Genomic DNA, 115,343 nt, shown 5'->3' on the forward strand with positions numbered 1-115,343 from the left:
ATAGCGTTCTACAACCACGACCGTTTCCAGAAACGACTAAACGGCCTGAGCCCTGTCGAATACAGGTCTCAAGCCGCCTAGGTTGGTTTTCATTATTTACACTGTCTACTTGACGGGGAGCAGTTCATACTGGTCAGGCGTCATTTGCTTACTCAGCGAATGAAGAGTTTCCTTTTTTCGTCACTTCAGCAATCGCACTGCGATTGAACTTGAGAAGTGCTTGGTCGCATTTCAATGTGACTTCTGTGTCTTCGATCTGATGGACGACACCGTGAAGGCCGCCAATCGTCACGACATGATCGCCACGCTCAAGCGCATTTTGCATCGTTTGTACTTGCTTTTGTCGCTTCGTCTGTGGACGGATCAACAAGAAGTAGAACACGACGAAAATAAGGATCATCGGTAATAGTGCTACGAGAGTTTCCATTTGTAGAATTCACCCTTTCCTTCAATATCAGGTTCATTATACCGTGAAACCGATTCGTTGTCACATAATCGCTGTCAGAGAATTAGAAATTCTTGGCGTTCGGTTTGTTATATCCATATTCTTCGAAGTACTCTTCTTTGAAATCGAGCAGACGGTCTTCGCGGATCGCTTGACGGACTTGTTCCATCAAATTCACGAGGAAATGAAGGTTATGCGTCGAGCAAAGGTGGAGACCGAACATCTCATCGGCACGGATCAAATGGTGCACGTATGCCCGTGAATAGTTCTTACACGTATAGCAATCGCACTTCTCATCGATTGGGCCAAAGTCCGTCTTATGTTTGGCGTGTTTGATCGTCACGCGACCTTTAGACGTCATGAGCGTGCCGTTACGGGCGATCCGTGTCGGCAAGACGCAGTCGAACATGTCGATCCCGCGAATCGAACCTTCGATCAACGCATCCGGTGATCCGACGCCCATCAAGTAGCGCGGCTTATCTTCCGGCATGAACGGTGTCGTGAACTCGAGCGCCCGATACATGACGTCTTTCGGTTCGCCGACCGACAAACCGCCGACCGCATAACCCGGGAAATCGAGTGAGACGAGGTCTTCGGCGCTTTGACGGCGAAGGTCTTCGTACTCGCCACCTTGGATGATGCCGAACAGCGCTTGGTCCTCCGGACGTTCGTGCGCTGCGAGGCAACGTTCGGCCCAACGGCTTGTCCGCTCGACCGACTTCTTCATGTATTCATGCGTCGCCGGGAACGGCGGGCACTCATCGAACGCCATCATGATGTCCGCACCGAGCGCGTTTTGGATTTCCATCGCCTTCTCTGGTGACAAGAACAACTTGTCCCCGTTCAAATGGTTACGGAAATGGACGCCTTCTTCTTGAATGTTACGCAGGTCAGCGAGTGAGAACACTTGGAAGCCGCCTGAGTCCGTCAAGATCGCGCCGTCCCAGTTCATGAACTTGTGAAGTCCGCCCGCTTGCTTGACGACCTCGTGTCCGGGACGGATCCATAGGTGGTACGTGTTCGACAAGATGATGTTCGCACCCATCGCTTTCACTTGTTCAGGTGCCATCGTCTTGACGCTCGCCTGCGTGCCGACCGGCATGAAGACAGGCGTCTCGAACGAGCCGTGCGGCGTATGGACGATCCCGTGCCGCGCTCCTGATTGTTTACACGTATGGATGTGTTCGTATGTGACTGCATGTTTGGTCATTTGTTTTCTTCCTTCCTCGTAATGAGCATCGCGTCTCCAAAGCTGAAGAAGCGGTATTCGTTTTCCACCGCGGTCCGGTAGGCGTGTAAGATGATGTCGCGTGACGCGAACGCCGAGACGAGCATGACGAGCGTTGACTTCGGCAGATGGAAGTTCGTGATCAGTCCATCGATCGCCTTCAACTCGACACCCGGGTAAATAAAGATGTCCGTCCAGCCCGATGACTCGACGAAATCCCCGTGATCGCGCATGATCGTCTCGAGCGTCCGTGTCGACGTCGTCCCGACCGCGAAGACGCGGCCTCCGCTCGCGCGGACGTCACGGAGCGCCCGTGCCGATTGCTCGGACAGTTCAAAGTACTCGCTATGCATCGTATGCTCTTCGATCGTATCGGCCGTGACCGGGCGGAACGTCCCGAGCCCGACGTGAAGCGTGAGCGGGATTAAGTTGACCCCTTTCGCCTGCGCAGCCTCGAGCAATTCTTCTGTGAAATGAAGACCTGCCGTCGGTGCGGCCGCACTGCCGCGTTCGCGGGCGTAGACGGTCTGGTAGCGGTCTTGGTCGTCAAGCTGTTCGCGGATGTAAGGCGGGAGCGGCATCGTGCCGAGCTCGTCTAAAATCTCATAGAAGATCCCGTCATACTCGAACTTGAAGCGGCGTCCGCCTTCCGGGAGCTCTTCGACGCATTCGGCCCGGAGCAATCCGTTCCCGAATTCGACGATGGCGCCGACGCGGACTTTTTTCGCCGGTTTGACGAGCGCTTCCCAGACGTCATCTTCGGTCTGCTTCAAGAGCAGCAGCTCGACTTTGCCGCCCGTCTCTTGCTTCGCCCCGAACAGACGGGCCGGCAAGACACGTGAATCGTTGACGACGAGCGCGTCGCCTGCTTGTAAATAGTCGAGCACGTCACGGAAGTGGCGGTGCTCGATGTCACCTGTGTCCCGGTCGAGGACGAGCAAACGTGAGCTCGTCCGATCAAGGAGCGGGACTTGGGCGATCAGTTCTTCTGGCAAGTCAAAATCATAGTCGTTTACGTTCAATTGAATATCTTGCATCATTTACTCCTCTTCGTATCCAAAATGCGTCTTAGCGTATTGTGTGATCATGCGTCCTCGCGGTGTCCGCTGGAGGAAGCCTTGTTGTAACAAGTATGGTTCGTAGACGTCCTCGATCGTCTGGGCGTCTTCACCGATTGTCGCGGCGAGCGTCTCGAGCCCGACCGGACCGCCGCCGAACCGTTCGACCATGGCCCGCAAGAGCCGATGGTCGACCTCGTCGAGCCCGAGGGCGTCGACGTGCAGGCGATCGAGCGCACTCGATGCCATGGCTGGGTCGATTTCTTTCGTCCCTTCCACTTGCGCGAAGTCACGGACACGACGCAACAGCCGGTTGGCGATCCGTGGCGTCCCGCGTGCGCGTTTGGCGATCGCGCCGCTCGCTTCCGGTGAGATCGACAGACGGAACAGCTGGGCCGTCCTGCTGACGATGGCCGCGAGTTCGTGCGCTTCGTAATACTCGAGCTTGAGCGTCACCCCGAAACGGTCACGGAGCGGGGCCGACAACATGCCGGCCCGTGTCGTCGCGCCGACGAGCGTGAACGGCGGCAAGTCGATGCGGACGCTGCGCGCCATCTCGCCTTGTCCGTAGACGATATCAAGGCAGTAGTCTTCCATCGCCGGATACAGGATCTCTTCAATCGTCCGGCTGAGCCGATGGATCTCGTCAATAAACAGGACGTCCCCCGGCTCGAGCGTCGACAGGATTGCTGCTAAGTCACCTGGGCGTTCGATGGCGGGACCGGCTGTCGTCTTGATGCCGACACCCATCTCGTTGGCGATAATTTGCGCAAGCGTCGTCTTCCCTAGACCAGGTGGCCCGTAAAGGAGGACGTGGTCGAGCGTCTCGCTTCGCATTTTTGCCGCTTGGATAAAGACGGATAAGTTCCCTTTCGCCTTCTCTTGTCCGATATACTGCTCGAACCGTTGCGGACGCAGGCTCCACTCTTCAGAGTCTTCATACTGTTGGTGGGATTGTGACAACAATCGTTCGTCCATAGGTTCCTCCTTATTTCAACAACAATTGCAGGGCGCGCTTTATGTAAGCGTCTGTCGTCAATATTTCTGAATTCAGTTCTTTGCGGACACGTGTGATCTCACGTTCCGAATAACCGAGGGCGGCGAGCGCTTCACACGCTTCGTCAAGTTCTGACGAGCCTTGTGCGAACAGGCCTGTGTTCGGCACATAGTCCGGTGCGAGCTCTGACAACTTCCCTTTTAAATCGAGCGCCATTTGTTTGGCCGTCTTCTTGCCGACGCCTGGGAACTTCATCAAGTACTTCTCGTTCTCGGTCTCGATCGCGTCAATCAACGCGTCCATGTCGCCCGAGGCGACGATGGCGAGCGCGCCTTTCGGTCCGATGCCGTTGACGCCGAGCAGTTTATTGAACAGTTCCCGCTCCCGGCGTGACCGGAAGCCGTACAGCGTCTGTTGATCTTCTCTGACGTAATGGTGCGTAAACACGATTACATGTTCGTCTTGTTCACGATAAAAAAACGGGTTAGGCACATGTACTTTGTAGCCGACGCCCGAAACATCCAACGTTATATATTCCGCACACACGTAGGCGACGGATCCTTTTACGAATTCAATCACTTTGTTATCTCCTCTTCATAGGAAAACTGCATTCATTGTACCATAGAAAACGCCGTGAAAAAAGGACAGGCGATCGCCTGTCCGTTATCTCGCTAACATCCGCTCGAGGGCGAGCGTTGCCCATTTCGTCGTTTCCTCATCGACACGAATGATGTTGACCGGATCCGTCTCGAGCGACTCGAGCGCCCACAACAGATGCGGCAAATCGATGCGGTTCATCGTCAAACACGGACACATGTACGGGTTGAGGGAGACGATGTCTTGCTCGGGGTGTGTCATTGCTAGTCGATTGACCAAGTTCATCTCCGTCCCGACGGCCCACTTCGCTCCCGGCGCGCTCGCCTCGATCTGGTCGATGATATAGGATGTCGACCCGGCCTCGTCCGCCGCCCGCACGACGTCAAACGTACACTCGGGATGGACGATGATGCGTCGTTCCGGGTCATGCTTCCGCAACGCCTCGATTTGGGCGACATTGAACTTCTCGTGGACCGAACAATGCCCTTTCCAGAGGATGACCCGTACGTCTTCGATGTCGCCCTCGTAGTCGAGACGCTCACGAAGCGGGTCCCAGACAGCCATCGCCGCCAGCGGCACACCGAGATCAAACGCCGTGTTGCGCCCTAAGTGTTGATCTGGCAAGAACATAATCCGTTCGCCAGTCTCGAGCGCCCAACGGACGATGTCGTGTGCGTTTGACGACGTGACAGTCGCGCCGCCGTTCTTTCCGACGAACGCCTTGATGGCTGCCGTCGAATTGACGTACGTGATCGGGATGATGTCGTCACCGAACAAGTCGGTCAATTCCTCCCAAGCAATCTCGGTCTGGTCGATATCGGCCATATCCGCCATCGAGCAACCGGCCCGCATGTCCGGCAAGATGACGAGTTGGTCGTCGCGTGTCAGCATGTCGGCCGTCTCGGCCATGAAATGGACGCCGCAAAAGACGATAAATTCGGCCCCATTCATTTGTTCGGCGAGTCGTGCGAGCTGGAGCGAATCTCCGGTCGCGTCCGCGAACTGGACGACCTCATCCTTTTGATAGTGATGTGCCGGTAGAAACAGCCGGCTGCCGAGCCGTGCTTTAATGGCTTCGATCCGCGCTTCCATCTGTTCGATCGTCATATTAGCGTATTGCGCTGGCATCGTTCCGAGTAACTGCATGTTTGACCCCTCCTTTAAGATTTAAGCTGCAATCGAGCGCCGTCACCGAATGCGTCAACTGTCCGATCGAGATGACGTCGACGCCCGTCCCGCGGTAGGCAGCGATCGTGTCGACGGTGATCCCGCCCGACGCTTCCGTCGTGATGTGGGACGGTACGAGCGCAACCCACGCCTTTAACTCTTCCGATGACCGGTTATCGAGCATGATGATGTCAGGACTTGCCGCGATCGCCTCACGCAACTGCTCGATCGTCTCGACCTCGACTTCGATCGGTGTCGTGTGCCCGTTTTGAGCTCTCGCCGTTTCAATGGCCCGCGTGATGCCCCCGAGTGCCGCAATATGGTTGTCTTTGATCATGACGGCATCGTCGAGACGCAGCCGATGGTTGTACCCCCCACCACATCGAACGGCGTATTTTTCAAGCATCCGCAGTCCCGGCGTCGTCTTCCGCGTGTCGGTGACCCGGATCGATGAGTCGGCAAGCGCCTCGACGCAGCGCCTTGTCAGCGTGGCGATGCCGCACATATGTTGCACGAGGTTGAGCAGTATCCGTTCCGTCTCGAGGATCGTCCGCGTCTTACCGCGCAAAGCGAACATGACGTCCCCTTTTTTCAAGTCCGTCCCATCGTCACGGCACTGTTCGACGACGAGCCGCTGCATCGCCGCGAGTTCCATCACCACGTCAAGACCGGCGAAGACCCCGTCCGCCTTGGCGGTGACGACGGCTGTCGCCACGTCGATCGGGTCGATGAGCGCGCTCGAGGCGTCTCCAAATCCGATATCCTCATTTAGAAATTGTGTGAGCTGTTCGCGCAGTAACGTTCTGTTCATGGAACTCCTCCGTTCTCATAAAGGCGCGTGCTAAAATCCGGCCCGCCTCAAGTTGTAGTGTTCGTTCTGCCAATTGTCTTGTCACGTGTTTCGTCCGTGCCAGTTGTTGGGTATTTTCTAAGAAACTTCTCATTTCTCCAAACTCAGGCGAGATTGTCAGCCAGTTGCCTAATCGCCGACGATACGCTTGAAACGTCTCCTTCGATAACTCATAAGCGGTCACTTCAGTCACCGTGAACGGCCTTTCTTCGAGTCGCACCGATGCAGCGACCCGTTTTCCGAACACCCAGCATTCGAGTAGTGAATTCGACGCCAAGCGGTTCATCCCGTGAACACCCGTGTCGGCGACTTCACCGACCGCGTAAAGCCCGGCCACACCCGTCGACCCGGTTTCATCGACCCGCACCCCGCCCATATGAAAATGCAGACCCGGCCGGACCGGGATGCGAGCGACGTCGATCCGTTCGGCCCGACACGTCGCCCACAATTTCGGGAACCGGGCCGCAATGTCTTTGACACGACTCGTATCGAGATAGACCGGGCCGCAGTGACGTGTGAGCACGGCCGCCACTTCATCACGGGGCGCCAGACTGCCTAGCGGATGGTGCCGCATCACGTGACACCCGTCCTCATCGACGAGTTCCGCGCCCGCACCTCGCAGCGCCTCGGTCACGAGGTGCGGCGTCTCGACCGCTAGCAGCGTCGGATGAAACTGGATCTCGGTCAAGTTGGAAAGTTCGGCACCGGCAGCGCTCGCCAAGACGAGTCCATCCCCCGTCACGGCCCGACAGTTCGACGTCCAATCGACGAGCCCGCCGATGCCACCTGTCGCCAAGACGACCGCGCCCGCTTGAATATGAATTCGTTCGTCGCCTTGGAACCCGGTCGCACCGACGACTCGTCCGCCCGTTTTTGTCAGTCCGTCGATCAAGACGTGTTCCATCACTTCAACGTTTTGCGGGAGCCGTTCCCGTAACGCGGTCATCACATGACGTCCGGTCTCGTCACCACCGACGTGGTAGATCCGATGTTTCCCGTGGGCGCCTTCTCGGCCGATCTTATACCCGGACTCGTCCCGGTCGAACGCGACACCGAACCGCTCCATCTCTGAAACGACACTACGGCCGTCCTCGACGAGCGTGACGACCCGATCCGCTTGCGCCGTCATCTTGGAAGCGACGAGCGTATCGTGTGCGTGATCGAGACTCGACGGCTCCAAATATGAACTCGCGATCCCGCCTTGGGCGAGGTCAGAGTTCGAGGAGGTCACGTCACGTTTTGAGACGAGGAGGACACGGTACGTCTCCGGCAAATGGAGTGCCACCGTGACCCCGGCCAACCCCGCCCCGATAATCAAAACATCGACTTGTTTTAACTGTAAAGACATCTGTATATCACCTGTATTTCATATGTAATGTTGACTTGTAAACTAGTTTCGCATAATTTTGTGAAGAAGACAACATGAGAAAAGGGGATACTTCGATGAACGGTTACTTTGACTACGCGGCGACACACCCGATGACCCAAGCCGCCCTTGACCATTACGTCGCCATGGCCAAAGGCGTCCCCGGCAATCCCTCGTCGCTTCATACACATGGGTTCATAGCCGAGGACTATTTGACAGAGGCGCGCCGGCTCGTCAAGCAGGCGCTCGGTCTCGATATGCTGAGAGGGAAGCTGTTGTTTACCGGGAGCGGCTCGGAAAGCAATTACATCGCGCTGACGAGTCTGCGCAAACGCATGAAAGGCAGCGAGGTCATCACGTCCTGGCAAGAGCACGACTCGGTCTCGCTCCTCCTCGACGAATGGGAAGCTGAAGGTGTGATCGTCCATCGCCTCAAGCTGAAAGACGGCCAGTTCGACCACGACAAGTTCCTCCACTTGCTCGATCGTGATATCGGACTCGTCACGTTTCAGCACGTCAACTCGGACACCGGCTGGATTTTGCCGCTCCATAACATCCTCTGTAAACTTAAATATAAGAAAGTACTGCTCCATATCGACGGAGTACAAGCGCTCGGAAAAATACCGGTCTCGGTCGACGGGATCGACGCTTACTCGTTCAGCGCCCATAAAGTCGGCGGGCCGAAAGGAGTCGGCGGTCTCTATATGGAACGTCTATTGCCTCCACCCTACTACCCGGGTCACCATCAGTACGGCATCCGTCCTGGGACGATTGACGTGCCCGGCATCTCTGCGTTCGTCAAGGCGTTCACCAATCGGCACGAGAATCGGACACGTCACGAAAGAAATTTCTTAGCGTTTCGTGCTATCTTGAAAGAGAAGACATCGTCACATGTTGACTGGCTCGAGTTCGACGACCAAAGTCCGGCCATCCTCTCATTCGTCTCGGACAAACGGGACGGCCAATGGTGGATGACCGAACTCGACGCACTCGGCTTCCAAGTGTCGGCCGGCTCGGCTTGCCGGGCCGGTCAAAACGGACCGAACCGCATGCTCGAATCACTCGGCTATGAGACGAGCGCCTGCCACGGGCTCGTCCGAATTTCCTTCGGCGAACAGACAACCGCCGAAGCCACGGCGGCACTCGCCGATGCCATCGTCACTTTAGCAAGGAGAGTTGAACACCATGAACAAACGTTTAGCCGGTGAAGAACGCCGGCGCACTTTATTGGAATTGATTGAAGCGAGTACGGAACCGATCACCGGTTCCGAGCTCGCCCGCCGCGTCGCGGTCAGCCGCCAAGTCATCGTCCAAGACTTGTCGCTCTTGAAGGCGAAAGGCCACCAAATCGTCGCGACCGCCCGCGGCTACGTCTATCTACCCGGCGAGGCGTCACCGTCCGCCTACACACGAAAAGTCGTCTGTCGGCACGAAGCCGAGGACATGGAAGCCGAGATGAACGCCATCGTCGACGAAGGTGTCACGATTCGTGACGTCATCATCGACCACCCCGTCTACGGGTCGCTGACTGGTCAGTTGATGGTGAAGAGCCGGCGCGACGTTCGGGCCTTCCTCGAACGCGTCGAGGCCAACCAGGCTGCCCCACTGTCCCATTTGACGGGTGGGCTGCACATTCACACGCTCGAAGCCGACAGTGCGGACGCGATTGATGCCGCCGTCTCTGAACTTGAGCGCCTCGGCGTGCTCGTTTCCGAACTCGACTAAAAGATGTCACGCCTTTGTGACATCTTTTCTTTTGCTTTCCTAGTTTGTCCGTTATACTGATGGATGGAACAAATTCCCTACTACGTATTGAAAGGAGTGATCTGTCATGTGGCACTTCCTCGAGCAACTCTTGGCCGGATGCGGCGTCTTCAGTATTCCGCTCGGCATCTTCATCCAAGTCATCCCAAACGAGCTCGTCCTCGCATACGGCGGTTATCTCGTCGGTTCCCTTGACGCGTCATTCCTGTTCATCTTTTTGCTCGCTTGGTCGGCTTTCGTCGTGACCCAGGTCGCATTGTATGGGATTGGCCGCTACGGCGGACGACCGGTCGCCCTGCGATTGTATCGCTCGTTTCGGATCAAGCAGGAGAAACAGCTTCAAGCCGAGTCGTGGTTTGAGAAGTACGGGGCGTGGATCGTCTGCCTCAGCGTGATTTGGCGTCAATTGTTCGCCATCAGCGCCGGCGTGATGCGGTTGTCGTTCCGTAAATTCCTGACGATGACAACGATCGTCTTCGCGGTCTGGTCGTTCGTCTTCGTCAAAGTCGGTATAATGCTTGGCAGTAATTGGCGATATATCGGCGAATACACACACGGCCTGTTTCCTTATATCGGTCTCGGCATCGGCATCTTCTTTGTCGCCCGCTATGTCCGCTCACATCCGAACTTCATGAAAAAGTCAGCCTGAACAAAAGTTCGGGCTGACTTTTTTTAAATAGAGGGTAAACTGATACGTATGGCGAATACGTCATAGTGAGGAAATCAATCTATTTCTAAAGCACAGAGACAGCAACCGTCAAAGGAGGAATTTTCATGTTCCATCGTCGAAAAACGTATACGATCCGTCCCGAACGCTTGCAAGAATTCACTGAGTTTTTCCATACATACCTGTATCCGATTCAGGTATCGCACGGCGCACGGCTCGTCGGCCGTTGGGTGACCGAGGACCAAACCGAGGTCATGGCACTTTGGGAATACCGCGACCGTGAGCACTACGAACAAGTCGAACGCGATTACCGCTCGAGCGCACTCCGTCGCGAGGCGATGAAGAAGCGGGCCCGTCTCGGGAAAGACTTGTACATCAAGTCGAGCGAAGAGTTCATGATGCCGACCGGGCACTACACCCCGCCGCGCACGATCGTCTCCGTGACCGCCTACATCACGAACGATGACGGCGAGGTGCTGCTCGTCAAAAACACGCACCGGAGCGACACGTACGAGATGCCGGGCGGACAGGTCGAAGAACACGAATCGATCATCGATGCGATCCATCGTGAAGTGAAAGAAGAGACCGGGGCCGACATCGAGATCGACGGCATCATCGGGATCTATCAAAACGTGTCGTCACGCGTCCTCTGCGTCTCGTTCCATGGGCGTTACGTCTCGGGCGACCTTCGTCCGCAAGCAGGCGAGACACATGAGGTCGGATTCTTCCCGATCGATGCGTCGAACGTGTCGGACTACATCAAACGTGACCACTTCCAGATGCGTCTCATTGATGCGATCGACCCGACGTACATCCCGCACGCAATCTACAAGGTTCGTCCTTACGAGTTGCTCGAGCGCGTCGAGCGCCACCATACCGTCTAAACAAAAAGGAGATCGCCACGTGGCGATCTCCTTTTCTTATGCCTGTTCAGCCGATTCGGATTGACTCGTTTCGACTAACAGTTTGCGAATGCGTCGTTTTTCGACGTGGAGAACGGTGAACGTCATGTCGTCATACGTGACACGCGCACCTTTCTCTGGGATGTCGCCGAGCAGCTCGACAATCCATCCACCCATTGTATTCGAGTCTATTTCAGGTTCTTTAATCCCCATCTCGTCAGCGAACTGATCGACGTCCATGTCGGCCATACACTCGTATACGCCGTCTCGAAGCCGTCTCAAGTAGACGATCGATTCGTCGTGCTCGTCCCAAATATCGCCGACGAGCTCTTCAAGCATATCCTCAAGCGTGATGAGACCAGCCGTCCCACCAAACTCATCGAGGACGACAGCCATGTGTGATTGTTTTTGCTGCAGAATTGGAAGCAGTTCGATCAATTTTGTCTGCGGTGACACGTACGTGAGCGGACGGATGAGCGCCCGCACATCTGTCACTTCATCTCGCATCATCGAACGAAGGAAGTCACGTTCCGACAACACCCCGATGACGTTGTCGATCGAGTCTTTATACACCGGGAGACGAGAGTGCCCCCCGCTAAAGATCGTGTCTTTGATTTCTTCGAGCGTATCGTCGACATCGACGGCGAGGATATCAATCCGCGGTGTCAACACGTCATCGACGGTAATGTCGTTGAACGCGAAGGCGCTGTGGACAAGTTCGGCCTCGGTCTCCCCGAGCACGCCTTCCTCTTCACCCATATCGACGAGCACTTTCAACTCTTCTTCCGTCACCGACGGTTCTTTATCGGCCATCCCGATCATGCGAAGCGTCAAGCGCTTGAGACCGGTGAACACAATCGTGATCGGTTTCAGTACTTTGACGAGGAAGACGAGCGTTCCGCTAATTAAGAGCGAATACTTTTCAGAAAACTCTTTAGCGAGCGATTTCGGCAAGATCTCACCAAAGATCAAGATGAGCACCGTCGTCGCGAACGTCGAGATCAATAACCCCGTCCCACCGGTAAAAATTGACGTCGCAATCGCTGTCGCGACGGTCGCTGAACCGATGTTGACAACGTTGTTCCCGACAAGGATCGTCGAGAGCGTATCGTCAAACCGATCGACGAGGTGGAGGACGCGCTTAGCACGCTTATCCCCATCCTCGCTCATCCGGATCATCCGGACGCGGTTCACGCTCGAGAGCGCGGTCTCTGCTGAAGAGAAGAAAGCTGACAAAAGAATCAAAACTGCATAAAGAATTAAACTAGACGAGGGCACAGGGTCCACGTTTACTTCACACTCCATTTCTTATTTAAAAAATTATTCGACAAATTCGAATTCAAAATCAGAGATCGCAACGACGTCGCCATCTTGAGCACCTAGCTTACGAAGGTCCTCATCGACGCCCATTTGACGCATCTGACGGGCGAATCGTTTGATCGAGTCATCGTGATCGAAGTTCGTCATCTTGAATAGCTTCTCGATGCGCGGCCCCGTGATCACGAAGCGTTGGTACTCATCGACATGAATCTGATACCCTTTCTCTTCCTTCTCGTAACGATAGACGACACGTGGTGTGGCTGTTTTCGCTTCGAGCTCTTCGAGTGGGAATTCAGGTGTCGCGTCGACGAGATTAGCTACTTCGATGAGCAAGTTGCGAAGTCCTTCTTTCGCGAGTGCCGAGATCGGGAAGACTTTGACGTCATCGCCGACTTTCTGTTGGAACTCTTTAAGAAGTTCTGGCGCATCCGGCATATCCATCTTGTTGGCGACGACGATCTGTGGACGCTCGAGGAGACGTAAATTGTACGACTCGAGCTCACGGTTGATCGTCGTGTAGTCTTCGAACGGGTCACGTCCTTCGATCCCACTCATATCGATCATATGGACGATGACTTTCGTCCGTTCGATATGACGCAAGAACTGGTGACCGAGACCGACGCCTTGGCTCGCACCTTCGATAAGTCCAGGAAGGTCGGCCATGACGAAGTCACGGTCGTCAGCTGTTTTGACGACACCGAGGTTCGGTGTGATCGTCGTGAAGTGGTACGCTCCGATTTTCGGACGTGCCGATGAGACGACCGACAAGAGCGTCGATTTCCCGACTGACGGGAATCCGACGAGACCGACGTCGGCGAGGAGTTTCAGTTCAAGACGCAACTCGCGCTCTTGGCCTGGTTCCCCGTTTTCAGCGATTTCTGGTGCCGGGTTCGACGGTGTCGCAAATCGACAGTTTCCGCGTCCACCGCGGCCGCCTTTAGCGATCGTGGCCCGTTGGCCGTGCTCGGTAAGGTCGGCAATGACAGTATCCGTCACTGAATCGAAGACGATTGTGCCTGGCGGGACTTTGACGACGAGCGGCTTCGCTTTGCGTCCGTGCATCCCTTTCGACATTCCTTTTTCACCGTTATAGGCGATGAACTTCTTAGAGAAGCGGAAATCAACGAGCGTCCGTAATCCTTCTTCTACTTCAAAGACGACGTCGCCACCGTGACCACCGTCACCACCTGCTGGTCCACCGTCTGGAACATACTTCTCGCGGCGGAACGCGACCATTCCTTTACCACCGTCTCCAGCTTTTACAAAAATATTCACCTGATCGACAAACATTTAATTCCCTCCTTTTAAACGAAACGTAGAACATTCTACAGTCTGTTCGTGCACTTCGTCTGACGTGAACACATCTCCCGGCACGTTGCCGAAGACGCGAACCGCCAGTCCGTCCGTGAACGTCACATGAATCGGTCCATCCGTTCCTGACAGAAGACGGACAAGTTTATCCGCCACGCGTGCGTCGTCCAACGACGCACGGTCGGTCGATACCTTATAGGTCAACCGCCCTTCCCAATTCGCCTGTATGATGACGAGACTAGTCGCCGGCATATTTAAGCGAACGAGCGCACTCTCCTCGTCGGCGTGCTGACGATAACGTTCGTACAGCTCCTCGAGTCTATCAGGCTCGAGCGCCGCATACAAGGAGATCATCTGAAGCCGATTCATCCATTCGTGACGGACGGTCGATAATAATTTCAGTGTTGCCTGTGAGTCCATTTGATCCTCTCCTAGTAAAAAAGACTCTAACCAAATAAGTGGCTAGAGTCTTTTGCGTGGTTCTACTTACGCAACTGGGTAAACGCTCACTTGTTTCTTGTCGCGACCAAGACGCTCGAAGCGTACTACGCCGTCAACTTTAGCAAACAATGTGTCGTCGCCACCACGGCCGACGTTTTCACCTGGGTGAATTTTCGTACCGCGTTGACGGTAGAGAATCGATCCAGCTGAAACTGTCTGTCCGTCAGCGCGTTTAGCGCCGAGGCGTTTCGAAATCGAGTCACGACCGTTTTTAGTCGATCCTACTCCCTTTTTCGATGCGAAGAACTGAAGGTTCAATTGTAACATGAGGTCCACCTCCTATTGTTCAATTTGGATATAATCACCGTAACTTTGGGCGATCGTGTCTAGTTGCACGAGCATCCCTTCTAATAACAGCTGGGTGCGAGTCATATCCTGCGGTGATAGTTCAGGATATGTCTCGACATAAAAGTAACCACCCTCTGTTTTGTCTGCCATTTCTACAAGAAGCGACTGGCCTGCGAGTACCTCAACAGCGTTATACGCCCCAAAAATGATAGCGGAAACGCCGGCACACACTAAGTCAGAACCGGGTTCAGCAAAGTTGGCGTGACCTGTCACTTCGACGGAACGAATCGACTTCGTCTCGTCTCGTCTGACCATTACTCGAATCATAAAGCTTACGCTTCGATTTTCTCGATGCGAACTTTCGTGTAAGGCTGACGGTGACCTTGCTTACGACGGTAGTTTTTCTTAGCTTTCATTTTGAAGACAGTGATCTTTTTCGCGCGACCGTGTTTAACGACAGTTGCTACTACTTTAGCGCCCTCTACGAATGGAGCTCCGACTTTAACATCGTCACCACCAACGAAAAGAACTTCACCGAATTCTACAGTACCCTCGACATCAGCATCGAGTTTTTCGATGTAGATCTCTTGACCTGCTTCAACTTTGATTTGCTTACCACCAGTTTTGATGATTGCGTACATATACGTGCACCTCCTTATTAAACTCAGACTCGCCATCCAGGGCAGGGCGAAACCGTTTCAACCCGTTCTGTGCGGTTGTAGCCATTTGGGTGCTTCCAAACGAACTAACGTTATAGATATTACCACTCTCGCGCGAAGCTTGTCAATGGCGAGATACGAAGTTCTCACATTCCTCGAGTGTACCATGAAAAGCGACGTCGGGCTCTCCTTCTATAAAGAACACATGAAGACCTGACGCGTCCCAGGCCCCGTCTTGCCACTTCGTCGGCAGCGACAGTACGACCGCCTCCTGTTTTCCGTCTAGCTCCATGAGCGTGCGTTCAAGCCGTGAGAACACGGCCAGCTTCGACGGTGCACCGTTATACGTCATCCGGTCTTGAATCGAACGTCCGGTCCGCTCGCGCGATAGTTCGAACAGTCCCATCCGTGTGAAGCCGTACACTTCGACACGACGTGGGTCACGGGCCCCGAGTTCTTTCATTCGTTTCAAAAGTCGGTCTTGTCCGTCTTTTGACCCGCGTAAAAAGTCGATGACGACCATGCCGCCGATGTTGCGCAGGCGGAGCTGTTCCATAATCGCATACAGCGCCGCCTCATTGATCGTGTCGGCGGCGCGCCCTTTGTCTTTGACGGCGACGTTTTTGCCGCTGTTGACGTCGATGACGGTCATCGTCTCGACTTGTTCGACCAAGACGTAAGACCCGCCTTCGAGCCAGACGACACGGTTCTCGAGCTTCTCGATCGCTGTGTCTAAACGCGCGGCTTCTTTCATCCGGCCTTTGCCGATATGGCGTTCGACCGGGACGTCGAGCCGCTTCAAACGCTCTTGCGCCTCTTTATCGTTCAACAGTACCGACTCGACCGAATGGCGCCGGACGAACTGCTCACAGAGCAGTTCGTCTTGACCGCGGCGCGCCGTCTCGACGTCAGCAGCCCGGGCCCTCAACAAGGCCAGCTCCTCGCGAAGCGCCTCGGGACTGGCTTGTCCTGATTCGGTCCGGAACAACACACCTTCCGCCTCATTGAGCGTGAACACTTTCGATAGCCGGTCCTGCGTAGCGAGGTCGAGCTTACGGCTGAACAACTGGCGCCGTCCATACGGGAAGTAGACGAGATAGCGCCCTCCGAACCGAATGTTCTCGGTCACTTTGTGGTGCTTACCCCCGATGCCCTCTTTCGTCACTTGGACGAGACGTTTCTCCCCGACGACGGCCGCCTGACCGATGCCCAGTACTTCCGGGTAGACAGCGAGCGCCCGGAGCGTCTCGGCGATCGGCAAGAAAAACGTCGTCTCGCCGTTGACGAGGAAGGCGGCGCCGAGTGACGGATGGATCCGCTCGATCGCGGCTTCAAGGATCGTCCCGACCGAGAGCTGGTCGACAAAGCGCTCCTCGACTTCAAGCAGACGCTCGCCGTCGACGAGCATGGCCCGCTCGATCGACGGGGTCCGTTCATAGATGAGTTTCATACGAGCACTCCTTTCGACACAAAAAGGCAACTTTCGTTGCCTTAGGCTTTTTTCATTCCAAACTTCAATAGCAATCGTGCCCAAAATCCGGTCGGTTGTTGGTCCGTCTGGATGGACATGAGCGGCACCGACTCACCGAGAATACGGCGCGTGATGTTGCGATACGCTTGTCCGGCGTTATTGTCCGGGTTCATCGTCACCGGGACACCTCGGTTTGCCGCGGCGATGACTTCTTCATCATCGACGACGACGCCGAGCAGGTCGATCGACAGGATGCGCATGATGTCATCGATGTCGAGCATGTCGCCCGATGCGACGAGATGATTCTTCACGCGGTTGACGATGAGTTTAGGCGGCGCGACGTGTTCCGCTTGTTCAAGCATGCCGATGATGCGGTCCGCGTCTTGGACGGCCGCCTTCTCAGGCGTCGTCACGACGACAGCCTCGTCGGCACCGGCGATGGCGTTCATGAACCCTTGCTCGATACCGGCCGGGCAGTCGATCAAGACGAAATCATATTCCGTCTTCAACTGGTCGATGATCTCTTTGACTTGCTCCGGTTGGACCGATGTCTTGTCTTTTGACTGGGCCGCCGGCAGCAGATACATCTCTTCGAACCGTTTGTCACGGACGAGCGCTTGGTGCAGCTTGCACTGCCCGTTGATGACGTCGACGAGGTTATAGATGCTCCGGTTGTCGAGTCCTAGGATGATATCCAAGTTCCGTAGACCGATGTCCGTATCGACGAGACAGACCGAGTGTCCGGACAATGCGAGACCCGTCCCGAGGTTAGCGGTCGTCGTCGTCTTGCCGACGCCACCTTTCCCCGACGTCACGACGATGGCCCGACCTTTCTTCACTTCTTTTGCTGTATGTACAGGCTCTACTACTTGCTCCATCAAACTCACCCTCTCTGTAATTCCATTGCATATGCGTCTTTAAGCCCTGTCATGACTTGGCGGAGACGCGTCATTTCAATGCCATGATTCGTCTGATACGCGCAGCCCATCTCGATCTCTGGCATCTCGGTATCATCGTCTGGCGTGAGCACGTGCTCACCGATCGCTAGAAACAGCGGATGCAACAGACTTGCGGTAATGACAGCGTCCTCCCATCCTTCGACACCGGCCCGGACATTTCCTCGTATCGTGCCTAAACAATAGATACTTCCTGTCGCCCGAACTTCAGACCCCGGATTGACGTCGCCGATAATGAGCACCGAACCCTCAAATGAGAGCACTTGCCCGCTGCGGATCGTCCCGCTATGGTAATGGAACGTCTTTTTCCCGTAAGTCGCCTTCGCCTCTTCGGTCAACATGACCTCGCTCGACAGCTCCTCGATATAAAAAACGCCATGACGAGCAACGACTTCACGAATTTGACGTGACAGCTCCTCGTCCAAATAACGAGTACCCGCGTGCAACTTGAGTGCAATCTCCCCAGAGGGCGGCTCCATTTCTTGTAACGTGGCCTCAAGCTCTCCGAGCACCTCATCGACGCCACTCCGTGGATTGAAGTGGATTGCAATACCGTTGCGATGTCCTTTTATCGTAATGTGTCGTTTACGCTCCATCATGGCTACCCTCTTTTCGCTACAGGGCGCACCGCCACGTATCGCGTCATCGGATAATAAAGAATCGCGACGGCGATCACATTGACGACGAGCGTCCCTGGAATCTGTTCAACTAATAGTGTTTGTATGGTCATGGTCGTCCCACCGACCGCTGCCATGATACCGTAAATCCCGAAGGAGAAGACGAGGATCATGAACGTGAACGTGATGACGACCGAGAAGAAGTTCTCACCTATATATTTTAACACGAAGCTGACTAAGAGAGGAATGAGTGAAAAAGTAAATAAGTAAATTCCGAGCAAGTCGGTGTAGACGATGTCATACAACAACCCGAATACGAGACCGAATCCGAGTGCCGACTCAAACCGGCCATACAAACTGACGTACATTAACCCGATCAACGTCAAATACACGAACGGCGTCGCGTAGTGCCATGAAAAGATGGCAGCCCATGTCCCTTCAATAAGAAAGAGGAGGAACAGGGCGATGAACACTTTCATGTTACTCACCCGCTGCTCCTCCTTCCTCGGGACCCGTCAAAAACGGTTCGTCTAGCGTTCGATCGATGACAAACATTTGCGAGAACTCGTTGAAGTCCGCCTCTGGCGTGATGCGGGCAACTTGAGACACGCCATATTCATCGGTCTCGATCGTCTTCACCTTACCGATGACGAGACCGGCCGGATAACGTCCGCCGAGCCCTGACGTCGAGACGATCTCACCTTCTTTCAACTTGACGCTGTTCGAAACCTTTGTGAAAAAGAGTTCGTTCGTCTCGCTGTCGAAGCCGTCGATCGTTCCGTACGCCGCCTTACCGTCCGCATCCTTGACGACCGCCGAGACGTTGTTCGTCCGGTTGTTGTCGCTCAAGAGCTGAACTTGTGACGTATAGGCGCTCGTTTGAATGACGCGTCCGACCATGCCGCCGGCGGCCGTCACGGCCATGCCTTTTTCAACGCCGCGTTCTTGCCCGACGTTGATCGTCACATAGCGCTGCCAGTCGTTCGGCGTGCGCCCGATGACCTCGGCCGGAATCAAATCAAAGTCACGGAGCGAGCTTTCGCCAGCCGCGACCATTTGACGCAACTCCTCGTTCTCACGGCGCAGGTCGTCGGCTTCGACGGACACTTCGGCGTATTTCGTCAAATGTTGCTTCAATTCGCGGTTCTCTTCATAAATATCACGGACGTTCGAAATCGAGGACACGGTACTATCCATCCAGCCGATCGGCACCGTGAACACTCGTTGGAACGTTCCGACCACATCACGCGTGACGTCTTGGTACCAGGCGGATTCCGACCGTCCTCGAATCGAAACCCCTAAAATGACGAGAAATAAGATGATACCGATCAGCGTGATGATGAGCTTTTTATTGCGTACAAACCGGCTCATCGTTTAACACCTTTCATCGACGTGACGAGATGCCTGATTTTGAACGGAGGACGTCCATCATTTCAAGAGATTTTCCAGTCCCGATCGCAACGCAATCGAGCGGTTCATCCGCAATGAGTGTCGGGATGTGCGTCTCATCAGAGATGACACCGTCCAAGTTTTTAAGGAGCGCGCCGCCGCCTGTCAGAACGATGCCGCGGTCCATGACGTCGGCTGCGAGTTCTGGCGGTGTTTGTTCGAGCGTTTGTTTCACACCGGCTAGAATCGCGTCTACCGTGTCTGAAAGCGCCTCGCACACTTCAACTGCCCCTACTTCGATCTGTTTCGGGAGACCGGTCACGAGGTCGCGTCCGCGGATCTCCATCGTTTCGTTTTCGTTCGACTCGTCGATGCGGGCCGAACCGATTTCCATCTTGAGCGCTTCTGACGTACGTTCCCCGATCATGAGGTTGTATTTGTTTTTAATGTAACGAATAATGGCGTCATCCATTTCGTCACCACCGACACGGATCGACTGGCTTGTCACGATGCCGCCGAGTGAGATCACTGCGACTTCGGTCGTACCACCACCGATATCAACGACCATCGAGCCTGTCGGTTCCCAAACTGGGAGACCGGCGCCGATTGCTGCCGCGAACGGTTCTTCAATCGTGTACGCTTCGCGAGCGCCTGCTTGCTTGGCCGCATCTTCAACCGCACGTTTTTCAACTGACGTGATGCCGCTTGGCACACAGATCATGACGTTCGTCTTCGATGAGAACAACCCGCTCTTCGATTTTTGTGCTTGCTCCATGAAATATTTGATCATCGTTGCAGTCGTTTCGAAGTCAGCGATAACCCCATCTTTCATCGGACGGCGTGCCGTGACGTTCCCCGGCGTACGTCCAATCATATCTTTGGCCTGATTACCTACGGCCTCAATTCTACCTGTATCTGTACGGAACGCCACTACGGACGGTTCACGAACAACGATTCCTTGACCTTTTACATAAACGAGCGTATTTGCCGTTCCAAGGTCGATTCCGATTTCTCGGTTAAAACTACGAAACATACGTACTGCCCCTCTCCTGGTTACACTAATTATTATTATAACGGAAAAATCATGTTTGAAAACGTTCAATCGATTACAGGTTATTTACAATCCCCTTCATCTCAGTCCTGTTCCACCGTATATTAGTGTGCCTGCTTTTCAACAAAAACGCAAATCAAAAAGCAGACGTCTGAAGGCGTCTGCTTAGATGAACCGATCATTTAAAGACCGGGTTGGAGCGGCAGCAACAGCATTGCCGCGTAAAAGACGACCGAAAAGATGAGGAGCGGCCGAAAGAAACGGGACGGCCGCTCGCGCGTCGCACCCGCCAAAAAGCTCGCCATCGTCACGGTGAACAAGTAAATCCCGACGTAAACGAAGACAAGTTGCGGGATGACACGCCACGCTTGACTGTCTCCTGACGCATTTACCCAGGCGATGAACAGACCAATGTAGGCGATGAGCGACACAATTCCGAGTCCGACCCCGACGAGCGGCGGGTAGCGGTCAAGCCAATGCCCGTCTTTTGAAAACTGTTGAAATAGCGCCATACTCACAAAGACGAACAACGCGAAGACGACGAGCGACAACGCGAACGGCTCGAGCGGAACAAAACTCGCGGCGAGCGCGATTCCAATCATAATAATCCAGACTAGTTTCTCCATACGAACACCTCGATATTTATTTTAACATAATTATTTGAGCAGCAAGATTAATCAAGCGGGAGACGCTTAGCAATAAATCAAAAGGTAATTACGTTATCATTTCCTATTGTTGCCAATTAATATTAATGTTATTGTAGTATCTTATTATTGAAAGGAGAGGTTTGAATGAAGTTTTATAAGAAAACCTGGTTTACAGTCTTAACGCTGCTCTTATTTTTCCCACTCGGCTTATTTTTAATGTGGAAATATAAAAAGTTCAATAATATTGGACGAATTGTGATTAGTGTACTCTTTGGTTTCATATTTATAGGAAGCTTGTTTGGGGATGAAGCACCTGATCAAGTACATACGACTGAATCTACAGAAGAAGTTGCTAAGGCAGAGAAAGAAAAGGATGAAGAGGCTGAGGCCGTTGCCAAAGCTGAGGAAGAGAAGAAACAAAAAGCCGAAGCTGAAGCCGCTGCCAAAGCTGAGGAAGAAAAGAAACAAAAGGCCGAAGCTGAAGCCGCTGCCAAAGCCGAGGAAGAGAAGAAACAAAAGGCCGAAGCTGAAGCCGCTGCTAAAAAAGACACCATGAGTACGGCTCTCGGAAACATTTCTAAACGACCGGTCATGAACGGAACTAACACTGAACGGATTGGTACTTATGTACGGGTCCATTCTGATCGTTCGCTACTAACCAAAGAAAGTTTAAAAGACTTCACTAAAAACGATTTACCTAAATTTGAAGACGCGAATTGGATTCTTGTCGACTTAAACGATGGCTATGGTATTCACTTCCTAGGAACAATGCCGATCGCTGATTATGGGAAAGCGGATGACGACTCTCTATCTGAGATTTACGAAAATTATATGATCGATGCAGACACGAATCAGATTGAGAAACATATTTATGAAGGTAAATCTGGTTATAAGCCACTCTTTTAACAACGGAGCTAACAATGAACTGCCCCATAAAAGTTGGACATCAAAATCCAGCTTCTATGGGGCAGTTTTTGTATTACCAGCAAAGGATAGATCCTAAATTTGTAGATTCACCTTTACTTTCTAGCTAAATATAACGTTAACCGTTCATATACCCACGTTGCTTCATACTGACATAATGATCTTCGCCGATGATGACGTGGTCGAGGCAGGCGATGCCGACGATATTGCCCGCTTCGACCAAGCGCTCCGACACTTCGATGTCTTCCCGGCTCGGCGTCGCGTCCCCGCTCGGATGGTTATGCACAGCGATGAAACACGCTGCCGACAGCTTGAGCGCTTCGCGGAAGACGTCGCGCGGATGAACGATCGACGAATTCAACCCGCCGACGAACAACGTCTTGCGCGCGATCAATTGATTTTTCGTGTTTAAGTACAAACAGACGAAATGTTCTTGATTAAGTAGCCGGAGCTCATCACGCAGCAGCTCGTACGCGTCCTGCGGCGACCGGATCGTCGGCATGTCGACTTTCGGCTCCTCGACGTAACGGATGCCAATCGTGAACGCCGCGAGCAACTGCTCGGCTTTCTTCTTCGTCATCCCTTCGATTTGACAGAGGTCGTGCACGGACGCCTGTGACAGCGCCCGAAGCGTCGGATACACATCTGACAACCGCCGGGCCGTCGCCTGCGGGTCCCCGCCCCGTCCACCGATTTGAAGCAGTCTGGCAATAGCGGATTCAACACTTCGGTCGAGCACCATAGTCATTCCTTCACCTACTCTCGCATCATTCACAGAAAGCGCGGCGATACCCCGTGACGCTCGAGCGTCTCGACGAGCGGCCGGAGCGGGAGGCCGACGACGTTATAGTAATCCCCTTCGAGCCGTTCGACGAACAAACCGCCCGACCCTTGGATCCCGTAGGCACCGGCCTTGTCATACGGCTCCGACGAATCGAGGTAGCCGTCGAGCCAAGACTCCGGGATGTCGATGAACGTGACGTGCGTCGTCGTGACGAACAAGTCGTGCCGGTCTGGTCCGATGATGCTGACGCCAGTGAGCACTTCATGGGTCGCCCCTGACAAGTGCTCGAGCATCCGGCGTGCGTCATCGCGGTCGTTCGGTTTCTCTAAAATCGTTCCGTCGAGGACGACGACCGTGTCCGACCCGATCACAATCGCGTCGCGGTTGTCTCGGGCGACGTCCATCGCTTTCTCACGGGCGAGACGTCCGACGTACTCGTCCGGATGCTCACGTCCGTCGGTTCCTTCGATGACGTTTGACGGGATCACCTCGTGCAAAATGCCGGCTTGTTTCAACAACTCGGTCCGCCGCGGTGACATCGAGGCGAGGATGACACGTTTCTGTGTTGTGTTCATTGTATCGACTCCTTCCATACTTTCGAAACGGGCTTCCTTGCCGTTTCACGCTTCTCTGTTGATTGTAGGCAAAGCGTCACCCGAACACAATCCAAGACGCCAAAAAAAACGTCCCTTCTTTTCGAAGGGACGCTCGTTTACGGTGTCGTGTAATCGTACACCGGGATATCTTTTCGTGGGAACGTCTGCGTCGGCACGTAGCGGTCCGGGACGAGTTGATCGAGGTCGGGCCGGTAAAACGCATCGAGTTCGACCGTGAAGTCGAGCGGTGCGGCCGGTTCGGTCGTGTTCGGGCCCGTTTCGGCAGGTCCCGTGAACTGGACGGTCCGCAAAATATGGATCCGGTTCATCGACTCGACCGACTCGAGGAAGAGGACGAGCGCCTCATACGTCTCCGCTTGGAGCGACACCGTCGAGCGGACGGACGAGGCGTTGACCGGTGTGATTTCGACCGGTTCAGCCGGCTCGGCCGTCGCGCTCACATCGTTCGGTTCCGGTTCGGCGATCGGTTCCGGCACTTCCGATTCGGCGATGAGTCCGTCCGCGAAAGCGATGCTCGTCACGCGCACGTCAGACAGCTGGCTCGCTTGCGATAACGTCTCGACGACCGTATCGAGCGCCGGCTCCGTCGGGACGCGTGTCTGCAAGCGCTGCGAGTCGGCGACGTCGACGACTTCGCCTTCTTGGCGCAACAGTTCGAGCTTCGTCTGTTCGAGTGACAGCTCGCGCTCGAGCGCCTTCAATTCACCTTGGTTGATAAAGTACTGGTAGCCGAAGTACGACGGGACGGCGATGGCTGCGAACAAACAAATTGTAAAGATCAAATAAATCGTTGAACGTTTCATTCGCTCACTACCTCCTCATCTTCCTCGGGTTGTTCCGTCTCGCTTTCAGGCGTCTCAGGTTCGGTATCGATGAACGTGAACGTAAACTCTCCGATATAGCGTGGGAGCGGTTCATCTGACGCATTGAGAACCGATGTCCCCGTATCAGTTTCCGTGTCTTGATCCGTCTCTGCTTTCGTCTCGGTCGTCACGCCGAGCAGTTTAACATTATCGAACCGTGGATCGTTCAACAGCGCTCGTTGGAACGCGTTCAAGTCAGGTAACGTCTCAAACTGGGTCCGGACGCTCATGAGCGAACCGTCGGCGTAGTTGTACGTCAAGACGTAACCCGTCGGCGGCAACTGTTCGGTCAGCGCACGGAGCGCCGGGACCGCCTGCTTCTCTTCAGTCGTCAGCGCGGTCACCGTCTGTTCGAGCGAGATGACTTGTTGACCTTTCGAGTTCACTTGTTCGGTCTGGTAGATGCGGACGAGCTGTAACTGTTCGTTGACTTGTGCTTTGTCCTGTTCGATTCCGTTCACTTCGTAATAAAGATAGCCGGTCAGTCCGCCGCCGATCAATAAAGCGGCCAGACTCGCGACGATCGGCCAACGCAGCGTCACGTCGGTCGCATTGATGAAGTTGGCGTCATGGTCGCGGTCGAGCGTCGCCATCCCGAGAAGCGGCAACATCTGATGCGAGAGCGGCGTCGCGTGCGACAATGGCAACGGGTCATCGATGCGTTTGATCGGGACCATCGATTCCAGTTCGATCGTCCGGACGAGGTCATCGAGTTCAGGGACCGTCCCGGAGATGATCAGTTCGTCGATTGGGCGTCCGTCCGTACGGAGCGAGTAACGGTAGAAGTCGAGGAAACGAGCGAGCTCGTTCAACCATTCATCGGTCCGATTCGCTAACGCCTCGTTTGAGCCGTTGAACGTATATGTAACGATGCCGTCTGTCGTGTCAGCACGATACGATAAGTCATTCTCGATGGCACGGATGAAGCGGACCTGCCCTTCCTCGAGGACGAGCAGTTGGTGCGCGAACGGTGTCACGTGCCACAATAGCGTCGACTTGAGCGGGTCGAGCGTCTCGAGTCGAGACACCCCGTTCGCGATCGCGATCGGACGCGGGACGATTTTTTTCAAGGCGAAGCCGCGTTTCTTCATGTAGGCGCGGATCGCTTTCGTCAAATCGACCGAGACGGCGTGCAACATGACCTCGGTCTTCATGTCCGTCTCGCCGAGCACTTCGTAGTCGAAGGCGACGTCGTCGAACGGCAAGATGATCGAGCTGCCGATCTCCATGAACAAATAGCCACGGATCTCGTCTTTCGGGATGTTCGATGGAATCTCGACTTTGCGGGACAGCACTTCCGTCTCCGCCATATCGACGGCGCACACCATCCCTTTTCTGACTTTTATTTTACGGCACAACTCGTCAAAGGCGAGTCCGAACGCGTTCTCGTCTTGAATCAATCCTTCCGCATAGGCACCTTTCGCCAACTGGACGGAAGCGCTTCGTTTAAAGACGCCTTGTTTAATCACGGCCCCGTGGATGCTGAGCGCATCGAACGAGAAGTACGCGACCGTTCCTTTTTCTATAGCCCGGCTCATGCTCGTTTCCCCCTACATCAAATCAAAATACCAATCAAAAAAACGTTCGCTGAACCAAAATGTCAGCATCGTACCGAGTGCGATTGACGGGACGAACGGGATCGGTTGCTTGCGGCCGATCCGTTTCAGTCCGATAAGCAACAGTCCGACGACTGCTCCGATCAAGCTCGCTAAAAACAAGGCGACCAAGACGTCACGTGGTCCGAGCACGAGCCCGATCACTGTAAATAGTTTGACATCGCCGGCCCCAAGTCCCCCTTTTGAGACGAAAAAAACAGTGGCGAGGACAGAAAATCCGAGCGCGGCCCCGGCGAGCGGGCTCCACCACGTCGCTCCGGACGCATAAGCGAGGATGAGCAGTAGTGGTGCCGCAAACATAAGAATCACGTTCGGCACGAGCATCGTCGACAAATCTGACATCGCCAGTGCGAGTAGCGTCGATAAGAAGACGAACGCGAGCAACGTCGTCCCGGAGAATCCGTACAGCCAAAAGCTATAGCCGTAACCGACCGCCCCGAGCAGTTCGAACAGCGGGTACGTCGGCGCGATCCGTCCGCCACAGCCGCGGCACTTGCCGCGTAACAATATGTAACCGAACACCGGGATGAGTTCCCAAGCGGACAAGACGTGTCCGCACGACGGACAATGCGACCGTGGCGACACGATCGACTGTTTGCGTGGCACGCGGAGCCCGACGACGTTTGTGAACGAGGTGATGATCATCCCGAGCACGATGCTGTAAATGAGTCCAATGAGGTCAACCAAGACTGGTCACTTCCTTACTTGTAAGTATATGCCAAAAATAGAAAACCGGCTAGGCTGAGCGAGAGCCCAGCGCCAGCCGGAGGATGATATTAATTGATATTCTCTTTTACGATTTCTTCCTCGGTTACCACTGTTTCAGTTCCTTTTTTAAATTCTTTTTTTCCTTTTAAAGCAACTTTATAAGTATACTTACCAGCAGATTCAGATATTGTTACATTGGCCAATGAATAGTTAGTACCAAAAGGATCTTGAAGCTTATTAACGTATTTTGTGCCGTCAATATTCCCAGTAGTAATTGGCAAAACAAATTCCATTGTCTGCGTAGCTCCAGAAGCTAAAGGGCTTGAAGCTGTATGAATTTTTGCCGCACTCACCATCTGCTTCGCATCAGCAACCATCGCATCCTTCTTCGAGTTCTCGATAATCCCACCGATCGCGACAACGGCGATGGCTGCGATAATCCCTAAAATAACGACGACGACGAGTAACTCGACGAGTGTGAGCCCGCGCTCATCTTTTAATTGTTTCGCATCTTGCCAAATCAAATTCATTTTTTCTAACATGACTGATTCTCCCCTTTTGTGTGTTTTGCTGTATTTTGTGCTGGATTCATTACCGTAGTACTAAAACAAGTAGTACAATTTTACTATACATTCAAAATATGGAGTTGAAAAGTAGTTTATATGCATAAACTAAGAATTTTCTACTGATTTTGGATGTCGCCATAAATTTGGAACATCGGGACGACGATGGCGATGACGATGACCCCGACAATACTGGCCAACACGACGATCAACAGCGGCTCGATGATCGACTTCAACCGGTCTGTCGTCGTCTCGACCTCGGTCTCATAAAACTCGGCGACTTCGTTCAACATCGAATCTAAATCGCCGCTCTCCTCGCCGACGGCAATCATTTGTGTCATGAGCGGCGGGAAGTTCGGGTTCCGTTCGAGCGGTTCATGGAGCGGGATCCCTTGCGCCATCATATTGCGCGCCTGCCCGAGCCCTTTACGGATGACCCGGTTCGAGACGATCTTCTCCGTGATCTCGATCGCTGACAAGATCGGCACGGCCGCTTGTAACAAGACGGCCAAACTTCGCGTCAAGAGCGCGATCTGGGACTTTAGGACAATCGGTCCGAAAATCGGCATCTTCAGCAACAACCCGTCGATCAAGAACCGTTCTTTGTCGCGCTTCAACATCCACGAGAACAGGAGGACGCCGAGCAAGGCGCCACCGAACAGCAACCACCAATAGGCGGCGACGAAGTCTGAGACGGCGACGACGATCCGGGTGATGAGCGGGAGCTCACCACCGAGCTGTCCGAAAATACTCGCGAACGTCGGCACGACGTTCACCATCAGGAAAGCGACGACGCCGATTGCGACAATTGAGACGACGAGCGGATACGTGAGCGCCGAGATGACTTTACGTTTAATATCGTACTGTTTCTGAAGCTGCAGCCCGATTTGGTCGAGCGCTTCTTCTAAGTTACCGCTCGCCTCACCCGCGAGCGCCATCGAGCTAAAGAAGTTCGAGAACACGCGCGGATGTTTTTTGATTGCTTCCGAGAAGGCGATCCCTTCTCGAAGGTCGTCCTCGACTTGGCTGAGCGTCTTCTTCAACAGCTTCGACTCCGTCTGGACGCGCAAAATCGACGTCGCCCGGACGATCGGGACGCCGGCCCGGATGAGCGTGGCGAACTGACGGACGTACATGATCAAATGTTCGATCTTGACGCGTTCCGGCAATAAGTTGACTTCCGTGTTCAGTCCGGTCGACTCGAGTTCGGACAAGTCAGTGACGAGAATCGACTCTTGCCGAAGTTTATCTTTAGCTTCCCGGAGCGACACGGCGGTGATCCGCCCTTTCTTGCGCTTCCCGTTCAGCAGTTTTCCTTCGTATTGAAAGATGGCCATAGTCTCACCTCATTTCTTCGCTTGGCACGGCGCTTGGATTGATGACCCCTTGACGGATCAGCTGTTCGATCGACATTTCCATCGATTGCATCCCGTTCTGCCGGTTCGTCTGGATGACGGTCGGGAGCTGAAACTCCTTCTCGTTCCGGATCAAGTTGGCGACGGCAGCATTGCCGATCATGATCTCCATCGCCGCGACCCGACCCTTCGGCACGTCGACACGCGGGAACAGGCGTTGACTGACGACCCCAAGCAACACGTTGGCGAGTTGGGTCCGGATTTGGTCTTGTTGTTCGGCCGGGAAGGCGTCGATGATCCGGCTGACGGTCGACATCGCACTCGACGTATGGAGTGTCGCCATGACAAGGTGACCGGTCTCAGCGGCGGTCATCGCCGTCGAGATCGTCTCTAAGTCGCGCATCTCCCCGAGCAAGATGACGTCCGGGTCTTGGCGGAGCGCCGCCCGCAGGCCGCTCACGAACTTCATGACGTCCGAGCCGATCTCCCGCTGGTCGACGATGCTCTGATCGTGCGTATGTAAATATTCGATCGGGTCTTCGAGCGTGATGATGCGCTTTCGCTGCGTCCGGTTGATCTCATGGATCATCGCCGCGAGCGTCGTCGATTTCCCCGACCCCGTCGGTCCGGTCACAAGGATCAACCCGTGTGGTTTCTCGATGAGCCGCTTGAGCACCGGCGGTAAATTGAGCTCGTTCAACGTCGGGATTTCCCCGGAAATGGAACGAAACGCGATGGCGATCGTGCCACGTTGATAGTAGGCGTTGACGCGGAAGCGCGACACGCGGGGCACTCCGAACGAGAAGTCGAGGTCGCGTTGGATCTCGAGGCGGCCTCGCATCTCGTCGGTCATGATTTCCTGCAAGTATCCTTCGATGTGGACGGGAAGCACTTTCTCCTCGCCCATCGTGATCAGACTGCCGTCAATCCGGAAAATCGGTGGCGAACCCGCGGTCAGATGAATGTCTGAGGCACGTTGTTCGACCGCTTTCGTTAAAATCGCTTCGATTGATTGATGGATCATAGGTTCACTCCGTTATGACTGTTCTCAGTATTTCCTCGGTCGTCGTCAAACCTTGCGCGACTTTCTCGAGACCGTCGGCGAGCAAGAACCGGGCCCCGGCTCGTTTCGCTTGCTCGACCATCTCGGCCTCGGTCGCTTGGTTCATGATCAAACGACGCAACTCTTCATCAATCGGCACGACTTCATGGATGGCGAGTCGCCCACGATAGCCTGTAAAGTTACACGACGCGCACCCGTTTCCGCGAATGACGCGCGTGATCGCCACACGTTCGGCATCGAACAGTTCTTGCTCCCGTTTCGAGACCGGTTGCTCATGACCACAGTCGCGACAGACGCGGCGGACGAGGCGCTGGGCGACGAGGCCGGACGTTGAAGCCGCGACGAGGAACGGTTCGACCCCCATATCGACGAGGCGGGTGATCGAGCTGATCGCCGAGTTCGTATGGAGCGTCGATAAGACCAAATGTCCGGTGAGTGAGGCCCGAATCGCAATCTCGGCCGTCTCGGTGTCCCGGATCTCCCCGACCATGACGATGTTCGGGTCTTGGCGGAGGATCGAGCGGAGACCGGATGCGAACGTGAGGCCCACTTTTGCATTGACTTGGACTTGGTTGATGCCGTCAAGTTGATACTCGACCGGATCTTCGACCGTGATGATGTTCTTCGACTCGTCATTCAGTTCTTTGAGCGATGCGTACAGTGTCGACGATTTACCCGAACCGGTCGGCCCTGTGATCAAAATAATGCCGTTCGGCCGCTTCAACATGTCGCGATACAACATCTCGTTATGGTCGCCGAACCCGAGTTTCGTCAAGTCGGTCAACCCTTGTGAGGAATCGAGCACCCGGATGACGATCTTTTCGCCGTACATCGTCGGGAGCGTCGAGACGCGGAAATCGTACGGGCGGTCGCGCAGCGTATACTTGATCCGTCCATCTTGGGGCAGCCGGCTTTCCGTGATGTCTAGGTTACTCATCACTTTAAGTCGCGTCAGCATGACGCTTTGAATTTTCTTTGGATAGATTGCTTCCGTGCGCAAGTCGCCGTCGACGCGGAAGCGGACGTGCAGTTGCTTCTCATGCGGATCGAAATGGATATCCGACGCCCGTTGATCGATCGCGCTCAAAAACAGCTGGTTGACGAGCCGAATGACCGGGGCATCGTCGCGCGATGCCGTGTCTTGCCGCTCGAATTCCGGCGCCTCATCTTTTAAAATCTCGATGAGCGAGGCGTCCATTTCGTAATACCGGCTGATCGTCTTCCGAATTTGTTCCCGCGTCGCAATGCCAACTTCGATATTCATCCCGGTCTGTAACCGGACGTCATCGATCGCAATCAAATCAAGGGGATCCGCCGTCGCAACGAATAGCGTGTTCCCCTGTAATTCAATCGGCATGATGTCGTGCTTTTGGGCAATCGCTTTTGGCACGAGTTTTGTGACGGTGACGTTAATGTCTTGCGAATATAGTGCGATGATTGGCACGTCTAGTTGTTCATGAAGCACTTGAATCAATTGTGTCTCGGTCAAATAGTGCAACCGCATGAGTGCATCGCCGAGTTTTTCGCCTCGCCGTTTTTGGGCGAGCGCCTCGTCGAGTTGCTCGTTCGTAATCAATCCAGCCTCGATCAACATCTCGCCCAATCGTTTTTTCGTTCGTCTCACCTTACTTCACCATCCTCTGAGGTACCTCCTGCTCGACGTCTCGCTGTTCAATGAAGACGCTCAACGCTGCGCCGCCCGCTAAACCGATGACGATGAGGAGCCAAGCCCACCACGTCCGTTCAAGCGATTCCGCATACAGCATATACATACCGAGCGATAACACGGCCACAAGTACCGACACGACGAGTTTCGTCTCGCGCTTCCGTACGTATGGGATCGACAAGGCAAACAGGGTCAACGTGGCCAGCACCCAAAAGGCGAGCAGTATTACATATCCGATCATCCGACTGCCTCCTCGCTAGACGCCGGGACATCCTCGTCCACCGGCGGTTGCTCTTCAAATTCATTCAATCCGTCGTCTTCTATATCGTCATTAAACGGATTGTCGTCCAGTGTTTCGTCCGGGAACGTCGGAATGACCGGTTCAACCGGTTCTGGCGGCGGTAGCGGGACCGAACTTTTCGTCACGATCTCCGGTACCGGCTCATAGAAGTCAAAGCCCAACAGTTCACGCGTCTCGCCTGCCTCGGTGACACGGATGCGATACAACTTCCCTGACTCTCCAGTTTGACCGGATTGCGTCACTGACGAACTTCCGGCCGGGAGTGATGGGGAGAAGCGGATCACGTTCTGGTATGGCACGATTGCGACTTCTTCGACCCGCGATTCATACGCGCCGACGAACGCTTTCCCAAGCAGTTGCACCGTCATCACGTTCCCTTCATCTAGGACGATGATGGCGTAAGACGATTGTTCCGTGTTTTGGACGGCGAAGTTCGAGCCGGCATCGATTTTGACGTCGTAGCCGAGCTCGATGCCGCTCGGAAGCACTTCATGCGGGACGCGCTCGAGCACTTTGAACGGAGTCGCCGCAAACAATTTATAGAGAGACGAACCGAGCGGCGTGAGTGCTTCAAAATCTTCCCCGAACGACTTCAAGCTGAACATGTCGCCTGCATCCATTTCAAATCCGTTCATCCGTTCTAACGCCGAGCGCATTGCCGGCGTCGGACTAATCGTCATCGACGCGACGACTTCGTTCTCCGCCGCGACCATCTCAAGGGCGACGTTCGAATCGAACTTAGACGCCGAGGCGACGAGCGGTGGTGTCACCATCGTCATCGTGACGGGTTGGTTCTCTAAGTACGGAGCCATCCGCTCTTCATCGACTGATGTGATGAGCGGATAGTCCCCTGGTCCCGATACCGCTTTGAGCGTGTCGTCGATGTTGAATGATACGACGTCTTTCCCGACCTCGAGCGCCGTCCCGTCGACGAGCGTGACCGTGAACGGTGCGTTCGCGAAGTCTTTGACGGCATTATCGAGACGGACGACCGCCTCTTCTTTTGTCATCCCCGATATGTCGATCCCGGCGACACGTGTGTCTTTATATGTAGCACTCGTCTTCGCTGACGCGTCGAGATAGTTGACGAGCCCGATTGTCGGTAACGACACGAGCAACACAAGACATGTCAGGATGAAAAAGTGCATCCCATAATGCTTCATTCCGATTCCCCCTATGTAAAATGAGACTTCCGATTTACTATCCGTTTGTCCTCTAACTTTAGTATAATATGCATTGGATAGAAATTAACATTTTTTTAGGTAATCATACGCTTTTTTCCTAGTATTTTATTATATTTGAAAAGGAGGTCAATGCGTTGGCCCGTTCTGAAAAAGGTTTTACGCTCGTCGAAGTACTCGTGTCGATGGTTGTCGTGTCAATCTTAGCGCTCGCCATGATGAACATCTTCACCCAAAGTTTACGCGTCACCTCGTCCGACTTGGACCGCACCGTGGCCAATCAAGTTGCTCAAAACACGCTGAACACGCTCAAACGTCGAGCGGCCGAGACGCGAGAACCAATCGAAGTTTCTAAGTTGAAGGTAAATCTGTCCAATCAATGTGACTTGTGCGCCGTCTCGATCAACGGTCGTGACTTTGAAGTGACGATCACGTCTCCTGGGAACGAGCCTGTCGCCGACCTCGTCAATGTGGAGATCACGGTCGCGTCCGAGACGCTGTTGCAGCCGATCAATTTGAAAGGAGTGGTGACAAATGCGACGCTTCAAGACAAGTTCCCTGAAACCGATGTTCCGGAAAATCCGGGACCGTGAAGACGGCGTCACGCTCGTCGAGCTGCTCCTCGCACTCGTCATCTCCGCCATCTTTGCCGGGATCGTCATCAGCGTCTTTTTATCGGGCACGCTCGGATTTCGCCTGACGAACGACACAAGCTCGCTCCGTAGCGAAGCCGACTACATCGTCACGAGCGTCTTACGCGACATTAACCAGACCGAGTTCGACGCGCTGACTGTAAATGGTGATACCTATTCGTTCCATCGCCTGTACGCCCCGCGCATCTCGACGGAAGGGATTCTTTACCGTCAAGGCGATTACGAGGCGGACGCGGTCCTCCTGTTGCAACCGTCTGACTTTACGTCTACCAATCCGGATATCGTCCTGCAAGCTATCGATATCGACATTCAAAATGAAGTAGCCGATCCGAGAAGCGGGCGCGAATCGTATATCACGGCTGGTTTGATTGAAGTCAAAGTGACGCTCGCACCGCGCGAAGATGCCACGCTCGCCAAGACGTTCACGAGTACCATTCCATTTTGAAAAGTGAGGGACCGCTTATGAAGCAAGATGAACGAGGCTACGTCCTCATCCTCGTCCTCGTGACGATGGCCGCGCTCGCCGTCCTGTCGCTCGCGGCCATTCAAGTGAACTTGGCCACGAACAAGCAGACGAACATCCGTGTCGACGAGACGCAGCTCGAGACCGACGTCAAAGGCGTGCTCGACGTGCTCGTCGCTGATTTGCGCACCGAGTTCCCGCTGCACGGCGAAGATGAGGTAAAAAACTATATGGAGAATCAACAACTGTTCCAGGCAAAAGTCGAGACCGTGCTAAAAAATAACATCGCTTACACGGGCACCCGCCAATCGGGCGACAACGACATCCGCTACTCGATCACACGCTCCACGTCCGACGAAACGAACGCACCGTTCACGACCGTGCTGACGCTTTCGGCGACCGGGACGACGAAAGCGAAGCCGGAACAACCGATGCAGACGAGCACGTATAGCCAAGAAGTGTACTTGACGGCGCTGCCGTCGTTCCTTTATTACGTCCTCGGTTCGGACGACAAATTGACGGTCAACGGTCCTCCTAAAATCGAGGGCGACTTGTTTGCCGGAACAAAGCTCGCTTTAAACCGCGACGCAACGTATCAACTTGAGAATAAAATTGATACGTTGAAGAACAGTGACACGAGTCGGTTTTATCTCGACGGCCGCATCGACCTCGGCAACGCGTCGACGTGCGGCGGTTGCGATGCGCCGAACTATTTCACGAACTCGATCACCCCAGGCGTGAATCACCGTCCTGAGATCGGTCCCGTCGAAAGTAGTTTCTCCCGGTTCAACCTAGACTACTCGGTCATTCAATTCGCCAACCGGTATCGGAACGGGGCCTCGAAACTTCCGTATACGGACCCGCCGCAGCAAACGCTGTTTCAAAGTGCGGCCGTCCCTACATCGACATTCGCGCCGTTCCTCAAACAGACGTATGTCGTTGAAGGTAATCCGAAACCGCTTGAGCGCTGGACCGAGTTTATCGATTCCAGTAAGCTCAACGCGATTCAGACGTTGCAAGTCGTCAATCTCCCGGTCGGTGTGAACGGACCGATGGTAGTAACTAAATCGATTGCGAGCAGCAACGTCCCGCTCCTCTTGAACGGGGACGTGACAATCGATGCTTTGGACACGATCACAATCAGCCGTCCACTCATCATCAATGGCAACTTGACGATTCGCGGCAAAGTCGCCTTCAACACGACCGTCTATGCGTTAGGTGATGCGTTCATCGACCGGGCCGATCTATTACCGGTCGCAACTGGCGCCAATGACAGTTCGCTCGTCCTGTTGGCAGAAGGTAAGATCTTGTTGAACCGAATCAACGAATTCCAAGACAGCTCATCGACGCTTCAGGCGTTCATGTACAGCGCCTCGACAGAACCGACTCGATTGTACTCCGTCGGCTCGATCGTCAACCTGAAAGGCGGTCTATACAGCAAAGGACCGCTCGAAGTGAACACGTTCCGCGGATCGTTCAAATCATTACCGCAACAGGCAAATAAACAAGCGTACTTCGCTCCGGGTAACGTCGACGCCTCTCCGGACGTCAACAAATCGCGGCTCGTCATGGAATACAATGAAGGCGTGTTCCGTCAAATCGATACGTTACCTGTCACGAATCAGCTCCAGTTGTTTGTCGGCCAACAAGTGAGACGATAAAAAAGAAGCTGCTCAACGTTGAGCAGCTTCTTTTCGTGCTTACAGATTAGTAGAAATCGCCGGAAGGATCTTTGATGCCAGGGTTCGGATCAGTGCCTGCTTTGACGCGGACGTAGAACGTTTGACTGATCACGTCCGGTCCGTCCCCGTTCGAGAATGAGGCGCTGACGTCTTGCGTGACGAGACCAACCTTGGCGATACCTGGTTTGATGAGTTGCAATACGCCGTCTTCCGCTTTGAGCACATCGGCCCCTTCTAGGACGGTCAATCCGTAGCCCGTGACGTTTGCCGTCTCAGGCCAGAACTTGACCGGGTAGCTGTAAGGGCTATCTGACATATAGAGGACGACGTTCGGTGTGGAGACACGCTGCGGATATTCTTTTACATTGATAAGCGAAGTTTTCGTCTGGCCTAAGTAATCTTTTAACTTGGCGGCGATCGCTACGTTACCGTTACTTCCGTGCTCGGCTTGAACCGTCGCTGTCGTATTTTGGCTCGACGCGATGCTTAACGCTGTAGCATCGACGGACCAGACGACATCGAGCGGATTATTAAGTGCTTGCTTATTCTCCACTAATTGTTCCAATGTCAATAAAGCCTGTTGTTTCACCAACGTTCCTGCTTCATTTTTGTATACCCAGAGTTCTTGATCATTTGTAGTTAATGATAAATCGGGTAGTTTTACGACTACCTTCATATCATTCGATTTAACTTTTTGCCCGTTCGCGTATTCATAGACGGCCTTCACATTCGCTTCACCCACATCCAACGCTTTTAGCGTAACGCTTTGATTCGTTGAATTCGTCTGACTTACAAAACTAGCTTTATCAATTTCCCAAGTAAGTTTCGCATTTGGTGGGATCGCCGCATTTACAGTCGACAACTTAGCTTCTATCGTTTTTGAATTTCCTAAATACATCGTCGTTCCAGTCGGAACATTGATGTTCAGTTCTTCAACCATCACTGTCGTTTTTGTAAAGCCGCTGCCTTCGTCAGTGAATGAGCGATCGTGTTTTTGTGCGCCGTTCCCATTTCCTGAATGGTCAGCCTCCAACGAATAAGCGTATCGTCCGTTAGTAAAGGTATAACTACCTTTCTTATCTGCAATCAATTTGACTGTGATAAAGTCAGAAAACGCTGCATTCTTATATTCGTTACAAGATGTGAGGGCAGAATTTTTTTTACCGCATATAATATTAATCGTTCCCGTCAAAAGACGCGTTCCAGAATCGAACTTCAAATTATGAACATTGGAAGGTGGGACAACTACAGTCAATCCTTCCGGAATTGTTTCTTCAACCTTGACTGCCCACTCCACATATTTGTAGGAATTGATGTTCGGACCGCTTTCAAAATCAAGAATGTTATTCAGTGACAAGTCATACGTCAAATCAAAACTGTCCCCTATGAGCACAGCTTCCGGCGTGACAGTCCGAATCGTCTCATCCTCAATCTTTGTCTGGAAAACAGTGCCTTGATTGTTGCCGTTACTGCCACCATTGCCTTTCCCGTTTCCTCTGCCGTTATTCGCAAACGTCGACGTATACGCGAACAACAACAATACCACCCCAATCAATATGAGGAACCCGTACTTGGATCTTAGCTGCTTCTTCATCGTTGTGCCTCCAGTAGGTTTGTCATCACACTTCTTCAGTTAATTCATACCCCTTTTTCTTCCTCTTCACAAGCAGTTTTTTTCAAACTTTGGAAATAGGTTCTGACTTCACTGATAAAGTAGAGTGACCCGGTGACGACGAGCGTCGATGATACCGGTGCCTCGAGCCAATCCGCCAACCAGTCTTGCCACTCGACGTAACGGGCCCCGTCTTCGATTAGGCTATCTTTCGTCCGTGATCGCGGGAAGTCGAACGTCGTCTCATACACGGTCGCGACATCTTCTAACGATTTGATTATCGCTTCACGGTCCTTGTCGGTAAGAGTCGCGGCAAGTACGGTCACGTCGACTTCAAGCCTCAACTGCTCGACCAAGGCAGCAATCCCTTCCGCGTTATGCGCTCCGTCTAAGATGATACGCGGCTCTTTTGAAATGAGCTCATAGCGCCCCGGATGTTGTGCCGTCTCAAGCCCTATCAATATCGCCTCGGTCTTCCACCCGAGATGGCGGGCGACGGCGACGGCGCACGCTCCGTTGTAGGCTTGATGATGACCCGTCAAGCCGAGCGTCACAGCAGGCAGTCCTTCATACGTAACGACCGTGTCCACTCCATCCTCGATCGACTCGATGAGCGGCGTGACCGCATGCACCGGTGCCTCCATCGTCCGCCCTTGTTGTTCGAGCAACGTGATCAACTGCGCATCGTCCAAACTATGGAACATCGGGACACCTCGTTTCATGATGCCGAACTTCTCCATGGCGATCTCTGCGAGCGTATCGCCGAGTATGCCTTGGTGGTCGTGCCCGATCGACGTCACGATCGTCGCGAGCGGTCGCTTCAACACGTTCGTCGAATCGAGCCGGCCCCCGAGACCGACTTCCCAAATGACGAGGTCCGGTTGCTGTTCATGGAAGTACAACCACGCCATGACCGTCAGCAGTTCAAACTCGGTCAACGTCTCTGGCGACTCATCGGCACGGTCACGGACACGGTTCGCGATACGGACGAGATCAACCTCGTGAATCGGTTCGCCGTTCAACATGATCCGCTCCTCGAACTGGATGATGTACGGCGAGATGAACGTCCCGACGTTCAACCCTTCAGCGATCGCCATCGCCCGCAAAAACGCGACGGTCGATCCCTTCCCGTTCGTCCCGGCCACGTGAATCGACGGCAACTCCTCGATTTGTAGCGCGTTTAGCATCCACTCGACTCGATTCAATCCAGGCTTGATCCCGAACCGCAGTTGTCCGTTCAGCCATTCAAATACGTCTTGTCTTGTCTCCATCTTTAACCCACCCCTGTTCTAACACTTCCTTCCCATCTTACCAAAATTCACGAAGGCCTACGCAGAGAATCGGCTGTGCTATACTCGAAGCGAACAGAGATAGGAGGAATTCAGATGAAAGACACAGGTTGGAACTTTGAAGCGACATACGTCGAACTTCGTGACATGTTTTACGACCGTGGGCCGATCAACCCGGTCGACAAACCAGAACTCGTCTTATTGAATGAACCCCTCGCCGAGACACTCAGACTCGATATTGATGCATTGAAAGAAGACGTGGCACTCCTGTCCGGTAATCGGCAGACCGACACGTCGTTCTCGCAAGCATACGCCGGGCATCAGTTCGGCAACTTCACGATGCTCGGTGACGGACGGGCCCTCGTCTTAGGCGAACACGTCACAGCGAACGGTAAACGGGTCGATGTGCAGTTGAAAGGCTCAGGACCGACCGAATACTCGCGCGGTGGTGACGGCCGGGCCGCCATCGGGCCGATGGTACGCGAATATTTGATTAGTGAAGCGATGCACGCGCTCGGTATCCCGACGAACCGGGCACTTGCCGTCGTCAAGACTGGTGAGCCGGTCATGCGTCAAGGGCCGAAGCACGGTGCCGTCCTGACCCGCGTCGCCTCGAGCCATATCCGCGTCGGCACGTTCCAATATGCGGCCGCGGCCGGGTCGATCGATGACGTCACCGCCCTCGCCGACTATGCGATCCGTCGTCACGACTCGGACCTTGAAGGTCGTCCCGACCGCTACGAGACGTTCCTCGGACGCGTCATCGAACGTCAGGCGAAACTGATCGCCGACTGGCAACTCGTCGGCTTCATCCACGGTGTCATGAACACGGATAACACGTTCATCAGCGGCGAAGGGCTCGACTACGGTCCGTGCGCCTTTATGGACTCGTACCATCCGCACACCGTCTTCAGCTCGATCGACCGCGAGGGACGTTACGCCTACGCGAATCAGCCGTATATCGGGTCGTGGAACTTGGCACGGCTTGCCGAGACACTGTTGCCGCTGCTCGCCGACACGCAGGAAGCTGCCGTCGATATCGCCAACAAGCTGTTGAACGATTATACGGAGATTTATAAACAAGCGTACTTCACCGGCCTCGCCCATAAGATCGGTCTCTACGTCCGAAAAGACGAGGACGACGCGCTGACGGACGAACTGCTCCGACTTATGATGGAGACCGAGGCCGACTTCACGAACACGTTCCGCGTGCTCACGCTAGGAGAAACGGAGTCACTTCCGTTCGCGTCGCGTGACGATGGGAAGGCCTGGCTTTCGGCATGGCGCAAACGTCTCGCTGAACAAGCTCTTCCGGACGAAGATGTGACGCGACTTATGCGCCAACACAATCCGGCCGTCATCCCGCGCAACCATCACGTCGAATCAGCGATCACGGCAGCCGAACGAGGTGACTTCGGTCCGTCAAACGCCTTGCTTGACGTGTTGCGTCAGCCGTATGACTACGAAGCCGATTACGGGCGTTACGTCTCGCCGGGACCAGAGCGGACGTATCCGTATCAGACGTTTTGTGGCACGTGATCCATTCCGCTTTCGCGGGATGGATTTTTTTAGGAACCTTCTAGCGTTTGGGTGCGTACTATAGACAAACGACACTCTGGAGGTTTACTATGCGACTACTTGCTTCACTCATTTCTCTCGGTTTCGCTTGTCTGATTTCTCTAGAACTGTGGCAAGGTCCGTTTTATAGTGGCTGGATTTGGTCTATGCCCGCCTTTTTCTTAGTCGTCTCGTTTTTCCAGTTCATGAAACATTTGAATGAGCTTGAATGGAGTGGTGAGAACGACACATGAAACTCGTTTATTTCACGATGATGCTTCTTGCCGGATTCCTATATGCCGTGTATCTCGTCCATTTGCATCGAGTCGGGCTGACTGATTCGCTCTACATGCACTTCCTGTGGATCACGGGAATCGGACTTTATGTTTTATGGCTACGTCGAAGAACCCCCAAACGTCGTTCGTGACGTCGGTGGTTCTTCTCGTTTAGATGCCAAAATTCTCCCAAACCACAAAAAAACCTTCCTCGGAGAACAAATTCTCCAAAGAAGGTTGATGTCTTACTTGCGTAACTCTTCAAGACGCGCGCGCACGGCGTCACGCTTGTCGAGGTAGTCTTTCTCTTTCGCTTTCTCTTCGTCGATGACGTGAGCCGGTGCTTTGCCGGTGAAACCTGGGTTACCGAGTTTCTTCTGCACGCGTTCGACTTCTTTCTCGTACTTCGTCACTTCTTTTTCAAGACGGGCGATCTCTTCTTCGAAGTTGATGAGGTCGGCGAGCGGGATGAATAGTTCCGCGCCCGTCATGATCGCTGACATCGATTTGTCAGGCGCCGTCAAGCCACGACCGATTTCGAGCTCGGTCGCGTTCGTGAACTTGCCGATCGTCGCTTCGTTCTCGCTCAAGTAGCCTTGTGTCGTGTCGTCACTCGTCGCGATGAACAATTGGATTGGTTTCGACATCGGTGCGTTCACTTCCGAACGGATGTTACGAACCGAACGGATGACGTTCATGACCGCTTCGAACGCCGGTACCGACTCCGCATAGTGGAGGTCGTCACGACGCGTCGGATAGCTCGCACGGACGATCGAGTCGCCTTCGTGCGGCAAGTGCTGCCAAATTTCCTCTGTCAAGAACGGCATGAACGGATGCATGAGACGCATGATCGAATCGAGCGTATGCGCGAGCACCGAACGTGTCGTCGCTTTCGCCGCTTCGTCCTCACCGTAGAGCGTGAGTTTCGCCATCTCGATGTACCAGTTACAGAACTCTTCCCAGATGAAGTTGTACAAGTAACGACCAGCTTCACCGAACTCGTACTTGTCGACGAGGCGCGTCACTTGGTCGACCGTATCGTTCAAGCGCGTGAGGATCCACTTGTCGGCGAGCGTCTTCTCACCTGAGAGGTCGATGTCTTCAAACTTCATCCCATCCATGTTCATGAGGGCGAAGCGGCTCGCGTTCCAAATCTTGTTCGCGAAGTTCCATGTCGATTCGATCTTCTCCCAGTAGAAGCGCAGGTCGTTCCCTGGTGTCGAGCCCGTGAGCAGGAACCAGCGGAGCGAATCGGCACCGTACTGGTCGATGACTTCCATCGGGTCGACGCCGTTACCGAGCGATTTCGACATCTTACGGCCTTCAGAGTCACGGATCAGACCGTGGATGAGCACGTCGTTGAACGGCTGCTTGCCCGTGAATTCGAGCGATTGGAAGATCATCCGCGATACCCAGAAGAAGATGATGTCGTAACCCGTGACGAGCGCGCTCGTCGGGAAGTAGCGTTTGAAGTCTGCTGAATCCGTGTCCGGCCAGCCCATCGTCGAGAACGGCCAGAGCGCTGACGAGAACCACGTGTCGAGCACGTCTTCGTCTTGATGCCAGTTCTCGCTGTCAGCCGGCGCTTCTTTGCCTACATACACTTCGCCTGTCTCGTTATGGTACCAAGCCGGGATGCGGTGGCCCCACCAAAGTTGACGGCTGATGCACCAGTCGCGGATGTTTTCCATCCAGCGGAGGTACGTGCCTTCGAACCGCTCTGGGACGAAGTTGACTTTCGTCTCGTCGTTGCCTTGCGCTGCGAGCGCCGCTTTCGCGAGTGGCTCCATATCGACGAACCATTGCTTCGACAAGTAAGGCTCGATGACCGCGCCTGAACGTTCCGAGTGACCGACCGAGTGCGTGTGCGGCTCGATTTTGACGAGCGTGCCGTCTGCTTCTAAGTCTTTGACGAGCTGCTTGCGGCAGTCGAAGCGGTCGAGCCCTTCGTACTTGCCCGCGTTCTCGTTCATCGTCCCCGACTCGTCCATGACGAGGATACGTGGAAGCTCGTGACGGTTCCCGATCTCAAAGTCGTTCGGGTCGTGCGCCGGCGTGATCTTCACGCAACCGGTACCGAACTCGACGTCGACGTAATCGTCCGCGACGATCGGGATCTCACGGTTCATGACCGGGAGCATGATCGTCTTACCGACGAGGTGCGCGTAGCGCTCGTCTTTCGGGTTGACGGCGACGGCCGTATCACCGAGCATCGTCTCTGGGCGTGTTGTCGCGATCTCGATGTGGCCTGAGCCGTCAGCGAGCGGATATTTCATATGATAGAACGCGCCTTCGACTTCCTGATAGATGACTTCGATGTCGGAGACGGCCGTCTTTTGTGCCGGGTCCCAGTTGACGATATATTCGCCGCGGTAGATCAAGCCTTTTTCATACAAGCGGACGAAGACTTCCTGGACCGCTTTTGACAGTCCCGCGTCGAGTGTGAACCGTTCACGCGAGTAGTCGAGGCCGAGGCCGAGTTTTGACCACTGGGCCCGGATTGTGTCGGCGTACTCGTCTTTCCATTCCCACGTCTTCTCGAGGAACTTCTCGCGTCCGAGGTCGTAACGCATGATGCCGTCCTCACGGAGCTTCTGTTCAACTTTTGCCTGTGTCGCGATACCGGCGTGGTCCATCCCTGGGAGCCAGAGGACGTCATAGCCTTGCATCCGCTTCAAGCGCGTGAGTAGATCTTGGAGCGTCGTATCCCACGCGTGTCCGAGGTGAAGTTTCCCTGTGACGTTCGGTGGCGGGATGACGATCGTGTAAGGCTGTTTCGAGTCGTCCTCGTCTGCCTTGAACACGTTGTTCTCCATCCAATAGTCGTACCATTTCGCTTCCGTCGCACTCGGGTCGTACTTCGTCGGCATGCTGATTTCGTTTGTTTCGTTGGTCATTGTGCCAATCCTCCTCTATCTGTCTACACAAAAAACGGCTACTCTCGTCCTTAACGCTAAGGACGAAAGAAGCCGTATCTTCCGCGGTACCACCTTAGTTCGCCAACACGTGGCGCCCTCAAAATCGAATAACGGTCGATGGACCGGACCTTCCTACTTGATTCACAAGGTCAGCTCCGAGGCGACTTCCGCACACTTCCCTCGCGACCTTGCACCAAGCGGCCGCGTCTCTAGAAAGGAGTGTTGTTGCGTACTATTCCTCATCATAGCTTTTAAACGTATCTGTTAAACAATTGTAGCGATTGAAGACGTTTCAGTCAAGATTACAGTGAAAACTCTTGTTGCAGCTCTTTGAACGTCGCATCGACCGCGGCGAGCGTCGCGTCGATATCCTCGTCCGTATGCACAGTCGACAAGAACAAACCTTCAAACTGTGACGGTGGCAAGAACACGCCACGCGCCGCCATCTTCTGATAGTACGAGCGGAACATGTCGAGGTTCGACGTTTTCGCCTTCTCGAAGTTCGTCACTTTCTCGTTCGTGAAGAAGAAGCCGAACATCGAGCCGGCCCGGTTCGTGTCGTGCGGGATGTTATATTTCTCGGCCGCTGCCGTGAAGCCAGCCGCGAGACGGTCGGCTTTGCGCTCGAACTCCTCGTAGTGCTCAGGCTTGAGTTGCGACAGCGTCGTGTAGCCGGCGATCATCGCGAGCGGGTTGCCTGAAAGCGTCCCTGCTTGGTAGATCGGCCCTTGCGGTGCGATGTGTTCCATAATCTCCCGTTTGCCGCCGTATGCGCCGACCGGAAGGCCACCGCCGATGACTTTGCCGAGGCACGTAAGATCAGGCGTCACGCCGAAGTAACCTTGGGCGCAATTGTAACCGACGCGGAAGCCGGTCATGACCTCGTCAAAGATGAGGAGCGCACCGTTTTGTTCCGTGATCTCACGCAGTCCTTCGAGGAATCCTGGCTGCGGCGGGACGAAGCCCATGTTGCCGGCAGCCGGCTCGACGATGACGCCGGCGATGTCGTCGCCGTGCTTCTCGAACGCGATGCGAAGCGCGTCGAGGTCGTTGTATGGGACGGTGAGCGTGTGGCTCGCCAAGTCTTTCGGGACGCCCGGTGAGTCCGGGAGACCGAGTGTCGCGACACCTGATCCGGCCTTGATGAGGAGCGAGTCCCCGTGGCCGTGGTAGCAGCCTTCAAACTTCAAGATCTTCGTCTTGCCTGTATAGCCGCGTGCGAGGCGGAGAGCCGCCATCGTCGCTTCCGTACCGGAGTTGACCATGCGGACCATCTCGATCGATGGGACGCGGTCGATGACGAGCTCGGCCATCTTCGTCTCGAGCTCCGTCGGTGTCCCGAACGTCCAGCCTTTTTCAGCCTGATCTTGGATCGCTTTCATGACGACCGGGTCGCGGTGACCGAGAATGAGTGGTCCCCATGAGAGGACGTAGTCGATGTACTCGTTGCCGTCGATGTCGTAGACGCGTGAACCTTCACCGCGTTCGGCGAAGATCGGCGTCATCCCGACCGATTTATAGGCACGGACCGGGCTGTTGACCCCGCCCGGCATGAGTGGGAGTGCTTGTTTGAACGCTGCTTCTGAGCGAGTTTGCTTGTATGTCATGCGAATTCTCCTTCCAAATAGCGACAGACGTCTTTTGCGAAATACGTGACGATCAAATCGGCACCGGCCCGTTTGAAACCGACCATCGTCTCCATGACGATACGTTGTTCATCGATCCAGTCGTTCATCGACGCCGCTTTAATCATCGCATACTCCCCGCTCACGTTATACGCCACGATCGGCATATCGAGCGAGTCGCGCATGTCGCGGATGATGTCCATGAACGCGAGCGCCGGTTTGACGATCATGAAGTCGGCACCTTGCTCGACGTCCGACTGTGATTCCCGGAACGCCTCGCGGCGGTTGGCCGGGTCCATCTGATAGCCTTTGCGGTCGCCTTCACCAGGCGCCGACTGCGCCGCGTCACGGAACGGTCCGTAGTACGCCGATGCGTATTTGACGCCGTAGCTCATGATCGGGATGTGGCTGTAACCGTTTTGGTCGAGCCCTTCGCGGATGGCGGCGACAAAGCCGTCCATCATCGAGCTCGGCGCGATGATGTCTGCGCCCGCTTGCGCTTGCGTGATCGCCGTCTGGACGTGAAGCGGTAGTGACGCGTCGTTATCGACGTCACCGTTCTTCACGATGCCACAGTGGCCCGTCGACGTATATTCACAGAGGCACGTGTCGGCGATGACCGTGAGCTGTGGTGCCCACTCTTTCACTTTGCGGATCGCTTCTTGGACGATGCCGTGATCGTGGTACGCTTCCGTGCCTTCCGGGTCTTTATGCTCTGGTACGCCGAACAAGAGGACGGACTCGAGCCCGAGGTCGACGAGCTCACGGATCTCGTCTTCGAGACGGTCGAGCGAGAAGTTGAAGACGCCAGGCATCGAGCTGACTTCGCGTTTAATATTTGTCCCTTCGACGACGAAGAGCGGATAAATTAAATCTTCTTTCCGAACATGGTTTTCACGTACGAGTGCACGCATCGACTTCGACGAGCGCAGACGACGGTGACGGTCGAATTGGTTCATGAAAAATCTCCCCCTACACACTGTATTAATGCATCCATAGTATAACACTCAGGCACTCGGACCGGTAACGTCGAAACTTCTCGGACGGCCTGCTCGGTCACTTCGCCGATGGCGTACCACGTCCCGTGGAACCGCTCGAGGTAAGGCGTGAGCGCGTGGACGGCGGACGGACTGAGCACGAGCAGCGCCTCGACGTGTTCGAGCGCGGCCGCTTGATCGGCCGTGAGTGCTTTCTCGACCGTCTCATAGACGACCCAGTCGTACACATGCGGCAATTGTCGCATATGCTCGGTATTCGCCAAATCTCCACGGGCGAACAAGACGACATCGTCCTCACCAACGACGTTCGCCAACTCGCGGAACAACGCCTCGCCTGTATACGTCTCCGGCATGAGCGAAACGGTGAATCCTTCTGCCTCGAGCGCGTCCCGGGTCTTCTCGCCGACGGCGGCGACACGGACGTCACGCGACACGGCATAGAGCGCCGGGACGGCCGTTTGACTCGTGACGACGAGCCAGTCGAACTGAACCGTAGGCATCGGATGCCCGGTCAAGCGTGTCTCGATCATCGGGACGTGATGAACGGAAAGACCGCTCGCGTCGAGCAAGGCCCGTTGCGAAGCGGTCAGTCGTTTTGTCCCTGTGTACCAGACGTCACACATTGACCGAGGCGAGGATCTCGCGTCCGCCGCGTCCGAGCAAGTCGTCAGCGACGTCTTGACCGAGCGCGACTTCGTCCGTTGACGTTTTCGTCACACGGAGCACGTCTTTGCCGTCGACCGAGGCGATCAAGCCGGTGAGCGTGACCGTGTCCCCGTCGACCGTCGCGTAACCGCCAACCGGTACGTGGCAGCTGCCTTCGATCGCCTTCAAGAACGTCCGCTCCGCTGTGGCAGCTTTCGCCGTCACGTCATCGTGAAGGAGCTGTAAAATCTGCGTCACTTCGGCGTCGTCTTTCCGGCTCTCGATCGCGAGTACACCTTGTCCGACGGCCGGTACCATCATGTCGGCGTCGAGCGCTTCGAACTTGACGCGGTCGGTCCAACCCATACGTTCAAGTCCCGCTTTCGCGAGCAAGATGGCGTTGAAGTTCTCGGTATCGAGTTTTTTCAAGCGCGTATCGATGTTGCCACGAATCCATTGGATCTCGAAGTCCGGACGGGCCGCGAGCATCTGTGCACCACGACGGAGCGAGCTCGTCCCGATGACCGCGCCTTGCGGCAACGTCTCGAGCGTATAGCCGTTCTCGCAAATCAAGACGTCACGCGCGTCGACACGTTTTGGCATACAGCTGATAAAGAGGTCTTCCGGCAGTTCGGCCGGCACGTCTTTCATGCTGTGGACGGCGAAATCGATGTCACCGGCGAGCATCTGCTGTTGGATTTCTTTGACGAACAAGCCTTTCCCACCGACTTTCGACAGTTGGACGTCGACGATTTGGTCACCTTTCGTCACGATTTCTTTGATCTCGAACTCGTTCTGGGCCCCGGCTTGCTTCAATTGTTCGATGACCCATTTCGTCTGTGTCATCGCGAGTTGCGAGCGGCGTGAGCCGACGATAATTTTACGCATAATGTTTAGTCCCCTTCATAGAAAAAGGCGACGAGATCCGCCGCCTTTTTGGTTTGTATTAGCGCATCAATGCGCGAAGTGGTGCTTTAGCCGCCATCGCTTCTAGCTCTTCCGGTTCTGTATCCGCAGCCGGAACGTCGACGTCTAGGGCGAACGCTTCGACGAACTGGGCGATGCGCGTGTTCGCGTCCGGTTGAGCGGCCGCGTCTTTAATGTAGTCGATCGGTTCACGAAGCATCTGATTGATGATCGACTTCATGTGCTTGCCGATGACTTTCTTGTCCCGGTCCGACAGATGGTCGAGCTTGCGCTCAAGACTTTCCATCGTCTCTTCTTGGACGGTGAGCGCACGTGAGCGCAACTCGTTCATGATCGGCACGACACCGAGCGTGACGAGCCATGCTTGGAACTCTTGGATCGCCTCATCAATCTTCACTTCAATCTTTTCTGCCTCGACGAGACGGGCTGCCAAGTTTTTATTGACGATCCCGTTCAAGTCATCGACATCAAACAAATGGACGCCCGGAAGCGACCGGACCGCTGGATCGATATCTCGCGGCACGGCAATGTCAATGAGAAGAAGTGGTCGTTCCCGACGTAGCAATTGCGCTGCGGCAACGTCATCATACGCGATAACGGCTTCTTTGGCGCCGGTCGAGCTGATCAAAATATCGGCATCGAGCAGTCCACAGGCAATCTCGCGGATCGAGTGGGCCCGGCCTTTGAACTTGGCAGCGACCGCTTTCGCTTTACTTTCAGTCCGGTTGAAGACGGCAATTTGTTTGGCGCCGGCTTCGAACAAGTTGAGCGTTGTCAGCTCACCCGTCTCACCTGCACCGACGACGACGACTTGTTTGTCATCGAGGCGCGTGTACATCTCTTGCGCGAGCGCGACCGCAGCCGAGCTGACCGATACCGACATTTCCCCAATTTGCGTGTCAGTATGGGCCCGTTTGGCGAGCGTCACGGCTTCTTTGAACAATTTATTAAACACCGTCCCCGTCGTCCCGTTCTCTTGGGCGCGGAAGAAGCTTGACTTGACTTGTCCTAAAATCTGCGTTTCCCCGATGATCATCGAGTCGAGACCCGACGTGACACGGAACAAGTGACGAATCGCTTCCTCGCCTTCACGGATCGACAAGTATGGTGTGAACTGATCCATCTCTAAATCAAACCAGTTCGCTAAAAAACGTTTTGTATAATAACGACCCGTATGGAGCTGGTCTGTGACGACGTATAGCTCGGTACGGTTACAGGTCGACAAAATAACCGATTCAAAAATGCTTTTCTCTTCGCGGAGCGCAATCATCGCGTCCACGATTTCTTGCTCCCCAAACGAGAACTGCTCCCGAATCGCGACAGGGGCTGTCTTGTTATTTAGTCCAACGACGACAATATGCATGTACCTCTTCCCCTCATCTAAAATCACAGTGGCGGTTGTCTTTTTTTACGTCTCTATCGTACATTATAACAATTTTTATTTAGGAACTATAATCTTCTGTTCGATTTTCGTGAAATAATTTAAGAACTTTTTGTGACGAAAAAAAGTAGAAACGGTCAAATTGGCCATTTCTACTTGTTTCGTCATTTTAGTGACGATGAATCTGTGATAATCGTACTTTCCGGCTTGTCTTCTTCTTCCGACTCGAGGTAATGTTGTCGCTCCTTCAATTTATAGATGCGGACGATGTTTTTGACGACGACTTTCGCCACCGCATACGTCGGAACCGCGATCAACATCCCGATGATCCCAGCCAAGTTACCGGCCACGAGCAAGACGATGATGATCGTGAGCGGATGCACTTTGAGCGTCTTCCCTTGAATGAGCGGCGAGATGACGTTCGCCTCGATCTGTTGGACGATGATGATGACAAGGATGACCCAGAGCACTTTGATCGGATCTTGGATGAAGGCGACGACGACGGCCGGTGCCGCCCCGAGGAACGGTCCGACGTACGGGATGATGTTCGTCACCATCATGAAGAGTGCGAGCAAGATGGCGTAGTCGACACCGACGATCCAAAGACCGATGAGCGACGTGATCCCAACGAAGAACGCGACGATCAGTTGGGCGTGCACGTAGTTTTTAACGGTCGTATGCATGTCATTCAAAATTTTACGTGTCTCTTTCTCATAGCTCGACGGGAGCAGCTTGACGATCGAGTCCGGCAAATGCTTTCCGTCAAGCAGCATATAGAGCAACATGAATGGAATGACGACGATCGTGATGACAGCTGATGTAATGAATCCGATGACTTGGCCGAATGAAGAAGCGATATTGCCAAAAATATCACCGAGGTATGTGGTGACATTGTTGGTCAAATCGGTGAACATGTCATCGTTCTCCGCCATGAAGCGCGACAGGAACTCGTTTTGCATGAGCGAGTCACGCACTGAGAACGCTTGTTGCTGCAACTCTTTGGCGATGCTCGGCATCGCGTTGACGAGATCGGTCACTTGTTCGACGAGCACGGGCCCGAGAATACTGAAAACGAGCGTGATGATCAGGATAAGCGATGTTAGCGTGATTGCGACTGACATGCCACGTTTCCCGGACCGTCGTTCTAAATAATCGACGACTCCAACGAGAAAATAAAAGAAAAGTCCTGAAATAATAAGCGGTACCGTGACGAGCGCCAATATGACTTGGATCGGTTCGAACACGAATGAGATCTCTGTCCCGACCAAGATCACTAAGAAAATCGTCAACGTCCAAAATAAGAAGCGATACCATTTGCTTTCAAACATTTTCTGCATCTTTCCACCTCGTTCATTAATGTATTGCTATACAGTATGACAATTATACGATACTTGCCCGTTCACGTAACCCTAAAAACAAAAAGACGAGGGGGTTATCCCTCGTCGTCCGTCAACAAATCGTAGATGGCTTTCCACGCTTCGTCTTTTCCTTCCGCCGTTTCGGCCGAGAAAGAGACGAATCGGTCAGTCGATTCGAATTGAAGCTTCCGTTTCACAGCCGCCTCATGTTTTTGGCGCTGCGCTTTCTTGATTTTATCGAGTTTCGTCGCGACGACGATAACCGGAATCTCATAATGTTTCAAGAAATTGTACATCGTCACGTCATCACCCGACGGCTCGTGTCGGATATCGACCAAGAGGACGACACCTTTGAGTGCGCTTTGCGACGTCAAGTATTGCTCCATCATGACGCCCCACTTCTCACGCTCGGTCTTCGAAACTTTGGCATACCCGTAGCCCGGGACGTCGACGAACATGATCTCGTCATTGATGTTGAAGAAGTTCAGCGTCTGCGTCTTCCCCGGTTTTGATGATGTCCGGGCGAGTGCTTTACGCTGACAGATCTTGTTGATGAATGACGATTTTCCGACGTTCGAACGGCCGGCGAGTGCGACTTCTGGCAACTCGTGGACCGGATAGTGGTCCGGTGCCACGGCACTCGTAATAAATTCTGCTTTATTGATTTTCATTGTTTTCCTCCAAATGCTACTTCTAATACTTGATCGAGCATCGTGACCGGGACGAACGTCAGTTTTTCACGGACGGTGTCTTGAATGTCATCGATGTCACGTTCATTGTCTTTCGGGATGATGATGGTCGTGAGTCCGGCCCGATGTGCGGCGAGCGCTTTTTCTTTCAAGCCGCCGATCGGCAGGACACGGCCGCGGAGCGTGATCTCTCCGGTCATCCCGATATCACGCCGAACTTTCTTCCCGGTCAAGGCCGAGATGAGCGCCGTCGCGATCGTGATCCCGGCGGATGGCCCGTCTTTCGGGACGGCACCTTCCGGGACGTGGATGTGCACGTCTTGCCGCTCGTAGAACGTCGGGTCGATCCCGAACCGTTCCGCGTTCGAGCGGACGTAACTGTACGCCGTCTGTGCCGACTCCTGCATGACGTCGCCGAGTTTCCCCGTCAACTGCAGCTTGCCTTTGCCCGGTGCGAGCGCGACTTCGATCGTGAGCGTATCGCCACCGAACGCCGTGTAGGCGAGGCCCGTGACCGCTCCGATCGAGTCTTCCGTCTCGCCTTTACCGTAACGATACTTCGGTTTCCCGAGGTAGTCGCTTAAGCCTTTAAGTGACACGGTGACACGTTTCTTCTCGCCGATCGCAATCTGTTTCGCCGCTTTCCGGCAAAGCGATCCGATGACGCGCTCAAGGTTGCGGACGCCCGCCTCGCGTGTATAGCGGCGGACGACTTCATAGAGCGCGTCTTCTTTAATCGTGAGCTGGCTCTTTTTCAAGCCGTGTTCTTTATATTGTTTCGGAATCAAGTGGCGTTTCGCGATCTCTACTTTTTCGAGCTCCGTGTAGCCGCCGATTTGAATGAGTTCCATCCGGTCGAGGAGCGGGGCCGGAATTTGCGAGACGTCGTTCGCCGTCGCGATGAACAGCACGTTCGACAAGTCGAACGGCTCCTCGATGTAATGGTCCGAGAACGAGACGTTCTGTTCCGGGTCGAGCACTTCGAGCATGGCCGAAGCCGGGTCACCCCGGAAGTCCGACGCCATCTTGTCGATCTCATCGAGCAAGAACACCGGGTTCTTACTTTCAGCTTGCTTCAAGCCACGGATGATCCGGCCTGGCATCGCGCCGATATACGTCCGGCGGTGACCGCGAATCTCGGCCTCGTCACGCACCCCGCCGAGCGAAACGCGGACGAAGTTACGTTCGAGCGCCGAAGCGATCGAGCGGGCGAGCGACGTCTTCCCGACCCCGGGAGGTCCGGAGAGACAAAGGATCGGTCCACGCAGCGAGTTCGTCAATTGACGGACCGCCAAGTATTCGAGGATTCGCTCTTTGACCGACTCGAGCCCGTAATGGTCGTCGTCGAGGACGCCGGCCGCATGTTTGACGTCCAATTTATCTTCGGTCTCAATTCCCCACGGCAGTGAGACGATCCAATCGAGGTAGTTGCGAATGACGGCGTACTCAGGTGACGTCGCCGGGACGACATTCAACCGCTCCGCTTCCCGCATGACGTTCTTCCGTGTCGTTTCCGGCAAGTCGAGCGCCTCGAGCTTCTCGAGGAGACGGTTCGGTTCCGACTCTTGCGACTGGTCCCCGAGTTCTTGTTGAATCGTCTTCATCTGTTCACGTAAGTAGTACTCTTTTTGCGCTTGTTCAATCGTCTTCTTCGTCCGTTCACGCAGTTCTTGTTCGAGCTCGATGATCTCGACTTCGTGCGTCATGATCTCGAGCAGTTCGAGCCCGCGTTTGACCGCGTCTGGTTCTTCAAGCATCGCTTGGCGAATGTCGACATCGACATCGAGTTTCGATGAGATGTAGTCAGTGAGCGATTCGAGCCGCTCATACATCTCAAACCGACGACGCTCGTCCGGTGACAAGCCTTTGATCGTCCCGACGAGTTTGCCGAACTGTTCTTTCAAGAGCCGCACGAGTGCCGTCCGCTCGACTTCTTCCCCTTCAACGAGTTCGAGCGAGTCGACGTCAGCAAACCAGCCGTCTTTCGTCGCTTCGACGGCGTTGATTTTGACGCGTTCTTTCCCGACGAGGCGGACCCGTACCGTATCGTTCGACAGTTCGCTCATCTTGGCGATGTGGACCCGCGTCCCGATCGCGTAAAGGTCTTCCGGTTCAGGTGATTCTTTGCCTGTCTCTTTTTGTGTGACGACAATCAAGTCTGTCTCGTGTTCCTTTGCGGCAAGGAGTGCTCGTAATGAGAGCGGTCGCCCGACGTCGATCGTCACCCCGATCAGCGGATAAACGACAACTCCACGCAAAGGAAGAATTGGTAATTGTTCCATTACAACGCCTCCTGTGCAAAAAGGCCCAAAACTCGGTTGTGCCGAGTGTTTGAGCCTTTTTCGTTAAGAACTTTAAGCTGTTTCTTGGTTGTCCCCTGTCTGTTCGACAGTACCATCACGAAGAACATATTTCGGACCGGCAAGACCCGTAATCGTTTCGTCTGTAATGATGACTTTCTCGATATCGTCACGCGATGGGACGGTGAACATCACATCGAGCATCATTTCTTCGATAATCGAGCGGAGACCACGTGCACCTGTCTTACGTTTGATCGCAAGTTTGGCAATTTCAATCAACGACTCGTCTGTGAACGTGAGTTCGACATCGTCGAGTTCGAGCATCTTCACGTACTGACGGACGAGCGCGTTTTTCGGCTTCGTCAAGATTTCGACGAGCGCTGACTCGTCGAGTGTCATGAGCGTCGCCATGACCGGTAGACGTCCGATAAATTCAGGGATCAAGCCGAATTTTTGAAGGTCTTCCGGCAATGCGCGGGCGAGCAAGTCTTCTTGCGTCATCTCGCGATTTTCTTGTTCGTTCCCGAAACCGATGACTTTCTTCCCGATGCGGCGTTTGACGACCGCTTCGATGCCGGCGAATGCGCCGCCGACGATGAAGAGAATGTTCGTCGTATCGATTTGGATAAACTCTTGATGCGGATGCTTCCGTCCACCTTGTGGCGGTACGCTCGCAGTCGTCCCTTCAAGAATCTTGAGCAAGGCTTGTTGGACCCCTTCACCAGACACGTCACGCGTGATCGATGGGTTTTCCGACTTGCGGGCAATCTTATCGATTTCATCGATATAGATAATCCCTTTTTCAGCCTTCTCGACATCGTAGTCAGCCGATTGGATCAGCTTGAGCAAGATGTTCTCGACGTCTTCCCCGACGTAACCGGCTTCCGTCAAGCTCGTCGCATCCGCGATTGCGAACGGGACGTTCAAGACGCGAGCCATCGTCTGAGCGAGAAGCGTTTTACCGCTACCAGTTGGTCCGATCATGACGATGTTCGACTTCGAAAGTTCGACATCATCAGAACGGCCACCGGCGTTGATGCGTTTATAGTGGTTATAGACAGCTACCGAAAGCGCACGTTTCGCCCGGTCTTGGCCGATGACATACTCGTCAAGGACGTTACGGATCTCTTGTGGTTTTGGAATGTCTTTGAATTCGACTTCTTCTTCGACACCGAGCTCTTCCTCAACGATTTCATTGCAAAGTTCAATACATTCGTCACAAATGTATACGCCAGGACCGGCGACTAGTTTACGGACTTGTTCTTGCGATTTCCCGCAAAACGAGCATTTAAGTTGTCCCTTTTCCTCGTTAAATTTGAACATTCGGTACACCCCTTCTGAATGAAAATGGATGTAAGTGCGATAAATCGCCTATTTGTATTTTCAGGTGCAAAGCACTCACGAAAAAACATTTACATCTCTGCGTTGCAATAATTGTAGCATGAACATATAGCGACATCAAAGATTAACACATACAAAGTGTCATTACAGAAAAAAGGACGACTGCGTGGCAGTCGCCCTCCTCTCATCTAATTACTTCGCTTTACCAGTTTCAACGAGGATGTCGATCGCCTTACGGAATTTGAGGTCACCTTTAAGTGTCTCGATTCCGCCTTGCGGTGCGAGCATCGTACGGAGTTGGTCCGGTGCGATGTTGTAGAGTTTAGACATTTCTTCGAGTTCTTTCTCAGCATCTTCATCAGTCACTTCGATCGCTTCTTTTTCAGCGATTGCTTTCAAGACGAGACGAGCTTTAACGCGCTCTTCAGCTTGCTCTTTCATCTCTTCACGCATAGCTTCTTCTGTTGTGCCAGTGAGTTCGAAGTACATGTTGAGGTCGATGCCTTGTGAAGATACACGAGTACCGAACTCTTGAACCATGCGGTCTACTTCTTGGTCGATGAGGATTGCAGGTACGTCGATTGTCGCGTTAGCAGTTGCTTGCTCAACGAGTTGGTCGCGCATCGTGCCATCAGCTTCTTGTTGCTTCGCAGCTTCTAAGCGCTCACGAATTTTCGCTTTCAACTCGTCGAGTGATGCTACTGACTCGTCGATGTCTTTTGCGAACTCGTCGTCGAGCTCAGGAACTTGCTTCGCTTTTACTTCGTGAAGTTTGACTTTGAACGTCGCTGGTTTACCCGCCAAGTTGTCAGCGTGGTACTCTTCAGGGAATGTTACTTCGATGTCTTTTTCTTCACCAGCAGTCATGCCTACCATTTGCTCTTCGAATCCAGGAATGAATTGACCTGAACCGATTTCAAGTGTGTAGTTTTCAGCCGTGCCACCTTCGAATTGCTCGCCTTCAGCGAAACCTGCGAAATCAAAGACAGCTGTATCGCCGTTTTCGACTGCGCCTTCTTTAACAGCAAGTTCTGCGCCTTGCTCTTTGAGGGCGTCAAGTTCTGCTGCGACTTCTTCGTCTGTGACGTTCGTTTCTACAGCATCGTACTCGAGACCTTTGTAGTCGCCGAGCTCAGCTTCTGGTTCAACCACGAATGTTACTTTGAAAGTAACCGGCTGACCTTTTTCGAGCGTGCCATCAACGTCGATGTTTTCGAGAGCCATTGGTTCGAAACCAGCTTCTTCGACTGCAGATTGGATTGTGTCACGGTAGAGGATATCAAGCGCATCTTGGAAGAGTGCTTCTTCTCCGTACATTTTGTTGAACATTGGACGTGGCAATTTCCCTTTACGGAAGCCAGGTACGTTCAAGTTTTTGACGACATCTTTAAATGCTGCGTCGACTGCTTTATTGAATGCTTCTGCAGGTGCTTCGTACGTGAGTACGCCTTGGCTACCTGATGTTTTTTCCCATTTTGCTGTCATGCTAAGTCCCTCCAACAAATTCGTTTATTCTTCTATACCGTACAAAAATGTACAACAATCAGTATTATAGCATAAATCCGGTGACTGCACACAAGGATTTAGTCTAGAAACGCTTGCGTGAACCGGATATCCGCCTCTAAAATTTCAGCCGCGAGCCCGTCTGTTCCTTCATCGTTCAGGATTGCTGCTTTCGCTCTCACGACGGCTGTTTCGATTTCAGATGCCTCACCCGGTGTGAACGGATAGTGCGTATACATGTAGTTCATGAGCAGTTGCGTCGCGATTTCGTCGCCTTTGACGGCCTTCTGCAAATCGTGGACCACATGCTCCCATTCGTCCATCTTCACCTGTGCCTCTGCCTGCGTCAGCCGATGATGCGTTTCGAGGTCGACCCATTCGATGACGGACAGTTCTTCGAACGCTTTTTCGAGCACGATCAGCTTCATCAATTTCGGGCGATCTTCAAGGAGCAGTCCCTTCAATACGTTGTCGAGTACGTCATCGATATTGAAATGGACGTGCTCGAGCAGTTCAATCTGTTCCCCGACACTGCCACGATGAACCGTCCGTTTCAGTTTGGCGATGGCCGCCGGAAACTCGGTCATCTTAAGTACTTGGAGCACTTGGTAAGCTTGGGTGTTCACTTGATCGGCCTTGTCTTGCCACTCTAAATATTGATGGATCCAGTGTGCCGCCTCGAAAGGTTGGTCACGCATGATGTAGTACTGGGCAATTTGAAGCCCGCCGGCTGCCGGTTCTTCTGCCTCATGAATCTGCGTCGTGACGAGTTCTTCGAGTTTTTCAAGCGTTTCCGGCTCTTCCGGACGCTCCATCAAACATTGAAAAATTTCCATGAAAATAAACTGATCGCCTTTGACGGCCGCGTACCAATCCCATAGGATCGGCTCGACCCGTTGCCGCTCCCCGGCCGCGTCCGCTTCTTGAATCATCTTCTGCAGCCGCGACCAGTTCCCTGGAAACGGGTACTCCCGCTCTTTTTCCATCTTCACACACCCTTTCTTCCATCCATCTCCATCTTCCTTAGGAATTGCTGCGTTGTCAATCAATACCCCGGAAAACGAAAAAAGAGACAACCTCCGTGGAGGCTATCTCTATTTTAAATGGAAGTGTCCCAAGAGGGATTCGAACCCCCGACCGACGCCTTAGCTTACCACCATGGCTTTCGCCACCAACGCATGTTGTTTGTAGTCTGGACTATATCTTCACCATTTCAGGTGCGACACGTGTAGTCTCTACGGAACCTCACGAACAAATTGTTCCTTCAATGGTTCTACCTCTAAAGGCTGACCCTTTAGTCCTTTGAACCACCTTGACCTCGAAAGGATACAAGTTTCCTCGGTATTACCATCAGCATGATCTGTTAAGGCTTCACCGATATAGTGTCGTCCACTCTATAGGTTTCTGTTTCCCTATAAAGGCTCCTATTTGTCTTGAAGGGCGTTGCTCTATCCAGCTGAGCTATTGGGACATTGACAAGAAAACTATAATAGAAAAATGCTTTGCTGTCAATTGGTTCTTTCTGTTTTGTTCAAAGTTGTCCGGACAAGTCTAAATCTTCGACGTGCGTCCCGTCCTCCGACCGGTAAAACCGGACCGCTGCCTGACCGGCATCAAGGTCGATCAACGCGTACGTCTTGTCCGAGCGTCCGCGCGGCATCCGGATCGAGCCAGGGTTCACGTAGAGCACACCGTCTTCGATGACGGCCCCGGCTACGTGCGAGTGGCCGTACAAGACGACGTTCGCCCCGATTTCCTCGGCCCGATAACGCAACCGGTTCAAATCGAACTTCACGTCATGGTGATGGCCGTGGACGATTAAAACCGTACCTTCAGGTGTCTCTTCGACCCGTTCGAGCGGCAAGTCGCCCCCGAAGTCACAGTTCCCGCGGACGGTCCGATACGGCAACAAGTGCTCGTCGACGAGCGCGAGCTGGGAGTCGCCGCAATGAAACGCGTCCTCAATCTCAGTTTCATGCCGAGTAAAGATAGTCGATAGTTCGTCTGTCAATCCGTGACTGTCACTGACTACGAGAAAACGCATACACCTCAACCTTTCATAAATGGAATGATTTCTGCCTCTAGTTTTCTTAACGCCTGACCGCGGTGACTGACCGCCGCCTTTTCGTCACGCTCGAGCTCTGCTGCCGTCTTATGGAGCGACGGGACGATAAAGAGCGGGTCGTAACCGAATCCATTTTCCCCGTGAGGCGCATAGCCGATCGTGCCTTCGATTGCCCCGCGCACCGTCAACGTCTCGCCTGTCGGTTTGGCGAGGCAGAGTGCGCAGACGAAGCGGGCCGAGCGGTCGTTCGCCCCGTTCAACTTCTCGAGCAGGAGCGCGTTGTTCGCCGCGTCCGACTTCTCAGGACCGGCGAAGCGGGCCGAATAGACACCTGGGGCACCGTCGAGCGCATCGACTTCAAGCCCCGAGTCGTCGGCGAGGACGGCGTGCCCAAAGTAACGGGCCGCCTCGGTCGCTTTCAGTTCGGCGTTCGCTTCGAACGTCGTGCCCGTCTCATCCGTTTCCGGTGCATCCGGATAGTCCAAGAGCGACTCGACTTCAAAGCCGAGCGGCGTGAGCATCCCTTCGATTTCAACCACTTTCCCTTTGTTGCGTGTCGCGACAATCAGTTTCATATCGTTTCCTCCATTTGTTCCCCGACATACCACCATGAGGCACCGAGCGCGTCTTCTGCTGCTTTGAACAGCGTCTCGATCCCACCTTGGGCCATCTGTAGCATCTCATTCATTTCTTGCAGCGTGAACGTCGCTTCTTCACCCGTGCCTTGCACTTCGACGAAGCGTCCGCTCGCCGTCATGACGACGTTCATGTCAACTTCGGCCGCCGCGTCTTCTTCATAGTTCAAGTCGAGCAACAGCTCGTTCGTCCGACCGACCGAGATGGCGGCGACGCCTTCTTTGATCGGCGTGTCGCCGAGCTTGCCTTGACGGATGAGCGCGTCGACCGCGAGCACGAGTGCACAAAATCCGCCTGTGATCGATGCTGTCCGTGTACCGCCGTCCGCTTGGATGACGTCACAATCGATCCAGATCGTCCGTTCGCCGAGCCGTTCCAAGTCGACGACCGAACGGAGTGAACGCGAAATCAACCGTTGAATCTCCATCGTCCGTCCTGTCTGCTTACCGCGAACGGATTCCCGGACGGTCCGGTTACCCGTCGCCCGTGGCAGCATCGCGTACTCGGCGTTGATCCAGCCTTGCTTCTTCCCGCGCAGGAAGTTCGGGACGCGTTCTTCGACCGTCGCCGTACAAATCACTTTCGTGTCCCCGATCGAGATCAAGACCGAGCCTTCGGCATGTTTGTTCACGTGCGGAATGATCTCAACGGTCCGCAGTTCATCATGTTGTCTTTCGTTACGCATCGACACCAGACACCTCTACTTTCTCCGCTTTCACGGGTTGGCCAAGCCACTCTGTCGCTAATCGGTTGAAGATGGCGACATCCCCGGTCGCATAAAACTGATGCGTCGGGATGGTATCCAAATCGTTCTCAAGTTCTTTAAAATCAAGGATTGCTGCCACTTCGAGCGCCGTCTCATCACCTGACGAAATCAAGTGGACATCGGGTCCGACGACGTCTTGGATGACCGGCGCTAGCAACGGATAATGGGTGCACCCAAGGATGAGCGTGTCCATCTCCGAATCTTGGAGCGGCAGGATCGTCTCGGCGACGATCGACCGGACGCGTTCGCCGCTCAATTCGCCGGCTTCGACGAGCGGGACGAACGGCGGGCAAGCGAGCGAATAGACATCGATCTCGCCCGCGACGTGACGGAGCGCCGTCTCGTACGAATTACTCTCGACCGTCATCTTCGTGCCGATGACACCGATATGTTTGTTGCGCGTGCCTTTGACGGCGGCCCGGGCGCCCGGGTCGATGACACCGATAACCGGGATGTTGAGGCGTTTGCGCGCTTCTTTCAAGACGACGGCCGTCGCCGTGTTGCAGGCGATTACGATCATCTTGACGTCTTTCTCTAATAGGAATTCAATCAATTCCCACGTATATGCTTCAATCTCATCGTGCGGGCGCGGCCCATACGGACAGCGCTCCGTGTCGCCGATATAGATGATTTCTTCTTTCGGCAGCTGGCGGATCAGTTCTTTGACCACGGTCAAACCGCCAACACCTGAATCGAGTACTCCAATCGCTCGTTTCATGAATATCACTTCCATTCCCATCTATCTTACCAAAAAAGCCGTATCCAAAAAAGAAACGGTGTCATGACAAACAAAAAAAGACGAGGTAGCCGATTGGCCGCCTCGTCCGTTGCCCGAATTACTGAGCAAGACCTTCGCTAGTGAGCATGTCAGAAAGCGTGTTAACCGCTTCTTCTGCATCGTCTCCTGCTGCAGTGATCTTGATTGTTGAATCTTTAGCGATTCCGAGTGAAAGTACACCCATGATCGACTTCAAGTTAACTGTCTTACCGTTGTACTCAAGGTTGATATCTGATTGGAACTTAGAAGCTGTGTTGACCAACTGAGTAGCTGGACGAGCGTGGATTCCTGAATCAGCAACGACTGTGAATGTTTTTTCCATGACGTGATAGTCTCCCTTCAAATCTGAATTCTGCAGGCGAACCGGCAGAAATTTTTGTTTGTGAACTCATTATCAAATGATAGCGGATTCGCAAAAATTCTGCAAGCGATTTTTATATTCTGGAGTCCATTCGGCCGGGCGACCGGTTTTTGACAAATGCACGAGGCTCGTACGGCCCGCGAACATGAGTTGATCTCCATCATATGCGCCGTAATGAATATCACATGAAGTGTTTCCGACCGTCAAGACATTGGCATACACTTTCAACTGTTGCCGCGGCATCACTTGTCGGACGTAATCGCACTGGGCGTCCGCCACGACGACGAAACCGTCTTTCAAGGAAAATCCTGTCGTTTCGAGCAGCTCGATCCGCGCATCCTCAAAATAGATGAACGGGATCGTGTTATTCATATGGCCGTACGGGTCGCACTCCGAAAAGCGGACTTTGACGTCGAGCTCGATTCCTGACCTGACACGCGTTTCCCAACCGGGTTCCCGAAAATACTTTGACATCGACAAACGTTACGCCTCGACCGCAGAACCGGTGCGACCTTTGTCGCTGCCGAAGAACTGTTTGAACGAGTGAAGCGTCGTCTGACGGTTCATCGCGGCGATTGACGTCGTGAGTGGAATGCCTTTCGGACAAACCTCGACACAGTTTTGCGCGTTTCCGCACTGCATGATGCCCCCGTCTTCCATGAGCGCTTCGAGACGTTCTTCCGCGTGGAAAGCGCCGGTCGGATGCGAGTTGAAGAGACGGACTTGTGAGAGTGCGGCCGGGCCGATGAAGTTCGACTTGTCGTTGACGTTCGGGCAAGCCTCAAGGCAGACACCGCACGTCATACATTTCGATAACTCATACGCCCATTGACGTTTGTTCTCTGGCATCCGTGGTCCTGGACCGAGGTCGTACGTGCCATCGATCGGTACCCACGCCTTCACTTTTTTCAAAGCGTCGAACATGCGCTGACGGTCGACTTGAAGATCACGGATGACCGGGAACGTCTTCATCGGAGCAAGGCGGATCGGCTGCTCGAGTTTATCGACGAGCGCCGTACACGACTGGCGCGGCTTGCCGTTGATGATCATCGAACAAGCGCCGCACACTTCCTCAAGACAGTTCATGTCCCAGGTGATCGGTGTCGTCTTGTTGCCTTCAGCGTTGACCGGGTTACGGCGGATCTCCATGAGCGCCGAGATGACGTTCATGTTCGGACGATATGGGACCGAGAACTCTTCCGAGTAGGTCGCTTGATCCGGACCGTCCTGGCGTTCGATGATAAAACGAATATCTTTATGCTCAGACTGCATCGGCGTCGTCATTTCGTCTTCGCCCCTTTCTTCGAGTAATCCCGTTTACGTGGCGGGATTAACGAAACGTCGATCTCTTCAAACGAGATATCGACTTCCCCTTCGTTGTAACGTGCCATCGTCGTCTTCATGAACAACTCGTCATTCCGTTCCGGGAAGTCCGGTTTGTAATGAGCGCCACGGCTCTCGTCGCGTTTAAGGGCGCCGAGCGTGATGACGCGCGCGAGGTCGAGCATGTGGTCGAGTTGACGGATGAACGAGGCACCTTGGTTGCTCCAGCGCGCCGTATCGGTCGCTGAGATGTTGTTGAAGCGTTCGCGTAGCTCGCGTAGCTTCAAGTCTGTCGCTTCGAGCTTATCGTTGTAACGAACGACCGTGACGTTGTCAGTCATGAGTTCGCCGAGTTCCCGGTGAATCTGGTAGGCGTTCTCCGTACCTTCCATCGCGAGGATGTCATTGAACCGCTCGATTTCTTCACGTTCGTTGAAGTTGAAGAGCGCTTCTGGCACGCTCTCGGTCGCTTGGTCAAGACCGCGCATATAGTTGACCGCCGCAGGACCGGCCTCCATCCCGCCGTACACAGCAGACAAGAGTGAGTTCGCGCCGAGACGGTTCGCCCCGTGCATCGAATAGTCACACTCGCCGGCTGCGAACAGCCCTGGGATGTTCGTCATTTGATCGTAGTCGACCCATAGTCCGCCCATCGAATAGTGAACGGCCGGGAAGATCTTCATCGGTACTTTACGCGGATCGTCGCCGACGAACTTCTCATAAATTTCAAGAATACCGCCGAGCTTGATGTCGAGTTCTTTCGAATCTTTATGCGACAAATCGAGATAGACCATGTTCTCGCCGTTGACGCCGAGCTTTTGGTTGACGCAGACTTCGAAAATCTCACGTGTCGCGATATCACGCGGTACGAGGTTGCCGTAGTCCGGATACTTCTCTTCAAGGAAGTACCAAGGTTTTCCGTCTTTGTATGTCCAAACACGTCCACCTTCTCCACGCGCCGACTCACTCATGAGCCGAAGCTTGTCGTCCCCTGGGATCGCCGTCGGGTGGATTTGGATGAACTCCCCGTTGGCGTAGACGGCACCTTGGCGGTAAACCGCACCGGCCGCTTGCCCTGTGTTGATGACCGAGTTCGTCGATTTGCCGAAGATGACACCTGGGCCGCCTGTCGCGAGGATGACCGCATCCGATGGAAACGCTTTAATTTCCATCGAGCGTAAATCCTGACAGACCGCACCGCGGCAGATACCCGTTTCGTCGACGATGGCACGGAGAAACTCCCAGCCCTCATACTTCTCGACAAGACCTTGCGCCTCGAAGCGACGGACTTGTTCGTCTAGCGCGTACAAGAGCTGTTGCCCTGTCGTCGCGCCGGCGTAAGCCGTCCGATGATAGAGCGTGCCCCCGAAGCGGCGGAAGTCGAGCAGACCTTCCGGAGTCCGGTTGAACATGACGCCCATCCGGTCGAACATGTGGATGATTTTCGGTGCCGCTTCCGCCATCTTTTGGACTGGCTGTTGGTTGGCAAGGAAGTCCCCGCCGTAAACCGTGTCATCGAAGTGTTGCCAAGTAGAATCCCCTTCCCCTTTCGTGTTGACGGCTCCGTTGATGCCGCCCTGAGCACAAACTGAATGTGAACGCTTGACCGGTACAAGCGAGAATAGTTTAACCGGAACACCCATCTCTGCCGACTTGATTGTCGCCATGAGTCCAGCTAGACCGCCACCGATGACGATCAAACTTTGATTTGCCATATACATTTCCCCCTATTACAAGATGCCCGCGAACGTCAAGATTGAACGGATGCCGACAAAAGATAGTGCCAAGAACACGGCTCCAGAGACGTAGCTCATGAAGTGTTGTGAACGCGGCGACTGTGTGATTCCCCACGTGATGGCAAACGACCAGAGACCGTTCGCGAAGTGGAACGTAGCCGAGAGGATCCCGACTATGTAGAAGATGAGCATGAGCGGATTGTCGACGATGTTTTGCATCATCTCCGCATTGACCTCGACGCCACGCAACTTCGCCAAGCGCGTTTCCCAAACGTGCCACGCGATGAAGATGACGAGGAATACGCCCGTGAAGCGTTGGATCATGTACATCCAGTTCCGCGCGTAAGAGTATCGGTTCGTGTTGACCGAACCGAGGAAGGCGTAATACACGCCGTACACACCATGGAAAATCATCGGCAAAGCAATGATTGTCACTTCAAGGAAGTACAAGTACGGTAAGCTCTCCATAAATTTTGCTGCCTTGTTGAACGATTCCACCCCATCGACGATATAGTAGTTGACCGACAAATGGACGATCAAAAACAGACCGATTGGAATGACCCCAAGTAGCGAATGGACTTTACGACTGAAATAGTCACGACGCGCTGCCATTCTAGTTCCCCCTTTTCACGAGCCCTTGGCTCGTTTTGTAAATAAAAGCGTTTTCAAATGTAAATATAGCTTTATGTCTCCTATTCTACTCTTGTGAAATTTGTATGACAAGATAACCTAGCCGATTTGTCCCACATTCTTTTAGAAAATACCCGGTGACCAAATCCAAATTGGTCGTTATAATAGTATAGAGAGATTGGAGTGATGGAAGAAAAATGGAAACGATGAGCCAACCCACTTTCGCGATCGAACTGCTTCGCGACTATGTGTTGACAGATTTGCTTGGAGACGATTATGCCCAAGTCATCTATTGGTCCGGGAAACGGGTCGCCCGCAAATTCCCGACGATGCCGAATGAAGAACTGACTGCGTTCTTTTCGGAAGCCGGTTGGGGGCAGTTGACGCTCGTGAAAGAAAAAGAGAGCAAGTTCGTGTTTGAACTCACTCCGCCGCCTGCGACCCAAGAGAAAGCGAACGGATATTACCAGCTCGAGGCTGGTTTTTTGGCCGAACAGATTGCCGGTCGTTTCCAATGCGTCGCCGAAGGCTATGCCGACCCGGGGCGTCAGGCCGTCCACATCACCGTCCAATTAGACCAAAAAGATACGTACGAATAAGAAGAGCCGATGCGGTCGCATCGGCTCTTTCTCATTCATCTGTCTTCTCATGCACATGCTCGAGCACGATCTCGGCGAGCTTCTCAGGTAGTCCCGCTTCTTTCAACTGTTCGAGCGAGGCGAGACGGATCTGTTTCATCGACCCGAAATGACGGATCAGTTGCTGACGCCGCTTCGGTCCGACACCCGGGATATCGTCGAGCACTGACTGCGTCATCTTCTTCGTCCGCAAGCTGCGGTGGAACGTGATGGCGAAACGGTGAACCTCGTCTTGCATCCGTTGCAACAGATAGAACGCGCTTGACCGCGAGTTCAATTCGACGACACCGCCGCCTTCACCGAACAGAAGCTGGCTCGTCCGGTGGCGGTCATCCTTCTTCAGCGATCCGACCGGCAAATCGAGGCCGAACTCATTCTGCAACACGTCAAGGGCGGCGTTCAACTGGCCGAGTCCCCCATCGATCAATAGAAGATCCGGCAGACGTTTCTCCTCGGTCAACAATCGCCGGAAACGGCGACGGACTACTTCGCGCATCGTCTCGTAATCGTCTGGTCCTTGGACGGTCCGGATCTTGTACTTCCGATATTCTTTCTTGAGCGGCTTGCCGTCCTCGAAGACGACGAGCGCCGAGACGGCGTCAGCCCCTTGGATGTTGGCGTTATCGATGATGTCAACGCGCGACAAGTTCGGGATACCGATCGCCTCACCGAGCTCACGCATCGCGAGCAATGTCCGCTCTTCATCACGCGCGAGCAGTTCGAACTTCTCGTTCAAGGCGATGCCCGCGTTCTTCGTCGCGAGCTCGAGCAACTGTCGTTTCGCCCCGCGTTTCGGTTGCATCACTTTCGTCCCGAGCGCCTCGACTAACAAGTCGATCCGGACAATCTCTGGGACGAGCACTTCTTTCGGCAACACGTTCTGCTCATAGAACTGGACGATGAAGCTCTCGAGTTCTTCTGACGGTTCCCCGTGGAGCGGGAACAACGAGACGTCGCGTTCGATCATCTTGCCGCCGCGCATATAGAACACTTGGACGCACATCCAGCCCCGGTCGAGCGTATAGCCGAAGACGTCGCGCGCCGTCGGGTCGGCCGTGATCATGTTCTGTTTGTTCATGATCGATTCGACGGCCCGGATCTGATCGCGGAGCTCGGCCGCCCGCTCGAACTGCATGTCCTCGGCCGCCCGGTGCATATCGACTTGGAGCTTGGCGAGCGTCTCGCTCGTCTCCCCGTTCAAGAAACGGCGGATCTCTTGGACGATCGACTTCTGCTCGTCGGTGTCGACAGCGAGTTCACACGGTCCGAGACATTGGCCGATGTGGTAGTACAGACAGAGCTTCCGTGGCATCGGCTGACATTTCCGGAGCGGATACAGCTTGTCGAGCAACCGTTTCGTCTCGTTGGCGGCGTAGGCGTTCGGGTAAGGGCCGAAGTAATGGCCCCCGTCCCGTTTCAGCTTCCGCGTCGTGAGCAGCCGCGGGTACGGCTCGTTCGTGACTTTAATATACGGATACGACTTGTCGTCTTTCAACCGGATGTTGTATTTTGGGTCATGCTTTTTAATGAGCGTCATCTCGAGCAAGAGCGCCTCGAGCTCGCTCGCCGTGACGATATATTCGAAGTCACGGATCTCGGCGACGAGACGCATCGTCTTAATGTCGTGTGCCCCGGTAAAGTACGAGCGGACGCGGTTCTTTAAGTTTTTCGCTTTCCCGACGTAGACGACCTCGCCATACTCGTTTTTATGCAAGTAACAGCCTGGGTCGTCCGGGAGCAGCGCCAATTTATGTTTAATGTGGTCAGTTTGACTCAAATTTTATCACCTCAGTTTAGCTTCCTCCAAGACGGGAAAAAATTGGTGTAGTCTCAGAGGGAGGGTTTTTGATGAAACGATATGACGTAATCATCATCGGCAGCGGTCCGGCAGCGAGCCAAGCCGCGAACATTTTACGCGACGCCGGTAAACGGATTGCCATCGTCGAGAATTGGACGTTCGGCGGGACGTGCCCACAACGCGGGTGCGATCCGAAAAAGATGCTCGCGGAAGGGGCGGAACTCATCGCCAAAGTCGAACGCATGAAACCGCTCGGCGTCAAAGGAGACATCACGCTCGACTGGCACGCCTTCAAGCGCCGTGTCGATGAATACCGCTTCGCCATCCCGACGACGAAGATGCACAAGTGGAAAGAAGATGACATCGACTTATACGAGGGCGAGCCCCACTTTATTGATGAAGACTCGATCGTCATCGAAGGCCATGAGATCTCGGCGCATCAGTTTTTGATCGCGACCGGCCAAATCCCGCGCCCGCTCGACATCCCGGGCGGAGGCGGCGCCATCACGAGCGACGACGTGTTCGACCTCGAGGACGTGCCCGAGCGGATCACCATCGTCGGTGCCGGATATATCGCGTTCGAGTTCGCGCACATTCTCCGCCGGTTCGGCAGCGCTGTCACGCTCCTCATCCGGTCGCGGGCGCTTAAACAGTTCGACCGAAAAATTGTGAAGCGGCTCATCGATGAGACGGTCCACATCGGCGTCGACGTCCGGTTCGGGCTCGAGCCCGTCAAGCTCGACGGGAACATCTTGACATTATCAGATGACTCTACCCTAGAAGGACTCGTCCTTAACGCCACGGGGCGTATCCCGAGCATCGAGCGGCTGCGGTTGGATGCGGCCGGCATCGAAGCGGACAAGGACGGGATCACCGTCAACGACTATTTACAGACGACGAATGCGAACGTCTATGCGGCCGGCGACGTCGCCAAAAGCCCGAACCCGGCGCTGACCCCGTTTGCCGGGCAAGAAGGACGGATCGCCGCCCTTAACCTGTTGCGGAACAACACACGTCCGTTGCCGGAGCGTCCGGCCCCGACGGTCGTGTTCACGACGCCGCCAATCGCCAAAGTCGGTCTGACGGTCGACGAGGCGAAATCGCTCGGAATCGACTATGAATGCAGGGATAATGACATATCCCACTTTCTTACGTATGAACGGGTCAATGACGCGACCGCCTTCTCGCGCGTCTTGCTCAGCAAAGACGGCCACGTCATCGGCGCTCACTTGATCGGGCAACACGCGCCCGAGCTCATCAACTTGTTCTCGTTCATTATACAAAACAATATCAGCCATCAACACGTTAAGCACTTAGAGTTCGCCTATCCGACGTCCGCCTCTGATTTGACGCACTTGATGTAAAAAAAAGGCTCTTCCATGTCGTATGGAAGAGCCTTTCGTCATTCGATCCCTTTTTCCTTATCTTCTTTGAGCGCGTCCTGTAACGACTTCTCCCAGAGCGGGACGCCTTTAGCGTGAGCCGCCCGGGCGAGCAAGTGTCCGCCGACTGGTGCGGTCAACAAGACGAAGAACAAGCCGAGCAAGAGACGTGCGTCGAAGATACGTTGGTCGACCCAGACGTGGAGCACCGCCGCGAACAAGACGAACATGACGCCGAGCGTCGCCGACTTCGATGCCGCGTGCGTCCGCGAATAGACGTCCGGCAAACGGATGAGGCCGATCGCCGCAACGACCGTGAAGAACACTCCGATGATCGTGAAAACGCCGGTCAATATATCAAAGATCGTTGTCGCGGTCATGATGAATGATCTCCCCTCTCTCTAAGAATTTCGAGAACGCCACCGTACCGATGAAGGCGAGGATGCTGAGCAAAAGAATGACCTCGAAGAATATCGTCGTGTCGAGTAAGATCGACAACAGCGCGACGACCGAGATCAACGCGATCCCGATCGAATCGAGCGCGATGACGCGGTCAGCCGTCGTCGGCCCTTTGATGACCCGATACAACATGCCGAGCATGGCAAGCAAGAGAATGGCGAGCGCAATGTAAATTAAAATATCTAATATGCTCATTCCGTCGCCTCCTTAATGGTTGATTCAAAGTTATTGTAGATGTCGCGTTTGAGCGCCTCTTTATCCGGCATGTTGAGCGCGTGGATATAAAGTATTTTATTATCTTTCGAGACTTGGACGACGAGCGTCCCTGGGGTGAGCGAGATCAGCATCGACAACAGGCTGATTTTCCAACCCGTGCGCAGTGACGTTTCATATCGGAAGATACCAGGTTGAATCTTCAATTTTGGGCTCAAGACGAGACGTAACACCTCGAAGTTCGCCATGACGAGCTCACGTGCGAAAATCAAGAACAGCTTGAACAGCTTGATCACACGTGTGAAGTAAAAGCCTGTGCCTTCAGATTTGAAGAACCGCCGCATCATGAAGATGACGAGCAGTCCGAGCAAGTAACCGATGAGAAACCCGCTCGTCGTGAACGTACCGGAGAAGAACATCCAGATGAACGCCAAGAAAAAGTTGATGAGTAGTTGGTAAGCCATGTCTAAATCACTCCTTAATCACGGCATCGATGTAGATTTCCGGTTCGACGAGCGGTTCGATTGCCTGGGTAATGAACGGATGCATCGCCTCGGCCCCGAATCCGTACGCGACGGCCACTGCGACGAGTAACAACGTCGGCACGATGAGTCGGTTCGTATACGGGACGAGCGGACCGTCATAGACGCGTCTCTCTTCTCCCCAGAACCCATAGAGGAAAATCTTAATGACCGAGAACAAGACGAACAAGCTCGACAGCAAGATGAGCAGCGGGCCGAACAAGTCGCCATCGGCCACCCCGCCTTGAACGATCAACAATTTACCGAAGAAGCCACTGAGCGGCGGAATGCCGGCGAGTGACAACGCGGCGATGAAGAACGTCCATCCGAACAGCGGGAACCGGGTGATCAATCCACCCATGTCGCGAAGTTGACCGGAACCGGTGATCCCGATCATCATCCCGACGAGCATGAACAAGGCGGCCTTGATGAGCATGTCGTGCATCAAATAGTAGAGCGCCCCTTCGAGCGACGTCTGCGTATTGAGGGCGATCCCGTAAAGGATGACGCCGACCGCGATCATGATGTTGTAGATGATGATCAACTTCACATCGTTATAGGCGATCGCCCCGGTCATCCCGATGACGATCGTCAGCACGGCGAGCGCGATCAAGAACGTCTGCATGAACGACCCTGTGTCGAACAAGAGCGTGTACGTCCGTAAGATCGAATAGACGCCGACTTTCGTGAGCAAGGCACCGAACATGGCGAGGATCGGCGTCGGGGCAACGACGTACGATCCAGGCAGCCAGTAGTGCAACGGGACGAGCGCCCCTTTCATACCGAAGACGATGACGAATAAGACACCGATGACGGTGATGACGTTTTGATTTTCGACGAGCGGGATCTTCTGGGCCAAGTCAGCGAGACTGAGCGTCCCGACGACGCCGTAAAGAAGTGCGACGGCCATGACGAACAGCGCCGACGCGATGACGTTCACGAGCAAGTATTTGATCGACTCGCGCAACTGGACGCCTTTCCCACCGAGTACGATCAAGACGTACGAAGAGATGAGGAAGACTTCAAAGAAGACGAACAAGTTGAAAATATCGCCCGTCGTGAAGGCGCCGTTGACACCGACGAGTAAAAATAACATCGCGACGTACACATAGTTCGATTCATAAGCGTCCGAGAAGTAATGCGTCGCAAACCAGACGATGAAGAACACGATCAACGTCGATGTTGTGACGAGAAGCGCCGCCAACATATCTGAGACGAGCGTGATCCCGAACGGTGCGGGCCAATTCCCGAGGTTGACGGTCAAGATGCCGTCTCGCGATACGGTGAAGACGAGCAACACCGATACCGCGAACGTGACAAGTAAAGCCCCGAGTGCCATCACACGTTGTAGGCGTACCTGTTTCGGTGCGAACATCAGGATGATCGCTGCAAGTGTAGGGATGACAATCGGAAAGATCGGTAAGTTAATCATTCGATTCCGTTCCTTTCATTTCCTCAATATTATCCGTGGTCAACTCCTGGTACGTCCGATAAGCGAGTACCAAGAAGAACGCCGTCACACCGAAGCTGATGACGATCGCCGTCAAGACGAGTGCTTGCGGTAGCGGGTCAGTATATTCCGTGACCCCGTCGACGAGGACAGGTGCCGCTCCCGTCTTCAGTCCACCCATCGTCAAGACGAGCAAGTGGGCTGCGTGACTGAGCAGGCCGGTACCGATGATGATGCGCAACAAACTCTTTGAGAGAATCATGTAGACCGCGCTCATCGTCAGTACCCCGATGATGATGCTAACGAAGATTTCCATTATTCACTCTCTCCAATCGTTTGAATGATCGTCATCGTCACACCGATGACCACAAGGTAGACGCCTAAGTCAAAAGCGATGGCCGTGTGAAGCGTCTGTTCACCAAGGAGCGGCAAATCAAACTTGTCATAAGCATGTGTCAGGAACGGACGATCCCAAAAGATGCTATGGAGTGAGGTCACGATCGAGATTGCGAGACCGAGCGCCGTCATCATTCGATAATCGAACGGTAAGACGTTCGCAAGCGTCTTCGAGTCGAACGCGAGCAGTAACAACACGAGAGCAGCAGCCGTCATCAATCCACCGACAAACCCGCCGCCTGGCGAATAGTGCCCGGCGAAGAATAGGTTGATTGAAAACATGATGATGATGAAGAAGATGATCACCGCGGCCGTCTGTAAGATGACGTCATTCACTTGATCATTTTTCCGATTCATGTTCACGTGCTCCTTTCGTGCGTTCTGTCGTTCTAAATTTGATCATCGTATAGATCCCGATTGCCGCAACGGCGAGGACGACGATCTCGAACAGCGTATCAAAGCCCCGGAAGTCGACAAGGACGACGTTGACCATGTTCTTTCCGGCTGCTAAGTCGTAGACGTTCTCTTTATAATACTCAGAGATCGAAGACAACGATCGGTTCGACAGTGCCATGAAGCTGAGCAACATGACCGTCACCCCAACGATGACCGACACGATCGCGTTCTCCACTTTAAATTTGACGCGAACTTCTTTTCTGCTGATCTCCGGCATGTGGTAGAACACGAGCAAGAACAAGGCGACCGATACCGTCTCGATGACGAGCTGCGTCAAGGCGAGGTCCGGTGCACCGAAGAACACGAAGAACAAGGCGACCGAATAGCCGATGACACCGAGCAAGATGATCGATGGCAGGCGTGAACCCATGAACAGAATCGCGAGCGCCGCCAAAATGATGACCGCCCCGAGCACATATTCATACGGCGCGACAGCCTCCATCTCGCCGAACGAGAAGTTGAACAAGTCGAACCAGTACATCGAGAACAACAGCATCCCTGATAAGAACAGGAAGATGTAGATCAAGTAAGACCGGATGAAGCCGGTCATGTAATTGTCTTTAAAGCGATAAGCCGCTTTGTTCGACCAGACGAGCGACCCGTCGTACATACCGTTCAGCGTCAACCGGTTCGGGATATGGTTGTAGATCCCCATCCACTTGTTGATCATGAAGAACATGAGCGTCCCGAGGGCGATGATCCCGAGCGTCATGAATAGCTCTGGAGTCGGTCCGTGCCAGAAGTAGATGTCGACTTTGACCTCTTGCCCGCTCGCGACGAGCGTCGGATAGATCGACTCGACGGCAGGCTTGATGAGCGAGTTCGACAACACGTTCGGAACGAAGCCGAGGACGACGACGAGGATGGCTAAAATGGCCGGCGGGATGAGCATCCCGATTGGTGCCTCGTGCGGCTGTTTCGGCAATTCGTCGAACTTGGCTTTCCCCATGAACGTCCGTGTAAAGATGATCAAGCTATAGATGAACGTGAACACGCTCGCGATGAACGCGACGACAGGGATCAAGATCCCGATCGTGTCGAGCGCGAAGAAGTCCATCGAGAACACTTTCGTCGTCGCCTTCAAGAACATCTCTTTACTGAGGAAGCCGTTGAATGGCGGTAACCCTGCCATCGACAACGAGCCGATGACAGCGATCGTGAACGTGATCGGCATGACGGTCATGAGACCGCCGAGCCTACGGATGTCACGTGTTCCTGTCTCGTGGTCGACGATTCCGACCATCATGAACAACGACCCTTTGAACGTGGCGTGGTTGATCAAGTGGAAGATGGCCGCGATCGTCGCGACCATGAAGATGTTGTCGTCGATCCCGTCGTAATGAAGCGCCGCGGCGCCAAGGCCGAGCAGCGACATGATGAGACCGAGCTGACTGACCGTCGAGAACGCGAGTATCCCTTTCAAGTCCGTCTGTTTGACGGCGTTGAAGGCTCCCCAGAACAACGTGAACGTCCCGACCGAGACGATGATCCATAGCCAGAGCGATGATTCTTGGAACACCGGACTCATCCGGGCGACCAAGTAGAGCCCGGCCTTGACCATCGTCGCCGAGTGCAAGTACGCACTGACCGGGGTCGGTGCTTCCATCGCGTCCGGCAACCAGATGTGGAACGGGAATTGCGCCGACTTCGTGAACGCCCCAAGCAAAATCAAAATCATGGCGGCGACGAAGAACGGACTTTCGGCGATAAGCGCCTGATTTGCGACCATGTCGCGGATGCTGAACGATCCGACGATCGACTCCAAGATGACGATCCCGCCGAGCATTGACAGACCACCGAACACGGTGATCAGCATCGACTTGCGTGCCCCGTAGCGAGAGCGTTCTTTCTCATACCAATACCCGATCAACAGGAACGACGAAATCGATGTGAGTTCCCAGAACATGTACATGACGACCATGTTATCCGAGAGGACGACACCGAGCATCGCACCCATGAAGAGAAGCAGGTACACATAAAAGTGACCGAGCGACTCTTTATCTTTGTTCAAGTAGTAAATCGAATACAGGACGACGAGCGCCCCGATCCCTGTAATAAGGAGGGCAAACAGTAGTCCAAGCCCGTCCACGTAAGCGGTAAAGTTGATCCCGAGCGACGGCATCCACTCGACCGTTTCGCTCACGACGTCTCCCGCACTCGTGATTCCGATGAAGCGGAAGAAGTAGACGAACAGGAGCACCGGGACGACCAGTACGAACCAGCCCGTATGGATCCGTTTCAACGCCCGAAACAAAAACGGGATGAACGGTGCCGCGAGGAGCGGCAATAAGATAGCTAAATGTAACACCGACAAGAAAATTCCTCCTTCGAACAGAGTCTTACAACGATGACATCAAATATTAAGTTCATTTGACGCCATCACGTCTTCCTCATGAGTATAGCGTAAATTTTCAGGCTGTTTCCATGATAAAAGCTTCTCGCTTTTCTAGCCATGGTTAAAAAAACCTGAACTGTTAAATATGAAGGGAGTCGACAAAAAACGACTAAAAAAAATTGGATGCGGACAGCATATGTAAGCTCTCTCAAACGTGTTGCCGCTCCCGAATCGATCGTAACCCTTAACCTAACTGATTCTTTGCTCACTCACTAAACTCCTTGTTCCCTAACGAAGCCAACAAAAAACAGCCGATCGGTCTCCCGATCGGCTGTACGTTTATTATTTTGCTGACGCGATAAACTCTTTAAGCGCTTCTTTTGGTTGGAAGCCCATTGTTTTCGAGACAGGTTGTCCGTCTTTGAACATCATGAGTGTCGGGATGCTTTGGATTTGGAAAGCGCCCGCTACTTCTGGGTTCTCGTCAACATCGAGTTTAACGATTTGGACTTCGTCGCCCATCTCTTGATCGAGTTCTTCAAGAACCGGTGCGATCATGCGGCACGGTCCACACCATGCTGCCCAAAAATCGACGAGGACGACGCCCTCTTTCACTTCTTGTTCGAACGTTTGAGTCGTTGCGTGTTTAATAGCCATTTGGTAAATACCTCCCCAGTAAGATGAGACAGTTCAATTAAGAACTCTCTTGCATTTCATGTTCAGAGTATACCACGGAGGGTAACTTTCCCCAAACGTTATGCCCATCAGCTATTGACGAGGTGTTTTCGGAACTCTTCAGTCAAGAGCGGCACGACGTCGAACAAGTCGCCGACGATGCCGTAGTCGGCTACGCTGAAGATGCTCGCTTCCGGGTCCTTGTTGATGGCGACGATGACTTTTGCGTTGCTCATCCCGGCCAAGTGTTGGATTGCCCCGGAGATTCCGCAGGCGATATACAAGTCCGGCGTGACGACTTTACCCGTCTGACCGATTTGGAGTGCGTAGTCGCAGTAGTCCGCGTCACATGCTCCACGTGAAGCACCGACCGCGCCGCCGAGCAGTTCAGCGAGCTCTTCGAGCGGTTTAAAACCGTCCTCGCTCTTGACGCCACGTCCTCCGGCGACGATGACTTTCGCTTCCGCGAGATCGACTTTACCGGTCGCTTTACGGACGACTTCTTTAACGATCATAGCAAGGTCTTTCAATTCGACGGCCGGCGTCTCGACCGACACGCTCGCCCCCGCTTGACGCGGAAGTGCGTCGATGTTGTTCGGACGGATCGTGAAGAACATGACCGAATCTTTGAATTTCACTTTCTCGAACGCTTTACCCGAGTAGATCGGACGGACGAATTCGGCGTCTCGTCCCGAGCCTTCGATCGAGACGACGTCACTGATGAGGCCGGCGTCAAGACGGGCCGCGAGTTTCGGTGCGATGTCTTTTCCGAGTGCGGTGTGACCGAGGACGAGCATGTCCGGTCCTTCTTGGTCGATGATTTGGCGGAGTACTTGGCCGTAACCGTCCGGCGTGTAATGTTTGAGTCGCTCGTCTTCGATGACGAGGACGCGCGCTGCGCCGTGCTCCCCGAGTTCAGTCGCGAGTGCTTTGACGTTATCCCCAATGACGACCGCCGTCACGTCGTCCGTCAGTTGCTTCGCCGCGGCGATCGCTTCAAATGATACGTTCCGTAACGCGCCTTCGCGCGCTTCTGCGAGTACTAAAGCTTTCATATGTGATGTCCCCCTTAAATGACTTTGGCTTCCGTGCGAAGTAATTGAACGAGCTCGCTCACTTGTGTCGACGTGTCCCCTTCAAGAATACGTCCCGCTTTCTTCTCTTCCGGCAAGAACCGTTTGATCGTCTCGATCTTCGCGCCGATCTCGTCTTCGTCGAGGTCGATGTCTGAGAGATCGAGTTCTTCGAGCGGCTTCTTCTTCGCTTTCATGATACCTGGAAGGCTCGGATAGCGCGGTTCGTTCAAGCCTTGTTGCGCCGTCACGAGGAGCGGCAGGTTGACTTCGATCACTTCTGTGTCCCCTTCGACGTCACGCGTGACCGTCGCCGTCGTGCCGTTGATGTCGAGCTTCGTGATCGTCGTCACGTAGTTCATGTCGAGCAGCTCGGCGACGCGCGGCGCCACTTGTCCGCTACCGCCGTCGATGGCGACGTTACCGGCGAAGATGAGGTCTGGTGCTTGGTCTTTCAAATATGCGGCGAGCACTTTCGAAATCGTTACGTGATCTGCGTCCTCGACGTCGTCCTCGATCGAGATGCGGACCGCTCTGTCCACACCCATCGCGAGCGCTGTCCGTAGTTCTTTGTCCGCGTCGTCCGGTCCGACCGTCACGACCGTGACTTCTCCCCCGAGATCGTCACGCTTGCGGATCGCTTCCTCGACCGCATACTCGTCGTATGGGTTGATGATGAATTCGGCACCGTCTTCTTGAATCTCCCCGTTCTCAAGTTGGATCGCTTCTTCTGTATCGAACGTACGTTTTAGCAACACAAAAATATTCATCGTAGTTCCCCCTTTAAGTTGTTCGCACCATCATTCATGAATCTCCATTCATTTTTTGAGCTAGCGAGAGGGCTTACGGTTAAGCAAGCCCTTTTTTCAACATATGGTGTACTTTCGGTAACGTCGACATCAAGTCGTACTTGAAGCCGCTCGCCATCCAACTCGTGACCACTTCATCGATCGTGCCGAAAATCATTTGTCGCGCCAGCCGGTAGTCGAGGTCCTGGTCAAACTCCCCGGTCTCGATGCCGTGCTTGACGACCGCATCGATCAAGTTCAAATACGGCTTCAACACTTCACTGATTTTTTGGCGGAGCGCCAAGTTCGACTGTCTGAGCTCGATTTGCGTCACGACGGCGAGGTCGTAGTCGACCGACAGCTGCTTGAGATGCGACTCGATCAACTGGTACAGCTTGTCGCCTGCCGTCGTCTCCTGCTCGATCTGTTGCTTCGAGTAGTCGATGAACAGGCCCATCTTCGTCTGGAACAGCTCGATCAACAGATGCTCCTTGTTTTTGAAGTACAAATAAATCGTCCCGTCCGCGACACCAGCTTCTTTGGCGATGGCTGTCACCTTTGCACCGTGATAACCATGGTCCGCGATTACTTTCACTGCCGCATCGATAATGCGGTCACTTTTTGATACATTCTTTTTCATAGACACCCATGCTCCTTATTGCTGCAGAAAAATGAATGATGGTTCATTCATTTATTATTCTATCATGTCAAAGAGAGGTGTCAACTGCTTTGTTTCACTTGTTTCGCCTTCTCTTCGTCGACGAGGACGCGGCGCAGGATCTTACCAACGAACGTCTTCGGCAACTCGTCACGGAATTCATACAGCTTTGGTACTTTATACGCCGCGAGCTTCTCACGGCAATGCTTGTCGAGCTCGTCTTCGGTCACATTCACCCCGTCCCGCGTGACGATGAACGCTTTGACCGTCTCACCGCGGTACGGGTCCGGGACACCGATACAGACCGCTTCCTTGACGGCCGGATGTTCGTACAGCACTTCTTCGATCTCACGCGGGTAGACGTTGAAGCCGCCGGCGATGATCATGTCTTTCTTCCGGTCGACGATATAGAAGAACCCGTCCTCGCCCATATAGCCGAGGTCACCGGTCGCGAGCCATCCATCTTTCAAGACGGCCGCCGTCTCTTCTGGTTTTTGCCAGTAGCCTTTCATGACTTGCGGTCCATTCAGGAACACTTCGCCGATCTCACCGACTTCGGCCAATGTCTCGCCGTCTGCCTTTACAATTTTAGCAGAAGTATCGGATAACGGCACCCCAATCGAGCCGACGATGCGTTTATCCCACAAGAAGTTAGCGTGCGTCACCGGTGACGTCTCGGACAACCCGTATCCTTCGACGATGCGCCCGCCCGTCACGTCTTCGAACTGTTCTTGCACTTCGACCGGGAGTGGTGCCGATCCTGAAATACATGCCTCGATCGACGACAAGTCATACTTTTTCAGTTTCGGGTCGTTCAAGATGCCGACATACATCGTCGGGGCTCCTGGGAAGAAGTGTGGTTTCTTCTTGTTGATCGTCTTCAAGACGTCGGTGACGTCAAAGCGCGGCACGAGAATGAGTTCATACCCGTTCGCCACCCCGAAGTTGAGGCAGCACGTCATGCCGTAGACGTGGAAGAACGGGACGACGCTCAAGACGCGCTTCTCATCACCGCGGTTATATTTATAGAAGAAGTTCGAAATTTGGTCGACGTTCGCCGTCAAGTTGAAATGCGTCAGCATGACGCCTTTCGGCAGCCCGGTCGTCCCGCCCGTGTATTGGAGCACGGCGACGTCTTGTTTCGGGTCGATCTCGATCGGCTTGACCGGTCCGAAGTTTTTGAAATCCTTGAACGCGACCGAACCCGTCGTATCGATGACGATATTGTGCTCACGTTTCACTTTGATCGGGTACAGCTTATTTTTCGGGAATGGCAGGTAGTCGGCGATACTCGTCGTGATGATCGTTTGAATGTCCGTCTTTTCTTTCACCCGGAGCGACTTCGGATAGAGGAGATCGAGCGTGATGACGATCTTCGCGCCGGAATCGGTGATCAAGTTTTCAAGCTCGTGCTCGGTGTAGAGCGGATTCGTCTGGACGACGGTCCCACCGGCATACAGGACGGCGTAGAACGAGATGACGTACTGTGGGCAGTTCGGGAGCATCAGGCTGACCCGGTCCCCTTTTTGCAACCCTCTCGACTGCAACATCGTCGCCAAACGGTGGGCCGCATCATCGATTTGGGCAAACGTCAAATCCTTGCCGATAAACGAGACGGCGGTCCGGTCCGGGAAATCTTTAGCGGCGCGGCTGAGTGCCTCATAGAGTGGCTTCACCTCGTAGTCGATCGTTTCAGGCATGTCAGCTGGATAATCTTGTAACCACGGTTTTTCCATTGATTCTCCTCCTTAGAATGAATAGTCATTCAGTTAATTCCATTATAATGCTAAGAAAACGCTTTCATCTACCCTTTACCCGATAATTTTCAGAAAATATCGAAAAAAAGTGCATGGATTCAAAAATCCATACACTTTAGACGCGTCTGAAGTACGCTTCAGCTTGCTCTTCATTCCCAATTTTTTCATCCAATCGGGCAATCAACTCTTCTTCTTTCTCGATCGTCGAGAAGTCGATCCCGAGCCACGCCTCCATCTCGGGGCGAGAGAACGCGTACGTCCGGTTCGGGAACGCGAAACGGACGATCTCCGTATTTTGTACGAGCGTGAAATACGTCGCCGCGTTACGGATGGCGAGCCGTTCCTGCTCGATGCGCTCAATCTCCGGATCATGATAACGGACGGTCAAGCCATAGGGACGTTTTTTCGTCTGTAGCTCGATCGACTTATAGCAGTCGTGCATCGGCAACGTCTTGGCGATGCCGACGACGGCGTTGATATCGCCGACGTATGTGCCCTCGTATTGAAAGGCACTCGGGGGCCGCTTCGAGGGATCACTACACCCAGAAAGTACAAACAGTAATGCGACGACTAACAGACCGAACCGTTTCATGATACGTCCTCCTTAAGATTTGAGTTGCAGGTTGAAGCGGTAGAGCAGGCGTTTGGCGAGCAAGTGGGCGAGGAAGCCGCCGATCAAGAAGCCGATGACGTAAAGAATGCTGTTCGTCGAATACTCGATATTCGCTAAGATAATCCCACCAAGCATGGCGAAACAAAGCACCATCATCAGGTGAACGAACCAGAGCCAGTTCGAGAACATGAAGAAGCGGCCGTTGTTCTCTTGCGGGGCCCGGTTGAATGTAAGGAGTCCGAGTCCAAACGATAGGACAATAAAAGCAAGTACGCTTAATGGAGCAACGGCTAGGAACTCTTGCCACACGCTGTTGTCTGTATATAAGTTATACGTGTCGACGTTAAATATATTCGCAAGCGGTGAAATCACGCGCAAGAACACACTTTCAATCGCACGTTCGAATACACTATATACGCGCTCTGTATTTTGAGTGAACGATATGACCGATCCTTGAATCAGCAATAAGATGCCGACAGGGAACAATAGTGCGACGATCGACCAGAGAACTTGCGAGATTGCCTCCCCGCCAAACGAACCCATCCATAACGCCAACGAGAAAACAGCAATTCCGGTCAATAGCATAAAACCAACGAGCGCTGCGACTTTCAACGAATGTCCTTCAATCAAGAACGAATAGCGTGACGCATGGATCATCCAAAGCATGAGCGGTCCACCAAGGAGTGTCGAGACGACGATGCCGCTCGTCCCAATCAACCATTTCGATATGTACAACTGGTTCCGGTTGAACGGGAGGGACATCGCAAAGTCAGACATTTGGCTGTTGCGTTCACTGCCAATCAAGACAGACGCCATCAAGAAGCCGAAGATGATATAGAGAAAGATGACTCCAACATACGGGATGAGTGTCTGTAAATCGCCAATCCAGTAACTAGATTGCGGGTTGAACAACTCTTCAACTGATGCGTTCGACGCATCACCATTAAACCACTCGGCATACTTGTCCGGATTCATTTGAATGTCCTGAACTTGTTCATCGAACGACTGCATTTGTGTCCACACCGGGAGCGTGTACGCGACAATCCCAAGGAAGACGAGCAAAATCCATAACAACGACACTTGTTTCCAATCTTTTTTCAACAACACGTTAAATGACACTTGCCTCACCTCCTAATTGGACCCGGAAAATGTCTTCGAGCGACATCGGGATCTCTTCGACGAGCATCGGGTCGTGGGCGTCGACGAACGTGTCGAGCTCTTGCGTCCGTTCTTTCGCCATGAACAAGACGACGCGTCCCGTCACGTTGATGATTTCGATATCTTTTCGTTCGAGCAGTTCGACCGGTACTTGGTCGTTGAAGACGACTTGCAGCTTGACGCTCGACTCACGAGCCTCTTCGAGCGACATGATCGCTTTGACCCGTCCCTTCTCGATCATGATGATGCGGTCGGCGATCCGCTCGAGCTCGTGCAGCTGGTGGCTCGAGACGATGATTGAGCAGTTGCGTGCCTCGACTTGGGCGATCATCAGTTTCAAGACGTCGGCCTTGGCGACGACATCGAGTCCATCGGTCGGCTCATCGAGCAGGTAATAGCTCGCTTTGACGGCGAAGGCGAGCGACAGCGTCACCATCGCTTTCTGCCCTTTAGACAACTGACGGATCTTTTTATTACCGATGTTGTAGCGCGTGAGCGTCTCGGTGAACGCCGCCCGGTCGAACGACGGATAGATCGAGGCGTACAAGTCCATCGCCTCGTTGACGGTGTAATGTTTGAGCGCGTCGGCTGAATCCGGAACGAAGATGACGTCCCGCTTCAATTCGGACTTCTCAAAAATGCTCGACGGTCCGTAGCGGACGTCCCCGGCGTCCGGTCGGATGATGCCGACCATCGTCCGTAAGAGTGTCGTCTTGCCGGCCCCGTTACGACCGACGAGGGCGATGATCTCTCCTGGTCTGACCGAGAAGTCGATTGCGTCGAGCACGGTTTGGCGGTCGATTCTCTTACTCAGTTGCTGTACTGTCAGCATGGTTCTCCCCTACTTTCTTATACTCTGTCTCAAATAACGTCATCGCTTCTGCGAGCGACACGTTCGCGTAATGGCAATCGATAGCGAGCTTTTGGATGGCTGCGACGACCGGCGCGCGTGACGCGTCTTGGTCAACCCAGTCCATCGAGACGAACGTCCCGCGCCCGCGATGCATCTCGAGCAAACCGAGCCGCTCGAGCTCTTGATACGCCTTGCTGACGGTGTTCGGATTGATGACGAGGTCCGTCGCGAGCTCACGGACCGACATGACTTTGTCGCCCGGTCGTAAGATGCCGCGGATAACGAGCGCTTTCGTCTGATTGACGATTTGTTCATATAAAGGTTCCGCACTTTTCATATCGATCTTATATAACATGGGTCACACCCTCTCTTTTAAACGTGGTATAAGTGTATTATATGTATTAGTACACGTAATAGCAATAGTTCTTAGAGGGCATTTTCAGTTTACAGGGAATTGGGAATAAATAGAATACGACTTTGGACCGAGACGGGATTCGGTCTTTTCGGGTACATTGTAGTAGAGGTGAACAGAAAATGAAGAAAAGGTTGATAATTGGCGCAGTCGGCTTGCTCGTCGCCGGATCGATGTACGGGAGAAGCGAAGCGACCGAGCGCTATACAGACTACATCTATGACACGTACGGGGAGCGTGTCGATGTCGACGTATCACAGGACTGGAAACTGACTGGATACAAGGCGACGTTCAAACTGGAGACGACACCGCTTCGCGGGACGTATTCCGCGCGGACGTATGGGGACGGCTCGATCCATGACGATGTGATGCCCGCCTACTGGGTGAAAGAAGCCGAGACGACGCTACACGACCGACTCGTCACCGCGAACGTCTTGTCACGTGAAGAGACGGTCCGGGCGAACGTACCGGAAGACGCGGTGCGAATGCGCGACGTGACGACAAAGCCTGAACCGACGTCCATCTTCGAATTGAATCCAGAGACGTTTTTAGGCGCCTCCGTCATGCTGCACGAAGCGTGGAACGACACCGCTGAACAGAAACAGCGCGTGCTCGACGTCATCCGTCTGCTCGAGGACGACGTGAAGTCGATCCATTTCTCGTTCGACGGGACACCGAACGAGGATGACGACTTCACCGAGCGTTATTTGAACGTGTCACGCACACCCCAATCTGGCGACCCGTCGTTCAATTCACTCCAAACGATCGACGACTTGAACCGCCACGACCGCCTGTATGGGTTTGACAAGACGACGTTCATCAGCGAATACCGGTTTGACGGGACGAAAATCGAGCGAGACACTGCTGACTAATCCGGTAGTGTCTTTTGTCGAGTCGTCTTGCTTTACAGACAGCGGTCGACTTGCTAACATTTGACTTGTCAATGATTGATGAGTCAAATATGAAAGGTGGGACGCAATGGAGCTACGAGAGATGAGCCGGTTGCTATACCAAATCAAACTCGCCGACCAGCGCGTCGCGACATCGTTCGAGCGTGAGACAGGTTTCAGCCTGACCCGCTACGAGATGCTCATGATCGTCAACGACAAAGGCGTCTGCTCGCAAAGCGAGATCCAACAAGAGATGAAGATCGACAATGCGGCGATCACCCGTCACTTGAAGATTCTCGAGGAGAAAGGCCATGTCCAACGTGAACGGAACGTCGCGAACAACCGCGAAGTGTTCGTCCGCTTGACGGAGACGGCGGCACGCGAGTTGCAGCACTGTGAACAAAACCATGATCAGACGAACCATTTGATCGCCAAAGTATTATCGGAGTCGGAGATGCAACAGCTATCCGCCCTATTACAAAAGCTAAATACTATTTGAACAGAGAAAGAGGAGATTACCCATGACAACTACATTTGAAAACAATACATTAACGGACGTAATGCTCGACAGAAAGTCGATCCGCGCCTATGACGAAACGGTCAAAATTCCACAACTCGAGATGCTCGAGATGATCCAAGAAGCAACGACGGCCCCGTCTTCAGTCAACATGCAACCGTGGCGCTTCGTCGTCGTCGAGAGCCCGGAAGCAAAAGAGACGTTGAAACCGTTGATCCGCTTCAATACGCTTCAAAACGATACGTCGGCCGCGATGGTGCTCATCTTCGGTGACATGGAATGCTACGAACTCGGCGAAACAATCTACGATCAAGCCGTCGCTGAAGGCAAGATGCCGCAAGAAGTACGCGACCAACAACTCGACGCCATTATCCCTTACTACAAAAACTTGTCGAAGCCAGAGATGAACGATATCGTCAAAATCGACTCAAGTTTGGCTGCGATGCAGTTCATGCTCGTCGCCCGTGCCCACGGTTACGACACGAACCCGATCGGTGGGTTTGAGAAAGACCAGCTCGCAGAAGCATTCGGAATGGACAAAGACCGCTACGTACCGGTCATGATCCTCTCGGTCGGTAAAGCGGCAGAAGCAGGTTACCAATCGGTCCGTCTCGACGCTGAAACAATCACAAACTTCAAGTAATCGGAGGAATTCAACATGATCTTAGTCAACGCCATTTTTGATGTGAAAGAAACAGAATTCGAAAGCTTTCTAGCCGATATTAACAAACTCATCGACTCGTCGAAACAAGAAGCAGGCTGCTTGAGCTATGAGCTCTATCAGTCGACGACGTCAGAGAACCGGTTCGTCATGATCGAGAACTGGGCCGACCAAGCGGCAATCGAAAAACACAACCAAAACCCGGACTTGATCGCCTTCGCCCAAAACGTAGCCAACTACGTGACGGCGAAACCGGTGCTCCATGTGACGGAAGTCAACTAATCAGCAGACGGTCGACCTCGTGTCGGCCGTTTTTCTGTACACTCTTTAGCATGATCCCTACCATTGGCAACCCTTATCCAACTAGCAGGCATACAAAAACCGCTTCTACGCATTTGTAGAAGCGGCTGTTTATTATATACCGAGAATGGCGAACGATACGCCGACGACACCGATGAGCGCCATCGCGTAAACTGGTACGCGCGGCATCTCGCCGTTGTTGTCGAGTGCTTTCCCGAACATGAAGAACACGATCGGATGCACGAGGAACGGCATCGAGAAGATGAGCGGGATGAGAAGCGATGCCTCTGTCCCGAACATGCCACCTTGGACCGCTGCGAAGAGGCCAAAGTGTGAGATGGCTGACGATTGCGCCATCGTCGTGTAGTCGAATGCGATCGTGCTGAAGCTCAAGATAACGAGACCGCCGAAGACGGCCATCATCTGCCAACCGAACGAGAACTGCATGAGCGCCTTCACTTCTTTGAAGTCCTCGCCGTTCGCACCGCGCAAGTTTTTAAGCGCGAGTGCCGTCAAGACGAGACCGACCAAGACGATGATCGCCGTCGGCCAGATCCAGAGCGCCCCGTTGTCGGCACTGACTGCCAAGATCGAGAACACGAAGATGTGACCGAAGAACGGGATGTTGATCATGATCGGCGCACGTTTTGCCGCCACTTGACCGAAGTCACCGGCCGTACATGCACCTGTGAGACCACTGTGCGACAGCGAACCGGCCATACCTGGTGCGAGGTTACGGATGTGCCCCGTGCGGGCGAACCACATGAGGAGCGCGATCCCACCGAACATCCAGAACAATTGACCGAAGAAACCGTAGACGAGAATCGAGTTCATGCCTTCAATGGCGAAGGCGTCACCGATCCGCGAACCACCGACCATGAAGTTGGCCGCCAACACGACCGGGATCCCGGCGAACAAGAGCGCGCGGACGGTCGGTCCGTACGTCCAGTTTTGGAAGATGGCACCGAGTGCTGATGACAAAAGCATCGCAAAGAAGATTTGCGGCAAGGCGATGACCGGTTGAACGGCCATGGCGATTGCGTACGAGATGAACAAGATGACGAGCAGTAACGCCGTCTCGATCAAGCCCTTCTTCATATAAACGTGCTTGTCGTCGATCTGTGCCTTATGGTCGATCAAGAGGAACGATGCCGCGAGACCGATTAACGCGAGGATCGGATAGTAGAGCGTGATGCCCTCTGCCGCTCCCGGTTGGATCATCATGCGGAAGAACCCTTCAAGTCCGACGAGCAAGAAGAACGAACGAACGATGAAGATGAACTGCGTCCGTCCTGTTCCGAGGAACATCTCTTCTTTAGATGGGACGACGATGTCTTTCATCTCGAGCGCTTGCTTGCTTAAGATCTTACGAAGCTCTTGCCCACCGACGAAGAATGAGACAACGAGCGCGATGATCGTCGTCCGCGACAGGAAGTCAACGAGCGGGAACTCAGGGAGACCCGGAGTCGCGATGCCCATCTCGACCATGGCGAAGCCGAGGCCGAGGCCGAAGATGACGATGACGAGGATTGGTGAGAACCGTGAACCGGCCACGACCATCCGTGATAAAATGACCATCGGGATGATGAAGGCCACAAGTAACCAGAATTGGTTGAGTAATTGCATTTGCGATAATTGCTGAACGATTTCCATGAAGTAACCCCTTATACATTTTTTTCACACTGTTTCGAAGTTTACAGGATTGAACATTCTGTGGCAAGGGGGTGTGACGTATTGTAAACATTGAAAGCGGAACCAACTGAAATGGTTCCGCTTTCGGTTAGGTATTCGGTTGGCGAAGGCCCCAGATGCCCCTACCTTTTCCTTCAACTGCATAAAACAAATCTCGTTCCCCACGGTAAATATCACAATCACTCGAGTGCATATGAATGTGTTTTCTAACCTGAGACTTCCAATCTTTATATCCGTCTAGACCAAGTTGATAAAATGATTTTTCCACATAATCATAGATTTCTTTTAAGGTAGCAGTCCCACCATGATGACTAATCGCAAATTCGATTTTCCTCACTAAATCTAGACGCATCGTCACTCCTCCGAACTTATCTCTAATTCTTCGAGCAATTTGTATAGAATGAATTTCATTTCGTCTGCCTGCATCGTTCTTCCGCTAGATTTCACCATCCGCTGTACGTTGTTAAATACCGTTTTGCCTTTTACCGATAACTCCATCTTTTGAATCGTTACCGTTGTCTGATCATTTGCCACGATTCGGATCGTCTCTTCATCATCAGATACCACTAGTAGCCGCTTTAAAGAGGACTGGAACGAATCGAGAGTGACATCCGACCATTCTTCAAGACGTACCCCAACTGTTTTACGAATCAAGACTGCCATCCAGTCTTCCTCACGTTCCATCGAACTGATTACATCGAATAGGATTGGATTTCTTGATATCACATCACGATTTAGTTCAACCCATACATTCAACTCTTCACGTATCTCTAATACATTTAATGCTTCTTCTTTGAGGTCATGCTTAGCAATCATCAAGTGTTTTTCTAAATCCTGTTTAATGATAGAGAACTTGCCGTTAATCCGTTCCCCTAGTTTATGAAGACGTGTGGCTGCATCCATAGGGTCGATTTCGCTGTAACGAATTATTTCTTTGAATTCGATTAGCGATTCAGCTTGTTGTGAAGTAATTTGGGTATATCTCGGCAATTGACGCAACCATTTTCTTAAGTTACTAAACAGTTGGACCGGGTGCTCTTCAAATGAATTACCAAAGAAATTTTCATTAACTTCGACAAGCGATTGACGAATGGATTGGTCCATTTTAAAGAACTCAAATTCATAAAAACTTGCCTCTTGTTCCAGAATCGAATACAACAGTTCTGCATTCATTTCTTCAACGAATAGCCCATTGGCGTAGAAAGAAAGCTGATGCCAACAGTCTTTTAGTAACGCAACCGTCAGAATCGGAACAATCGGTTTTCTCATACCATAAGGTTCTTTTTGTAATACTTGCATAAGCGTGAGCAGATTACCACGGTCTGAAGTTTCAATATAGTTCAACATTGATGCTCGCATATTCTGCAGTAGGTCTGAACTAAAATTCGTTAAATTAAATGGATCAATCTGATTGTTTTTCAAAATTGAGACATAGATTAAGTAATCTGGACCGAAGCCATCTATCTCAATCTCTTCAATCGCACGACTCTTCATCAATTTATCTAGCACGCTAACCGCTGCATTACGCTGAACTTTAGAAACCTTTTGCTTGTTGAATCCTTCGTTTCGCACCTCTAAAGTCTGATTGAATCGTTCACTCATCCAATTCGACAAGAAGTTTTCAAGTGCAAATCGAGAGGTAACACCTTCAACCTTTTCGTTTCCATAATACCAGTCCAAATGTTGAGGACTAAAGTTTTCAAGTGGCGATAAATACTGCTGGATTTCAAAAATCAGGTTCTCCATTCGGTAACCAATTTCAGATTCCAATTGTTCGTCTGACTTTAAAAGCACCTTATCTCCTAACATGTACATCAATGTACGATATTCATCAATCTTCTCGACCAACTCTTGTTTATCTAATTTAAATTCTACAAACATTCTTTGGTTGTCTACTATCCCATTATCGATTAACTGGTAGTATACATTTTCAGCTTCAGTATCGCTTAGAATGACAGACAACTCACCATCTGCTGCCGTCTCTTTTTCCAACACAGACTGCATATCAAAATAGAAATCAACTTCAACGTATCTTGTCATACTTTTTTCACTGTTGTACGTTAATGGCAGATAGTACTTATTCTTGATTAATTCCTTCAATGGTTGTGCTCTTAGAACATCGTCATCTTTGATCTTCAAACGATATTGCTGAACTAATTCATCAAGCTCTAAAATTGATCCGGTATACATTTCATAAGAGTTTGCAATCCGATTGTATCTCAATAATTTCACTTGAATTAACTCGTCAATCACGGCTTTTGCCTCATCTACACTAATTCCTAGGGCGAAACTGATTAAGTCTTCCTGAATCGAAAACTTCCCTTTAAAGTTCTCAAGAAGCGTTAATAATTTTATTAAGCGAAGAGCTGAATCGGTCACTCCATAACTAACAGCGAAACGATACTGCTTCAGTTCTTCGATGCGATAATAGAGTGTTTCATCAGAATAAAAATAGTCGAACAACTCATCCGAATAGTACCACTTCGTTTCATCGAATTTTCCATCAAACTGAGCTAAGAACATATATAAAGTACGCTCATTTTGTCCAAGAATATTCGACAAATGAGGCAAAAGATAAATTGTTAATGGATGAATTGGCTGACAACCCTCTAGTATAGTTCCATCGATTTCCTGTGATGACATCTGAGGAAACAGGTTGAATTTAGTAATATCAATCTTATAACGCTCAATGTCATTTTGGAGGAATAGACTAGGTGTGTTCACTTCATCTTGACGCCCCAATACTTTGAAGGCAGAACGATAAAAAAGAGAAGAATCACTTTCTAAATAGTGTGCACGGAAACGCTTTTCGACTCGTTCTAATTCTGACTTCGAAAAACTATTTTTTTCTGCATACTGTCTTAGACCGGAGTGAGTAATAAATAAAATCCCTAAGTTTTCAAGGCGATTCGAAAGTTCGGCAAGATCCTGCATTTCTTGCATCGCTTTGTACGTGCTAGCTTTATCAAGCAACTGAAGAAATCGTCCAAACTCGTCATATGTGATGAATAACCCAACTTTTTGTTTCTTTAATTGCTTTAAAATATATTCTAACTGCTCTAATTCATTCGCCGAAGAGGTGACAGCTAAAGTGGCACCTGATGTCAAAATCGTATAGTATTTTTTAAAAGTTTCTGAGGCTTCTTTGTTTCCTGCTTTTATCTGTGCTACTAGAGCATCGATATTTTGGTCATCTTGTGCACACAGGTCTTTCAAACTTGAGTACGTGTTTTGATAATTCTTGCGCCAATTCTTAATCGTTTGGATAATTTGTTCTTCTTCGCCTTTTAAACTAAAAGAAATGTCTTCGTCTTTTAACGCTTTTATCGTATTTTGAAGAATGACTTCAGCTAGTTTCCCAGAGTGTCCAACAATAGCCACAGGAATCCACCGCTTATCCTTAGACCGAATCACACTTTCTAAATACAAGCTTTGCTCTTGATTAATTTGCGCGACGTTAGCATAAAAACCTTTAAGCGCTTTCCCATTTCGTCGGCTCATCATCAAGTTTGAAATAATGGCTCCAACCATTGATTTCCCTGCTCCATAGGGACCTATCAATAGATGGGCATTGGTTATTTCATTAGAGTCCGTAACCGTCTCGAGAACCGTTTGAATGATATTCAGTTGTTTATCATTTGGTACAAATTGCGTAAGTAAATTGTCTTTATGAAAATCATACGAAATATTAACGCTTGGTTGGAACTTATGCATAGCTACTTACCTCTTTACTATATTGTTCATATCTTTCTTCAAGTGCCGAGATTGATGCTACTTCTTTCGTAAGCAGTACCGTATCTAGCTTGTTTGTACGAATAAACCGTAATGGGTAATCTTCAATCATCTGCGTCACATACTCCACAATCGCGCTTCTCGAAAGATTAAATACTTTCCCCCAAAGTTCTGGGGCCTCAGCCAACTCCTCAACTGCAAATTCAGTTTGACCGTGCTTTTCCGAATAGATTAAAAGTGACACAAATAAGATGTCTCTAATTTCTTCTACATCAGCAAACGATTTAGTGTAGTAATTGTTTACATTTTTTGAAACCATCTCTAAATTTTCGAGTGGACATGAAATGACATCTTCAGGAGTGAGCTGTTTATAATCTTTCAATGAATACATATTAAGAAGACAGTCTATATCTCGTTTCAATGTATTTTCGGAGACACTTTTTAACCCATTCACTTCTACCCATTTTTCTAAGGAGTGCATTAAGCGCTCCCGATCAAATACAGATTCGCGGTATTCATTAAAAAACCAATACCAGGTAGTAGCGATGTCTTTGTTAGTGACCAAATTATAATGCAACATCCCTAAGGTCAAACCGTGTTGCAGATGTCGATCGTAATGGAACACGATATTGCCAAAGTCAGTGAAGGCATGAACTGTCTGTTTACCCTTCTGCTCTTCTATAACATTTGTAGCAATCAACCAATGTCGTAAAGACTTCGCCATGTTTTTTCCTAATCCAAGTACTTCGAAATGATTCTTTTCATAAAAAAATCTAGAGTTCTGATTAACGTGCGTCAATCCTTTGTTTATCCACGAAGGTCGAAAATAAAAACTCTGATGTTGTCCAAATCCCATAATTTCCCCACCTATCTTCCAAAAGAAGTGAAGTAGCTACGTGCGTAGCTACTTCACGGTTTATTTCTTAAAGTATTGCATTAATGCACGTAAAGCGAGCGGTTGTAAGTATGGACTCTTACCTCGTGCCGGTTCCTTGTTTGTCTTGAATAGGTAATCACCTTTTCCAGCCAAGTTTTCCCCGCCTGACGTATCCATTACTACATTAGAAGCTACACTATCTGTGACGCGAAGACATAGTCTTGCTGCCAAGTTATTTTTGATAGTTGTACTGATAATTTCAGCCTTTGGAGATTGCGTACAGACAATCATATGGATGCCTGCCGCCCGCCCTTTTTGACCTAGACGCTTGATGGCAGTCTCGATTCTCTGAGCAAATTCTTTATCTTGCATCATAAAATCAGCAAACTCATCAAATACAATCACCGTTCTTGGCATGATTTCTTCATGTCGATTCTCCTGAGCCAACAGTTCGTTATATTCCATTAGATTCTTGGCAAATGCATCTCGGAACTTGCTATAGCGATGTTCCATCTCTGCAATCATAACATCTAAATAATCTGCTGATTCGTTCAAATCTAATAAAACTTTCTCCGTATGCTTAACTCCATCAAACATTGAAAACTCAACTTGTTTAGGATCGATAAAAACAAATTGGAGTTCACTTGGGTCATAGAGACACATCATCGACATGACAATCGAGTTCAAACTTACACTCTTTCCACTACCGGTCGACCCAGCAACTAACATATGAGGCTCTGTACCATTAAAATCAACCGTCATGACTTCATTCAACGGACTCAACCCAATTGGAACTACGAATCCTTTTTCTAAGTCTTGATCTGTTACACCGTTACGGACATACTTCATGAATTGTGAGAAGTAGATGGTATCAGGGTCATTACGATTGATATCGATGTTAATCCCATTACGATCACTAAAGATGGTCGGAGGAGAATCAATATGCAACCAAAGCGGCATATCTTTCGCCTTTTTCTCAACCGCTGTGATGCTTTGATTTGGTGGGATTCTTCCAATAATTCGAATGACACTTGCCCCCACTATCGTACGCTCTACAGTAAACTGCACTCCGTTAATTCTCAGTTTCGTCTGTAAAGTGTCTGCGTAACGATTACCGAGTTCTTGAAGAGCCGCGTCAAACGATTCTTCGTTCGGCACCTGCACGTTTAATAGTGCGATTTCCTCTGGGTACTGATCCACTAATAACTCACTAGGTTCGACCGGATTGACTGGATCGATTGGATCAATCGATTCGTCTTCTATGCCTAGACCAACAGGCGGTTGAATCGGTGTTACAGATGGAGGATTATTTCCGGGTTCTTTACCTGAATCTTGTGGAGCCACCATTTCTTCAACTCTATTAATAGCTTTCGGCTCAACAACTTTATCTTCGCCCCCGATTTCTAATTCAACTTCATCACTAGAAACATTCATTTCTGAAAGGATGTACGATCGTGTGAACGTATGAACGGAAATTCCATCTTCGTCCTCACGCTCAAAGTAATGACCAGGAGTAAGCTCGACTCTACCTTCAAACTCCATATTCTTATTGTGAATATATGCATAAATCGATTTAGTGAAGGAGAAGTTGATTTTCACATTCGGATTATGCTTGAGTTCGTGTAGTAGAGCTAGCTCATATTCCTCGTAGGCCCGTTTATCCTCAAGATGAAGCAAGAACGAGTTGAGATATAAATCTCTTTCAAGAGTTGATTCAAATCGTCTAAAGAATTTCTGAAGCGCTCTTTCTCCAGACAGCAATTGAACTTTTGCGTCCGTTACTTCACTTACGTAACTCTCTTGTTGAATGAGTTTTAATTCGACTAAATCAAAGTTAATGTCATAAGTTTCAATATCTGCTGAATATTGAATCGTCGTTTTTAACAAATCTGGTCGCTTCTGACGAGTTCTAAACCATTCAAGCTCGTCACACATGTCCCATAAAACAACAGCATCTTGAGTGTCTCTGTTCTGAACTACTGTTAAATAAACAGATAAAAACTCGTTTACAAACTTCCCTGGTCCTAACGCTCGTAGGACAAGTCCCCCAGATAAATCTTTAACTATTTTTAAAGATTCATCCACTTTCTGTTCGTCTAGGGTCATGACCTTTAACTGGTCTTTTAGACGACTATGAAGTCTAGTTCGATAATAGTTCGTCTCGATATCTTTTTCAGAAGATCTCCGAATTGAATCCGAAGAAGAGACTAGCACTTTGATTTCTTCTTTTCCAGAGCGATTCACATGATATCGAATAATATTCGAACCTTCTGCTACTTGTTTCATAAGAAGTGGGTCCATGAACTTATCGTATGTGATAACCCAGTTGAACTTTTCATGCGCTAGTTTATAGAGCGTATTCGTCTCTGTTCGAGTTACGGAGAGACGACCTTTTAGAAGTCCGATTTTATCAGGCTCAATGACTAACCCTTCTTTTAAAATGGCCTGCATGTTATAAAACTGTTGCATTAGCTTTGGCTGAGTTGGTGAAACATAACTGATTAATCGAGTGCCTTCTTTTACAGATTTGAACTCGCGATTCTCGTAGAACGCCCACTGTTTATCATCAAGCCCGCACTCTTTATGCGTTTCAGAATAAAACTGATGCGGAATTTTAAGATTATCTTGTTGACCAAAATAATCGATGAACACAGCTAAATCAAAGTCAAGCATCAGCGAGTCCAGTTTTTCCTCTAATGTTTTTGAATCGCTAAAAGGTAAAACGTTAATTTCTAGACGCGGAAACTCTCCGAACACATCAACTGCATTCATATATTCTTCTTGAGACTGAATCCATTGATTGATTTCGTCGTAAAGCATCGCCGCGCGAGCTGGACTGTGGATTGTAACATTTAACTTTCTAACACTATCTTTTTTCAAGATTTGCTCGATACTCTTTTTAACGAACTCTAAGTTAGTCACGTAAAGGAATAAGATATCTAGACAATCGGCAGTATACGGATAAACGCGAATATAATCATGAGCTACTTTCTCAATTTCTTTTGCGAACGAAGTAGCTTGTGAAGCGACGCTTTCGATTTCTCCACCTTCAAGGTATGTACCTTGTCCATAGAACTCATCTTGAACAAACAGATGATGACCTTCACGTGATACGTAATATGAAGGTGCTAAATTAGTAAAAGATCCTCTCAAATATTCTTTATACTGTTTGAGGTCTTCTACGTCTTGAATTTTGTTTCGTCCATGGGATGTATCCGAAAGATCTGCAATCAATTTACCGAAATGAACAAGTTTATAGCCATAGGCGATGAATCGAATCGGGTTGAAAACCGAAACGATTTTTCGTTCGACTTCAGATTGTTTGCTATTCTTTGTTTCAACAATGTTGATTGTTCCAATATCATTTAGAAGCGAGTAGATTTTTCGAACCCCATCAACATCTGCCTCGGAACAATTCAAGAATTCCTGAGTGAGACGCGTGATTTTTTCGAGGTCATCAATCGTCGTCCCCCGCTCCTCGTTTAAAATCGTTTGAAGAAGCTTAGTGTATTCTTTGTTAAACGTATCAAATTGTTGGATTGGTTCTAATAATCGCTTATCAGTCAATGATGTATATTTTTTTTGATCCGAGAGATAGTCTCGGAAATCTTTTTCGCTCGGAGTACCTCGTTTGACATCAATATGCTGGAGATAGCCGCTTTGAATCTGATTGATGAACTGTGAAAAACTGTTTTCACTAATAGCTTCTCCGGCATCAATCTTAAATTCTGTTTTGGCCAGCGGTTCCTCATTTCGAAGCAATCTAACGGTAACCGTCAAATTTTCTACGTCTTTTGAAACATCCTCTACACCTTTTAGATGAGAAAGAACAATAATATTAGATGAAAGCATGGACAACGATTTCAAGTGGAAATTGAAGAATGCTGCCTGCTTTTCTGAGAGCTCTAAATTGTCGTCAATCGAAACTTCAAACGAAAGATTCCCCTCAAATTGTTCATGCTCAACTTCTTCTAACATTACTAAACTTTCAGATAAAACAGCCTCAAAAACATCAATATACTCGGAAGGGTTTTCTAACTTGTTTTCGATGTTAACGACTTTTTTTAGAATCCCTTCTTTTTCAAGTTCTTCCTCATACTCTTCTCTAAATGCTCGAATAGAATCAAGATCATTTTTAGAGTTTACTGCTTCTACGCCTTTATCAAATCGATTCTCTGCGTCCATTTTTTGTTGCTTCAATTGATTTTCTTCTTCTACAGTCTCTGCTAATTCAATTGCCATAGCATATTTATCAATTAATGTGTCTCGGGCATTATTTAACTTATCCTTTAATGAATTTGATACTCTGAATCCAAAAATACGTTCAGCGTCAGTGTACGAAACGAGAGATAGTAATTCATTGTTTTTACGTTCAATGAATTGCATCGCCTTTTCGAAGAAATGGACTTCATCATTGAAGTTGTTCCATATTTCTGTTGAATAATTTGTTTTCGCCTCATTTGACATGAAGTTTTCAACGTTTTTAGCTAGCTTCTCAGGGTCAAGGTAAGACACCATCGTTTTTCTTAGGTGGCTGAGCAAGAAGTTCTTTCGAAGTTGTTTCCGAAGCGCATCTACTGATTCAAATTTTAAATATTCATCTCTAAACAATCTGAAATGAGGCAACTGTGTCCCAAGAATTGTTTTAAATGGTGCCTCAGAAGTGTTTTTTTCTTTAATAATATCTTCTAAATAAGCAATCAACATAGAAAGCTGTAAATCTAATTCATCTTTATACTGATAAGCTCCGATCAACCTCATTAAATCTTTGATTTGATGAGGTTCTAAGTATGAATTTTCATGAAGAGACTGGTCAAGACTGTCTAAACCTTCTGATGACAATAATTGTGTCTCGTCGATAGAGACAATATCCTTCAAACTTTGAGCTTCAGGAGTCCTTTCGTTCATCAATAATATTAAAGCTTCATTGGACTTAACATTATTTCTCAACCAAACCCCGTTCTCATTTTCATTCAATACAAATGAGTCAAAGCCATCAATTTGCTTGATTGTTCGAATCACAGGCTGATAAAAATGCTTTAATTGATTTTCACCTTCTAAGAGAGCATTGAGGATTGCAGGGAAATAGTCTTCGTTTATCCCCTCAATTTTAATTAATACCTTCTCTGCATTTTTATTTTTGTGATCTTTAAGGTAGTTAAGCAAGTATTGTGAAATCCAGTGTCCTATGATTGTTTCTTTATGCGAAGTACTTACTGACATGGTCATAATCTCCTTCATTTAATTTCAGATTATGTGAAATAAGGATTTCGGATTAATGCTGTTGCATCTGAATACTCTTGCAACAATCCGTTTTGCTTTAATTTCTGTCTCATTTTTTTCTCGTTATTTCTAAAATGAGATAGGTTGATGCCTTCTTTAGAGTACAGACCAGAGACTTTAGCTGCATTTTCACCGATGATAATTTGATATTTTTCATATAATCTTTGCAAAAAATCATCGTATGGTAGAGTGATTTCTCCGTCTAACGTGGCATATACTAGTGCACTTAAAATATTGTCATGAAGTACATATCGAGCTTTAGACCCTTTACCTGAAATAATGAATTGCCCGTCGCGTGCTAGTGTTTTCATAATCGGTAATTGTGACTTAGATAAGTCTTCCATGTACAGCTCAACAATACGCAATTTGAGCATTTTTTTAGCTTTATCAAGATTCGACGTCTCAAGAGCTTCAATTAGTTTTTTCTTTTTTGGTGCATGAAGACTGTTAAGATTCAAATCGTCAAAAAATGACGCATAACCAGCGACTTTTGTTTTTTGAGAATCATCAAATCCTTGTTTCCAGACTCGTATCTTATCTTCAGCCTTGTCTTCAGGGAATACTTCAGCAACGCGCTTTTCAACAAACGTTTTATACGCTTCTCCAACTACTCCTTCGTGAATGCGATACGAATCTTGTGCCAAAAATTTTATTGACTTGTTTTGTCCTTCAAAACAATCAATAAAGTAATGAGTCTTTTCTTGGACTATTTGTTCAGCTTGATGAATCATATAGCGGTGAAGTTGGAATGTAATAAGTGATGTGAGAATATCAAACATCTCATATACGTCGATTTTCAGCTTTAACAAGGAATCAAGTTCATGAGCAAATTCTGTATAAAGAGGCAAATCGGTTTGAGGAAGCTTAGGATATTCCGCGATATCTTTACCTCTAAAAATTTCTTCTAATTTTGCTTCTTCAAACAAAGGAGCAGGTAATTCTATTGAAGAGGTACTATATTCGGCAAACGCCTCATTAATTTGACTAATCACAGTAATTAAGCCACTTGAAGTTGAAAGAAGGTTCTTCATGTTTTCTTCGATACTCATTCGAAGACTAGCGTTATTCAACGTCCCATAGTGAAGCATCAAGTAGTATAATTCTCCTCCGCGAGCAAAGAAGTTTCGTTCATAACTAATGCTATAGTTACTCGTCTTCCCCTTATCTCGATTAACACGTACTTCAGAAAAGAGTAAAGACTCGTGCAGCGGATAAATCATTTGAGCATACCACGAACGGTCTACTGGTTTTCCCATTGGCGTTGTCAGAGGAATCGTCAAATTCTTGAAAAACGTTTGAAGATCTTCGAATTGTTTTTCGTTAATTCCAAGCCTATCTCTAATAACTTCTTTTTTCTCATCTTCAAAAATTGCAATGTGTCCTTTAGAACCCTCTTTTTCGCCTTCGTATACAAATTGACGGAACTCAATCATCTTACGTCGATTATAGTGTTTTCTTTGTAAGCTAAATTGGGTTCCAGCAAATACATTTAAAAATTCGAGGGTATATTCAGGTCCTCTTTGCCCTTCTTTAAACCGATGTCCCCATATCTTCTCCCCGATTTTACTAGAAAAGAATGTTTCTTCTTGTTCCATGTGGCGTGCTCCTATTCATATAGTATTTAATCTTAAAAGTCTTCATCCTCATCTTCATCCACTTCATCATTTTCTAAATCAGGTGTCTTAATTTCGATAGTCTCGAGTACGAAAGCACCTTGCGAATAATCGAATTTTAAAATTTGTAGAATGTCTTCATCTTGTTTTTTCAATGGAATCAATCTGTTTCGGAAGCTGTTGAGTAAGATTTCCACGTGCTCGCGTAATACGTTCAGCATTCCACCATTGCTCAGACGCATCAAATATTCAAATGTGACTAGGTTTACTTCAAGTTCGATGTCTTGAATGTTTAGGATCAAAGTTGTACTCGCCTGATCAATTTCTTCATTTTTCTCCTGAACAACAAAGTCAATTTGATCTAACCCAATAATTTGATGAACTAACAGACTGTCAGAAGCAACATACAATTGATGTGATGGAGAAAACACCATGCGTTTAGCGAAGAATGTATTTAATCCGTCAATTAACTTGATTTTTGTACTATGTTCAATTTTCCCTTTATGAAGAATGCCAATAAATTCGTGCCGATGACGGTAAGGAATCAATTGCTCTACTTTTTTATTGTCTTTAGATTCGAAGTAATATTTACGACGTAAACGTGGGAACCATTTGCTCATCAGTTCGACGCCATTCACGTTATCACCATTAATATTGGAACGGTACATTTTGACCTCTTCATAATAAGCACCATTTTCGACATCGATACCTTGTTTAAACAAAGTCGTATGGGCGTCTCTCGTTTTCTCTTGACTACTCAAATCACCGTTCAAAAGAAAATCGTCGATTAAAGAATCCGAAATATATCCAGGGTCTAATGATTTAAATTCTTGAATTCCACTGATTTCCTCAAAAACTTCAGGTCTTAGATTATTTCCGAAGAAATTCTCATAGTATGATTTTTTCGCTAATCCCTCAATCGCCTCACTCTGTGAAGCTTCATGAATGTTTCTACATGTCATTCCACCTGTTTGTGTATAAGCTAGGTGAATTAGCAGCTCACGCATAGTCATATGCTTTCCGTTCATATCGAGTGATTTGTACATGCGCATCATACGATTCCGAGTCGTTTTATTGCTCATTGCGACATGGTTGTTATTAATGATGCATTTATGACGACTTGAACATGTACCGCAAATATCCCAATTCTCTTCTTCGTTCCAACCTTCAATTATTTTTTCGGCATAAACGGAAGATGAGGCATACAGCAGATTGTAAACTTTAACTTGTTCAGCCTCTTTAAATTCTTTGTTTGGTGACAAAAACTGCGGAATAATTGCGTCTTTCAATGCCTTCAGTTCTGGATACTTCACCAAAGTATGAGTCAGTTTCCCTTCGTTTGCAGCAATTAAAAAATAAACGTTTGAGTCTTTCACTTCGAGAGTCTCTTGCATTTTCTGTAGCTCTGAAACGATTATTTCATCACGTAACTCTGATAAATCTTTAATGACTCGAATAGTGTAGTCTTTGTATGTAATTTCCTCTATACCAGACTCCGGCCACCCTTCAAATTCCTTATCTACCAATTGATCGTATACGTTGCGGCAAATCCGTGTTTTCCCATCCCCAGCATTACCCGTGATAATGATAGAACGCGGTGATGTAGAGAGTTCATCGATTATTTTTTGATTGATATTCGTATCAATGCTGTATTCAATTTTTTTAGTGTGTTCATCGAAAATCTTTGAATAGTCAGCAGTCGTCAAATCATACTGGTGCATGAAGTCCACAAAAGGGTTGATTTGCTCTTTGAGTGGCGTATTTATGACACGATCTGTTTTAGTAATCAGTTCTTGAGTCATTCGGGTTGTTTGCTCCTTTTCATCTTCTATAGTTTCAATTTGTGACTTACTGTCTGCAATCACTTCTTTTTCATAAGTAGCGTCTTCAGCCTTAAATTTATTTGGTTCGTCAGTTTCTATTTTATCAAAAGGAATTATCGATGATTTCAGTTCAGTAATAGCGATTGTCTCTTCACTTTCCTGTTCTGCAGTTCTTCCAAAATCTAAAATCCAAGACTGACCTAATTGAAGCAAAATAGTTAAAGCTTCGTTCGCTTCTTTTTTAGTGATGTCTCGTTTTGTTACGTTTTCACAGATTTCTAAAAATCTAATCCCTTCTCTATAATTCTTCATCGAAAGGTTATATTTCGTTTTTAGCGCCTTCCAGCCATATTGAATTGAATGTGCTTCAAAGTAAGATTTAGGCATTGACGCATAGTTATTGAAACCACTTAAATCTCTCATCCATTCATAAGACATTGGGAGGAACAAAGATTGCAAGTATAGAACCTGTTCTGTCGGATTGAACTCTATCATTCTATTTACATCTTCAAAAGAGAATACAATATCATCAGCTGATAGTTTTGTAAGTTGGTCCCAAATTTCCTCTGGTCTCATTTTTAATCGCCCTCTCAATTTGCATTAAAAAATATAAATAAGATTCACAATTTCGTTTCTTCCTATTATTGTAATATTAATGTATGGTAAATAAAAGGGGTTCTGAAGGAATATAGTTAGGTTAGCATATTTTTTTATACGGCTATAATCCTATATTCATCATAGAAATGTTGCAGGCATTTTATTTTCTTATAGAAGCACATTTCCGTTACTGTAATAATAAATAGAAATGAAAGACAAATGAGGTGTAATAGATGAATATGAATAGTGTAAAAACACAAAAAACTACAAGTCGCCTCGCACTTGGTGAATTAAACAATAAAGACTACACTACACTCGACCATGGGCGTAAACCAGTTCACGTGGCTATGTTTAGTGGTGGTGCATCTTCAGCATACGTGGCTTACCATATTGTGCAAAAGTACGGTAAAGAAAATTCGATTCTCTTCTTTACAGATACGTTGTGGGAAGACATGGATAACTACCGCTTCATGGAAGAGGTCGCGGATTACATCGGTTTAGAAATTACGACTAGCATCGATGGAAGAACACCTGAAGAAGTATTTTTCGATATGAGATTCCTTGGTAACTCCCGAATGGCAAAGTGTTCAGAAGAACTAAAGGTTAGACAAACAATGATATTCCTTGAAGAACTTCGCGATGAGCATAATCTTGAACCGATTCTACATTTCGGTATCGGGCCTCACGAGCAGCATCGAGCTATCAACTTGCAAAATTTTTATGAACATAATCCAATTGAGCCTATTGAGACGCGTTTTCCAATGATTGAAATCTTCAAAGAAGATATGGATGCCAAAACAATCATTCAAAATGAATGGGGCATTAAACTTCCACGCATGTACGATTTAGGATTCTCTCACGCAAACTGTGGCGGACGTTGTGTACGAGGTGGTTTAGGTCACTATGCCCTCCTTTACAAAGTCTGGCCAGATCAATATGCTGAACAAGAATCTATGGAAGAACGTTTCCGTGAAAAGTTCCAAAAAGACGTGTCTATTTTAAAACGTAATGGTGGACCCTTCACATTACGCGAATATCGTGAAATGATGGAACGAGATGGCGTAGAAGCTTATCTTGCTGAGAAAGACGATACAGTTCCTTGTGTTTGTGCATTCTCTTAAAAACAAATAAGCAGAGCGCGTTTTACAAGCGCTCTGCTTTTCCTATTTATCTAGAACTTCCTCCAAATATAACCCCTTCTCAAATCCACCCTTCCGCTCCCGCTTCTCTGCACGAATCGCATTCATCTCTTCAAACGAAGCCCCATGCATTTTACCGAGCTCATAAGCGAGCTCAAGAATATCCGCTAGCTCTTCAAGACATTCCTCATCGATATTCGTCTCTTCATACTCTTTCAGTTCTTCATATAGCTTCAGGCGTGCCTGTTCAAAGTGCTCGGCTTGATTCAACTGTTTGACGATGACTCGTTTTCCGTCCGCACGGATCAGTTCAGGTACTCGGTCTCGGACCAACTTATTATGTTTCACCATAGCTGCCTCCTACTCCACAATCTCAAACGCCTTCACATACACGACATGATCAAGGAAGATGATCCATTCATCCTCGAACTGGACGAAGCCGTCCGAAGCATGCCGGAACGACTGATAGATGGCTTCAAGTGCCGCATAGCGACTATCTGCCTCGACGACTTGCGTCAACACCTCATCATTGATCATGTGGAATTCGATTTCGAACTGTTTCATCGTCCTCACTCCTTCTTTTCATTCGTGGTTGCGCCATATCCCTCCTACTCTTTTCCCTATTCCGAGCGTTTCTCCTCCGTCACCAAAACGAATATTCAAAAACCATTCTACATAGCATCCATACGTTCAACTAAAAAAAGCGACATCTACAAACGTCACTTTTCCTAAACCCTATTTTGCTTGGAGTGCTTCATGCACGACATTCAGGCATAACCCTTTCGAAATTTGATCGGCTTACACGCGACCTTCTAACACGAGAAAATCCACATCTACGATATCAGGATTTTCTCGCTTCATTTCTTCAAAGCTCGTGACGAACTCATCGTAAGAAACGTCGATGTTATCTTCAAGCGCATTCACCAATCTGTGTCCCATTTGAGTCATAGATGAATAGGTAATCCACCCCGAAATGACCCCACCCGCAATCGGAATAATCTTGGAAACACTTTGTGCGAACGTTTTTTTCGTGAGCTTCACCCCGACATATCCCCCCATTTTTTTTAAAATCGGGTAGTAAATCGTTTTCGTTAACGCTTTATTTGGAATTTTCGTTAACGCCTGCTTTGATAGCTCCGACGATAACACTTTGATTGTCGCCGTCGCTCCTCCGACTCCAAACATCACGCCTAAAAATAAAATCAAATCACCGCTCACTCGCTCAACATCTAGTTGATCTCCATCCCAAAAATCCTCGTACCCGTACAAATAGCCGATTTCTTGCGCCAAGCGGAGCGCCACTCCAAAAAATTGAGCAGTGTCGGCTGGTACCGTCGCCGCCATCGCAATCCCACCCGGCACCCCGGCTACAAACGAAGCGGACGTACTTTTAAAGGTCCGATCCATGACAATTTTCTTCGCGACCCGTCTGACCATTTCTTGAGAAACGTTTGCTTGAATCGGTCCTCGTTCAAAAATTTCGGTTAACTGGGGCGAATTCACTTTATTACTGAAGCTTTTCACTAAAAATTCTGCACGATTGACTTTTACACCCGGTAACTTTACAGCATTCGTCACTAACAACTCAAAAAAATTTACTCCGTTCGACAATGGCCACACCTCTTTATCCTAAATTCGTTACATCCTATCTCTATATCATTCCCTTGTACACCTACTTTATTCCCAAATCAATAGTACGAAAAAAAGAGCACCGAAGCGCTCTTCTCCCGTTTATTCACTCAATAAAAGACAAACCATAGCACCGCTGCCACTAAAAACAGTCCGGCCCCGATAAAGAGAATCTTTGCCAATCGTTCGTATACCATGTCTTCACCTCACCAACGCCGCGCCGACGACGAGCGAGACCCCGATCGAGAGCATGAACGCGAGCAAGCCGACCGCGATATTGCCTTTCCCGATCTCCTCGTTCACTTTGAGCGACGGCGTCAAAAATTCAAACAACCAATACGTGACGAGCAGTAAGAAGAAGCCGAAGCTCCCTCCGACCAAGACGTCAATCATCCGCTCGTGATGGCTCTCGACGACACGGAAGATGTTGGCCAGGCCGACGACCTTGCCCCCGGTCGCGAGCGCGACGGCGATATTCCCTTTTTGAACCTCGCGCCAGTTACTGTACGGCGTCGTCATCTCGAAGATGGCGAGCCCGACGACGATCATCAGTCCGGCGATCGTGTACAGGCCGAGCGATTCGAGCATCACGCCAAACGTTACGTTCCCCATCATCATGCGTCCCTCACTTCAATTCGACGACCGTGACCCCGAGTCCACCTTCACCCATACCACCCGGGCGCTGACTCTTCACGTGACGATGTCCTTTCAAATACTCTTGCGTCGCTTGTCGCATCGCGCCCGTACCGAGCCCGTGGATGATGCGGACGTTGTCGTATCCGGACACGAGCGCCTCGTCGATATATTTGTCTAGGCGCGAGAGTCCCTCTTCGACCCGGACACCGCGAAGATCGAGCTCCGACTTCGTCGAGCTCTGGCGCTTCAGCGAGCTGCCTTTCGACTGGAGTCCTTGTTCTTTCGAGGGTCCGACTTTTTGAAGGTCGTCCGCTTTGACGTTCACTTTCATGATCCCGACTTGGACGTTGTACTCGTTGTCGTTGATCTGGTTCACAATGTACCCTTTTTGGTTGAACGTCGTCACTTTCACTTCTTCGCCTTTACTGAACGTACGTTTTTGTTGCGTTTTTTGTTTCACTTTTTGGATCTTTTTATCTTGGAGCGTCGGTTTCGCCGATTCGAGCTGTTTCTTCGCGGCGATGATCTCGTGCTCTTTGACGATGCCTTCTGCGCGTAGCTTCTTCAACCGGTCGATGACTTCGTTCGCTTCCCGCTTCGCCTTCTCGACGGCCTTCTCGGCACGAGCCTCGGCCTCGCCGTACATCACGTCGCGTTCGGTCTCGAATTCACTCATCTTCGCCTCGAACGCCGCTTGCTCTTGTTCGAAGTCGTGGCGTTTGATGATCAGTTCTTGCTCGAGCTGCTCGGCGCGTTGTTTCGCCGACTCGAGCTCGTTGATCATCGATTCGACCGACTCGGCGTCGGTGCCGACGTGGCTCCGGGCCTTGTCGATCACTTGCTCGGACAGACCGAGGCGTCGACTGATCTCGAACGCGTTCGAGCGTCCCGGCACACCGATCAACAAGCGATACGTCGGGCTGAGCGACTCGATATCGAACTCCATCGAGGCGTTGACGACACCTTCTCGGTTATAGGCGTACGCCTTCAACTCGGAATAGTGGGTCGTCGCCGCGACGCGGGCCCCACGCCGCTTCACTTCATCGAGAATCGCGATGGCGAGCGCGGCCCCTTCTTGCGGGTCGGTCCCGGCACCGAGCTCATCGAATAGGACGAGCGACATGAAGTCGACCTTGTCGAGCATGCTGACGATGTTCGTCATGTGCGAGCTGAACGTCGACAAGCTCTGCTCGATCGACTGCTCGTCACCGATGTCGGCGTAAACGGCGTCAAACACCGAGAGCTCTGTACCGAACTCGGCCGGGACGTAGAGCCCTGACTGGACCATCAGTTGAAGTAACCCGATCGTCTTGAGCGTGACCGTCTTACCACCCGTGTTCGGTCCGGTGATGACGAGCGACGTGAAGTCTTCCCCGAGCTCGACCGTGATCGGGACGACCTCGTCTTGCGGGATGAACGGATGACGCGCCTGCTTCAGTTTGATCTCGCGGGCGTCGTTCAACTTCGGCTCCGTCGCTTTCAGTTGATGTCCGTACGCGACTTTCGCGAACACGAAGTCGAGTTCGGCCAAGACGTCGAGGTTCGTCACGACGGAATCGGCTACGCCGCCGACGAGATTTGACAGTTCGGTCAAGATACGGTCGATCTCCGAGCGTTCTTTCAAGCGGACTTCTTGGATCTCATTGTTGATCGAGACGATCGCTTGCGGCTCGATGAAGAGCGTCTGCCCTGACGCCGACTGGTCGTGGACGATCCCGCCGAACGCTTGGCGATACTCTTGCTTGACCGGGACGACGAAGCGGTCGTTCCGAATCGTGACGATCGCGTCTGAGAGCATCTTGGCGTTGTTGCGGAGGATGTTGTCGATCCGCGAGCGGACACTGCCCTCAAAGCTGCGGAGTTGCGTCCGCAGACCGCGCAGTTGCGAGCTCGCCGAATCTTGGACCGTACCTTGGTCGTCGATGGCGTGACGGATCGATTGCTCGACCTCGATCAGCTTCGTCAAGCGCTCGGCATATTCGTCGAGGCGCGGGATTTGGATGTCTTCGTTGTCCTCGTGCAACTTCTCAAAGAAGTTCTTCACTTGGCGGCCGCTGTACATGACGGCGGCGACGGCGAGCAGTTCGCTCGTCGAGAGCACCGAGCCGATGGCGGCCCGTTTCACTTCGGCGCGGACGTCTGAGAGCCCGCCGAGCGGCAAACGGTCCCGGAGCCGGACGACCTCGGTCGCCTCGCGCGTGACGTTCAAGTTGGCGAGTACCCGGTCGTACGAGTAGTCGGGCTGCATGTTGAGCGCCCGGTTTTTCCCGAGCGAGCTGGCCGCATGCACGGCGAGCTGTTGACGTAACTTTTCATATTCTAATACGCGTAACGCGTGATCCATCTAGCATGTTCCTTTCTGTCGCTTCGCGTCGAAGAACGCTGTCGCTTCTTCGAACGTGAGGCAGTTAATAATGTCTGACGGTTCGAGATAGGCTTTTCTTGCGTGCAAGACGCCGAGTGCCATATCTTCCATCATATCAGGGTGGTGGGTGTCGGTGTTTACCATCAGTTTGACACCGGCCGCCTTCGCTTTCTTCAGCGTCGAGGCGGTCAAATCGAGACGGTTCGGGTTGGCGTTCAGTTCGAGCGCCGTCCCTGTCTCTTTCGCGAGGGCGATCAAGCGCTCCTCGTCGATCGGGTAGCCGTCACGGCGTCCGATCAAGCGTCCGGTCGGATGGGCGATGACGTTGACGTAAGGAGAACGGCAGGCGTTCTCGAGCCGCGCCATGATCTCGTCGACACCTTGGTCCATCTTGGAATGGATCGAGGCGACGACGTAGTCGAGCGTCGCTAAAAACTCAGGCTCGTAGTCGAGCGTCCCGTCTGGGCGGATGTCCATCTCGACACCGCGCAAGACGTGCATATCGTGTTTTTTCGCCGCGGCAAGAATCTCTTCCGCTTGCGCTTCTAATCGTTCCTCGGTCAACCCATTGACGAACGACATGTACTTGCCGTGGTCGGTGATGGCGATCCATTCGTAACCGCGCGCTTTCATCGCGGCGACGAGCTCATCGACCGTCAGCTTCCCGTCCGACCAGACCGTGTGCATATGCGCATCGGCCTTGATGTCGTCAAGCGTGACGAGCTTCGAGATGTCGTGCTCGAACTCATGCTTGCCTTCTCTTAGTTCCGGCGGGATGAACGGGAGGCCGTAGCGTTCGAACAGCTCCGCTTCCGTCTCCGGCTGCCACAGGCCGTCCGCGGTCTCGACCCCGTACTCGGAGATCGACTCACCCTTAGCTTTCGCGAGTTGGCGCATGCGGACGTTATGGTCTTTTGAGCCGGTGAAGTGGTGGAGCGTCGCGGCGAAAGCACCGGGCTCGACCATCCGGAAGTCGACCGACACCATCTCCTCGCGCTCTAAGACGAGCGACACTTTCGTCTCACCGGCTGCGATGACTTCATTGACGAACGGGAGCGCGAGCAGTTTGTCGCGCAAAGCGACAGGCTCCTCGGTCGCGATGATGAAGTCCAAGTCTTTGCACGTCTCCTCGGCCCGGCGGAAACTGCCCCCGACCGAATGCCGGAGGACGAGCGCCTCGCCTTCTAACACTTTGTTGATCTCTTCTACGACCGGACGCATCATCGCGTACGACAGGCGTTCCGGACGGGATTCCAAGTTCCGTGCTGCTGCGAGCAACTTCTCGACGCTCTTCGTGCCGAAACGCGGCAATTCTGACGCCGTGCCGTCTTCTAGTACACGGATGAGCGACTCGAGGTCGACGACGCCGACTTCTCTTAGCTGGGCCAGTTTCTTGCCGCCGAGCCCTTGGATTTTGAGCAGCTTCATCAAGCCGTACGGAATCTCTTCTTGGAGCGACTCGAGCACCTCGCTCCGTCCCGTCTGGCGCCATTCCTCGAGTACAGCTGCCGTTCCTTTACCGATACCTGAGATCGTCGTCAAATCATCAATGTCGTCGAGTTCGAGCTCGGTGTTCTCGAGCGCCGTCGCCGCTTTACGAAACGCGTTGATCTTGAACGGGTTCTCACCCTTGATCTCCATATATTGCGCGATTTTCTCTAACAGCATCATCGCCTCAACTTTATTCATCGTATTTCCCCCTTTTTCATACAGAAAAGACCGAGACACAAGCGCTTGCTTGCATTCCGGCCTGTCGTGTCACAGCATCTTATTCGAGAACCAGTCAGATAGGTATGGCGTGTCCTGGATGATGAACGTCGCGAGCGACGAGTTGTCGACCGCATTTTGGACGCCCGCCATCGGGACGAACGCGATCACCCAAAGGATGAAGAACGTGATGACGTATGACTCGAAGAATCCGAGCACGGCACCGATGATGCCTTTCAATTGGCGCAAGATCGGCAAGTCCGTCAAGAAATCGAGCATCGACAAGATGAGATGCAAGACGAGCTTCGTGATCAGGAACAAGATGACGAACCAGAAAACATTATAGAATATCATCTCGATGCCTGACAGTGAGTTCAAGTCGAGCACACCGCCCGGTAACGTCCCGTCAAGTTGTGACGGATATGGAATCCAAAGCTTGAACGCTTCGGCGAGATCCCGGTAATAGGCGTTGGCGACAAAGAAACTGATGATGAGCGCGACCCAATGGCCGAGCTGGAGGATCGCTCCACGGCGGAAGCCGTTAATGATCCCGATAAACAAGAAAAACAGTATAAGTAAAGTAACCATGGATTGATTTATTCTCCCGTATTTCGTTTAGTTTTGACGTGATCGCTCGCAATCTGGATGGCGGCGAGGACCGCTGCCTGACGAGCGTCTAGCTGAGGGGACTGTTCACGAATCTCGCGGATTTTACTATCGACGAGAAAGCCCACTTCCCTCACATGATCGGCTGACTCCTCGCTAACAATCGTATAGTCTTGCCCCGCAATGTGAATCGTTGTTCGTTGTACCTGCACGTGTCACCCCTCCTTTACGTCTGTTCAAAATTAATCATAACATCGTTTGTATATTAGGAAAAGGAGAAGACCCCTTCCTTTTTCCCGCTAACATTTTGTGATACCCTGTTCAGAAGTTGTCAAACGTCAATCTTCAGTAAAATTCGAAGATAGGCTGGCAACACGCAGGGAAATGTGCGAAAATAGCAACAATTCAAACATTTAGAAAGGATGATTTATTTGAAATTAAGGATTGGTCTTCTAGGCCGCATCATCATCGCTATCGCTTTCGGGATATTAGTCGGTAGCATCGTACCAGAAAGCCAGAACTGGATTGTACGGACGTTCGTCACGTTCAACATGGTCTTCGGACAATTCTTAGGCTTCGCCATCCCGCTCATCATTCTCGCCTTCATCATTCCAGGTATCGGGGAACTTGGAAAAGGCGCCGGGAAACTAGTCGGCTTGACGGCCGCGATTGCTTACGTATCGACGATTGTCGCCGGTACACTCGCCTACTTCGCGACGAGCAACCTGTTCCCACAGATTTTAGCACGCAGCACGGCATCAGCTGAAAACCCAGAAGAAGCACTCTTGAAAGGTTTCATGGAGTTTGAGATTCCACCGGTATTCGGTGTCATGACGGCGCTCATTCTCGCGTTCGTCATCGGAATCGGGATCGCCGCGATCGAGAGCAAACGCTCACTCGACCTCGCCATGGACTTCCGCGATATTATCGAACTACTCATTAGTAAAGTCATTATTCCATTTTTGCCGATCCACATCGCCGGAATTTTCATGAACATGACGTACGCCGGCCAAGTTGCCGAGATTTTGTCGGTGTTCTCGCTCGTCTTCGTCACGATCATCGTCCTTCACGCGACGATGCTCATGATTCAATATTCAATCGCAGGCGGGCTCAATAAAGAGAATCCGTTCAAACTGCTCAAGACGATGATGCCAGCTTACTTCACAGCTATCGGCACACAGTCGTCAGCCGCGACGATCCCGGTCACGCTTCGTCAGGCAAAATTGAACAAAGTCGATGAAGGCGTCGCCAACTTCGTCGTCCCGCTCTGCGCGACGATCCACTTATCAGGCTCGACGATCACGCTCACATCAGTCGGTGTCGCCCTCATGTACTTGAACGGCATGCCGATGTCATACGCGATCGTCCTCCCGTTCATCCTCGCCCTCGGCGTGACGATGATCGCGGCGCCAGGTGTTCCTGGTGGGGCCGTCATGGCATCACTCGGATTGTTCGGGTCGATCCTCGGATTCGATGCGACGATGCAAAGCCTCGTCATCGCGCTCTACTTGGCGCAAGACAGCTTCGGTACGGCGACGAACGTCACAGGTGACGGCGCCATCGCCAAAATCGTCCATTACTTCAAACGCAACACGAACTTGCTCGACGACGCGAAAGCGCGCGAAGACATCGCTTAACGAGTTACTAGCTAGACAACGGGTAAGCCTTACGGTTTGCCCGTTTTTCATACATATACAGAAAGGGTGTCGGAAAAAGTTCATGCCGAGACGTTCGGTGCCATGTGGGAGGGACGGACGAATGGAGCAACGTCGACGTTCATGTCGTAAGGGCTCTATCGATTGGACCGCGTCAACGACATCGTTCTGGCCGGCGGGTCGATGCGCCAGGCGACCAAGTCCGACCAACCTCTTTTAGAGACGTGGTACCGTGCCTTTGAACAAGATTCGGGACTCGAACCATCACATGACGAAAGAATGGTCGCTGTCGTCACTTCAATGATTGATAACGACGACGCCTTCATCTGGGAAGTCGACGGCACACCCGTTTCGTGCGCAAAGCGCTCCCGCCCGACGTTGAATGGCATCACGGTGTCTTTCGTTTACACAGCTCCCGCGAAACGCGGAAACGGATACGCCCGCAGTCTCGTCGCCGTGCTCAGTCGCCGATTGCTCGAAACGAAATCGTTTTGCACGCTCTACACCGATTTGACCAACCCGACGTCAAACAAGATTTATCAAGAAGTCGGCTACCGGCCGATCATGGAATCTTCGTGGATCCGGCTCGCTAGATGAATCATCCCGCCTCCCCTATACTAATAGGTGGAGGCGATTTTTATGAGGAACTGGTGGAAGCAAATCCCGAAACGAGTCCGTTCGGTCGTGTCGACCGTCTTCGTCGGCTCGATCGTTGCCTACATGCTGATCGTCGGTGGCATGAGCGTCTTCGCCGACCCGAATCTCGACACGCTCTTGCTGAGCGTCATCGGGGCCGCCTTGCTGACGTTTATCGCTTATCAGGCAATAAAAAAGTGATCGACGCGTTCGTCGATCACTTTTTGTATACGTTTAGAAGAATGAAGCTGGGTTGACCGTGCTGCCCGCGCTCGAAGACGAGTACGAGTAACCGCCACGGTGAATCTCGAAGTGCAAGTGCGAACCAGTCGAGTTACCTGTGCTACCCATGCCGCCGATGTTCTGACCTTGCGAGACACGTTGGCCAGCCGATACCGACACCGAGCTCAAGTGAGCGTAGACCGTCGTCCAAACTTGTCCGTTCAAGACGTGCGTGATGATGATGTGGTTCCCGTAGGCGCCGCCCCATCCTGCCGTCGTGACCGTACCTGTTTGCGCTGCATAGATCGGTGTGCCGACCGGTGCCGCGATATCAAGACCGTTGTGGAACGTATAACCGTTCACACCACTTGCAGGTCCAAAAGGTTGTGTGAGACGGCCGCTAGCAGGGCGTTGGAACATGCCGCCGCTTGCCGGTGCCGCCGCTACAGGTGTTGCCGCTGACGCGCTCGGCTTGCTTGACGAACCTTGTTGCTTTTGTTGTTTCGCTGCTGCTGCAGCTGCCGCCGCTTCCGCAGCCGCTTTACGTTTCGCTTCTTCAGCCGCACGACGTTGTGCTTCGATTTCTGCCTTGATTGAAGCTTCTTGTGCTTGGAGCGTTGATTCCATTTCTTTCAAACTCATCAATTTCGATTCGAACTTGATTTTTTCAGCGTTGAGCTTCTTGACTTTAGCCGCCCGCTCTTTCATTTTCTTGTCGAGAGCTGTTTTACGTGCTTCAAGTTCTTGCTTTTGTTTAACGAGAGCGTCGCGCTCGGCTTTCAATTCAGCCTGTGCTGTCGCAAGCTTTTCTTTCGTCGCCTGGTACTCTTCAAAAATCTGCTTGTCGTTCTCTTGAATCGTACCTGCTGTGATCATACGAGTAAGCAAGTCACCGAAGTCTTTTGATCCGAAGATGAACTCAGCCCAGTCGATCGACCCGCCGCCGTTCTTTTGCATCGTTGCCATGCGCTCTTTCATAAGTTCTTCTTGTGCTTTCATTTTTGCTTCATACTGCTTGATTTGTTTTTCAAGCGCGGCAATTTTTTCTTGCGTAGCACGGATCTCAGCTTTCTTTTGTGCGACGTCGTTGATGACGTCTTGGAGTTCAGCGTCTAGCTTATTGATTTCTTGCTGCTCTTTGCTGATCGCTTTTTCGCGTGATTGGATCGAAGAGTTCGCTTTGCTCTGCTCAGTGCTATTCTTTTGTTGCTGCTGTTGGACCTTTTTTTGCTTGTCTGTAAGTGACGCTGCAAAACCAGGTGTCGTGCCGCTGATTAGAAGAGCGCCTAAAGTGACGGTTGCTGCAAGTTTCTTCAAGTTAATCAATGTGCTTACCTCCGCTGAGTCGTGTGAATTTCTATAGAATAATAGATGAATGAGTTCTGTATAGTTTTGCGAGAATCCGTCTCGCCCTGTGACTCATTATAGCAATCTAAACCCAAAGTTATTTTACACTTATATTTCATTCGCGTTACATTGACCTGATTTAGGTTTTATCCTCGCTAAAACGTGGGTATTTAACGGGCTCAATCAACAAATTGTCACAAAATATGAATTTAGTAAAAAAGAAAAACGCTTTATGAAAGCGCTTTTCAAATAATGACCTATACTATTTTTTTATCTACCTGACCGATACATAACCTCTCCGTTGGTGTTTGTTACGCTTTCTGACGAACAGATAATAGCCACCGAAGAGCAGGACGCCACAACAAGCGCCGAAGCTGTCTAATACGACATCTTGAATGAGCGGGGTGCGTTCCGGGGTCAGACTCTGATGAAACTCATCAAAGATGGCGACCGTGTTCGCGAGCGCCCAAGCGAACAACAACACGAGCCACGCGTTCAGTCTCGTCCGCGACACGGCTTTGACGAACAACGCACCTAAGGCGAAGAAGACCGTGAAGTGTGCCGCTTTCCGAATGAGGAATTCGATCAAGCCGGCGCTTCCTTTGTCTTCGAGCGAAACCGGGCTGCCGGCGTAGTCGAAGTCGACAGTCGAGAGGATTGGTTCGGCCCACGTCCAATCGAAGCGATCGAGCGGTGAGACAATGCTTTGGTCTGAGTACGGCGTCGCACTCGAGACGAACAAGCCGATCAGGATCAACGCGATCCAAATGAATTCATTTTTCAATATGTACATAACACCTTTCCTTTCTACACCGATTCATTATACGGGTTCCGTTTGATTTCATTGTAACAGCGACCTCATCGTTTCGTGACAATTTGATTGCGGACAACCGCTTCAAAGTCGTTCGCGATCGAACGGCTTGCTATAATGAACATAAAAAAGGGGGAATCAGATGATGATCTATCAGTACGAAGCAGCCGACATGAGCGGCAAGCTACAGCCTTTATCCAAATACGAGGGGGACGTCCTCTTGATCGTTAACACGGCGAGCAAGTGCGGCTTCACACCTCAATTAGACGGCCTTGAAAAGCTATTTGAGCGCTATCAAGGTCAAGGTTTCCATATTCTTGGCTTCCCGTGCAACCAGTTCGGCAACCAAGACCCGGGCTCGAACGAAGAGATCAGCGAGTTCTGTCAATTGAACTACGGCGTGACGTTCCCGATGTTCTCGAAAGTCGACGTCAACGGCAAAGACGCCCACCCGCTCTTCCAATACTTATCGAAAGAAGCACCTGGCCTGCTCGGCTCGAAAGCGATCAAATGGAACTTCACGAAGTTCCTCGTCGACCGGAAAGGCAACGTCATCGAACGGTTCTCACCGCAGACGACACCGGACGAGATCGAGCGAGCGGTGAAACGCCTGCTCTGACCGCTAAAAAGGATGGTCCGCCCCTCTAAGGCAGACCATCCTTTTATCGCGGCGTGATGAAGTTGATCGTATAGAACGGGCTGTTGTCGTCATTATAGACGAGGCCGACCGAGGCGTGCGTGAAGTCCCGCTTCAAGATATTCTCGCGGTGACCGAGCGAGTTCATCAGCCCCCAGTGAGCGTGAAAGACGCTCATCTGCCCCATCGCCAAGTTCTCCCCGGCGAGCGAGTAGGCAAGTCCGGCCTCATTCATCCGTTCGAACGGGTCGCGTCCTTCGGGGTCGATGTGGCTGAAGAAGTTGTTCACTGCCATGTTCTCACTATGCGCCCGGACGACCGGGAGCAGCGGCTCATAGTCAGCGAGTGCGGATAACCCAAACTTTTGACGGTCCCAGTTCATGAGCATACGCATGAGCGTCTCGTTGGACACGATGCTCTCGGCCGAGACGTCTCCATAATACCCGGCGCTCGACTCCTCGACGCTCCGTTCAACCGAAAGGATGCCTTTCAGCTTGTCTTCGTCATGTTGGTCAAAGAACATCGTGACGTAATTGCCGTTCATCGCATAGACCGAGAACGAAGGATCGTCCGGGATCAAGTAACGTTTCAACCCTTTATCATAAGACTTCACTTCGTCGAAGCCGATGTTCTCGACTTGTTGTCGTGTCGTCTGATCAAGGACGAGCCCTTCGAACGTACTGCCCGACTCGAATTGGTATTGCCCTTTTTTGGCACCATCCTCGTCGACGAGCTCAAGCGTCCGGTCGCCATTTTTCTCGAGCAAATACCAGTCGTGACCGGTATATTGGCTCGCGAACTGCGGGGCGTCGGTCGCGACGCCCTCTTCCACCACTTCCGTCGACTGCACCTGGACGCTCGTCGGCGCCGATACGTTCGGCACCTCATAGTTCCAAGCCGTATATAGACCAATCCCGATCAATAGAATAAACAGTTTACGAAACATATCGTCTCCTTTCGTGAGAACCTAGCCCTGTTGCTCACCGAATTCACGCAGACGCGATTTGATATCGATAAGCATCTCCATATAAGCGAAATAAGTCGCTTCGTCTATATTTAGCATACCACTCACTTTGACTGGCACGTCCTCGGCCTGCTCACGCAGTGCGCTGCCCGACGCAGTGAGCGACACCAACACCCGGCGCTCATCCTCGGTCGCCCGAACTTTCTCCACATACCCGAGCTGGGTCAACCGTTTGATGAGCGGTGACAGCGTACCCGAATCAAGCGTTAACCGTTCCCCGAGCTGTTTCAAATCGATGTGATCTTCTTCCCATAAAACGAGCATGACCAAATACTGGCTATATGTGAGTTTGAGCGGCGCTAAGATCGGCCGATACAAACGTGTCAATTCTTTTGAGGCGGTGTAGAGCTGAAAGCAAATCTGATGCTCTAATGTTAACGAACTTTTCATATAAATTCCTCCGGCTAAAGTCTTAGGTCAAGCATATCACTTGAATATCTGTTTGACTGCCCTATAATTAGATTGTGCACAACTTAATTGTTAAAAACGAAACGGAGGAATTAAATTATGAAACCACTATTCACAGCTTCAGCAACAGCTCTCGGTGGCCGCGAAGGTCGCGTCACATCTACGGACGGCGTCATCGACTTGAGCGTCGCGATGCCAGGAGCGAAACAAGCAGAAGAGTCGACGAACCCTGAGCAATTGTTCGCAGCCGGATACGCAGCTTGCTTTGGCAGCGCGTTGAACCTCGTCATCGGTAAAGAGCGCGTCAAGACAGATGGCACGAGCGTCACTGGCCACGTCACACTCAACCAGAACGACGAAGGTTTCTTCATCTCGGTCGAGCTCGAAGTCGAAATCAAAGGTGTCGACCAAGCAACTGCTGAGCGTCTCGTCGAAGCAGCGCACCAAGTGTGCCCGTACTCGAAAGCGACACGCGGCAACGTCGACGTCAAATTGACG

The 115,343-nt window shown here is 51.5% G+C and carries 114 protein-coding genes and 2 other annotated features (1 of these 116 running past the window's edge); of the genes, 23 read left to right on the top strand and 91 right to left on the bottom strand.

Annotated features, from left to right (window positions below):
• Positions 1 to 81, top strand: an 81-nt coding sequence (locus EVJ28_RS14385; RefSeq protein WP_131488762.1) for an IS3 family transposase, incomplete at its 5' end; no start/stop codon positions are given.
• 67 nt (positions 82 to 148) lie between these two features.
• Here EVJ28_RS14385 and yajC read toward each other — a convergent pair.
• From yajC to EVJ28_RS10150, 8 genes are all read right to left on the bottom strand, one after another.
• Positions 149 to 427, bottom strand: a complete 279-nt coding sequence (yajC, locus tag EVJ28_RS10115) for a preprotein translocase subunit YajC (RefSeq protein WP_070327676.1) — start codon at positions 425 to 427, stop codon at positions 149 to 151.
• Positions 428 to 509: 82 nt separating this feature from the next.
• Positions 510 to 1,655, bottom strand: coding sequence for a tRNA guanosine(34) transglycosylase Tgt (gene tgt / locus EVJ28_RS10120; protein ID WP_070327677.1), 1,146 nt, complete (start codon positions 1,653 to 1,655; stop codon positions 510 to 512).
• A complete protein-coding gene (gene queA / locus EVJ28_RS10125; RefSeq protein WP_083274023.1) occupies positions 1,652 to 2,695 on the bottom strand; it encodes a tRNA preQ1(34) S-adenosylmethionine ribosyltransferase-isomerase QueA in 1,044 nt (347 codons plus the stop codon). Before queA ends, tgt begins: the two co-directional genes overlap by 4 nt.
• Positions 2,696 to 2,713: 18 nt before the next feature.
• Positions 2,714 to 3,709, bottom strand: coding sequence for a Holliday junction branch migration DNA helicase RuvB (gene ruvB / locus EVJ28_RS10130; RefSeq protein ID WP_071399448.1), 996 nt, complete (start codon positions 3,707 to 3,709; stop codon positions 2,714 to 2,716).
• 10 nt (positions 3,710 to 3,719) lie between these two features.
• Complete coding sequence (gene ruvA, locus EVJ28_RS10135; protein WP_070327680.1) at positions 3,720 to 4,307, bottom strand: Holliday junction branch migration protein RuvA; 588 nt, start codon at positions 4,305 to 4,307, stop codon at positions 3,720 to 3,722.
• An 84-nt stretch (positions 4,308 to 4,391) separates the two neighbouring features.
• Positions 4,392 to 5,471, bottom strand: a complete 1,080-nt coding sequence (nadA, locus tag EVJ28_RS10140) for a quinolinate synthase NadA (protein WP_131488827.1) — start codon at positions 5,469 to 5,471, stop codon at positions 4,392 to 4,394.
• The gene (gene nadC / locus EVJ28_RS10145) at positions 5,434 to 6,303 is read right to left on the bottom strand and encodes a carboxylating nicotinate-nucleotide diphosphorylase (protein ID WP_131488829.1); all 870 of its coding nucleotides are present in this window, start codon (positions 6,301 to 6,303) and stop codon (positions 5,434 to 5,436) included. Before nadC ends, nadA begins: the two co-directional genes overlap by 38 nt.
• Positions 6,257 to 7,690 (bottom strand): L-aspartate oxidase, encoded by a 1,434-nt coding sequence (locus tag EVJ28_RS10150; protein ID WP_236634126.1) that lies wholly within the window; start codon positions 7,688 to 7,690, stop codon positions 6,257 to 6,259. The genes nadC and EVJ28_RS10150 overlap by 47 nt, the downstream gene beginning before the upstream one ends.
• Positions 7,691 to 7,785: 95 nt before the next feature.
• On the opposite strand from EVJ28_RS10150, the gene EVJ28_RS10155 reads away from it, so the two are divergent.
• From EVJ28_RS10155 to EVJ28_RS10170, 4 genes are all read left to right on the top strand, one after another.
• Complete coding sequence (locus EVJ28_RS10155; protein ID WP_236633411.1) at positions 7,786 to 8,916, top strand: cysteine desulfurase family protein; 1,131 nt, start codon at positions 7,786 to 7,788, stop codon at positions 8,914 to 8,916.
• Positions 8,894 to 9,433, top strand: coding sequence for a transcription repressor NadR (locus EVJ28_RS10160; protein WP_070327684.1), 540 nt, complete (start codon positions 8,894 to 8,896; stop codon positions 9,431 to 9,433). Before EVJ28_RS10155 ends, EVJ28_RS10160 begins: the two co-directional genes overlap by 23 nt.
• A gap of 106 nt (positions 9,434 to 9,539) precedes the next feature.
• Positions 9,540 to 10,121, top strand: coding sequence for a DedA family protein (locus tag EVJ28_RS10165; RefSeq protein ID WP_131488831.1), 582 nt, complete (start codon positions 9,540 to 9,542; stop codon positions 10,119 to 10,121).
• Positions 10,122 to 10,246: 125 nt separating this feature from the next.
• Positions 10,247 to 11,023, top strand: a complete 777-nt coding sequence (locus EVJ28_RS10170; protein WP_070327686.1) for an NUDIX domain-containing protein — start codon at positions 10,247 to 10,249, stop codon at positions 11,021 to 11,023.
• A 36-nt stretch (positions 11,024 to 11,059) separates the two neighbouring features.
• On the opposite strand, the gene EVJ28_RS10175 is transcribed toward EVJ28_RS10170, so the two are convergent.
• From EVJ28_RS10175 to EVJ28_RS10235, 13 genes are all read right to left on the bottom strand, one after another.
• Positions 11,060 to 12,286, bottom strand: a complete 1,227-nt coding sequence (locus EVJ28_RS10175; protein ID WP_131458827.1) for a hemolysin family protein — start codon at positions 12,284 to 12,286, stop codon at positions 11,060 to 11,062.
• A gap of 75 nt (positions 12,287 to 12,361) precedes the next feature.
• Entirely contained in the window at positions 12,362 to 13,651 is a 1,290-nt protein-coding gene (obgE, locus tag EVJ28_RS10180; RefSeq protein WP_070327688.1) for a GTPase ObgE, read from the bottom strand.
• The gene (locus EVJ28_RS10185; protein WP_070327689.1) at positions 13,652 to 14,092 is read right to left on the bottom strand and encodes a Spo0B domain-containing protein; all 441 of its coding nucleotides are present in this window, start codon (positions 14,090 to 14,092) and stop codon (positions 13,652 to 13,654) included.
• Between the two features lie 66 nt (positions 14,093 to 14,158).
• Positions 14,159 to 14,440 carry a 50S ribosomal protein L27 gene (gene rpmA / locus EVJ28_RS10190; protein WP_016508537.1) on the bottom strand — a complete coding sequence of 94 codons (282 nt, stop codon included), beginning with the start codon at positions 14,438 to 14,440 and terminating at the stop codon, positions 14,159 to 14,161.
• Positions 14,441 to 14,452: 12 nt separating this feature from the next.
• Entirely contained in the window at positions 14,453 to 14,788 is a 336-nt protein-coding gene (locus EVJ28_RS10195; RefSeq protein WP_131468626.1) for a ribosomal-processing cysteine protease Prp, read from the bottom strand.
• A 5-nt stretch (positions 14,789 to 14,793) separates the two neighbouring features.
• Positions 14,794 to 15,102: a 50S ribosomal protein L21 gene (gene rplU, locus EVJ28_RS10200; RefSeq protein WP_070327691.1), complete on the bottom strand. Its 309-nt coding sequence runs from the start codon at positions 15,100 to 15,102 to the stop codon at positions 14,794 to 14,796.
• 15 nt (positions 15,103 to 15,117) lie between these two features.
• Positions 15,118 to 15,189: a sequence feature (ribosomal protein L21 leader region), on the bottom strand.
• 55 nt (positions 15,190 to 15,244) lie between these two features.
• Positions 15,245 to 16,570 (bottom strand): ribonuclease E/G, encoded by a 1,326-nt coding sequence (locus EVJ28_RS10205; RefSeq protein WP_131488833.1) that lies wholly within the window; start codon positions 16,568 to 16,570, stop codon positions 15,245 to 15,247.
• A gap of 41 nt (positions 16,571 to 16,611) precedes the next feature.
• A complete protein-coding gene (gene minD, locus EVJ28_RS10210; RefSeq protein WP_070327693.1) occupies positions 16,612 to 17,469 on the bottom strand; it encodes a septum site-determining protein MinD in 858 nt (285 codons plus the stop codon).
• A gap of 5 nt (positions 17,470 to 17,474) precedes the next feature.
• The gene (locus EVJ28_RS10215) at positions 17,475 to 18,143 is read right to left on the bottom strand and encodes a septum site-determining protein MinC (RefSeq protein WP_236633412.1); all 669 of its coding nucleotides are present in this window, start codon (positions 18,141 to 18,143) and stop codon (positions 17,475 to 17,477) included.
• A 5-nt stretch (positions 18,144 to 18,148) separates the two neighbouring features.
• Positions 18,149 to 18,643: a rod shape-determining protein MreD gene (mreD, locus tag EVJ28_RS10220; RefSeq protein WP_131458828.1), complete on the bottom strand. Its 495-nt coding sequence runs from the start codon at positions 18,641 to 18,643 to the stop codon at positions 18,149 to 18,151.
• A gap of 1 nt (position 18,644) precedes the next feature.
• Positions 18,645 to 19,535, bottom strand: a complete 891-nt coding sequence (mreC, locus tag EVJ28_RS10225; protein ID WP_131458811.1) for a rod shape-determining protein MreC — start codon at positions 19,533 to 19,535, stop codon at positions 18,645 to 18,647.
• 13 nt (positions 19,536 to 19,548) lie between these two features.
• A complete protein-coding gene (locus EVJ28_RS10230) occupies positions 19,549 to 20,586 on the bottom strand; it encodes a rod shape-determining protein (RefSeq protein WP_070327697.1) in 1,038 nt (345 codons plus the stop codon).
• Between the two features lie 200 nt (positions 20,587 to 20,786).
• Positions 20,787 to 21,230: a hypothetical protein gene (locus EVJ28_RS10235; protein WP_236634127.1), complete on the bottom strand. Its 444-nt coding sequence runs from the start codon at positions 21,228 to 21,230 to the stop codon at positions 20,787 to 20,789.
• Positions 21,231 to 21,395: 165 nt separating this feature from the next.
• Between EVJ28_RS10235 and EVJ28_RS14215 the strand changes: the two genes are divergently transcribed.
• Positions 21,396 to 22,157 (top strand): hypothetical protein, encoded by a 762-nt coding sequence (locus EVJ28_RS14215; RefSeq protein ID WP_201738416.1) that lies wholly within the window; start codon positions 21,396 to 21,398, stop codon positions 22,155 to 22,157.
• A 136-nt stretch (positions 22,158 to 22,293) separates the two neighbouring features.
• Here EVJ28_RS14215 and radC read toward each other — a convergent pair whose 3' ends face one another.
• The 11 genes from radC to EVJ28_RS10295 all read right to left on the bottom strand — a co-directional run bounded on the left by radC (position 22,294) and on the right by EVJ28_RS10295 (position 32,874).
• A complete protein-coding gene (gene radC / locus EVJ28_RS10245; RefSeq protein WP_131488835.1) occupies positions 22,294 to 22,923 on the bottom strand; it encodes a RadC family protein in 630 nt (209 codons plus the stop codon).
• Between the two features lie 23 nt (positions 22,924 to 22,946).
• A complete protein-coding gene (locus tag EVJ28_RS10250) occupies positions 22,947 to 23,534 on the bottom strand; it encodes a Maf family protein (protein WP_236634128.1) in 588 nt (195 codons plus the stop codon).
• Positions 23,535 to 23,671: 137 nt separating this feature from the next.
• Positions 23,672 to 24,379 (bottom strand): hypothetical protein, encoded by a 708-nt coding sequence (locus tag EVJ28_RS10255; RefSeq protein ID WP_131469518.1) that lies wholly within the window; start codon positions 24,377 to 24,379, stop codon positions 23,672 to 23,674.
• On the bottom strand, positions 24,376 to 25,977 hold the full coding sequence (gene pilM / locus EVJ28_RS10260) for a pilus assembly protein PilM (RefSeq protein WP_131488839.1): 1,602 nt from the start codon (positions 25,975 to 25,977) through the stop codon (positions 24,376 to 24,378). The genes EVJ28_RS10255 and pilM overlap by 4 nt, the downstream gene beginning before the upstream one ends.
• 12 nt (positions 25,978 to 25,989) lie before the next feature.
• Entirely contained in the window at positions 25,990 to 26,742 is a 753-nt protein-coding gene (locus EVJ28_RS10265; RefSeq protein ID WP_131465483.1) for a prepilin peptidase, read from the bottom strand.
• Positions 26,743 to 26,831: 89 nt separating this feature from the next.
• A complete protein-coding gene (locus EVJ28_RS10270) occupies positions 26,832 to 27,305 on the bottom strand; it encodes a prepilin-type N-terminal cleavage/methylation domain-containing protein (protein ID WP_131488841.1) in 474 nt (157 codons plus the stop codon).
• A gap of 140 nt (positions 27,306 to 27,445) precedes the next feature.
• Complete coding sequence (locus EVJ28_RS10275; RefSeq protein WP_070327704.1) at positions 27,446 to 28,663, bottom strand: type II secretion system F family protein; 1,218 nt, start codon at positions 28,661 to 28,663, stop codon at positions 27,446 to 27,448.
• A 4-nt stretch (positions 28,664 to 28,667) separates the two neighbouring features.
• Positions 28,668 to 29,705, bottom strand: a complete 1,038-nt coding sequence (locus EVJ28_RS10280; protein WP_083273986.1) for a type IV pilus twitching motility protein PilT — start codon at positions 29,703 to 29,705, stop codon at positions 28,668 to 28,670.
• A 4-nt stretch (positions 29,706 to 29,709) separates the two neighbouring features.
• A complete protein-coding gene (locus EVJ28_RS10285; protein ID WP_131488843.1) occupies positions 29,710 to 31,368 on the bottom strand; it encodes a GspE/PulE family protein in 1,659 nt (552 codons plus the stop codon).
• Between the two features lies 1 nt (position 31,369).
• Complete coding sequence (locus tag EVJ28_RS10290) at positions 31,370 to 31,651, bottom strand: hypothetical protein (RefSeq protein WP_070327705.1); 282 nt, start codon at positions 31,649 to 31,651, stop codon at positions 31,370 to 31,372.
• The gene (locus tag EVJ28_RS10295; protein WP_236634129.1) at positions 31,648 to 32,874 is read right to left on the bottom strand and encodes a G5 domain-containing protein; all 1,227 of its coding nucleotides are present in this window, start codon (positions 32,872 to 32,874) and stop codon (positions 31,648 to 31,650) included. Before EVJ28_RS10295 ends, EVJ28_RS10290 begins: the two co-directional genes overlap by 4 nt.
• A 155-nt stretch (positions 32,875 to 33,029) precedes the next feature.
• Between EVJ28_RS10295 and EVJ28_RS10300 the strand changes: the two genes are divergently transcribed.
• Genes EVJ28_RS10300 through EVJ28_RS10310 form a run of 3 tightly spaced genes read left to right on the top strand, consistent with a single transcriptional unit; the run spans position 33,030 to position 35,669 of the window.
• On the top strand, positions 33,030 to 33,485 hold the full coding sequence (locus EVJ28_RS10300) for a prepilin-type N-terminal cleavage/methylation domain-containing protein (protein ID WP_131488845.1): 456 nt from the start codon (positions 33,030 to 33,032) through the stop codon (positions 33,483 to 33,485).
• Positions 33,427 to 33,990, top strand: coding sequence for a PilW family protein (locus EVJ28_RS10305; RefSeq protein WP_236634130.1), 564 nt, complete (start codon positions 33,427 to 33,429; stop codon positions 33,988 to 33,990). Before EVJ28_RS10300 ends, EVJ28_RS10305 begins: the two co-directional genes overlap by 59 nt.
• 17 nt (positions 33,991 to 34,007) lie before the next feature.
• On the top strand, positions 34,008 to 35,669 hold the full coding sequence (locus EVJ28_RS10310; protein ID WP_131488847.1) for a hypothetical protein: 1,662 nt from the start codon (positions 34,008 to 34,010) through the stop codon (positions 35,667 to 35,669).
• Between the two features lie 46 nt (positions 35,670 to 35,715).
• Here the strand turns inward: EVJ28_RS10310 and EVJ28_RS10315 are convergent, their stop codons facing one another.
• Together EVJ28_RS10315 and EVJ28_RS10320 are read right to left on the bottom strand one after the other, a co-directional pair.
• A complete protein-coding gene (locus EVJ28_RS10315; RefSeq protein WP_131488849.1) occupies positions 35,716 to 37,284 on the bottom strand; it encodes a hypothetical protein in 1,569 nt (522 codons plus the stop codon).
• Between the two features lie 44 nt (positions 37,285 to 37,328).
• The gene (locus EVJ28_RS10320) at positions 37,329 to 38,573 is read right to left on the bottom strand and encodes a bifunctional folylpolyglutamate synthase/dihydrofolate synthase (RefSeq protein WP_131488851.1); all 1,245 of its coding nucleotides are present in this window, start codon (positions 38,571 to 38,573) and stop codon (positions 37,329 to 37,331) included.
• Positions 38,574 to 38,687: 114 nt separating this feature from the next.
• Here EVJ28_RS10320 and EVJ28_RS10325 point away from each other — a divergent pair, with 114 nt between their 5' ends.
• Both EVJ28_RS10325 and EVJ28_RS14120 read left to right on the top strand, forming a co-directional pair.
• Positions 38,688 to 40,130, top strand: a complete 1,443-nt coding sequence (locus tag EVJ28_RS10325) for a protein adenylyltransferase SelO (protein ID WP_131488853.1) — start codon at positions 38,688 to 38,690, stop codon at positions 40,128 to 40,130.
• A 268-nt stretch (positions 40,131 to 40,398) separates the two neighbouring features.
• Positions 40,399 to 40,575 (top strand): hypothetical protein, encoded by a 177-nt coding sequence (locus tag EVJ28_RS14120; RefSeq protein WP_161566974.1) that lies wholly within the window; start codon positions 40,399 to 40,401, stop codon positions 40,573 to 40,575.
• A 93-nt stretch (positions 40,576 to 40,668) separates the two neighbouring features.
• On the opposite strand, the gene EVJ28_RS10330 is transcribed toward EVJ28_RS14120, so the two are convergent.
• The 21 genes from EVJ28_RS10330 to EVJ28_RS10430 all read right to left on the bottom strand — a co-directional run bounded on the left by EVJ28_RS10330 (position 40,669) and on the right by EVJ28_RS10430 (position 64,385).
• Positions 40,669 to 43,320: a valine--tRNA ligase gene (locus EVJ28_RS10330; RefSeq protein WP_131488855.1), complete on the bottom strand. Its 2,652-nt coding sequence runs from the start codon at positions 43,318 to 43,320 to the stop codon at positions 40,669 to 40,671.
• A 55-nt stretch (positions 43,321 to 43,375) separates the two neighbouring features.
• Positions 43,376 to 43,596 (bottom strand) — a binding site (T-box leader).
• 47 nt (positions 43,597 to 43,643) lie between these two features.
• Positions 43,644 to 44,948, bottom strand: a complete 1,305-nt coding sequence (gene hemL / locus EVJ28_RS10335; protein ID WP_070327715.1) for a glutamate-1-semialdehyde 2,1-aminomutase — start codon at positions 44,946 to 44,948, stop codon at positions 43,644 to 43,646.
• Positions 44,945 to 45,925 carry a porphobilinogen synthase gene (gene hemB, locus EVJ28_RS10340; RefSeq protein ID WP_131440973.1) on the bottom strand — a complete coding sequence of 327 codons (981 nt, stop codon included), beginning with the start codon at positions 45,923 to 45,925 and terminating at the stop codon, positions 44,945 to 44,947. Before hemB ends, hemL begins: the two co-directional genes overlap by 4 nt.
• Positions 45,922 to 46,587, bottom strand: a complete 666-nt coding sequence (locus EVJ28_RS10345; protein WP_131469250.1) for a uroporphyrinogen-III synthase — start codon at positions 46,585 to 46,587, stop codon at positions 45,922 to 45,924. Before EVJ28_RS10345 ends, hemB begins: the two co-directional genes overlap by 4 nt.
• Positions 46,580 to 47,497 (bottom strand): hydroxymethylbilane synthase, encoded by a 918-nt coding sequence (hemC, locus tag EVJ28_RS10350; protein WP_131440976.1) that lies wholly within the window; start codon positions 47,495 to 47,497, stop codon positions 46,580 to 46,582. The genes EVJ28_RS10345 and hemC overlap by 8 nt, the downstream gene beginning before the upstream one ends.
• Before the next feature lie 58 nt (positions 47,498 to 47,555).
• Positions 47,556 to 48,899 carry a glutamyl-tRNA reductase gene (gene hemA / locus EVJ28_RS10355; RefSeq protein WP_131469252.1) on the bottom strand — a complete coding sequence of 448 codons (1,344 nt, stop codon included), beginning with the start codon at positions 48,897 to 48,899 and terminating at the stop codon, positions 47,556 to 47,558.
• A gap of 182 nt (positions 48,900 to 49,081) precedes the next feature.
• Entirely contained in the window at positions 49,082 to 50,254 is a 1,173-nt protein-coding gene (locus EVJ28_RS10360) for an AI-2E family transporter (RefSeq protein WP_236634131.1), read from the bottom strand.
• 95 nt (positions 50,255 to 50,349) lie between these two features.
• Complete coding sequence (gene yihA / locus EVJ28_RS10365) at positions 50,350 to 50,946, bottom strand: ribosome biogenesis GTP-binding protein YihA/YsxC (protein WP_071399358.1); 597 nt, start codon at positions 50,944 to 50,946, stop codon at positions 50,350 to 50,352.
• Entirely contained in the window at positions 50,943 to 53,246 is a 2,304-nt protein-coding gene (lon, locus tag EVJ28_RS10370) for an endopeptidase La (RefSeq protein WP_131457400.1), read from the bottom strand. Before lon ends, yihA begins: the two co-directional genes overlap by 4 nt.
• A gap of 72 nt (positions 53,247 to 53,318) precedes the next feature.
• A complete protein-coding gene (gene clpX, locus EVJ28_RS10375) occupies positions 53,319 to 54,587 on the bottom strand; it encodes an ATP-dependent protease ATP-binding subunit ClpX (RefSeq protein ID WP_016508522.1) in 1,269 nt (422 codons plus the stop codon).
• Between the two features lie 210 nt (positions 54,588 to 54,797).
• Positions 54,798 to 56,090, bottom strand: coding sequence for a trigger factor (gene tig / locus EVJ28_RS10380; RefSeq protein WP_070327725.1), 1,293 nt, complete (start codon positions 56,088 to 56,090; stop codon positions 54,798 to 54,800).
• 98 nt (positions 56,091 to 56,188) lie between these two features.
• Positions 56,189 to 57,094 (bottom strand): hypothetical protein, encoded by a 906-nt coding sequence (locus EVJ28_RS10385; RefSeq protein ID WP_131457402.1) that lies wholly within the window; start codon positions 57,092 to 57,094, stop codon positions 56,189 to 56,191.
• A 545-nt stretch (positions 57,095 to 57,639) separates the two neighbouring features.
• Positions 57,640 to 58,152: a metallophosphoesterase family protein gene (locus tag EVJ28_RS10390; protein ID WP_131457406.1), complete on the bottom strand. Its 513-nt coding sequence runs from the start codon at positions 58,150 to 58,152 to the stop codon at positions 57,640 to 57,642.
• Between the two features lie 5 nt (positions 58,153 to 58,157).
• Positions 58,158 to 58,748, bottom strand: coding sequence for an XTP/dITP diphosphatase (locus tag EVJ28_RS10395; protein WP_131457408.1), 591 nt, complete (start codon positions 58,746 to 58,748; stop codon positions 58,158 to 58,160).
• Positions 58,745 to 59,494, bottom strand: coding sequence for a ribonuclease PH (rph, locus tag EVJ28_RS10400; protein WP_070327729.1), 750 nt, complete (start codon positions 59,492 to 59,494; stop codon positions 58,745 to 58,747). Before rph ends, EVJ28_RS10395 begins: the two co-directional genes overlap by 4 nt.
• On the bottom strand, positions 59,487 to 60,293 hold the full coding sequence (gene racE, locus EVJ28_RS10405; protein WP_071399352.1) for a glutamate racemase: 807 nt from the start codon (positions 60,291 to 60,293) through the stop codon (positions 59,487 to 59,489). Before racE ends, rph begins: the two co-directional genes overlap by 8 nt.
• Before the next feature lie 118 nt (positions 60,294 to 60,411).
• On the bottom strand, positions 60,412 to 60,675 hold the full coding sequence (locus EVJ28_RS10410) for a phosphocarrier protein HPr (protein ID WP_021066838.1): 264 nt from the start codon (positions 60,673 to 60,675) through the stop codon (positions 60,412 to 60,414).
• A gap of 72 nt (positions 60,676 to 60,747) precedes the next feature.
• On the bottom strand, positions 60,748 to 61,188 hold the full coding sequence (locus EVJ28_RS10415) for an acyl-CoA thioesterase (RefSeq protein ID WP_131465509.1): 441 nt from the start codon (positions 61,186 to 61,188) through the stop codon (positions 60,748 to 60,750).
• 9 nt (positions 61,189 to 61,197) lie between these two features.
• Positions 61,198 to 61,986 (bottom strand): succinate dehydrogenase iron-sulfur subunit, encoded by a 789-nt coding sequence (sdhB, locus tag EVJ28_RS10420; RefSeq protein WP_173647397.1) that lies wholly within the window; start codon positions 61,984 to 61,986, stop codon positions 61,198 to 61,200.
• An 8-nt stretch (positions 61,987 to 61,994) separates the two neighbouring features.
• Positions 61,995 to 63,752, bottom strand: a complete 1,758-nt coding sequence (gene sdhA, locus EVJ28_RS10425; protein ID WP_070327732.1) for a succinate dehydrogenase flavoprotein subunit — start codon at positions 63,750 to 63,752, stop codon at positions 61,995 to 61,997.
• A 15-nt stretch (positions 63,753 to 63,767) separates the two neighbouring features.
• Positions 63,768 to 64,385 (bottom strand): succinate dehydrogenase cytochrome b558 subunit, encoded by a 618-nt coding sequence (locus tag EVJ28_RS10430; RefSeq protein ID WP_070327733.1) that lies wholly within the window; start codon positions 64,383 to 64,385, stop codon positions 63,768 to 63,770.
• 224 nt (positions 64,386 to 64,609) lie between these two features.
• Here EVJ28_RS10430 and EVJ28_RS10435 point away from each other — a divergent pair, with 224 nt between their 5' ends.
• On the top strand, positions 64,610 to 65,002 hold the full coding sequence (locus EVJ28_RS10435) for a YslB family protein (protein WP_236634132.1): 393 nt from the start codon (positions 64,610 to 64,612) through the stop codon (positions 65,000 to 65,002).
• Between the two features lie 31 nt (positions 65,003 to 65,033).
• On the opposite strand, the gene uvrC is transcribed toward EVJ28_RS10435, so the two are convergent.
• Positions 65,034 to 66,818, bottom strand: a complete 1,785-nt coding sequence (gene uvrC / locus EVJ28_RS10440) for an excinuclease ABC subunit UvrC (RefSeq protein WP_131488859.1) — start codon at positions 66,816 to 66,818, stop codon at positions 65,034 to 65,036.
• 71 nt (positions 66,819 to 66,889) lie between these two features.
• Between uvrC and EVJ28_RS10445 the strand changes: the two genes are divergently transcribed.
• Positions 66,890 to 68,203: a dihydrolipoyl dehydrogenase family protein gene (locus EVJ28_RS10445; protein WP_131469265.1), complete on the top strand. Its 1,314-nt coding sequence runs from the start codon at positions 66,890 to 66,892 to the stop codon at positions 68,201 to 68,203.
• 38 nt (positions 68,204 to 68,241) lie between these two features.
• Here EVJ28_RS10445 and mnhG read toward each other — a convergent pair whose 3' ends face one another.
• The 16 genes from mnhG to EVJ28_RS10525 form a co-directional block, all read right to left on the bottom strand.
• On the bottom strand, positions 68,242 to 68,601 hold the full coding sequence (gene mnhG / locus EVJ28_RS10450; RefSeq protein WP_016510023.1) for a monovalent cation/H(+) antiporter subunit G: 360 nt from the start codon (positions 68,599 to 68,601) through the stop codon (positions 68,242 to 68,244).
• Positions 68,579 to 68,875 carry a Na(+)/H(+) antiporter subunit F1 gene (locus tag EVJ28_RS10455; protein ID WP_201738315.1) on the bottom strand — a complete coding sequence of 99 codons (297 nt, stop codon included), beginning with the start codon at positions 68,873 to 68,875 and terminating at the stop codon, positions 68,579 to 68,581. Before EVJ28_RS10455 ends, mnhG begins: the two co-directional genes overlap by 23 nt.
• Positions 68,872 to 69,357, bottom strand: a complete 486-nt coding sequence (locus EVJ28_RS10460; protein ID WP_131465514.1) for a Na+/H+ antiporter subunit E — start codon at positions 69,355 to 69,357, stop codon at positions 68,872 to 68,874. Before EVJ28_RS10460 ends, EVJ28_RS10455 begins: the two co-directional genes overlap by 4 nt.
• Positions 69,358 to 69,364: 7 nt before the next feature.
• Positions 69,365 to 70,846 carry a Na+/H+ antiporter subunit D gene (locus EVJ28_RS10465; RefSeq protein WP_131488861.1) on the bottom strand — a complete coding sequence of 494 codons (1,482 nt, stop codon included), beginning with the start codon at positions 70,844 to 70,846 and terminating at the stop codon, positions 69,365 to 69,367.
• Complete coding sequence (locus EVJ28_RS10470; protein WP_071399343.1) at positions 70,839 to 71,180, bottom strand: Na(+)/H(+) antiporter subunit C; 342 nt, start codon at positions 71,178 to 71,180, stop codon at positions 70,839 to 70,841. Before EVJ28_RS10470 ends, EVJ28_RS10465 begins: the two co-directional genes overlap by 8 nt.
• On the bottom strand, positions 71,180 to 71,617 hold the full coding sequence (locus EVJ28_RS10475; protein ID WP_131457434.1) for a Na(+)/H(+) antiporter subunit B: 438 nt from the start codon (positions 71,615 to 71,617) through the stop codon (positions 71,180 to 71,182). Before EVJ28_RS10475 ends, EVJ28_RS10470 begins: the two co-directional genes overlap by 1 nt.
• A complete protein-coding gene (locus tag EVJ28_RS10480; RefSeq protein ID WP_131488864.1) occupies positions 71,601 to 74,030 on the bottom strand; it encodes a Na+/H+ antiporter subunit A in 2,430 nt (809 codons plus the stop codon). The genes EVJ28_RS10475 and EVJ28_RS10480 overlap by 17 nt, the downstream gene beginning before the upstream one ends.
• 363 nt (positions 74,031 to 74,393) lie before the next feature.
• Entirely contained in the window at positions 74,394 to 74,708 is a 315-nt protein-coding gene (gene trxA / locus EVJ28_RS10485; RefSeq protein WP_131469665.1) for a thioredoxin, read from the bottom strand.
• Between the two features lie 107 nt (positions 74,709 to 74,815).
• Positions 74,816 to 75,781 carry an electron transfer flavoprotein subunit alpha/FixB family protein gene (locus tag EVJ28_RS10490; protein WP_131488865.1) on the bottom strand — a complete coding sequence of 322 codons (966 nt, stop codon included), beginning with the start codon at positions 75,779 to 75,781 and terminating at the stop codon, positions 74,816 to 74,818.
• 14 nt (positions 75,782 to 75,795) lie between these two features.
• Positions 75,796 to 76,569 (bottom strand): electron transfer flavoprotein subunit beta/FixA family protein, encoded by a 774-nt coding sequence (locus EVJ28_RS10495; protein ID WP_070327743.1) that lies wholly within the window; start codon positions 76,567 to 76,569, stop codon positions 75,796 to 75,798.
• 79 nt (positions 76,570 to 76,648) lie between these two features.
• Positions 76,649 to 77,227 (bottom strand): fatty acid metabolism transcriptional regulator FadR, encoded by a 579-nt coding sequence (locus EVJ28_RS10500; protein ID WP_070327744.1) that lies wholly within the window; start codon positions 77,225 to 77,227, stop codon positions 76,649 to 76,651.
• An 80-nt stretch (positions 77,228 to 77,307) separates the two neighbouring features.
• Complete coding sequence (locus EVJ28_RS10505) at positions 77,308 to 78,981, bottom strand: AMP-binding protein (RefSeq protein ID WP_131457442.1); 1,674 nt, start codon at positions 78,979 to 78,981, stop codon at positions 77,308 to 77,310.
• Positions 78,982 to 79,117: 136 nt separating this feature from the next.
• Entirely contained in the window at positions 79,118 to 79,594 is a 477-nt protein-coding gene (locus tag EVJ28_RS10510) for a DUF4825 domain-containing protein (protein WP_131488867.1), read from the bottom strand.
• Positions 79,595 to 79,606: 12 nt separating this feature from the next.
• On the bottom strand, positions 79,607 to 80,734 hold the full coding sequence (locus tag EVJ28_RS10515) for an ABC transporter permease subunit (RefSeq protein WP_131488869.1): 1,128 nt from the start codon (positions 80,732 to 80,734) through the stop codon (positions 79,607 to 79,609).
• Complete coding sequence (locus EVJ28_RS10520) at positions 80,724 to 81,605, bottom strand: ABC transporter ATP-binding protein (protein ID WP_131488871.1); 882 nt, start codon at positions 81,603 to 81,605, stop codon at positions 80,724 to 80,726. The genes EVJ28_RS10515 and EVJ28_RS10520 overlap by 11 nt, the downstream gene beginning before the upstream one ends.
• Positions 81,580 to 81,981, bottom strand: a complete 402-nt coding sequence (locus tag EVJ28_RS10525; protein ID WP_131488873.1) for a GntR family transcriptional regulator — start codon at positions 81,979 to 81,981, stop codon at positions 81,580 to 81,582. The genes EVJ28_RS10520 and EVJ28_RS10525 overlap by 26 nt, the downstream gene beginning before the upstream one ends.
• Positions 81,982 to 82,160: 179 nt before the next feature.
• Between EVJ28_RS10525 and EVJ28_RS10530 the strand changes: the two genes are divergently transcribed.
• The 4 genes from EVJ28_RS10530 to EVJ28_RS10545 all read left to right on the top strand — a co-directional run bounded on the left by EVJ28_RS10530 (position 82,161) and on the right by EVJ28_RS10545 (position 84,388).
• Positions 82,161 to 82,910, top strand: coding sequence for a hypothetical protein (locus tag EVJ28_RS10530; RefSeq protein ID WP_131488875.1), 750 nt, complete (start codon positions 82,161 to 82,163; stop codon positions 82,908 to 82,910).
• A gap of 121 nt (positions 82,911 to 83,031) precedes the next feature.
• Positions 83,032 to 83,427: a MarR family winged helix-turn-helix transcriptional regulator gene (locus EVJ28_RS10535; protein ID WP_236634133.1), complete on the top strand. Its 396-nt coding sequence runs from the start codon at positions 83,032 to 83,034 to the stop codon at positions 83,425 to 83,427.
• A gap of 22 nt (positions 83,428 to 83,449) precedes the next feature.
• Positions 83,450 to 84,088 carry a nitroreductase family protein gene (locus EVJ28_RS10540; RefSeq protein ID WP_131488877.1) on the top strand — a complete coding sequence of 213 codons (639 nt, stop codon included), beginning with the start codon at positions 83,450 to 83,452 and terminating at the stop codon, positions 84,086 to 84,088.
• Between the two features lie 15 nt (positions 84,089 to 84,103).
• Entirely contained in the window at positions 84,104 to 84,388 is a 285-nt protein-coding gene (locus EVJ28_RS10545; RefSeq protein ID WP_131465525.1) for a putative quinol monooxygenase, read from the top strand.
• Positions 84,389 to 84,520: 132 nt separating this feature from the next.
• Here EVJ28_RS10545 and EVJ28_RS10550 read toward each other — a convergent pair whose 3' ends face one another.
• The 7 genes from EVJ28_RS10550 to EVJ28_RS10580 all read right to left on the bottom strand — a co-directional run bounded on the left by EVJ28_RS10550 (position 84,521) and on the right by EVJ28_RS10580 (position 100,002).
• A complete protein-coding gene (locus EVJ28_RS10550; protein ID WP_131488879.1) occupies positions 84,521 to 86,059 on the bottom strand; it encodes a hypothetical protein in 1,539 nt (512 codons plus the stop codon).
• Positions 86,060 to 86,186: 127 nt separating this feature from the next.
• A complete protein-coding gene (locus EVJ28_RS10555) occupies positions 86,187 to 86,450 on the bottom strand; it encodes a forkhead box protein (RefSeq protein ID WP_071399318.1) in 264 nt (87 codons plus the stop codon).
• Positions 86,451 to 86,452: 2 nt separating this feature from the next.
• Positions 86,453 to 89,812: a hypothetical protein gene (locus EVJ28_RS10560; protein ID WP_131488881.1), complete on the bottom strand. Its 3,360-nt coding sequence runs from the start codon at positions 89,810 to 89,812 to the stop codon at positions 86,453 to 86,455.
• The gene (locus EVJ28_RS10565) at positions 89,805 to 90,686 is read right to left on the bottom strand and encodes a DUF4007 family protein (protein WP_071399316.1); all 882 of its coding nucleotides are present in this window, start codon (positions 90,684 to 90,686) and stop codon (positions 89,805 to 89,807) included. The genes EVJ28_RS10560 and EVJ28_RS10565 overlap by 8 nt, the downstream gene beginning before the upstream one ends.
• Before the next feature lie 60 nt (positions 90,687 to 90,746).
• Complete coding sequence (locus EVJ28_RS10570; protein WP_161566975.1) at positions 90,747 to 95,930, bottom strand: FtsK/SpoIIIE domain-containing protein; 5,184 nt, start codon at positions 95,928 to 95,930, stop codon at positions 90,747 to 90,749.
• A gap of 29 nt (positions 95,931 to 95,959) precedes the next feature.
• Entirely contained in the window at positions 95,960 to 97,585 is a 1,626-nt protein-coding gene (locus EVJ28_RS10575; protein WP_131488885.1) for a hypothetical protein, read from the bottom strand.
• 32 nt (positions 97,586 to 97,617) lie between these two features.
• Positions 97,618 to 100,002: a hypothetical protein gene (locus tag EVJ28_RS10580; RefSeq protein WP_131488887.1), complete on the bottom strand. Its 2,385-nt coding sequence runs from the start codon at positions 100,000 to 100,002 to the stop codon at positions 97,618 to 97,620.
• Positions 100,003 to 100,256: 254 nt separating this feature from the next.
• On the opposite strand from EVJ28_RS10580, the gene EVJ28_RS10585 reads away from it, so the two are divergent.
• Positions 100,257 to 101,144 (top strand): phosphoadenosine phosphosulfate reductase domain-containing protein, encoded by an 888-nt coding sequence (locus EVJ28_RS10585; RefSeq protein ID WP_236634134.1) that lies wholly within the window; start codon positions 100,257 to 100,259, stop codon positions 101,142 to 101,144.
• A 42-nt stretch (positions 101,145 to 101,186) separates the two neighbouring features.
• On the opposite strand, the gene EVJ28_RS10590 is transcribed toward EVJ28_RS10585, so the two are convergent.
• The 8 genes from EVJ28_RS10590 to zapA form a co-directional block, all read right to left on the bottom strand.
• On the bottom strand, positions 101,187 to 101,513 hold the full coding sequence (locus EVJ28_RS10590; RefSeq protein ID WP_071399312.1) for a nucleoside triphosphate pyrophosphohydrolase: 327 nt from the start codon (positions 101,511 to 101,513) through the stop codon (positions 101,187 to 101,189).
• A gap of 9 nt (positions 101,514 to 101,522) precedes the next feature.
• Positions 101,523 to 101,726: a hypothetical protein gene (locus EVJ28_RS10595; protein WP_131441029.1), complete on the bottom strand. Its 204-nt coding sequence runs from the start codon at positions 101,724 to 101,726 to the stop codon at positions 101,523 to 101,525.
• A gap of 234 nt (positions 101,727 to 101,960) precedes the next feature.
• Positions 101,961 to 102,773 (bottom strand): bacteriochlorophyll 4-vinyl reductase, encoded by an 813-nt coding sequence (locus EVJ28_RS10600; protein ID WP_131457540.1) that lies wholly within the window; start codon positions 102,771 to 102,773, stop codon positions 101,961 to 101,963.
• A gap of 219 nt (positions 102,774 to 102,992) precedes the next feature.
• A complete protein-coding gene (locus EVJ28_RS10605) occupies positions 102,993 to 103,409 on the bottom strand; it encodes a DUF350 domain-containing protein (protein WP_131457486.1) in 417 nt (138 codons plus the stop codon).
• 7 nt (positions 103,410 to 103,416) lie between these two features.
• Positions 103,417 to 105,771, bottom strand: a complete 2,355-nt coding sequence (locus EVJ28_RS10610; protein ID WP_131488889.1) for an endonuclease MutS2 — start codon at positions 105,769 to 105,771, stop codon at positions 103,417 to 103,419.
• Entirely contained in the window at positions 105,772 to 107,481 is a 1,710-nt protein-coding gene (gene polX, locus EVJ28_RS10615; protein WP_131488891.1) for a DNA polymerase/3'-5' exonuclease PolX, read from the bottom strand.
• Positions 107,482 to 107,550: 69 nt separating this feature from the next.
• Positions 107,551 to 108,087 (bottom strand): CvpA family protein, encoded by a 537-nt coding sequence (locus EVJ28_RS10620; RefSeq protein ID WP_131457492.1) that lies wholly within the window; start codon positions 108,085 to 108,087, stop codon positions 107,551 to 107,553.
• 8 nt (positions 108,088 to 108,095) lie between these two features.
• A complete protein-coding gene (gene zapA, locus EVJ28_RS10625) occupies positions 108,096 to 108,317 on the bottom strand; it encodes a cell division protein ZapA (RefSeq protein WP_016508139.1) in 222 nt (73 codons plus the stop codon).
• Between the two features lie 210 nt (positions 108,318 to 108,527).
• Between zapA and EVJ28_RS10630 the strand changes: the two genes are divergently transcribed.
• The 3 genes from EVJ28_RS10630 (at position 108,528) to EVJ28_RS10640 (ending at position 110,597) form a co-directional block, all read left to right on the top strand.
• Positions 108,528 to 109,742, top strand: a complete 1,215-nt coding sequence (locus tag EVJ28_RS10630) for a dicarboxylate/amino acid:cation symporter (RefSeq protein WP_131488893.1) — start codon at positions 108,528 to 108,530, stop codon at positions 109,740 to 109,742.
• 162 nt (positions 109,743 to 109,904) lie between these two features.
• The gene (locus EVJ28_RS10635) at positions 109,905 to 110,357 is read left to right on the top strand and encodes a GNAT family N-acetyltransferase (RefSeq protein ID WP_236634135.1); all 453 of its coding nucleotides are present in this window, start codon (positions 109,905 to 109,907) and stop codon (positions 110,355 to 110,357) included.
• Between the two features lie 42 nt (positions 110,358 to 110,399).
• Positions 110,400 to 110,597 (top strand): hypothetical protein, encoded by a 198-nt coding sequence (locus EVJ28_RS10640; RefSeq protein WP_236634136.1) that lies wholly within the window; start codon positions 110,400 to 110,402, stop codon positions 110,595 to 110,597.
• Positions 110,598 to 110,630: 33 nt separating this feature from the next.
• Here the strand turns inward: EVJ28_RS10640 and EVJ28_RS10645 are convergent, their stop codons facing one another.
• Both EVJ28_RS10645 and EVJ28_RS10650 read right to left on the bottom strand, forming a co-directional pair.
• Positions 110,631 to 111,944, bottom strand: coding sequence for a murein hydrolase activator EnvC family protein (locus EVJ28_RS10645; RefSeq protein ID WP_131457498.1), 1,314 nt, complete (start codon positions 111,942 to 111,944; stop codon positions 110,631 to 110,633).
• A 295-nt stretch (positions 111,945 to 112,239) separates the two neighbouring features.
• Entirely contained in the window at positions 112,240 to 112,758 is a 519-nt protein-coding gene (locus EVJ28_RS10650) for a VanZ family protein (protein WP_131457500.1), read from the bottom strand.
• Positions 112,759 to 112,918: 160 nt separating this feature from the next.
• Between EVJ28_RS10650 and EVJ28_RS10655 the strand changes: the two genes are divergently transcribed.
• Positions 112,919 to 113,395: a glutathione peroxidase gene (locus EVJ28_RS10655; RefSeq protein WP_070327773.1), complete on the top strand. Its 477-nt coding sequence runs from the start codon at positions 112,919 to 112,921 to the stop codon at positions 113,393 to 113,395.
• A gap of 43 nt (positions 113,396 to 113,438) precedes the next feature.
• Here EVJ28_RS10655 and EVJ28_RS10660 read toward each other — a convergent pair whose 3' ends face one another.
• Positions 113,439 to 114,359: a CAP domain-containing protein gene (locus EVJ28_RS10660; RefSeq protein ID WP_131469674.1), complete on the bottom strand. Its 921-nt coding sequence runs from the start codon at positions 114,357 to 114,359 to the stop codon at positions 113,439 to 113,441.
• A gap of 21 nt (positions 114,360 to 114,380) precedes the next feature.
• Positions 114,381 to 114,827 (bottom strand): MarR family winged helix-turn-helix transcriptional regulator, encoded by a 447-nt coding sequence (locus EVJ28_RS10665; RefSeq protein ID WP_131469675.1) that lies wholly within the window; start codon positions 114,825 to 114,827, stop codon positions 114,381 to 114,383.
• A 117-nt stretch (positions 114,828 to 114,944) separates the two neighbouring features.
• On the opposite strand from EVJ28_RS10665, the gene EVJ28_RS10670 reads away from it, so the two are divergent.
• Positions 114,945 to 115,343: the 5' portion of an organic hydroperoxide resistance protein gene (locus tag EVJ28_RS10670; RefSeq protein WP_131457506.1), read on the top strand. It continues 15 nt past the right edge of the window; 399 of the gene's 414 nt are visible here — the first part of the coding sequence; it begins with the start codon at positions 114,945 to 114,947; its stop codon lies off the right edge, out of view.

Origin of the sequence: Exiguobacterium sp. SH3S3 (genome assembly GCF_004337115.1) — a bacterium.
Classification (GTDB): domain Bacteria; phylum Bacillota; class Bacilli; order Exiguobacteriales; family Exiguobacteriaceae; genus Exiguobacterium; species Exiguobacterium aurantiacum_A.

Bases quoted from the DNA above. Each gene is read 5' to 3' on its own strand.
- EVJ28_RS10230 (WP_070327697.1), bottom strand. From the start codon at position 20,586: ATGTTTCGTAGTTTTAACCGAGAAATCGGAATCGACCTTGGAACGGCA.
- EVJ28_RS10470 (WP_071399343.1), bottom strand. From the start codon at position 71,180: ATGGAAATCTTCGTTAGCATCATCATCGGGGTACTGACGATGAGCGCG.
- EVJ28_RS10610 (WP_131488889.1), bottom strand. From the start codon at position 105,771: ATGGATCACGCGTTACGCGTATTAGAATATGAAAAGTTACGTCAACAG.
- clpX (WP_016508522.1), bottom strand. From the start codon at position 54,587: ATGTTCAAATTTAACGAGGAAAAGGGACAACTTAAATGCTCGTTTTGC.
- radC (WP_131488835.1), bottom strand. From the start codon at position 22,923: ATGACTATGGTGCTCGACCGAAGTGTTGAATCCGCTATTGCCAGACTG.
- EVJ28_RS10255 (WP_131469518.1), bottom strand. From the start codon at position 24,379: ATGAAACGTTCAACGATTTATTTGATCTTTACAATTTGTTTGTTCGCA.
- EVJ28_RS10640 (WP_236634136.1), top strand. From the start codon at position 110,400: ATGAGGAACTGGTGGAAGCAAATCCCGAAACGAGTCCGTTCGGTCGTG.
- EVJ28_RS10160 (WP_070327684.1), top strand. From the start codon at position 8,894: ATGAACAAACGTTTAGCCGGTGAAGAACGCCGGCGCACTTTATTGGAA.
- EVJ28_RS10455 (WP_201738315.1), bottom strand. From the start codon at position 68,875: ATGAGCATATTAGATATTTTAATTTACATTGCGCTCGCCATTCTCTTG.
- mnhG (WP_016510023.1), bottom strand. From the start codon at position 68,601: ATGACCGCGACAACGATCTTTGATATATTGACCGGCGTTTTCACGATC.
- EVJ28_RS10320 (WP_131488851.1), bottom strand. From the start codon at position 38,573: ATGGAGACAAGACAAGACGTATTTGAATGGCTGAACGGACAACTGCGG.
- EVJ28_RS10305 (WP_236634130.1), top strand. From the start codon at position 33,427: ATGCGACGCTTCAAGACAAGTTCCCTGAAACCGATGTTCCGGAAAATC.
- rpmA (WP_016508537.1), bottom strand. From the start codon at position 14,440: ATGTTACAATTGAACCTTCAGTTCTTCGCATCGAAAAAGGGAGTAGGA.
- EVJ28_RS10545 (WP_131465525.1), top strand. From the start codon at position 84,104: ATGATCTTAGTCAACGCCATTTTTGATGTGAAAGAAACAGAATTCGAA.
- polX (WP_131488891.1), bottom strand. From the start codon at position 107,481: ATGAATAAAGTTGAGGCGATGATGCTGTTAGAGAAAATCGCGCAATAT.
- EVJ28_RS10665 (WP_131469675.1), bottom strand. From the start codon at position 114,827: ATGAAAAGTTCGTTAACATTAGAGCATCAGATTTGCTTTCAGCTCTAC.
- EVJ28_RS10290 (WP_070327705.1), bottom strand. From the start codon at position 31,651: ATGATCGGATATGTAATACTGCTCGCCTTTTGGGTGCTGGCCACGTTG.
- EVJ28_RS10185 (WP_070327689.1), bottom strand. From the start codon at position 14,092: ATGGACTCACAGGCAACACTGAAATTATTATCGACCGTCCGTCACGAA.
- EVJ28_RS10535 (WP_236634133.1), top strand. From the start codon at position 83,032: ATGAGCCGGTTGCTATACCAAATCAAACTCGCCGACCAGCGCGTCGCG.
- EVJ28_RS10655 (WP_070327773.1), top strand. From the start codon at position 112,919: ATGATGATCTATCAGTACGAAGCAGCCGACATGAGCGGCAAGCTACAG.
- EVJ28_RS10280 (WP_083273986.1), bottom strand. From the start codon at position 29,705: ATGATCCATCAATCAATCGAAGCGATTTTAACGAAAGCGGTCGAACAA.
- EVJ28_RS10520 (WP_131488871.1), bottom strand. From the start codon at position 81,605: ATGCTGACAGTACAGCAACTGAGTAAGAGAATCGACCGCCAAACCGTG.
- ruvB (WP_071399448.1), bottom strand. From the start codon at position 3,709: ATGGACGAACGATTGTTGTCACAATCCCACCAACAGTATGAAGACTCT.
- EVJ28_RS10310 (WP_131488847.1), top strand. From the start codon at position 34,008: ATGAAGCAAGATGAACGAGGCTACGTCCTCATCCTCGTCCTCGTGACG.
- rph (WP_070327729.1), bottom strand. From the start codon at position 59,494: ATGCGTAACGAAAGACAACATGATGAACTGCGGACCGTTGAGATCATT.
- EVJ28_RS10565 (WP_071399316.1), bottom strand. From the start codon at position 90,686: ATGGGATTTGGACAACATCAGAGTTTTTATTTTCGACCTTCGTGGATA.
- EVJ28_RS10510 (WP_131488867.1), bottom strand. From the start codon at position 79,594: ATGAAACGGTTCGGTCTGTTAGTCGTCGCATTACTGTTTGTACTTTCT.
- EVJ28_RS10560 (WP_131488881.1), bottom strand. From the start codon at position 89,812: ATGCATAAGTTCCAACCAAGCGTTAATATTTCGTATGATTTTCATAAA.
- hemB (WP_131440973.1), bottom strand. From the start codon at position 45,925: ATGAACCAATTCGACCGTCACCGTCGTCTGCGCTCGTCGAAGTCGATG.
- EVJ28_RS10590 (WP_071399312.1), bottom strand. From the start codon at position 101,513: ATGGTGAAACATAATAAGTTGGTCCGAGACCGAGTACCTGAACTGATC.
- EVJ28_RS10430 (WP_070327733.1), bottom strand. From the start codon at position 64,385: ATGGCAGCGCGTCGTGACTATTTCAGTCGTAAAGTCCATTCGCTACTT.
- EVJ28_RS10660 (WP_131469674.1), bottom strand. From the start codon at position 114,359: ATGTTTCGTAAACTGTTTATTCTATTGATCGGGATTGGTCTATATACG.
- EVJ28_RS10540 (WP_131488877.1), top strand. From the start codon at position 83,450: ATGACAACTACATTTGAAAACAATACATTAACGGACGTAATGCTCGAC.
- EVJ28_RS10165 (WP_131488831.1), top strand. From the start codon at position 9,540: ATGTGGCACTTCCTCGAGCAACTCTTGGCCGGATGCGGCGTCTTCAGT.
- EVJ28_RS10500 (WP_070327744.1), bottom strand. From the start codon at position 77,227: ATGAAAAAGAATGTATCAAAAAGTGACCGCATTATCGATGCGGCAGTG.
- EVJ28_RS10155 (WP_236633411.1), top strand. From the start codon at position 7,786: ATGAACGGTTACTTTGACTACGCGGCGACACACCCGATGACCCAAGCC.
- EVJ28_RS10585 (WP_236634134.1), top strand. From the start codon at position 100,257: ATGAATATGAATAGTGTAAAAACACAAAAAACTACAAGTCGCCTCGCA.
- EVJ28_RS10315 (WP_131488849.1), bottom strand. From the start codon at position 37,284: ATGAAGAAGCAGCTAAGATCCAAGTACGGGTTCCTCATATTGATTGGG.
- mreC (WP_131458811.1), bottom strand. From the start codon at position 19,535: ATGAGCCGGTTTGTACGCAATAAAAAGCTCATCATCACGCTGATCGGT.
- EVJ28_RS10235 (WP_236634127.1), bottom strand. From the start codon at position 21,230: ATGGAGAAACTAGTCTGGATTATTATGATTGGAATCGCGCTCGCCGCG.
- tig (WP_070327725.1), bottom strand. From the start codon at position 56,090: ATGACAGCAAAATGGGAAAAAACATCAGGTAGCCAAGGCGTACTCACG.
- rplU (WP_070327691.1), bottom strand. From the start codon at position 15,102: ATGTACGCAATCATCAAAACTGGTGGTAAGCAAATCAAAGTTGAAGCA.
- lon (WP_131457400.1), bottom strand. From the start codon at position 53,246: ATGGAACAATTACCAATTCTTCCTTTGCGTGGAGTTGTCGTTTATCCG.
- nadA (WP_131488827.1), bottom strand. From the start codon at position 5,471: ATGCAGTTACTCGGAACGATGCCAGCGCAATACGCTAATATGACGATC.
- EVJ28_RS10415 (WP_131465509.1), bottom strand. From the start codon at position 61,188: ATGTCAAAGTATTTTCGGGAACCCGGTTGGGAAACGCGTGTCAGGTCA.
- EVJ28_RS10495 (WP_070327743.1), bottom strand. From the start codon at position 76,569: ATGAATATTTTTGTGTTGCTAAAACGTACGTTCGATACAGAAGAAGCG.
- hemL (WP_070327715.1), bottom strand. From the start codon at position 44,948: ATGACATACAAGCAAACTCGCTCAGAAGCAGCGTTCAAACAAGCACTC.
- EVJ28_RS10575 (WP_131488885.1), bottom strand. From the start codon at position 97,585: ATGGAACAAGAAGAAACATTCTTTTCTAGTAAAATCGGGGAGAAGATA.
- obgE (WP_070327688.1), bottom strand. From the start codon at position 13,651: ATGTTTGTCGATCAGGTGAATATTTTTGTAAAAGCTGGAGACGGTGGT.
- trxA (WP_131469665.1), bottom strand. From the start codon at position 74,708: ATGGCTATTAAACACGCAACGACTCAAACGTTCGAACAAGAAGTGAAA.
- EVJ28_RS10550 (WP_131488879.1), bottom strand. From the start codon at position 86,059: ATGGAAATCGTTCAGCAATTATCGCAAATGCAATTACTCAACCAATTC.
- EVJ28_RS10295 (WP_236634129.1), bottom strand. From the start codon at position 32,874: ATGAAGCATTATGGGATGCACTTTTTCATCCTGACATGTCTTGTGTTG.
- EVJ28_RS10150 (WP_236634126.1), bottom strand. From the start codon at position 7,690: ATGTCTTTACAGTTAAAACAAGTCGATGTTTTGATTATCGGGGCGGGG.
- sdhB (WP_173647397.1), bottom strand. From the start codon at position 61,986: ATGCAGTCTGAGCATAAAGATATTCGTTTTATCATCGAACGCCAGGAC.
- nadC (WP_131488829.1), bottom strand. From the start codon at position 6,303: ATGAACAGAACGTTACTGCGCGAACAGCTCACACAATTTCTAAATGAG.
- yajC (WP_070327676.1), bottom strand. From the start codon at position 427: ATGGAAACTCTCGTAGCACTATTACCGATGATCCTTATTTTCGTCGTG.
- EVJ28_RS10605 (WP_131457486.1), bottom strand. From the start codon at position 103,409: ATGATGATGGGGAACGTAACGTTTGGCGTGATGCTCGAATCGCTCGGC.
- EVJ28_RS10525 (WP_131488873.1), bottom strand. From the start codon at position 81,981: ATGTTATATAAGATCGATATGAAAAGTGCGGAACCTTTATATGAACAA.
- EVJ28_RS10580 (WP_131488887.1), bottom strand. From the start codon at position 100,002: ATGAGACCAGAGGAAATTTGGGACCAACTTACAAAACTATCAGCTGAT.
- hemC (WP_131440976.1), bottom strand. From the start codon at position 47,497: ATGCGTAAAATTATCGTCGGCTCACGCCGCTCGCAACTCGCGATGACA.
- EVJ28_RS10360 (WP_236634131.1), bottom strand. From the start codon at position 50,254: ATGCAGAAAATGTTTGAAAGCAAATGGTATCGCTTCTTATTTTGGACG.
- mreD (WP_131458828.1), bottom strand. From the start codon at position 18,643: ATGAAAGTGTTCATCGCCCTGTTCCTCCTCTTTCTTATTGAAGGGACA.
- EVJ28_RS10170 (WP_070327686.1), top strand. From the start codon at position 10,247: ATGTTCCATCGTCGAAAAACGTATACGATCCGTCCCGAACGCTTGCAA.
- EVJ28_RS14215 (WP_201738416.1), top strand. From the start codon at position 21,396: ATGAAGTTTTATAAGAAAACCTGGTTTACAGTCTTAACGCTGCTCTTA.
- pilM (WP_131488839.1), bottom strand. From the start codon at position 25,977: ATGAGCCGGGCTATAGAAAAAGGAACGGTCGCGTACTTCTCGTTCGAT.
- EVJ28_RS10275 (WP_070327704.1), bottom strand. From the start codon at position 28,663: ATGGCCATCTTTCAATACGAAGGAAAACTGCTGAACGGGAAGCGCAAG.
- hemA (WP_131469252.1), bottom strand. From the start codon at position 48,899: ATGCATATTGTCGTCGTTGGACTAAATAACAAGACAGCCCCTGTCGCG.
- EVJ28_RS10410 (WP_021066838.1), bottom strand. From the start codon at position 60,675: ATGGAAAAAACATTCACAGTCGTTGCTGATTCAGGAATCCACGCTCGT.
- EVJ28_RS10385 (WP_131457402.1), bottom strand. From the start codon at position 57,094: ATGGAAAAAGAGCGGGAGTACCCGTTTCCAGGGAACTGGTCGCGGCTG.
- EVJ28_RS10505 (WP_131457442.1), bottom strand. From the start codon at position 78,981: ATGGAAAAACCGTGGTTACAAGATTATCCAGCTGACATGCCTGAAACG.
- EVJ28_RS10445 (WP_131469265.1), top strand. From the start codon at position 66,890: ATGAAACGATATGACGTAATCATCATCGGCAGCGGTCCGGCAGCGAGC.
- EVJ28_RS10555 (WP_071399318.1), bottom strand. From the start codon at position 86,450: ATGCGTCTAGATTTAGTGAGGAAAATCGAATTTGCGATTAGTCATCAT.
- EVJ28_RS14120 (WP_161566974.1), top strand. From the start codon at position 40,399: ATGAAACTCGTTTATTTCACGATGATGCTTCTTGCCGGATTCCTATAT.
- EVJ28_RS10330 (WP_131488855.1), bottom strand. From the start codon at position 43,320: ATGACCAACGAAACAAACGAAATCAGCATGCCGACGAAGTACGACCCG.
- EVJ28_RS10630 (WP_131488893.1), top strand. From the start codon at position 108,528: ATGATTTATTTGAAATTAAGGATTGGTCTTCTAGGCCGCATCATCATC.
- EVJ28_RS10475 (WP_131457434.1), bottom strand. From the start codon at position 71,617: ATGAATCGGAAAAATGATCAAGTGAATGACGTCATCTTACAGACGGCC.
- EVJ28_RS10345 (WP_131469250.1), bottom strand. From the start codon at position 46,587: ATGTGTGACGTCTGGTACACAGGGACAAAACGACTGACCGCTTCGCAA.
- yihA (WP_071399358.1), bottom strand. From the start codon at position 50,946: ATGAAAATCAATAAAGCAGAATTTATTACGAGTGCCGTGGCACCGGAC.
- EVJ28_RS10435 (WP_236634132.1), top strand. From the start codon at position 64,610: ATGAGCCAACCCACTTTCGCGATCGAACTGCTTCGCGACTATGTGTTG.
- minD (WP_070327693.1), bottom strand. From the start codon at position 17,469: ATGGAGCAAGTAGTAGAGCCTGTACATACAGCAAAAGAAGTGAAGAAA.
- EVJ28_RS10270 (WP_131488841.1), bottom strand. From the start codon at position 27,305: ATGTTAGAAAAAATGAATTTGATTTGGCAAGATGCGAAACAATTAAAA.
- sdhA (WP_070327732.1), bottom strand. From the start codon at position 63,752: ATGGCAAATCAAAGTTTGATCGTCATCGGTGGCGGTCTAGCTGGACTC.
- EVJ28_RS10650 (WP_131457500.1), bottom strand. From the start codon at position 112,758: ATGTACATATTGAAAAATGAATTCATTTGGATCGCGTTGATCCTGATC.
- EVJ28_RS10620 (WP_131457492.1), bottom strand. From the start codon at position 108,087: ATGGTTACTTTACTTATACTGTTTTTCTTGTTTATCGGGATCATTAAC.
- EVJ28_RS10325 (WP_131488853.1), top strand. From the start codon at position 38,688: ATGAAAGACACAGGTTGGAACTTTGAAGCGACATACGTCGAACTTCGT.
- EVJ28_RS10205 (WP_131488833.1), bottom strand. From the start codon at position 16,570: ATGAAACTCATCTATGAACGGACCCCGTCGATCGAGCGGGCCATGCTC.
- EVJ28_RS10395 (WP_131457408.1), bottom strand. From the start codon at position 58,748: ATGAAACTGATTGTCGCGACACGCAACAAAGGGAAAGTGGTTGAAATC.
- EVJ28_RS10215 (WP_236633412.1), bottom strand. From the start codon at position 18,143: ATGGAGCGTAAACGACACATTACGATAAAAGGACATCGCAACGGTATT.
- EVJ28_RS10460 (WP_131465514.1), bottom strand. From the start codon at position 69,357: ATGGCTTACCAACTACTCATCAACTTTTTCTTGGCGTTCATCTGGATG.
- EVJ28_RS10530 (WP_131488875.1), top strand. From the start codon at position 82,161: ATGAAGAAAAGGTTGATAATTGGCGCAGTCGGCTTGCTCGTCGCCGGA.
- EVJ28_RS10465 (WP_131488861.1), bottom strand. From the start codon at position 70,846: ATGATTAACTTACCGATCTTTCCGATTGTCATCCCTACACTTGCAGCG.
- EVJ28_RS10595 (WP_131441029.1), bottom strand. From the start codon at position 101,726: ATGAAACAGTTCGAAATCGAATTCCACATGATCAATGATGAGGTGTTG.
- EVJ28_RS10570 (WP_161566975.1), bottom strand. From the start codon at position 95,930: ATGTCAGTAAGTACTTCGCATAAAGAAACAATCATAGGACACTGGATT.
- EVJ28_RS10250 (WP_236634128.1), bottom strand. From the start codon at position 23,534: ATGAACACAACACAGAAACGTGTCATCCTCGCCTCGATGTCACCGCGG.
- EVJ28_RS10195 (WP_131468626.1), bottom strand. From the start codon at position 14,788: ATGATTCGAGTAATGGTCAGACGAGACGAGACGAAGTCGATTCGTTCC.
- EVJ28_RS10490 (WP_131488865.1), bottom strand. From the start codon at position 75,781: ATGAAAGCTTTAGTACTCGCAGAAGCGCGCGAAGGCGCGTTACGGAAC.
- tgt (WP_070327677.1), bottom strand. From the start codon at position 1,655: ATGACCAAACATGCAGTCACATACGAACACATCCATACGTGTAAACAA.
- racE (WP_071399352.1), bottom strand. From the start codon at position 60,293: ATGAAACGAGCGATTGGAGTACTCGATTCAGGTGTTGGCGGTTTGACC.
- EVJ28_RS10390 (WP_131457406.1), bottom strand. From the start codon at position 58,152: ATGCGTTTTCTCGTAGTCAGTGACAGTCACGGATTGACAGACGAACTA.